110 protein-coding genes, 1 tRNA gene and 1 riboswitch (1 of these 112 only partly in view) are annotated in these 115343 nt (G+C 51.2%); of the genes, 35 read left to right on the top strand and 76 right to left on the bottom strand.

What is annotated here, in order from left to right; genetic code table 11:
- Positions 1–848, bottom strand: the 5' portion of a protein-coding gene (locus tag BLQ82_RS02150; RefSeq protein WP_062520569.1) for an HD-GYP domain-containing protein. It extends 184 nt beyond the left edge of the window; the window shows 848 of its 1032 coding nt (coding positions 1–848); the start codon lies at positions 846–848; the stop codon falls past the left edge of the window.
- Positions 849–977: 129 nt separating this feature from the next.
- The gene (locus BLQ82_RS02145) at positions 978–1292 is read right to left on the bottom strand and encodes a hypothetical protein (protein WP_143013326.1); all 315 of its coding nucleotides are present in this window, start codon (positions 1290–1292) and stop codon (positions 978–980) included.
- Between the two features lie 247 nt (positions 1293–1539).
- On the opposite strand from BLQ82_RS02145, the gene BLQ82_RS02140 reads away from it, so the two are divergent.
- Positions 1540–1842, top strand: a complete 303-nt coding sequence (locus BLQ82_RS02140) for a Dabb family protein (RefSeq protein ID WP_062520566.1) — start codon at positions 1540–1542, stop codon at positions 1840–1842.
- Here the strand turns inward: BLQ82_RS02140 and lepB are convergent.
- Genes lepB through BLQ82_RS02095 form a run of 9 tightly spaced genes read right to left on the bottom strand, consistent with a single transcriptional unit; the run spans position 1839 to position 10243 of the window.
- The gene (gene lepB / locus BLQ82_RS02135; protein ID WP_062520564.1) at positions 1839–2336 is read right to left on the bottom strand and encodes a signal peptidase I; all 498 of its coding nucleotides are present in this window, start codon (positions 2334–2336) and stop codon (positions 1839–1841) included. The two genes, BLQ82_RS02140 and lepB, sit on opposite strands and share 4 nt — an antisense overlap.
- Positions 2337–2365: 29 nt before the next feature.
- Positions 2366–2767, bottom strand: a complete 402-nt coding sequence (locus BLQ82_RS02130; protein WP_062520561.1) for a DUF4265 domain-containing protein — start codon at positions 2765–2767, stop codon at positions 2366–2368.
- 40 nt (positions 2768–2807) lie between these two features.
- Entirely contained in the window at positions 2808–3674 is an 867-nt protein-coding gene (locus BLQ82_RS02125; protein ID WP_062520558.1) for an SDR family oxidoreductase, read from the bottom strand.
- Between the two features lie 56 nt (positions 3675–3730).
- On the bottom strand, positions 3731–4873 hold the full coding sequence (locus BLQ82_RS02120) for a GNAT family N-acetyltransferase (protein WP_062520555.1): 1143 nt from the start codon (positions 4871–4873) through the stop codon (positions 3731–3733).
- Positions 4870–6186, bottom strand: a complete 1317-nt coding sequence (locus tag BLQ82_RS02115) for a F390 synthetase-related protein (RefSeq protein WP_062520553.1) — start codon at positions 6184–6186, stop codon at positions 4870–4872. Before BLQ82_RS02115 ends, BLQ82_RS02120 begins: the two co-directional genes overlap by 4 nt.
- Positions 6183–7037: an MBL fold metallo-hydrolase gene (locus BLQ82_RS02110; RefSeq protein ID WP_062520551.1), complete on the bottom strand. Its 855-nt coding sequence runs from the start codon at positions 7035–7037 to the stop codon at positions 6183–6185. The genes BLQ82_RS02115 and BLQ82_RS02110 overlap by 4 nt, the downstream gene beginning before the upstream one ends.
- A complete protein-coding gene (locus BLQ82_RS02105; protein ID WP_062520549.1) occupies positions 7034–8029 on the bottom strand; it encodes an NAD-dependent epimerase/dehydratase family protein in 996 nt (331 codons plus the stop codon). The genes BLQ82_RS02110 and BLQ82_RS02105 overlap by 4 nt, the downstream gene beginning before the upstream one ends.
- Positions 8026–9252, bottom strand: coding sequence for an ATP-grasp domain-containing protein (locus BLQ82_RS02100; RefSeq protein WP_244280670.1), 1227 nt, complete (start codon positions 9250–9252; stop codon positions 8026–8028). The genes BLQ82_RS02105 and BLQ82_RS02100 overlap by 4 nt, the downstream gene beginning before the upstream one ends.
- On the bottom strand, positions 9242–10243 hold the full coding sequence (locus BLQ82_RS02095; protein WP_062520547.1) for a beta-ketoacyl-ACP synthase III: 1002 nt from the start codon (positions 10241–10243) through the stop codon (positions 9242–9244). Before BLQ82_RS02095 ends, BLQ82_RS02100 begins: the two co-directional genes overlap by 11 nt.
- 294 nt (positions 10244–10537) lie before the next feature.
- Here BLQ82_RS02095 and BLQ82_RS02090 point away from each other — a divergent pair, with 294 nt between their 5' ends.
- Positions 10538–11350, top strand: a complete 813-nt coding sequence (locus tag BLQ82_RS02090; protein ID WP_062520545.1) for a hypothetical protein — start codon at positions 10538–10540, stop codon at positions 11348–11350.
- Positions 11351–11428: 78 nt separating this feature from the next.
- Here the strand turns inward: BLQ82_RS02090 and BLQ82_RS02085 are convergent, their stop codons facing one another.
- Together BLQ82_RS02085 and BLQ82_RS02080 are read right to left on the bottom strand one after the other, a co-directional pair.
- Positions 11429–12220, bottom strand: coding sequence for a lipid II flippase Amj family protein (locus tag BLQ82_RS02085; protein ID WP_062520543.1), 792 nt, complete (start codon positions 12218–12220; stop codon positions 11429–11431).
- Between the two features lie 258 nt (positions 12221–12478).
- Positions 12479–13087 carry a TetR/AcrR family transcriptional regulator gene (locus BLQ82_RS02080; RefSeq protein WP_163704394.1) on the bottom strand — a complete coding sequence of 203 codons (609 nt, stop codon included), beginning with the start codon at positions 13085–13087 and terminating at the stop codon, positions 12479–12481.
- A gap of 189 nt (positions 13088–13276) precedes the next feature.
- On the opposite strand from BLQ82_RS02080, the gene BLQ82_RS02075 reads away from it, so the two are divergent.
- Complete coding sequence (locus BLQ82_RS02075) at positions 13277–14308, top strand: aldo/keto reductase (RefSeq protein WP_062520539.1); 1032 nt, start codon at positions 13277–13279, stop codon at positions 14306–14308.
- A 110-nt stretch (positions 14309–14418) separates the two neighbouring features.
- On the opposite strand, the gene BLQ82_RS02070 is transcribed toward BLQ82_RS02075, so the two are convergent.
- The 4 genes from BLQ82_RS02070 to BLQ82_RS02055 form a co-directional block, all read right to left on the bottom strand.
- Positions 14419–14805: a ribosomal maturation YjgA family protein gene (locus BLQ82_RS02070; protein ID WP_143013324.1), complete on the bottom strand. Its 387-nt coding sequence runs from the start codon at positions 14803–14805 to the stop codon at positions 14419–14421.
- Positions 14806–14838: 33 nt separating this feature from the next.
- Positions 14839–15312, bottom strand: coding sequence for an NUDIX domain-containing protein (locus tag BLQ82_RS02065; protein ID WP_062520535.1), 474 nt, complete (start codon positions 15310–15312; stop codon positions 14839–14841).
- Between the two features lie 11 nt (positions 15313–15323).
- On the bottom strand, positions 15324–15779 hold the full coding sequence (locus BLQ82_RS02060) for a DUF4362 domain-containing protein (protein WP_062520533.1): 456 nt from the start codon (positions 15777–15779) through the stop codon (positions 15324–15326).
- Between the two features lie 162 nt (positions 15780–15941).
- Positions 15942–16499, bottom strand: a complete 558-nt coding sequence (locus BLQ82_RS02055; RefSeq protein WP_062520531.1) for a putative ABC transporter permease — start codon at positions 16497–16499, stop codon at positions 15942–15944.
- A 319-nt stretch (positions 16500–16818) separates the two neighbouring features.
- Between BLQ82_RS02055 and BLQ82_RS02050 the strand changes: the two genes are divergently transcribed.
- Positions 16819–18078 carry an alpha/beta hydrolase family protein gene (locus BLQ82_RS02050; RefSeq protein WP_062520529.1) on the top strand — a complete coding sequence of 420 codons (1260 nt, stop codon included), beginning with the start codon at positions 16819–16821 and terminating at the stop codon, positions 18076–18078.
- Positions 18079–18130: 52 nt separating this feature from the next.
- On the top strand, positions 18131–18721 hold the full coding sequence (locus BLQ82_RS02045; protein WP_025707562.1) for an acyl-CoA-like ligand-binding transcription factor: 591 nt from the start codon (positions 18131–18133) through the stop codon (positions 18719–18721).
- Positions 18722–18787: 66 nt separating this feature from the next.
- On the opposite strand, the gene BLQ82_RS02040 is transcribed toward BLQ82_RS02045, so the two are convergent.
- The 3 genes from BLQ82_RS02040 to BLQ82_RS02035 form a co-directional block, all read right to left on the bottom strand.
- Positions 18788–18973 carry a hypothetical protein gene (locus tag BLQ82_RS02040; RefSeq protein WP_062520528.1) on the bottom strand — a complete coding sequence of 62 codons (186 nt, stop codon included), beginning with the start codon at positions 18971–18973 and terminating at the stop codon, positions 18788–18790.
- Between the two features lie 234 nt (positions 18974–19207).
- Positions 19208–19381 carry a hypothetical protein gene (locus BLQ82_RS31735; protein ID WP_167529890.1) on the bottom strand — a complete coding sequence of 58 codons (174 nt, stop codon included), beginning with the start codon at positions 19379–19381 and terminating at the stop codon, positions 19208–19210.
- A 116-nt stretch (positions 19382–19497) separates the two neighbouring features.
- Positions 19498–20400, bottom strand: coding sequence for an ArsR/SmtB family transcription factor (locus tag BLQ82_RS02035; RefSeq protein ID WP_062520526.1), 903 nt, complete (start codon positions 20398–20400; stop codon positions 19498–19500).
- Between the two features lie 158 nt (positions 20401–20558).
- On the opposite strand from BLQ82_RS02035, the gene arfA reads away from it, so the two are divergent.
- Entirely contained in the window at positions 20559–22067 is a 1509-nt protein-coding gene (gene arfA / locus BLQ82_RS02030; RefSeq protein ID WP_062520525.1) for an arabinosylfuranosidase ArfA, read from the top strand.
- 10 nt (positions 22068–22077) lie between these two features.
- Here arfA and BLQ82_RS02025 read toward each other — a convergent pair whose 3' ends face one another.
- The 3 genes from BLQ82_RS02025 to BLQ82_RS02015 form a co-directional block, all read right to left on the bottom strand.
- Positions 22078–22767 carry an LrgB family protein gene (locus BLQ82_RS02025; RefSeq protein WP_062520523.1) on the bottom strand — a complete coding sequence of 230 codons (690 nt, stop codon included), beginning with the start codon at positions 22765–22767 and terminating at the stop codon, positions 22078–22080.
- Positions 22764–23174 (bottom strand): CidA/LrgA family protein, encoded by a 411-nt coding sequence (locus BLQ82_RS02020; protein WP_062520521.1) that lies wholly within the window; start codon positions 23172–23174, stop codon positions 22764–22766. Before BLQ82_RS02020 ends, BLQ82_RS02025 begins: the two co-directional genes overlap by 4 nt.
- Before the next feature lie 224 nt (positions 23175–23398).
- On the bottom strand, positions 23399–24073 hold the full coding sequence (locus BLQ82_RS02015) for an NAD(P)H-dependent oxidoreductase (RefSeq protein WP_062520519.1): 675 nt from the start codon (positions 24071–24073) through the stop codon (positions 23399–23401).
- Positions 24074–24216: 143 nt separating this feature from the next.
- Here BLQ82_RS02015 and BLQ82_RS02010 point away from each other — a divergent pair, with 143 nt between their 5' ends.
- Positions 24217–24600, top strand: a complete 384-nt coding sequence (locus BLQ82_RS02010) for a winged helix-turn-helix transcriptional regulator (RefSeq protein ID WP_062520516.1) — start codon at positions 24217–24219, stop codon at positions 24598–24600.
- Between the two features lie 108 nt (positions 24601–24708).
- Here the strand turns inward: BLQ82_RS02010 and BLQ82_RS02005 are convergent, their stop codons facing one another.
- On the bottom strand, positions 24709–25083 hold the full coding sequence (locus BLQ82_RS02005; RefSeq protein ID WP_062520512.1) for a YkvA family protein: 375 nt from the start codon (positions 25081–25083) through the stop codon (positions 24709–24711).
- A gap of 135 nt (positions 25084–25218) precedes the next feature.
- Here BLQ82_RS02005 and BLQ82_RS02000 point away from each other — a divergent pair, with 135 nt between their 5' ends.
- Entirely contained in the window at positions 25219–26307 is a 1089-nt protein-coding gene (locus BLQ82_RS02000; protein WP_062520510.1) for a low temperature requirement protein A, read from the top strand.
- 125 nt (positions 26308–26432) lie between these two features.
- On the opposite strand, the gene BLQ82_RS01995 is transcribed toward BLQ82_RS02000, so the two are convergent.
- A complete protein-coding gene (locus BLQ82_RS01995; protein ID WP_074647648.1) occupies positions 26433–27392 on the bottom strand; it encodes an acetylxylan esterase in 960 nt (319 codons plus the stop codon).
- A 102-nt stretch (positions 27393–27494) separates the two neighbouring features.
- Between BLQ82_RS01995 and BLQ82_RS01990 the strand changes: the two genes are divergently transcribed.
- From BLQ82_RS01990 to BLQ82_RS01980, 3 genes are all read left to right on the top strand, one after another.
- Positions 27495–28340: a sugar phosphate isomerase/epimerase family protein gene (locus BLQ82_RS01990; protein WP_074647644.1), complete on the top strand. Its 846-nt coding sequence runs from the start codon at positions 27495–27497 to the stop codon at positions 28338–28340.
- A gap of 155 nt (positions 28341–28495) precedes the next feature.
- Positions 28496–29602: a glycosyltransferase family 4 protein gene (locus tag BLQ82_RS01985; RefSeq protein ID WP_074647640.1), complete on the top strand. Its 1107-nt coding sequence runs from the start codon at positions 28496–28498 to the stop codon at positions 29600–29602.
- Positions 29603–29750: 148 nt separating this feature from the next.
- Positions 29751–30518: an SGNH/GDSL hydrolase family protein gene (locus BLQ82_RS01980; protein ID WP_062520502.1), complete on the top strand. Its 768-nt coding sequence runs from the start codon at positions 29751–29753 to the stop codon at positions 30516–30518.
- Between the two features lie 247 nt (positions 30519–30765).
- Here BLQ82_RS01980 and BLQ82_RS01975 read toward each other — a convergent pair whose 3' ends face one another.
- Positions 30766–31878 carry a glycosyltransferase gene (locus BLQ82_RS01975; protein ID WP_062520500.1) on the bottom strand — a complete coding sequence of 371 codons (1113 nt, stop codon included), beginning with the start codon at positions 31876–31878 and terminating at the stop codon, positions 30766–30768.
- Between the two features lie 278 nt (positions 31879–32156).
- Here BLQ82_RS01975 and thiD point away from each other — a divergent pair, with 278 nt between their 5' ends.
- Positions 32157–32969, top strand: a complete 813-nt coding sequence (gene thiD, locus BLQ82_RS01970) for a bifunctional hydroxymethylpyrimidine kinase/phosphomethylpyrimidine kinase (protein WP_062520498.1) — start codon at positions 32157–32159, stop codon at positions 32967–32969.
- Between the two features lie 185 nt (positions 32970–33154).
- On the opposite strand, the gene BLQ82_RS01965 is transcribed toward thiD, so the two are convergent.
- Positions 33155–34063 carry a hypothetical protein gene (locus BLQ82_RS01965; protein WP_062520496.1) on the bottom strand — a complete coding sequence of 303 codons (909 nt, stop codon included), beginning with the start codon at positions 34061–34063 and terminating at the stop codon, positions 33155–33157.
- A gap of 223 nt (positions 34064–34286) precedes the next feature.
- Entirely contained in the window at positions 34287–35333 is a 1047-nt protein-coding gene (locus tag BLQ82_RS01960) for an aromatic ring-hydroxylating oxygenase subunit alpha (protein WP_062520494.1), read from the bottom strand.
- A gap of 456 nt (positions 35334–35789) precedes the next feature.
- Here BLQ82_RS01960 and BLQ82_RS01955 point away from each other — a divergent pair, with 456 nt between their 5' ends.
- Entirely contained in the window at positions 35790–37295 is a 1506-nt protein-coding gene (locus BLQ82_RS01955; protein ID WP_062520492.1) for a serine hydrolase domain-containing protein, read from the top strand.
- A 677-nt stretch (positions 37296–37972) separates the two neighbouring features.
- Here the strand turns inward: BLQ82_RS01955 and BLQ82_RS31220 are convergent.
- The 5 genes from BLQ82_RS31220 to BLQ82_RS01925 form a co-directional block, all read right to left on the bottom strand.
- Positions 37973–38437: a hypothetical protein gene (locus BLQ82_RS31220; protein ID WP_143013322.1), complete on the bottom strand. Its 465-nt coding sequence runs from the start codon at positions 38435–38437 to the stop codon at positions 37973–37975.
- 369 nt (positions 38438–38806) lie between these two features.
- Positions 38807–39238, bottom strand: coding sequence for an L-fucose mutarotase (gene fucU / locus BLQ82_RS01940; protein ID WP_062526857.1), 432 nt, complete (start codon positions 39236–39238; stop codon positions 38807–38809).
- A 15-nt stretch (positions 39239–39253) separates the two neighbouring features.
- Positions 39254–39904 (bottom strand): class II aldolase/adducin family protein, encoded by a 651-nt coding sequence (locus BLQ82_RS01935; RefSeq protein WP_062526855.1) that lies wholly within the window; start codon positions 39902–39904, stop codon positions 39254–39256.
- Positions 39905–39923: 19 nt separating this feature from the next.
- Positions 39924–41351, bottom strand: a complete 1428-nt coding sequence (locus tag BLQ82_RS01930; protein WP_062526853.1) for a rhamnulokinase — start codon at positions 41349–41351, stop codon at positions 39924–39926.
- A 26-nt stretch (positions 41352–41377) separates the two neighbouring features.
- A complete protein-coding gene (locus BLQ82_RS01925) occupies positions 41378–43144 on the bottom strand; it encodes an L-fucose isomerase (protein WP_062526851.1) in 1767 nt (588 codons plus the stop codon).
- Positions 43145–43367: 223 nt separating this feature from the next.
- Between BLQ82_RS01925 and BLQ82_RS01920 the strand changes: the two genes are divergently transcribed.
- Together BLQ82_RS01920 and BLQ82_RS01915 are read left to right on the top strand one after the other, a co-directional pair.
- Entirely contained in the window at positions 43368–44138 is a 771-nt protein-coding gene (locus BLQ82_RS01920; protein WP_062526846.1) for a DeoR/GlpR family DNA-binding transcription regulator, read from the top strand.
- Between the two features lie 115 nt (positions 44139–44253).
- Entirely contained in the window at positions 44254–44718 is a 465-nt protein-coding gene (locus BLQ82_RS01915) for a MarR family winged helix-turn-helix transcriptional regulator (RefSeq protein WP_062526845.1), read from the top strand.
- 66 nt (positions 44719–44784) lie between these two features.
- On the opposite strand, the gene BLQ82_RS01910 is transcribed toward BLQ82_RS01915, so the two are convergent.
- The 10 genes from BLQ82_RS01910 to BLQ82_RS01865 all read right to left on the bottom strand — a co-directional run bounded on the left by BLQ82_RS01910 (position 44785) and on the right by BLQ82_RS01865 (position 56771).
- Positions 44785–46653 (bottom strand): LTA synthase family protein, encoded by a 1869-nt coding sequence (locus tag BLQ82_RS01910; protein WP_082722797.1) that lies wholly within the window; start codon positions 46651–46653, stop codon positions 44785–44787.
- A gap of 292 nt (positions 46654–46945) precedes the next feature.
- Entirely contained in the window at positions 46946–47773 is an 828-nt protein-coding gene (locus tag BLQ82_RS01905; RefSeq protein WP_062526841.1) for an alpha/beta fold hydrolase, read from the bottom strand.
- Positions 47774–47778: 5 nt separating this feature from the next.
- Positions 47779–47936: riboswitch (cyclic di-AMP (ydaO/yuaA leader) on the bottom strand.
- A 13-nt stretch (positions 47937–47949) separates the two neighbouring features.
- Positions 47950–48339 carry a monovalent cation/H(+) antiporter subunit G gene (gene mnhG / locus BLQ82_RS01900; protein WP_062526839.1) on the bottom strand — a complete coding sequence of 130 codons (390 nt, stop codon included), beginning with the start codon at positions 48337–48339 and terminating at the stop codon, positions 47950–47952.
- On the bottom strand, positions 48314–48607 hold the full coding sequence (locus tag BLQ82_RS01895; protein ID WP_062526837.1) for a Na(+)/H(+) antiporter subunit F1: 294 nt from the start codon (positions 48605–48607) through the stop codon (positions 48314–48316). The genes mnhG and BLQ82_RS01895 overlap by 26 nt, the downstream gene beginning before the upstream one ends.
- Entirely contained in the window at positions 48604–49083 is a 480-nt protein-coding gene (locus BLQ82_RS01890) for a Na+/H+ antiporter subunit E (protein ID WP_062526835.1), read from the bottom strand. Before BLQ82_RS01890 ends, BLQ82_RS01895 begins: the two co-directional genes overlap by 4 nt.
- A gap of 6 nt (positions 49084–49089) precedes the next feature.
- Positions 49090–50565 carry a Na+/H+ antiporter subunit D gene (locus BLQ82_RS01885; protein ID WP_062526833.1) on the bottom strand — a complete coding sequence of 492 codons (1476 nt, stop codon included), beginning with the start codon at positions 50563–50565 and terminating at the stop codon, positions 49090–49092.
- Positions 50562–50897, bottom strand: coding sequence for a Na(+)/H(+) antiporter subunit C (locus BLQ82_RS01880; RefSeq protein ID WP_060860407.1), 336 nt, complete (start codon positions 50895–50897; stop codon positions 50562–50564). Before BLQ82_RS01880 ends, BLQ82_RS01885 begins: the two co-directional genes overlap by 4 nt.
- A gap of 1 nt (position 50898) precedes the next feature.
- Positions 50899–53757, bottom strand: a complete 2859-nt coding sequence (locus BLQ82_RS01875; protein WP_062526831.1) for a Na+/H+ antiporter subunit A — start codon at positions 53755–53757, stop codon at positions 50899–50901.
- Positions 53758–53895: 138 nt separating this feature from the next.
- Entirely contained in the window at positions 53896–54546 is a 651-nt protein-coding gene (locus BLQ82_RS01870) for a universal stress protein (protein ID WP_062526829.1), read from the bottom strand.
- 224 nt (positions 54547–54770) lie between these two features.
- Positions 54771–56771: an oxidoreductase gene (locus BLQ82_RS01865; RefSeq protein WP_062526827.1), complete on the bottom strand. Its 2001-nt coding sequence runs from the start codon at positions 56769–56771 to the stop codon at positions 54771–54773.
- A gap of 174 nt (positions 56772–56945) precedes the next feature.
- On the opposite strand from BLQ82_RS01865, the gene BLQ82_RS01860 reads away from it, so the two are divergent.
- Positions 56946–57554: a TetR/AcrR family transcriptional regulator gene (locus tag BLQ82_RS01860; RefSeq protein ID WP_062526825.1), complete on the top strand. Its 609-nt coding sequence runs from the start codon at positions 56946–56948 to the stop codon at positions 57552–57554.
- On the opposite strand, the gene BLQ82_RS01855 is transcribed toward BLQ82_RS01860, so the two are convergent.
- Complete coding sequence (locus tag BLQ82_RS01855; protein ID WP_341874770.1) at positions 57541–58587, bottom strand: AraC family transcriptional regulator; 1047 nt, start codon at positions 58585–58587, stop codon at positions 57541–57543. The genes BLQ82_RS01860 and BLQ82_RS01855 overlap by 14 nt on opposite strands.
- 341 nt (positions 58588–58928) lie before the next feature.
- Between BLQ82_RS01855 and BLQ82_RS01850 the strand changes: the two genes are divergently transcribed.
- Entirely contained in the window at positions 58929–60062 is a 1134-nt protein-coding gene (locus BLQ82_RS01850; RefSeq protein WP_062526823.1) for a glycerol dehydrogenase, read from the top strand.
- A 7-nt stretch (positions 60063–60069) separates the two neighbouring features.
- Positions 60070–61830, top strand: a complete 1761-nt coding sequence (gene dhaK / locus BLQ82_RS01845; protein ID WP_074647633.1) for a dihydroxyacetone kinase subunit DhaK — start codon at positions 60070–60072, stop codon at positions 61828–61830.
- A 355-nt stretch (positions 61831–62185) separates the two neighbouring features.
- Here the strand turns inward: dhaK and BLQ82_RS01840 are convergent, their stop codons facing one another.
- A complete protein-coding gene (locus BLQ82_RS01840) occupies positions 62186–63406 on the bottom strand; it encodes an NAD(P)-dependent malic enzyme (RefSeq protein ID WP_082722796.1) in 1221 nt (406 codons plus the stop codon).
- A 316-nt stretch (positions 63407–63722) separates the two neighbouring features.
- The gene (locus BLQ82_RS01835; protein ID WP_062526822.1) at positions 63723–64478 is read right to left on the bottom strand and encodes a YheC/YheD family protein; all 756 of its coding nucleotides are present in this window, start codon (positions 64476–64478) and stop codon (positions 63723–63725) included.
- A gap of 211 nt (positions 64479–64689) precedes the next feature.
- Between BLQ82_RS01835 and BLQ82_RS01830 the strand changes: the two genes are divergently transcribed.
- Positions 64690–65502, top strand: a complete 813-nt coding sequence (locus tag BLQ82_RS01830; protein WP_062526819.1) for a DUF6492 family protein — start codon at positions 64690–64692, stop codon at positions 65500–65502.
- Between the two features lie 14 nt (positions 65503–65516).
- Complete coding sequence (locus BLQ82_RS01825; protein WP_062526817.1) at positions 65517–66839, top strand: sugar phosphate nucleotidyltransferase; 1323 nt, start codon at positions 65517–65519, stop codon at positions 66837–66839.
- A 157-nt stretch (positions 66840–66996) separates the two neighbouring features.
- Here BLQ82_RS01825 and BLQ82_RS01820 read toward each other — a convergent pair whose 3' ends face one another.
- Complete coding sequence (locus BLQ82_RS01820) at positions 66997–67962, bottom strand: 2,3-diaminopropionate biosynthesis protein SbnB (RefSeq protein WP_062526815.1); 966 nt, start codon at positions 67960–67962, stop codon at positions 66997–66999.
- 38 nt (positions 67963–68000) lie between these two features.
- Positions 68001–70211 carry a 2,3-diaminopropionate biosynthesis protein SbnA gene (sbnA, locus tag BLQ82_RS33045; RefSeq protein ID WP_341874769.1) on the bottom strand — a complete coding sequence of 737 codons (2211 nt, stop codon included), beginning with the start codon at positions 70209–70211 and terminating at the stop codon, positions 68001–68003.
- A gap of 164 nt (positions 70212–70375) precedes the next feature.
- On the opposite strand from sbnA, the gene BLQ82_RS01810 reads away from it, so the two are divergent.
- Positions 70376–71215 carry a YheC/YheD family protein gene (locus BLQ82_RS01810; RefSeq protein ID WP_062526813.1) on the top strand — a complete coding sequence of 280 codons (840 nt, stop codon included), beginning with the start codon at positions 70376–70378 and terminating at the stop codon, positions 71213–71215.
- 68 nt (positions 71216–71283) lie between these two features.
- On the opposite strand, the gene BLQ82_RS01805 is transcribed toward BLQ82_RS01810, so the two are convergent.
- Both BLQ82_RS01805 and BLQ82_RS01800 read right to left on the bottom strand, forming a co-directional pair.
- The gene (locus BLQ82_RS01805; RefSeq protein ID WP_062526811.1) at positions 71284–71805 is read right to left on the bottom strand and encodes a CDP-alcohol phosphatidyltransferase family protein; all 522 of its coding nucleotides are present in this window, start codon (positions 71803–71805) and stop codon (positions 71284–71286) included.
- 25 nt (positions 71806–71830) lie between these two features.
- Positions 71831–72529, bottom strand: a complete 699-nt coding sequence (locus BLQ82_RS01800) for a TVP38/TMEM64 family protein (RefSeq protein WP_062526808.1) — start codon at positions 72527–72529, stop codon at positions 71831–71833.
- Between the two features lie 155 nt (positions 72530–72684).
- On the opposite strand from BLQ82_RS01800, the gene BLQ82_RS01795 reads away from it, so the two are divergent.
- Positions 72685–73383 carry a response regulator transcription factor gene (locus BLQ82_RS01795; RefSeq protein WP_062526806.1) on the top strand — a complete coding sequence of 233 codons (699 nt, stop codon included), beginning with the start codon at positions 72685–72687 and terminating at the stop codon, positions 73381–73383.
- Positions 73376–74722 carry a sensor histidine kinase gene (locus BLQ82_RS01790; protein ID WP_062526804.1) on the top strand — a complete coding sequence of 449 codons (1347 nt, stop codon included), beginning with the start codon at positions 73376–73378 and terminating at the stop codon, positions 74720–74722. Before BLQ82_RS01795 ends, BLQ82_RS01790 begins: the two co-directional genes overlap by 8 nt.
- Before the next feature lie 88 nt (positions 74723–74810).
- Here BLQ82_RS01790 and BLQ82_RS01785 read toward each other — a convergent pair whose 3' ends face one another.
- On the bottom strand, positions 74811–75668 hold the full coding sequence (locus BLQ82_RS01785; RefSeq protein ID WP_062526803.1) for an alpha/beta fold hydrolase: 858 nt from the start codon (positions 75666–75668) through the stop codon (positions 74811–74813).
- Between the two features lie 305 nt (positions 75669–75973).
- Here BLQ82_RS01785 and BLQ82_RS01780 point away from each other — a divergent pair, with 305 nt between their 5' ends.
- Positions 75974–76591, top strand: coding sequence for a histidine phosphatase family protein (locus BLQ82_RS01780; protein ID WP_062526801.1), 618 nt, complete (start codon positions 75974–75976; stop codon positions 76589–76591).
- Positions 76592–76749: 158 nt separating this feature from the next.
- Here the strand turns inward: BLQ82_RS01780 and BLQ82_RS01775 are convergent, their stop codons facing one another.
- The 7 genes from BLQ82_RS01775 to BLQ82_RS01745 form a co-directional block, all read right to left on the bottom strand.
- Positions 76750–77934 (bottom strand): MalY/PatB family protein, encoded by a 1185-nt coding sequence (locus BLQ82_RS01775; protein WP_244280669.1) that lies wholly within the window; start codon positions 77932–77934, stop codon positions 76750–76752.
- A gap of 29 nt (positions 77935–77963) precedes the next feature.
- Positions 77964–79139 (bottom strand): MFS transporter, encoded by a 1176-nt coding sequence (locus BLQ82_RS01770; protein ID WP_163704391.1) that lies wholly within the window; start codon positions 79137–79139, stop codon positions 77964–77966.
- Between the two features lie 69 nt (positions 79140–79208).
- Positions 79209–79613 carry a MerR family transcriptional regulator gene (locus tag BLQ82_RS01765; protein WP_062526797.1) on the bottom strand — a complete coding sequence of 135 codons (405 nt, stop codon included), beginning with the start codon at positions 79611–79613 and terminating at the stop codon, positions 79209–79211.
- A gap of 142 nt (positions 79614–79755) precedes the next feature.
- Entirely contained in the window at positions 79756–81180 is a 1425-nt protein-coding gene (locus tag BLQ82_RS01760; protein ID WP_062526795.1) for a 6-phospho-beta-glucosidase, read from the bottom strand.
- A gap of 36 nt (positions 81181–81216) precedes the next feature.
- Complete coding sequence (locus BLQ82_RS01755; RefSeq protein WP_062526793.1) at positions 81217–83085, bottom strand: beta-glucoside-specific PTS transporter subunit IIABC; 1869 nt, start codon at positions 83083–83085, stop codon at positions 81217–81219.
- A gap of 167 nt (positions 83086–83252) precedes the next feature.
- Entirely contained in the window at positions 83253–84134 is an 882-nt protein-coding gene (locus BLQ82_RS01750) for a LysR family transcriptional regulator (protein ID WP_062526791.1), read from the bottom strand.
- 8 nt (positions 84135–84142) lie between these two features.
- Entirely contained in the window at positions 84143–84997 is an 855-nt protein-coding gene (locus BLQ82_RS01745; protein ID WP_062526789.1) for a DUF3737 family protein, read from the bottom strand.
- A 167-nt stretch (positions 84998–85164) separates the two neighbouring features.
- On the opposite strand from BLQ82_RS01745, the gene BLQ82_RS01740 reads away from it, so the two are divergent.
- Together BLQ82_RS01740 and BLQ82_RS01735 are read left to right on the top strand one after the other, a co-directional pair.
- The gene (locus BLQ82_RS01740; protein WP_062526787.1) at positions 85165–85485 is read left to right on the top strand and encodes a carboxymuconolactone decarboxylase family protein; all 321 of its coding nucleotides are present in this window, start codon (positions 85165–85167) and stop codon (positions 85483–85485) included.
- 20 nt (positions 85486–85505) lie between these two features.
- On the top strand, positions 85506–85901 hold the full coding sequence (locus tag BLQ82_RS01735; RefSeq protein WP_062526900.1) for a cupin domain-containing protein: 396 nt from the start codon (positions 85506–85508) through the stop codon (positions 85899–85901).
- A 258-nt stretch (positions 85902–86159) separates the two neighbouring features.
- Here the strand turns inward: BLQ82_RS01735 and BLQ82_RS01730 are convergent, their stop codons facing one another.
- Complete coding sequence (locus BLQ82_RS01730; protein ID WP_425281065.1) at positions 86160–88865, bottom strand: adenosylcobalamin-dependent ribonucleoside-diphosphate reductase; 2706 nt, start codon at positions 88863–88865, stop codon at positions 86160–86162.
- Positions 88866–89235: 370 nt separating this feature from the next.
- Between BLQ82_RS01730 and BLQ82_RS01725 the strand changes: the two genes are divergently transcribed.
- The 3 genes from BLQ82_RS01725 to BLQ82_RS01715 all read left to right on the top strand — a co-directional run bounded on the left by BLQ82_RS01725 (position 89236) and on the right by BLQ82_RS01715 (position 93281).
- A complete protein-coding gene (locus BLQ82_RS01725; protein ID WP_062526783.1) occupies positions 89236–90981 on the top strand; it encodes a DEAD/DEAH box helicase in 1746 nt (581 codons plus the stop codon).
- Entirely contained in the window at positions 90978–92048 is a 1071-nt protein-coding gene (locus tag BLQ82_RS01720) for a YqhG family protein (protein ID WP_062526781.1), read from the top strand. Before BLQ82_RS01725 ends, BLQ82_RS01720 begins: the two co-directional genes overlap by 4 nt.
- Before the next feature lie 156 nt (positions 92049–92204).
- On the top strand, positions 92205–93281 hold the full coding sequence (locus BLQ82_RS01715) for a hypothetical protein (protein WP_062526779.1): 1077 nt from the start codon (positions 92205–92207) through the stop codon (positions 93279–93281).
- Between the two features lie 316 nt (positions 93282–93597).
- Here BLQ82_RS01715 and BLQ82_RS01710 read toward each other — a convergent pair whose 3' ends face one another.
- Positions 93598–93843 (bottom strand): YqzE family protein, encoded by a 246-nt coding sequence (locus tag BLQ82_RS01710; RefSeq protein WP_074647626.1) that lies wholly within the window; start codon positions 93841–93843, stop codon positions 93598–93600.
- A gap of 191 nt (positions 93844–94034) precedes the next feature.
- Between BLQ82_RS01710 and BLQ82_RS01705 the strand changes: the two genes are divergently transcribed.
- Positions 94035–94829: an N-acetylmuramoyl-L-alanine amidase gene (locus BLQ82_RS01705; protein WP_062526777.1), complete on the top strand. Its 795-nt coding sequence runs from the start codon at positions 94035–94037 to the stop codon at positions 94827–94829.
- Here the strand turns inward: BLQ82_RS01705 and BLQ82_RS01700 are convergent.
- The 3 genes from BLQ82_RS01700 to BLQ82_RS01690 form a co-directional block, all read right to left on the bottom strand.
- The gene (locus BLQ82_RS01700; protein WP_062526775.1) at positions 94816–95751 is read right to left on the bottom strand and encodes a divergent polysaccharide deacetylase family protein; all 936 of its coding nucleotides are present in this window, start codon (positions 95749–95751) and stop codon (positions 94816–94818) included. The two genes, BLQ82_RS01705 and BLQ82_RS01700, sit on opposite strands and share 14 nt — an antisense overlap.
- A gap of 97 nt (positions 95752–95848) precedes the next feature.
- Entirely contained in the window at positions 95849–96946 is a 1098-nt protein-coding gene (locus tag BLQ82_RS01695; protein ID WP_074647622.1) for a glycerol dehydrogenase, read from the bottom strand.
- Between the two features lie 164 nt (positions 96947–97110).
- Entirely contained in the window at positions 97111–97563 is a 453-nt protein-coding gene (locus BLQ82_RS01690; protein ID WP_062526771.1) for a MerR family transcriptional regulator, read from the bottom strand.
- A gap of 200 nt (positions 97564–97763) precedes the next feature.
- Between BLQ82_RS01690 and BLQ82_RS01685 the strand changes: the two genes are divergently transcribed.
- Both BLQ82_RS01685 and BLQ82_RS01680 read left to right on the top strand, forming a co-directional pair.
- A complete protein-coding gene (locus BLQ82_RS01685; RefSeq protein WP_062526766.1) occupies positions 97764–98633 on the top strand; it encodes an SDR family NAD(P)-dependent oxidoreductase in 870 nt (289 codons plus the stop codon).
- A 166-nt stretch (positions 98634–98799) separates the two neighbouring features.
- Positions 98800–99636, top strand: a complete 837-nt coding sequence (locus BLQ82_RS01680) for a YihY/virulence factor BrkB family protein (RefSeq protein WP_062526764.1) — start codon at positions 98800–98802, stop codon at positions 99634–99636.
- A gap of 1 nt (position 99637) precedes the next feature.
- Here the strand turns inward: BLQ82_RS01680 and BLQ82_RS01675 are convergent, their stop codons facing one another.
- The 4 genes from BLQ82_RS01675 to BLQ82_RS01660 are packed head-to-tail and all read right to left on the bottom strand — an operon-like array spanning position 99638 to position 104470.
- The gene (locus BLQ82_RS01675) at positions 99638–100999 is read right to left on the bottom strand and encodes an FAD-dependent oxidoreductase (RefSeq protein WP_062526759.1); all 1362 of its coding nucleotides are present in this window, start codon (positions 100997–100999) and stop codon (positions 99638–99640) included.
- Positions 101000–101014: 15 nt separating this feature from the next.
- Entirely contained in the window at positions 101015–102562 is a 1548-nt protein-coding gene (locus BLQ82_RS01670; protein ID WP_062526757.1) for an extracellular solute-binding protein, read from the bottom strand.
- A 38-nt stretch (positions 102563–102600) separates the two neighbouring features.
- Positions 102601–103476 carry a carbohydrate ABC transporter permease gene (locus tag BLQ82_RS01665; RefSeq protein ID WP_062526754.1) on the bottom strand — a complete coding sequence of 292 codons (876 nt, stop codon included), beginning with the start codon at positions 103474–103476 and terminating at the stop codon, positions 102601–102603.
- 22 nt (positions 103477–103498) lie between these two features.
- Positions 103499–104470, bottom strand: a complete 972-nt coding sequence (locus tag BLQ82_RS01660) for an ABC transporter permease (protein WP_062526752.1) — start codon at positions 104468–104470, stop codon at positions 103499–103501.
- 220 nt (positions 104471–104690) lie between these two features.
- On the opposite strand from BLQ82_RS01660, the gene BLQ82_RS01655 reads away from it, so the two are divergent.
- Complete coding sequence (locus tag BLQ82_RS01655) at positions 104691–105038, top strand: VOC family protein (protein ID WP_062526750.1); 348 nt, start codon at positions 104691–104693, stop codon at positions 105036–105038.
- A gap of 536 nt (positions 105039–105574) precedes the next feature.
- Here BLQ82_RS01655 and BLQ82_RS01650 read toward each other — a convergent pair.
- The 6 genes from BLQ82_RS01650 to BLQ82_RS01625 all read right to left on the bottom strand — a co-directional run bounded on the left by BLQ82_RS01650 (position 105575) and on the right by BLQ82_RS01625 (position 111904).
- Positions 105575–107419, bottom strand: a complete 1845-nt coding sequence (locus BLQ82_RS01650) for a cache domain-containing sensor histidine kinase (RefSeq protein WP_062526748.1) — start codon at positions 107417–107419, stop codon at positions 105575–105577.
- A gap of 52 nt (positions 107420–107471) precedes the next feature.
- Positions 107472–109118, bottom strand: a complete 1647-nt coding sequence (locus tag BLQ82_RS01645; RefSeq protein WP_074647619.1) for a response regulator transcription factor — start codon at positions 109116–109118, stop codon at positions 107472–107474.
- 172 nt (positions 109119–109290) lie between these two features.
- The gene (locus tag BLQ82_RS01640) at positions 109291–110193 is read right to left on the bottom strand and encodes a GNAT family N-acetyltransferase (protein WP_062526744.1); all 903 of its coding nucleotides are present in this window, start codon (positions 110191–110193) and stop codon (positions 109291–109293) included.
- A 193-nt stretch (positions 110194–110386) separates the two neighbouring features.
- The gene (locus BLQ82_RS01635; protein WP_062526742.1) at positions 110387–111295 is read right to left on the bottom strand and encodes an NAD(P)/FAD-dependent oxidoreductase; all 909 of its coding nucleotides are present in this window, start codon (positions 111293–111295) and stop codon (positions 110387–110389) included.
- Positions 111292–111612 (bottom strand): thioredoxin, encoded by a 321-nt coding sequence (trxA, locus tag BLQ82_RS01630; protein ID WP_062526740.1) that lies wholly within the window; start codon positions 111610–111612, stop codon positions 111292–111294. Before trxA ends, BLQ82_RS01635 begins: the two co-directional genes overlap by 4 nt.
- 208 nt (positions 111613–111820) lie before the next feature.
- Positions 111821–111904: transfer RNA gene (locus tag BLQ82_RS01625), tRNA-Leu, on the bottom strand.
- 178 nt (positions 111905–112082) lie between these two features.
- Here BLQ82_RS01625 and BLQ82_RS01620 point away from each other — a divergent pair.
- On the top strand, positions 112083–112538 hold the full coding sequence (locus tag BLQ82_RS01620) for a YhjD family protein (protein WP_062526738.1): 456 nt from the start codon (positions 112083–112085) through the stop codon (positions 112536–112538).
- A 64-nt stretch (positions 112539–112602) separates the two neighbouring features.
- Here the strand turns inward: BLQ82_RS01620 and BLQ82_RS01615 are convergent, their stop codons facing one another.
- From BLQ82_RS01615 to BLQ82_RS01605, 3 genes are all read right to left on the bottom strand, one after another.
- On the bottom strand, positions 112603–112821 hold the full coding sequence (locus BLQ82_RS01615) for a hypothetical protein (RefSeq protein ID WP_062526736.1): 219 nt from the start codon (positions 112819–112821) through the stop codon (positions 112603–112605).
- Positions 112822–112943: 122 nt separating this feature from the next.
- On the bottom strand, positions 112944–113261 hold the full coding sequence (locus BLQ82_RS01610) for a hypothetical protein (RefSeq protein ID WP_020433779.1): 318 nt from the start codon (positions 113259–113261) through the stop codon (positions 112944–112946).
- A 104-nt stretch (positions 113262–113365) separates the two neighbouring features.
- Entirely contained in the window at positions 113366–113938 is a 573-nt protein-coding gene (locus tag BLQ82_RS01605; RefSeq protein WP_062526734.1) for a xanthine phosphoribosyltransferase, read from the bottom strand.
- Positions 113939–114116: 178 nt separating this feature from the next.
- Between BLQ82_RS01605 and BLQ82_RS01600 the strand changes: the two genes are divergently transcribed.
- Positions 114117–115241 (top strand): YkvI family membrane protein, encoded by a 1125-nt coding sequence (locus BLQ82_RS01600; protein ID WP_062526732.1) that lies wholly within the window; start codon positions 114117–114119, stop codon positions 115239–115241.
- Positions 115242–115343: the final 102 nt, after the last annotated feature.

Raw genomic sequence — 115343 nt, 5'->3', positions numbered from 1 at the left:
TGTACCACTGTTCCGTTCAGCTTGCCAAAGCCCATTTCATGCACCTTGCGCAGTACAGCAACCAACCCCTGCTTCGGCTGGTTCAGCCGGGAGGTGGTCAATCCCATGTAAATATTAGCCACCGTGACAATTTCCGTGTACGGATGGATCTCGCTCTTAAGGATCTGGTTCGGATAACCGGTTCCATCCTCAAATTCATGATGCTGCAGCGCCACAAGTGCCGTCTTCTCATCCATCTTCGAACCGCGGATAATCTCATATCCGAAGGTTGTATGCCGTTTCAGTTCTTCCTCTTCAGCAGGTGTCAGGATTCCGGCTTTGTTCAAGATGGACAACGGCACTTGGCTTTTACCGATATCATGCAGATAGCCTGCACGGCTGATCTGGTACCGTTCCTCTTTGGAATGGCCCATCCAGGCAGCGATATAATACGACAGCAGGCCGACCTGCAGTGAATGGTGATATGTATCAATGTCATCACGTTCCAGCAGCAGCAGCAAAGATACGACATCTTTCTGCGCATCCAGCGTTTCCATCAGCGGCTGCAGCGTATCATCCACCATGGATTGGGTGAACGTACCTTGGGCCAATGCCTCCAGAAAGATCGATTCGTAATTCTGGATCGCATGGTCGAAGTTGTCATTCAGACTGTGGCCAACGCTGCTGCCATCGTCATGACTTGCGGTGCGCGGCTCAATATCCACGTATTCGATCTTGTGCCGGAGCAGGATGGTGATTTCCTCACGCTGAACTACCGTTCTCTTGGGAAGAACGTGCAGACCCACACTATTGAAAGTGTCTGTCAGAAGACAGTCGCCGTGTTTAAGATCAGTGACATGAACTTTCAAGTCTCAGCACCCCTTTTTATGTATAAGCTTAATTTGATCATAGCCTAAAATCCTCAAGAGCCACAATATGGTTAAAGTCACGTTCCGGGGCCCGGACTAGGTATATTGAATCCCCGACTTAAGCCTCTTCTACATCCATTTCACAAATCTTTTGTAGGTCAGCTTGACTCTATTTTCTTCTGCCCAGCGGATCAGCTCTTTCATCGCCTGCTCACGGTCACCGATAAAACGGAAGCTCAGGCGGACCGGGACAATTCTTTTGCCTATAGGCTTAATGCCCACAACGGGTCCGTCGATTTGGATCGATTGGATGCTCTGGGCGGCGATGGTTTTGCCACGGATTTGCAGTGAACCGGCCCCCCACTTGATTTCCGCTGGCGGCCGCAGCGCATTCACGATTAAATACACTAAAAGGAGCCCGCATAATACCAGCCAGCCTATCATTAAATAATCCGCTGTAGAATAAGACCGAAACCGATTGTGGGAAGCTGTGTTCAGCATCCAGGATTGCATTGCAATAAGAAAAACAAACGACAGCATAGTGCGTAAGCTGAGGGGAGTCTTAATTCTGGATACAGGTAATTGGTCCTGCATAGGATGATTCCTTTCACGAATCGGAATGATGGAGCAGTATACTTGAGCAGGTTATGTCGCTATAATCTATATAAAAAAACCGGGAGGATACCAAACAATGTATGAGCATCTTGTTGTTTTTAGATTTAATGAGCAATATAAGCCCGGCACCGGAGAGCAGCTGGTGCAGACGCTTCTGGCGCTGAAGGATTCCATTCCGGGGATTGTCGGGCTTACGGCAGGTGTGAACGAGACGGAGGAAACGGAGAACATCCATGGATATACGCTGGGGCTTCGCGTGACCTTCAGCGATCAGGAAGCCCTGCGCAAGTATGGACCCCATCCGGCACATCAACATTTTGTGGGGTTGCTTGAGGGGATTATTGAGAATGTCGTAGTTGTGGATTACCCTATTTTTTAGAACAGATCATTGACATCCATCAGAACTTTGCCGATGAGCTTATCCTTGGCTACAAATGGAGTGTTCCATAGATGGGCGTCAAAGCTTGTGTTGCGGTTATCACCCAGAAAAAAGTAATGGTCTGCGGGGACCGTGACCGGCCCGAACGTGTAGTTCATCTTCTCCTGGAGGTACGGCTCATCGACCTGTTCGCCATTTCTATACAAGGCCCCGTCCTTTATCTCCAGGGTATCTCCCGGCAGCCCCATGAGGCGTTTGACATATTTCTTCTGCTCATCGCCAGGCACCGGCGGATTGAACACTACGATATCGCCATGCTTCAGCGAGGTCAGCCAGAGCATTTTCTCCACAACCAGCCGGTCGTTGATTTGGATTGTCGGAATCATGGAGCCGGTTGGGACCCGCATGGCTTCAGCCACATATGTACGGATAAACAAAGACAAAATAATACCGATAGCTATGCTCGGCACCCACTGCTTCAGAAATTTTTTCATTTCACTGCCACCTCTCGGTCCATCTTGGATTAAATTTCAAAACGTTTCAGAATCAGCGCCATTTCGGCTTCTACGTCAACCCCGGAGTGCCTGGAAAGGTGGATCACCAGCAGCCCGCCGAAGATCTGCTCCCACCTGCCCTTATGCCCCGTTATCCGCTGCTTGAATTCATGAATTTCCCGCGAAACTGCGGCCTCTTTGCTGAGCAGCCAGGCATATCTGACATAACCCGATTTCTGCACCGTTTCCACATAATACGCTATTCCCTGCTTTTCCTCGACTCTAATAATATCCCCAAGGGCAATGCACGGATTGAAAATCGGTGTTTCTTCAATACGGTATTTCCCCCGCGCCACAGGTGTCACATCCAGAACCTCAATCTCCCGGCCGCGCTTATCAAAGCAAATATGCAGTCCTACCGTATCCGGCACTAAGCCCACCTCCATTCATTCAGCCAGATCCTATGTTCCATTATTTCATTTTTTTTAGTGAACTGGCAATAATCGATTCAAAAATTTTCCATGGGAGCAGTGTTTTGCCGATCACCAGCAGGCGTGAGCCTCTGCCGACAGGATAGCGCAGCCGCGGGGCCTTCATCGCAGTGATCCGGGCAATCAGCCCGGCAACCCGGTCCGGATCGGGTGCAGTCTCGGCGCTCGTCCGGGAATACCGCAGTACTTGAGCAAGCTGCTCCTGATATGGCGAGTTGGCGCTGGTGTGCATCCCCTCCATCCCTTTGCCCCAGATCGGGGTACGGAAGGACGCGGGCTCCACCAGCACGACCCGGATGCCAAACGGCAGCACCTCCTGGCGCAGACTCTCGCTGAAGCCCTCCACGGCGTATTTGGAAGCAGCATATGGTGCGTAGCCGGGAAATCCGGTCAACCCGCTGACACTGCTGACATTGACGATCAGGCCCGCCCGCTGACGCCGCATGACAGGCAGCACGGCCTTAGTGACTTCAATCAGTCCAAAAAAGTTCGTATCCATCTGCCGCCGCCATTCCTCCATGCCCACTTCTTCCACAAAGCCGCCTACAGCAAAACCGGCATTGTTGACCAGCACATCCACTCGTCCGAACTTGTCCATAACGGCCGCAACAGCCGATTGAATGGACGCCGAGTCTGTGACATCAAGACTTATCACATGTATCCGCTCGGCTAGTCCGGCTTCTCCGGCCTGGCGCAGCAGTTCCCCTTGGCGGCTTATGTCACGCATGGTGGCTGCGACCTGGCAGCCTTTGCGAGCCAGAGCCAATGCGGTCAGCAGCCCGAAGCCGGAAGAGGTCCCGGTGATGAGGGCGATTGAACCGGCGTTCTGCCCGTTTTCGCTGTTCATAATTGCACCTTCTTCATATTTTTACGCTCCGGAAATATTAGCTTAAAACAAATGTACTACAGCTTCAACTTCTGGATCAACGGGATACCGACCCGCCGGAGCAGCCATCCCAAAAAAGACCAGCTGCAGCGGTTCAGCCTGGATGTGCCTTGGTCAAAGACCGCCGACAGTTCTGTAGCCGCCACCGCTCCTCGGTTGCGCTTGAACTGCCCTACCCCGGAGCTCTCATGCAGCAGCTGCCCCCTGCTTCCGGCAAGGTCAATCAGTACGGCTGACAGCATCCGGTACAGGCCAAGCGGCTGGGACAATGAGGTATCGTAGCCGAACAGCGGCGCTGTCATCGCACCTTCGCGGCTGTAGAAGCCGAGCACGGCGTCAAGCCTGCCGTTTTTGCGCAGCCCGTAAATATGAAGTGTCCGCTTCTCCAGCGCCAGACGGATGTAGGCCTCCGTGAACTGCGGGTTATACTCCGAGTATTTATGTATATATAGCAGTTCGTACAGTTCCACAATGCGGGTGACATCTTCCGCCGTGATTTGCCCAGGTGCTTCAACCGTGTAGCCATGCTTATCGAGCAAAGCCCGGTCACGTTTGACCAGCCATTTGGCTTTGGACCCTGTAGGGTGCTGCAGCAGATAAATCTGGCGGCTCGGCACCCATTTGCAGCCATATCCCTCCAGAGCCTCCAGGAGAGCACCGGAAGTCTCCCAGCTCAGGGAGCGCAAAAGGACTGTATAACCGGGATACTCGGAGCGGAGAAAATCAATCACTTTCAGCAGCTGGCCGGGACTTACCGGAGGATAGAGATTGGTGGACAGGAGCCAGTTGTTGACTTGGACCACCCGGTTAAACCGGGCAGCCCTCAGCAGAAACCCCATGCCCCGCAAAATAACGGACAGAGTTCCCTCAAGCAGCCGGTTATTCAGCAAAGCCAGTTCCTCAGAAGCATAGCTGACATAATGAGTGTACGGGGAGCAGACATAGGAATTGGCATACTCCGCTTCATTTACGGTAATGGGGACCGGCAGGCCGTCAACGACCACCACCTTTACGGTTGTTTGCACATTGGCGATAAAATGCTCTGCCGGATGCTCCAGCATTGCTGAAATATATTGCTGCGCATACCGGCCATATTCCGTGTCAGGCCAATTCAGCTCCTGGATGCTGTGCCGGTCATATAGAAGCACTCCGTCCTTCACAGCTTCCAGCTCCTTTCAACCCTGCGCAGCTTTACAGCTCCAGGTGTAAAGCTGTAATCGGTGAACTGGAGCTGAGGCGGAATACAGCTGAAACGGGTGAACAAACGCGAGAATTCTCCGGTCAACAAGGACTCTATATCCTTTGCGTTGCCCCTGCGTGTGCGGTACGAAATCTCCAGATCCAGCGGACTGCGCTGAATGACCCGGTAATGCTCGATTTCCGCAGAAGCAGCCAGCACCGCCCGGGTGATGAAATCGGGAAACAGCGTGACCAGCCCGCCGTTCTCCGAATGGGGCAGATACAGAATATCATCGCATCGCCCTTCAATCCGTTCTATCGCCGTTAACAAAGAGCCGCAGGGACATGGCGCAGCCGATTCGGTAAGAATGTCATTCAGCCGGTAGCGGATAATGGGCTGGACGCTTCTTGAGAAGTCCGTCACAACCGGCACGAAGCGTCTGGAGTCACGGTCAAGATACTCTTTTTCAATATGAACAATATCTTCATTCAGGTGCAGCATGCCGTATTTACAGGTGTAGCCGAGAAACCCCTCCGTACATTGATAAGCCTGATGAACCGTCTGACCGAAGGTCTGCTCAATATGCTCCCGGTCCAGCGGGTCCAGCACTTCTGCAACAGAGATCAGCCGGCGCGGCTGAACCGTCAGGCCTCCCGACAGCCGGGCTTCGGCGAGCATACGGAGCATGGACGGCGGAGCGATCCAGATGTCAGGACCGTACTGCTCCAGCCGTGCGACCAGCTGCGGAACCGGCTCCAGCAGATCAAAATATTGAAACTGCAGGCGCCCTTGCCGGACAGACTCATAGAGATTGCTGTTCGCCCGGAGGAAAAAAGCGATCTTCGCACGTTCCCACAGCCCTCCGGGCAGCAGCTTCGCCAATACGGTACCTGTCCAGGCCGCCTGCTCCTCTTCACTGACCAGAAATATCCCGCGGCTGCCCGACGTTCCCGACGATAAGCCTACAGTAATTCCATGCAGTGTCGGCTTGAAATAACGGCTGTTCTCCGCCTCATAGGCCTCGGCAAAAGCCATGTCCTTGGTAATCCCTGCTGTATTGAGCGTATCGAAATAATCCATCATGAGCTGTTTTTCTATAATAGGAAAACGCCGCCACTCTTCCGCCGGTATATCAGCCCACAGATCGCGGTAAAACGGCGATAACCGGCGGATTCGTTCCACATGCTGCCGTATCCGCCGTTCCTGCCATTGTTCCAGGGCTGCCCGGTCCTTCCAGCGGCGCCCCCACCTGGTAAGAATGTAGTACCGGAGCGTCCGTGCCAGCCGTTTCATTGGACACCGCCTGTTCCCCAGAGAGCCAGTGCCTCCCGGCAGTGGCTGGGCACAATCCGCAGGCCGGGGAAGTTCTCGTGAATCACCCGTAACCGGTCAAAGTTATGCCGGTATTCCTTGCGGTCAGACATAATGAGACCGGCTGCCGGATGCGGCCTGCGGTTCTCGCGGAAGGCCCGGCTCGACCATACCGTATCCGCGCAGAGCAGATAGTCGTATCCGCCCCCGGACACAAACAAGCCGATCATTCCTGCGGCATGGCCGGACATCTCCACCGCCAGCAGACTGCCGTCGCCAAGCAGGTCATAAGCTTCCGTGAAGGGAAATCCGGGGGGCAGCGGGCGCTGTGGCGAGTACTCGTCCACGGGCAAGGAACGTGCAGTAAAATCCTCAGGAAGCAGTCCCGGAAGAAATCCGGCCCGTAGCGCCTTGATGGGGCCAAGACGGTGTACCGCCTCATATGACTTCCGCAAATAAATGAACTGCGCCCGGGGAAAATCCCGGACACCGCCGATATGGTCAGCATGAAAATGGGACAGCACTATATAACGGATCTCCTCCGGTGCAATGCCGGCTTCCTGGAGCCGCTCCACGGCACTTTCTCCCTCTTTGAATACTACAGGTGTAATATGGCGGTACAAGGAAGCCGGAAGCTTCGCCGTTTCCTCGAAGAAACGTGAACTGTAGCCTGTATCGAACAGGATCGGCCCATGACGCGGGTGCCTCAGCAGCGCATAGCCCGCAGGAAAAGCGACGGGTCTCATTGTCCCCCCCTTCAGCGTCAAAAGCTCGGGATGCAGGCAGTAGCCTGCTGACAGGATAGACACCGATACTGGAATTGAAGTTATCATTTGTGTTCTCTCCACCATTCTGCGAAGGAATGAAGGCCTTCGTCTGTAGTCACACGGGGGTGGTAGCCAAGCTGTTCCCGCGCCAGCGAAATATCCAGCGTCTGGGAGACCCCCAGTGCCGAAGCGGAATACCGGGTGAGCACCGGCTCGCCCAGGAAGGGCAGCATCTTGTATACCCCTTCCAATAGTCCTGCAAAAGCGTATGCAGTCCGGTAGGGAAGCTGTCTGCTGTGCAGCGGCATCTCCAGCCGGGCAAACAGCCGCTCAAGCAGTTCCCTGAACATGATGGGCTCGCCGTTCGTGATGTTATAGGCACGCCCGGCTGCTGACAGCGGGGCACTGGAGCAGAGCAGCATGGCATCAATGACATTCTCCACACAGGTGACGTCAATCATGGCCCCGCCGCCATCCAGGAGCGGCACTCCCTTGCCCTCATTGGCCGCAAGAAGCCGGGGGAACAGGGCATTGTCCATAGGCCCGAAGATCGCCCGGGGCCGCAGCATAAATACCGCCAGACCTTCTCCGGCCGCCTGCTGCACGACACGCTCCGCCATGCGCTTGGTTGCAGCATAGCTATTGGCCGGTTTCGGCGGGAGCGGGTCTGCTTCCCGGATGCCGAAGCGGCTCCCGCGGCTGGAATACAGGCTGGGAGTGGAGATATGGATTAGCCGCCGGACCCCGTGCCGCTTGCAGCCCTCCGCTATGTTACGTGTGGCTTCCACATTGCAGGCCACAAAATCACTGTATTTGCCCCAAGGGGAGGAGAGCGCCGCACAATGAAAGACGAAATCCATTCCTGCGCACGCGCGGACCGCAGCTTCCGTGTGGCGCAAATCTGCACATACAAAGACTGCACCATCCTTTTCTATCTGCTGTCCGGCCTCCCGGTTTCGCCCAAGCCCGAATACTTCCCAGCCCCGCTCTGCAAACCTCCGTACCGTATGACGGCCAAGAAAGCCCGTTGCGCCTGTTACAAGCACTCTAGTCATCATTCACCGTTCCATTCTATGTCTTCTGTCAAGGCTTCAGTAACTGAAATCTTGTTCCGCCTGGCAAAGCGGCAGGCATGATATACAATCCGAAGCTGCTCGCGGAAAGGACGCAGATCATTCCTGCGGAAGATTACATCCTCCGCTTGGCGCAGCGCTCTCCCCCACTCCGCCAGTCCTGCCGGTCCCGGCCGCAGGGCGCAGGCGAGCATGGGAAGCGCGAGCATGGACTTTTTGCCGGAACGCGGCGTGCTGACAGTTCCGGCCTGCACCAGCTGCTCCGGATTCAGCAGAGCCTGCACCAGCCCGTCCTCTGCAGCGAACAGATGAATCCCGCTGGTCGCACGCGGGTTACACTCAATCGGATACAGTGTTCCCCCCTGCACCTGGATGAAATCAAAGCCGATCTGGCCGCTGAAGCCGGCAGCCCCGCTGAATCGCTGCACCCAGTCCAAAGCAGCCGGATGCTCCAGATGCTCAAAGTACACACTTGCTCCCGTCCTGCCGGTCCGGTATCTGCTGCCATATGCCGCATGTGCAATTACTTCACCTTGATGCACAACACTGTAAGTGCATATGGCCTCACCTGTGATATATTGCTGCGCCACCCATGGCGCAGCGGATGAAATGCCGCGCGGAGCTGCAAGACTGCGCGGGCCAGCTATGCCCTCCTGCCCCCCGGCGATCGTTCGGGGCAGAATGACTTTGGAGGCAAAGCGGGAATACGCCGGTTTGTACACCCAAGCCTCCCTTTTATGTGCGGCTTCACCCGTCTGGATTCTCCATTCCTCCGGGCTGCTGAGCAGCCGGGTCTTGGGGACGGTTAATCCCAGTTCGCGGGCCCAGGCAATGAACTCGCCCTTGTGGTGCAGTCTGGCCAGCGTCTCCCGTTCTGCGGAAAGCACGCGGCAGCCCCGGAGGCGGTCGAGACCGACCGATATATAAAAAATCTCCTCGCACAGCGGAATCAGCACATCAATGTGCAGTTCTTCTACCAGCCCTGCCAGCCGATCAATATAAGCTTCCGGGTTGTGCCTTGGCGCCGGGACGCGAAAGCTTTGTTCAACAGCCGAAGAAACGCGGCACAAATGGTATTCGGCGCTTTCTGCGGCATGCACCCGGTGGCCCGCAGCCCGCAGCAGCCGGGAGAGCTCCAGAGCCACTGGTGCCCGTCCGCCGGTGATGAGCACGTTCATCGGCGGACTGCCGGAAGGATCAGTAATCAAGAATCAGGCCTCCCAGTGACAGCCCGGCAGCAGTTCCAATGAACAGTATGCGGTCTCCCCGCTGTACCCGCCCCTGACTGACCGCTTCATGCAGCCCCATCGGGATCGAAGCCGCAATGGTATTACCATGACCCGGTGTATTGTCGAGGAACCTGTCCACGGCTATGCCCAGCTTTTTGCGGAGCAGCCGCATGGCCATCGCACTTCCCTGATGGGGCACCACCAAACGGAAATCCTCCATTTGCGTGTGGCTCTGTGCCAGCATGTCTCCCAGGAATTCGGGAAGGAGCTTAGATGCTTTTCTAAAAATGGCTTGTCCGTCCATATGAAACAGATACGGCTGCGCATTCTCCTTGCTGTATTTCCGGGCATGCAGTCTGGTGCCCCCTCCGGCAATCTCCGAATAACGGGCGCCGCTGCTGTATGTTTTGAGCGAGGCATGCAGAATCTTCGAAGACTCCCCGGCTGCACTCGGACCAATGACCACCGCAGCCGCCCCGTCTCCAAACAGTGCCGCACTCTCCTTGTCTTCATAATCAAGCCCGGCTGAAGCAATCTCCGAAGCTACCAGAAGCACATTCCGGTATCGTCCGGCTTCAACCATATAGGACATGACATCCAGGCCTACCAGAAAGCTGAGGCAGGTTGAATCGATATCAAAAGCGGGCACGCCAGAGTTCTCCTGTCCCATGGCCTGCTGTATAAATACGGCTGTACTCGGCAGTGGCTGCTCCTTGGTTCCGCTGGTGCAGACCAGGCAATCGATATCCGAAAAGCTGAGGCCTGCCGCCAGAAGCGCCGCTTCGGCCGCCTTTGCCCCCATGGTGGAGGCCGTTTCACCCTCGCCGGCATAATGCCGTACCCCTACACCCGTAATTTTGTTGACCCAGCCTGCAGGTGTGCAGAGCACTGCGTCCAATTCCTCATCTGTCACCTTCCTGGAGGGCAAATATTTACCCGTCCCCAGGATTTTTACATGTCTAAGCTGCACAACGTCATCTCCCTGTTCCAACTGGTTCTAGGTGCCGAACATTATCCAATATTGTAAACTATAGATTTATTCTACTAGATTTCTTGGTTCAGTTACATAATACTAGCAAAAGAAACGAAAAAAGCGAACCCGCGTTCTTTTTCGGCTTGACTATCCATTTATTCCAAGCTATAGTAAAAGAACGAATTTCCATACGATAAGCGGGAGAAGCACCTCGCAGGACAGGCCCTTGGGCCTTTCTTGGGGGTGCTTTTTTGCGTGTCTTATCGATTACTATTACAGGAGATGAATTCAATGAAAGATGTAAGACGGAAGTACATTGCTGCTGAAAAAAGGTACAGCGCAGGCTTGTCCGGCAGATGGATAGGGTTGCTGATATTGCTAATTGCATTGACCGCACATGCCCCGTTTGCTGCTGCTGCTGCCGATTGGGACTCTGCGCTCGAACAGATTCATACGCTGTACAATGATTATACCGGTCTGCAGACGACATTAAAGTCCGAAAGTACAAGAACCCAGACCCTCCGCAAGCAGAACAATGCCGATCTCAAAGCGATTAATCTGAAGCTGAAGGCGGAAGATGCCGGCTTGCTGAACCGGCTGAAGACTGAAGCTGAAGCCATGAAGAAAAAACATGCGCCACTCTTGGAGGAGTACACTTCGCTCAGCAAGCAGATTACAGCAGCACGCAAGGCAGGGAACCTGAAGTCGGCGGCTCTCCTGGAGATTAAGCGCAATAAGCTTAAGGCGGCAGCTGCCTCTGCCCGGTCTGAGGTCAAGGCGAAGAATACTGCACTTGCTGTAGCCCGGGCGCTGACGGCAGCCAAGATAAAACCTGCCAAAGAGGCCTTAGCGCCTGTCTCAAATCTCAAAAAGCAGATAACAGCTCAGAATAAAGCGGCCAGCACCGCACAGTCGGAGCGAACGGACGCTGACAAGCGCTATAAAGCCGCGATTGCGTCGGGAGACGCCATCACAGCGGCTGCGGCGATGAAATTGTCTTATGCCCGGATGGGGGAGCTTCGTACTTACGGGCAGCAATCGTACGCATGGGAGCAGAAGATCACGCTTGCACTGCGGACTGCTGAAGCCAAGCTGCCCAAATAAGCCCGCTAAGGATGCATTTATAACAATACTTACTATGTTATACAGGCAGCATCAGATTTCCTCTGTACAGGCCGTCCCTCAAATCAGCCGCACCAGCCAGATGATCACATGAGCTGCCGGCAGAAGTACAAGCTGGCCCAGCAGGGTCCCCAGGAAACGTGAGCCCATCAATAAGACGTAGATTTTCCCCAGCTGATCACGGGAATCTGCATTTTCAATGGCTTTATGGGTGATAATGCCAAGCTGAGGATCAATGAAGATCGTCAGCATAATGGTAGCGAGCCCGTTGATCAACCCGGAAGCCTGGGATGCGGTAGTGCTTAGAGCAGGTACCAGATGGGCTGCCAGCAATGAGGACAGTACACCGACCGTATAGAACGCGGTAACAAATATATTCATAACAATGAAGCGCTTCGGAATCCCCAGATAGCGGAAGCTGTGCAGCATCACTCTGGGCTTGCGGAAATACTTGCGGGTGTTCTTCAGCTGGCCGATCGTCACACTGGTCAGCAGCTTGGGAATGGAGCCTTCAATCTCCAGCCTGGAGATGATTCTTCCGCACAGCCCCACAAAGCTCGGGAACAAGGCAATGGCAATCAAGGTACCCAGTGAAGAGGCCAGCATGATGATCCGCAAATAGTTGTCCAGAGGAAAGGTGTCATGTGTCTTGGCATAATCAACAAATTTGGCCGTCAGCGGAGCCTGGACCATATTGGCCGTTCTGGATACCAGCACGATAATCCCTGTCAGGGATAATGCGATGGCGATTTTGTTGAGCTTCACACCGGCAAAGCGCACCGAATACGATAACGTCTCGGCTGTGTGAATGATCATGGTCAGTATGCACACTACGATTAAACTGTTCGTCATTAGCGGATCTCAACTCCATATCAGGCAGCGTTTGGCTGATTTGCAGCAGTCCCGTCATCCATATAATTACCAATGCAAATCAACCCACTAAATATATATTCTCTGACTGCTATAATCCAGAAGCAATTTTGTAAGATTTATAGAATGACTTATCGGATTTATCCGCAAGAACGCAAAGAGCAGACATCCCGTGAAGATATCTGCCCGACTAAACTGGTTCTCCATGAATTTGTTAATCTACCCGCTCTTGACATTTGTTCATTCGACTTCTTGAAGAGCAACGGACTGCAAAGGCCCCGTCTGAATCAGCCGGGTCAGCATCAGCGCCATTTCTTCGGCGGTGTAGGTCATACCTGATTCCAGCCAGGTCTGAATCAGTCCGAACTGGGCTGCACCCAGATAGTTGATCAAATAACGGTCGGGGATGCCGCCAAGTGTTGCGCCGCCGCTGCTTTGCTTCACATGGTCATACATATGTGTGCCCATCAGATATTTCAACCGTTCTCCCAGTGCTTTTGAGCCTTTGGGATCAAAAATCGCCTTAAAAAAATCAGCATGTTTGCTTAAATGGGTGAAAGCTCTGACGATCGGCCCGAAGGGTGTTTGCTCTGTGTTGTTGTATAGCATTGCTTCAAAATCTGCCGGTCTAAAAAGTTCCTCCAGCTCCTTCATCATCTCTGTCCGCTCAATCAGCTCACAAATATCATGGTAATGGAGATAAAAGGTCCCGCGGTTAATTCCGGCCCGCTGCGTCAAATCTCTGACCGTCAGTCCGCTGATCCCTTTTTCTTTCAGCAGCTCCATGAACGCTTCATCAATCAGCCGCTTGGTGCGGATTACCCTAAGATCCCTGTCTTTGTCCGTCAATGGATTCATTCCTTTGCATGAAGCTATATTATAATCGTCACTTTGCCGGGTCTGTTCATTAATCAACATTTTTACAAAGCTGATTATTGTAGCCGGCTGCTGCACTTATTATAATTGACCCTGCATCGACAGATCAACACGCGTCCCCAAAGATACACGTGTTCATTATAAGCAGGAGGATGATCAATTTTGCAATATCGAAATTTATCCCGTACAGGTATCCGTGTCAGTGCCTACGCCCTTGGCGGAGGCGTCATCGGATCAGGTAACAAAGACGAGGCTGAATGTTTTCAAATGATTCATCAGGCCATAGATTCCGGGATCAACTTCCTGGATACTTCGGACATCTACTCCGGCGGCGAATCCGAGCGGATCATCGGCAAAGCACTGGCCGGACGGCGCAGTGAGGTTATATTGGCGACCAAGGTAGGCAACCCCAAAAGCGGGGCAGTCAATCATCAGGGCGTATCAAGGTTGTGGATCAGACAGGCCGTTGAGAACAGTCTGCGTAGTCTGCAGACCGACTATATTGATCTGTACCAGCTCCACAGACCTTTTGCGGATACCGATTTCGAGGAAACGCTCGATGTGCTGACAGATCTGGTGAAAGAAGGGAAAGTCCGGTATATCGGAACCTCCAATCATCAGGCCTGGCAAATTGCCGAAGCGCAGGCCGTAAGCAGCCGTCGCTTATTGCAGCGCTTCATCAGTGAGCAGTCTCCTTACTCTATCCTCAAACGGGGCATCGAGCTGGATCTTCCAGGGGCGGCCGACAAATATAATCTTGGGCTTCTTGTATATGGGCCACTGGCCGGAGGACTACTGACCGGTAAATACAGAGCAGGCCATGCTGCAGCCGAAGATTCGCGAGCCGCTCGCTACAAGGGACATTCCGCCGGGGAGGCACTTGATCCTGAACGTCCCGAAAACAAAAATAAATTTGAGCTCATCCATAAACTGCAGACCGTAGCCGATGAGGCGGGAATCTCTCTGCCGCATATGGCTGTTGCTTTTACACAAACGCATCCAGCGGTAACTTCGACAATTATCGGACCACGAACCCCTCAGCAGCTGGGTAACTTTTTAAGCGGAGCCAATCTGCAGCTCAGCGCGGATGTGCTGGACGCCATAGACCGGATCGTTCCCCCAGGCAGCAACGTTGACGATGTGGACCGGGCCTGGACACCGGATTGGCTATCAGCGGCGCAGCGCAGACGGTAACAGACGTCACCCCAGGAGCTAAACACTAACAAACCGCCCTCTCATCCAGCAGATGAAAGGGCGGTTCATTAACATAGCCTTGATGCAGCGTAAGACATTACTGTTCTGCTCTATGAAGATTTTTTAGGCCAACAAAAACGGTCCAAAGCATAGGAGAATGCTATTCCTACCGTATAACGCAGCAGATCAATCCAAAGAAATCCCTTCCCCAGAATTAAGCCCCCTACCCTGGTCGTCCGCAGCCCGTTGATCCATTCTCCCTGGTAGAGCTGGCTGAACTCAATTCCGAAGCTGAAGCACAGGCTCAGCAACAGCGACTGCCATAAAGGTTGCCGGGTGAACAGCACACGGCAGGCAAAATATATCATCGACGCCCACAGGGCATCCCCCAGATGGCTGGCCGCAAATGGTGGCAGCTCCTCACCAAAAGCTCTGGAGCCGAGACCCATAATCATCGCCACAAGCACAGCAGTGCTATAAATAATTTTGGACCTCATTACCTTCATCCCCATATATCTTGATGATGAGCTTTATTCGAAGATGGCCCGATCAGTTGCAGAATCCCCTCCAAAAATCTCCGGGGGATATGGGATCGCCAGTTCTGGAAACTCTTCTTCGCTAAAAAACACAAGCTCCTCTGCCTCCCCGTCTACACTTCGGAGCGTTCCTTTGACGATTGAACATTCAAACACAATGACCGAATATTGGACCCGGTCCCCATTGATGTATTCATATGTATACTTCTCACCGCCGAATACGCCAATAATCCGCAGCGGATTCACCATTAAGCCCGTTTCTTCAAAGACCTCCCGGCGCAGTGCCCTTGATGGAGTCTCACCAGGTTCAATGGCACCTGCGGGTAAACCCCACAGCTGTTCCCCGCCTTTGCGGAGCAGGAGAATTCCGCCTTCCCCATTCCGGATCACCGCTGCGACAGACGGCACCATCAACAGTTCATTCCCAACCTTATTGCGCAGACTGCGGTAATATTCAGATATTGGCATGTTAGCCCTCCCTATAATCTATCCTTATTGAACGAAATTAAGCTGATCTGCTCATCCTTGGCGTAGCTGTCGCAATCCGAAACCTCAACCTTGTAAAATTTTGCAGTCTCGGCAAGTCCGATTGCCCTGCATACATATTCGGTCTTCCCTGGATTTGCAGCCATCCCGTCTCTGGTATTATCCACGGTCCAATGGATCTCCCTGCCATCATTATATACGTCATGTATGTACGGCCCGCTGTCTATTCCCCACTCCAGCATGGTTAGATTATCGCCCGTACCTTCCTTGAAGCGTGTGATCATTTCTTCAATCCGCTGCAAATCCGTCCGGTCAAAATGGGTGATCAAATTACGTTGTTCCCTGGCCTCGGGCTTGCCCGCTGCAACCAGCAGCAAGCCCGCCAAAATCCCGATGATGAAAGTTTCTATCACAATAATAACGATGCTGGCCTTTCCAAACCTGCGCATTCGCCCTCCCGAACCACGTTTTTTCTTGATAAACCTATCTCACTATATTTTACAAGACTAGCATGTATTCCTTGTCTATACAAACAGCAAAGGAACATTGCCAACCGGGCAGGTTGACAATGTCCCTAGATATTCCGTAGAAAATTCGCTTAAAGCCTGCTTTTAGCCTTCCCCAAGCTCAAGCCCCTTCACGCTGCGCCGCCGGGTCCGGCAGGTCCAGAGCAGATCGGCTGCAAGCAGCAGCACCGCAAGTGGCAGCAGAAGCAGCCACAACGTGGAAATCCGGAGATACAGCATCTCGATGAGCGGCTGCAAGCCATAAATACAGACCGTCGCCAGCCCCCACCAGTATAAGGAAAACTTCAGGCAGATATGCCCCCGCAGCTGATAGGACATCTTCGAATAATCCCACCACTGCTTATGAAAGACTGACTGCAGCAGCCATCCGCTGGCGTATTCGACAGCAGACGGGATGATTAACGCCAGCAAAATCATCAGCGGCAGCGATAGCCCCAGGTCCTTGGCACCCAGCAGCAGCAGCGGGGCAAAGCCGTACATCGGCTTAAAGGGCCCTTTGAGGAACCCTTCCTTGCGGAACGTTCCCAGGCTGTACAGATTATAGCTGCCCTCCAGGACCCAGCCCAGAAAGGAATACAGCATAAAATAAAAAAAATATTCACCGGCCAGCAGCGAACCCGGAGCATCCCCCAGCGAAAGCAATTGTGTAATCGAAATAGGTCCCGCCCCCTCACTGTTATGAACAGGTCGTATTGGGAGGTAGTATGCCCGGTAAAAACGGGAATCATTATGGTAAATATTAGTTTTTTCCAAACAAAAAATAATGTTTAATATTTTTGCGCTTCGCGCAATTTTGCGTGTTAAGCAATTTTTCTATATGTGCAATAATATGAGACGGAGGTTAGATCACTGGACGCTTATACACGGGCCCGGATTTGCGTATGGTCAGGTCCCTCCCCCGGTTCGTGGCTTATCTGCTGTGAATAATCCAGACTGTAGATTCTATAAGGAGGAGAGTAAAATGGTAGATGATCAAGACACAAAGGTCGCTGCGCGTTTGAAAAACAAGGTATTCTTCGAGCGTGACGACATCGATTTCACTTTTCAGTGGTTGCTTTCGTTCATGCACTGCGGAGGCGTTTCCCAGGGAGAGCTACTCAAACTTGCCCGGCAGATTGATCCGAATTCCATTACCAGTTATAAGAATGAATTTGAGAAGGAAGCCATTAAAGTTGAGGCAACCGCAGAGGACAGTCTGAAGAGGGGCCACTCATTTAGCGCCGGGGAGGCGTTTATACGCGCCCACTCGTACTACAGAGCGGCCTTCTACGGTACGTTTCCGCACGAACCGGATTTCTCACGGTTTCATCAAAAGAGTGTGGAATGCTTCCAGAAGGCGCTTGATGCGAAGTCTGGGCAGACTCCCCATGAGTGGGTGGAGGTGGAATACAAGGGTTATAAGTTCCCAGGCTGCTTTTTGAAGGCTGAGCACAGTGATGTGCCAAAACCGACGATTCTTTTCCACAATGGTGGAGAGACACACAAGGAGGACACCTACTTCCTCGGAGGACAAGCGGCGATTGATCGGGGATATAATGCGCTGATCATTGATCTTCCTTGGGATGTCTGTGCCAGATTCTATGAACCCGAGGCGACAGCCAAAAACTTCCCAAAGGAAGAGCTGCACAACGTCTATAGAGCCACCACTGATTTCCTCCTCGCCCGCCCTGATGTGGACGCTGCCCGATTGGTCGTAAGCGGCATGAGCTATGGCGGCGCCAAGACAATGGTCCATGCAAGTTGCGATGACCGTTTTGCTGCGGCAGTTCCGAACTCACCGGTATACTCAATGGCTAGCTTCATTGAACGCGGGATGCCTTCGTTTCTTCGAGGCAGCGCGGATGAAGCAGCAAAGCAAACTGAAAAGATGCCATATACAGGCCAGGCACTGTTCGCCGGATCAGTTTGGTCACACGGCTTCGATAGTATCGTAGAATGGTATGATGCAGCAAAGGAAGCGCTCGACGTTGATCCGCGGGACGTCCAGTGTCCCTTGCTCTCCATGTACTCGGAAGCCGAACATCCTGAGATGAAGAGACAAGCGGTTGAGACTTACGAGAAAGCACCGAACAAGAAGAATGCTATCTTTTTGGGGACTGAAGAGGATGGCGCTGACCTGCACTGTCAAATTAACAATTTACCGCTTAGCTATCAGGTTATGTTTGATTGGCTGGACGAAGTCCTCGATTATAACATTCAAACTTCAGTTGAGCAGAAATAATAATTAGCATTAAGGATCTTTAACTATCCGCATAATTGGAGGAACAGATGACATGACGACTGAAAAATCCGGTTTGAGAGAACGTAAGAAGGATGAGACACGGCGAACGCTCAGCGAAATAGCCCTTAACCTCGCCATCGAAAAAGGGGTTGGCCAGGTTCGGGTTGAGGACATTGCCGCTGCCGCAAATGTCTCCCTAAGAACGTTCAATAACTATTTCCCATCTAAAGAAGCGGCCATCATCGGCAACGCGTATCAACGTTCCGAGAAGATTGCTGTTGCGTTAGCCGATCGTCCGCCCGGTGAGGCTCTAAAAGACTCGCTCCGAGCCGCAGTTCTTGCCGGGTTTTCAGAGGCCTCAGACCGGCAATGGCTGGCACGCATGATCCTCCTTCGGGATGATCCCGCTTTGATCGGCGCACAGCGAAAGGCAGAGATCGAGTTCGAACGGAACCTCGCGAAGGTCATCGCAGAACGTACAAAAAAGGATTTGACGCGGGATATCTATCCGACATTATTAGCAGCGATGCTAATTGCGGCGGTACGTGCAGCTGTCTTTTTTTGGACAAGTTCATCTCCAGGAGGGCCAACGCTACACGAAATACTTGATGACGCAATCAGCCAGTTGGGGTATGAGTATTAATCAAAAAAACATAACCCGCAGGTTATGCTATGATTCTGTGAAGCTTCAGACAGCGCTCCCGATAGATTAGTTTTTGTCGTGCTGCTCCTTGAGCAGCTGGGTCAGCGACTGTCCGCCATGCTGCTTTCTCAGCGTGTCCAGCTTCATATCGCTGCGAACGCCAAAGTCCGAACCGTACTTTTTCTCAAGATTGCCCACAAGCGCATCCCCGCGCTTTTGCCGATACCGGCCGTTCTCGTTTCGACTCCGCATTAACGATTCCTCCCCGCAATATGGATTGCCCAGAGACTTGTGAAATCTGCGATGATCTGGAGAATGAAGACATGCTTGAGTTTGTGCTTGACTTTACTTTGCTTGACTTTACTTTGTTTGACTGTGCATTACTTGATTCCAGTATATATTATTTACTAATCGGTTCTCAATATGAGCCGTTCAAAAAACAGACTATCCTGTAGGATAGCCTGTCAAAAGACAGGGACGCTGTCTTTAGTGCTTGGGGAACGGATCAGGATGGGAGGTATCAGCAGGTTTGGATACCCATTCATCAGCCTCCGGCTCAATGTCTACACCATTCTCCATCTTTTTGCGTTCTGCGAGCGAATCGTCTGTTTTGCTTTCTTTATTGCGGATGTCCGCTTCATTTTTGATATGCTCTGACATGTGAAATCCTCCTTTGCATGCTGTGCAGGTTAATGGGTTACTTAGTTTATAGTTACCCATTGGACTGTTTTGCAAACATACTGACATTCATTCACACCATGGCGCTGCTGCACGCCTTATTCGTAATACACCCTGAATACAATATCCTGCTCGTAATTGCCGAAGCCCCGGCCGAACAAAGTTAATCCGCCCCGTCTTCGGGTGCTGTCTTCTGCGGTTAACCGGAAGCTCCATTGATCCTGCTGCCAGGATACATCATTCAGCGTCACAGCGGAAATCCGCTGTCCGTCTATATAAGTCCCCCCCGAATTAATCCGCAGCACCTTCAGCAGCCCGTATTGGTTCACATCGGGGTTCCACCAGGACGGCGTCAGCCGCCCTCTCATTACGCCGAAGTCGCCGGGACTCGTCCACTTGCCCAACTCTGCTCCATTCAGGGTGAACGTAATATCCGAAGGCCATTTCTCATTCACATGAGGGGCCTCTGAGCCAATTTCCATGGAGATTTCGATCTCCTGGACCTTCTGATCCATAAAAAGATAATTCGGCACCTTATACTCCACATAGCCTTTGGCGAACCACAGGATTCCGGCATCTGCCCGCTCGGGGTCCAAAAAGTAACGCGGATCATCATAATAACCGATCAGCTTCTCCGTGGTAGCAATGCCGCACGTTGGTGCTGCCCGTAAATCCGTATACTGCCCCACAGGGACCGATACCTCAACCACTTTTCTGGAAATGCTGCGTGAGCCCGCCAGCTTAATCTGTAAAAAATTCGCGGACAATGAACAGTATTTATAGGTTCCGCCGTCCATTCTTTTCATTTGTGAGCTGACGATGCCGGCTCTTTGCAGCTTGGCGACATGAGTACTGACAATGGCGCTGCTCAGATAGAGGCTTGCAGCAAGCTCTTTAATATGCATCTCCCGTTCACTCAGCAGATCAATAATGCGCAGCCGCACCTCGCTGGCCAAAGCTTCATATACCCTAAGCGATTCAGCATCCGTTGTTAAATACATTTCTATCCTCCAATCTATCCTTCAAGGTAAGAATTAGTTATTAAGTTAATCCTGAATTTTTATATTGCTAATTATAAAGGATGATTCGTATGATGTAATCATTAAAACACAATATTCAATTAAGATTTATATTAATCCTGAAAAGGAGCAATTTGACTATGACCATTAAGGCATCCATGATTGCCGACAAAGACTTCAAGCTGGGAGAGGTAGACCCGCGTCTCTACGGTTCATTCATCGAGCATCTGGGCCGTGCCGTTTACGGGGGAATATATGAACCGGGACATGCTACGGCGGACGAGAACGGATTCCGCCAGGATGTGCTGAATGCCGTCCGGGCACTGAATGTTCCCATTATCCGTTATCCCGGCGGCAATTTCGTCTCCGGCTACAACTGGGAAGATGGGGTTGGCCCAAAAACGGAACGCAAGCAAACACTGGAACTTGCGTGGTGGACCACTGAAACGAATCACGTAGGCACCAATGAGTTCGCAGAATGGGCCAAGCTGGCCGGCTCAGAGGTCATGATGGCAGTGAATCTGGGCACGCGCGGCATTGACGCCGCCAGAAACCTGGTCGAATACTGCAATCATCCCTCCGGCTCCTACTGGAGCGACCTGCGGATCTCCCACGGGGTGAAGGCTCCTCATCGGTTCAAGACCTGGTGCCTCGGCAACGAAATGGATGGCCCCTGGCAGATCGGGGCCAAAACCGCTGTGGAATACGGACGGCTTGCCAACGAAACCGCCAAGGCCATGCGCTGGGTGGACCCGTCGCTGGAGCTGGTCGCCTGCGGAAGCTCGGGCAGCGGCATGAGCACTTTTGCCGAGTGGGAAGCGACTGTACTGGATTTGACTTATGACAATGTGGATTTCTTGTCCCTGCATACCTACTACAACAATAACGATGGAGACACCGCCAACTTTCTTGCCAAGTCTCTGGATCTGGACCAGTTCATCGACAGCGTGGCAGCGATATGCGATTATATCAAAGCCAAAAAGAAGAGCAAAAAGAAAATCCACCTGTCTCTGGATGAATGGAATGTGTGGAAATCCCAGGGGTCAAGCCGGATGGAAACCCATTGGCAGATTGCTCCGCCGGAATTCGAGGATGTTTATAATATGGAGGATGCATTGGCTGTGGGCTGCTGCCTGATCAGCCTGCTGAAGCATGCAGACCGGGTGAAGATGGCTTGCATTGCCCAGCTGATCAATACCATTGCGCCGATTACGACTGAGAACGGAGGACCGCTATGGCTCCAGACTACGTACTACCCATACATGCATGCCTCCCTTTACGGGCGGGGAACGGTGCTGCATCCGCTTATTAACAGTCCTAAATATGATTCCAGCGAGTTCACCGATGTTCCTTACCTGGAAGCAGTAAGCGTATACAATGAGGAGCTTGGTGAAATTACCGTCTTTGCTGTAAACCGCCATTTGAGCGAAGGAATGGAGCTTTCCGTGGATTTGCGCAGCTTCGGACCCACTGAAGTCATTCAGCATACCGTTATGGATCATGAAGATCTGCAGGCGGCCAACACCAAGCTGCATCCGGGGAATGTCCTTCCCCATGACCGCGGAACAGCGGTGGCTGAGGACGGCCGCATCACCGCCCTTCTGTCCAAAGCTTCGTGGAATGTGATCCGTCTGCGGGTGAAGAGCTAGGCCGGATTTTCTAGTGATACATGATCCATGAAACAAGCGGGCCTACTATGGAGCCTACTATCGCACAGACTGTCATAGCCACAGAACTCATGGATACCGACTGTTCTCCGTACTCCAGCGCTTTGGCTGTACCCAGAGCGTGAGAAGCTGTCCCCAGGCCGATGCCAATGCCGGATTCGCTGCGTATTCTGAACAGTTTGATGATATAAGGCCCGCCAATGGCTCCGGTGAACCCGGCGATCATGACGAAGACGGAGGTTAAGGAAGAGTCACCGCCAAGACTGCTGGAAATCTGGATCGCTACAGCGGTTGTAATGGATTTGGGCAAGATCGAGAGCACATACAGCTTGGAAAAGCCGAGGCCCACCGCCATCAGCATCCCGCTTAACATGCCGACCAGCAGCCCGATAACCGTCCCTCCGAGTATGGCCGGCAGGTTCTGCCACAGCACATGGCGCTGCTTATACAGCGGGTAAGCAAGGGATACCACAGCCGGTCCGAGCAGGCGGTTGATCCATTCACCGCCGATCATATAGGTGTCATAGGAAATATCGAAGCCAAGCAGAAGAACCACCACTGTAAAAGTTGCGGTGAGCGCCGGCAGTAGCACAGGAAGACGAAACCTTTTGTACAGCATGGACATGAACAGATAAATACCAACATTCATCAGAACGAAGCCGGCGGCAAGCAGGATATTCATGCTTCGCTCCCCTTCTCGCGGGCAACCGTTATTTTAGAGCGGCTTCTGCTGCCGGTCCGGCGGACTGTGATCCACTCGGTGGCATGTGCCGTCACAACCATGGTCAGCACACTGCTGGCGACCAGGATGCCAATCATCATCAGCCCCCGGCCGCTGAAAATATCCAGGTGATTCATAATTCCGGCTGTTGCCGGGATGAAGAACATTGGCAGATAGGCCAGAATGAATAAGGAGCCGTCCTCAATCAGCTTCACGGGCACGATCTTGAACAGCAGTAAAATAAACAAAAGCAACAGTCCGACAATGCTGCCCGGAACCGGAAGATGCATCAGCTTCTGCAAATAATCTCCGGCGAGAAAGAATATGTACAGTACAGCTACCTGGGCAATAATACGAATGATTTTCATGCTGCAGGAATCCCTTCAATCTTGAAATGACAATCCGTTGCAAAAAATGCTCACTCCATAAGACTATCAGAGTTTTCAGTAATTTTTCAATTGTTTTTCGAAGCTTTTATGTATTTTCAGGACCTCCACACAGCAAAAAACTGCTTTGCAGGCAGGCACAAGGTATCATGTGACCCCCAGCAGAGCAGTTTTTTGATTTCATTCCAATCCATTCACCGGCAGCCTTATACCCACTGAATAACTTGATCTGCACTGCGCCGGGTTTTGCCGCGCGGCTCATTCAGGCGATAGCCAAAAGCCACCATGCAGGCGATTCCGAAATGCTCTGGGTCCATAATGCCCTCAGCCGCCAGAATCTCTTCGATTTTCAGCTTGTCGAAGCCTTCAATCGGACAGGAATCAATGCCGATCTGGGCAGCGGCAGTCATCATATTGCCCAGGGCCAGATAAGTCTGGCGGGCGCCCCACTCGAACAGGGCCCGGTCATTGCCCGCTAATCCGAAATCGGTTGTCAGGAAGGTGTCATACATTTTACTTTTTCCTTCAGCAACTTCCGGAGGCAGGTTCTGCACATCCTTCATGAATCCCTGGATATAATCCGATCCGGCGGTCAGATCTTTGGGCAGTCTGGAGAGAATCAGCACGAAGTGGCTGGCTGTCGGAAGCTGCTTCTGGGCTCCCCAGGCAAACGGTCGCAGCTTCTCCCGGATGTCCGGGTTCTGTACCACAACAAACTTCCAAGGCTCAAAGCCAAACGAGCTGGGTGAAAGCCTCCCGGTTTCCAGGATGAACTGAAAGTCTTCTCCGCTGATCTTCCGGCTGCTGTCGAATTCTTTCGTGGCATGTCTGAATTCATAGGCTGCTATAATTTCCTTTTTGACTGCTGCTGTAATTTCCATTGTCTCTACTCCCTTTCGGTTCACTTCATTTAATTGACTGCCTGAAGCTTATGCGTTTATATTAATGTATATATAATTGTTTTTGAAGTACGCACATTAATGTAATGTAGTATACAAATTGATACTGAAGGAGTGACGTTATTATGCGCGACCGTAAAGGCGGCTTCGGTAATTCTCCTGGCTGCGACCAGGCAGCCTGCCCTGTAGAATTCACCCTTGATGTAATCGGCGGCAAATGGAAAGGGGTGCTGCTCTACCACATGATGGAGGAAAAGAAACGGTTCAGCGAATTCCGCCGGATCTGTCCGGGGATCACCCAGCGCATGCTGACCCTGCAGCTCCGGGAGCTGGAAGAGGATGGCGTTGTTCACCGCGAAGTCTATCAGCAGGTTCCGCCGAAGGTCGAATACTCCCTGACCGAGTTCGGCCGGACCCTCATCCCCATCATCCGGCTGATGAAGGATTGGGGCGAAGAATACCAAAACAAACAGCTTTCCAAAGAAAGCTGTCCTGTAGAGAGTCTGTGAAGGTGCAGCCCAAGCTGCACCTTTTTTTAAAATATAAAAATGGATATGATGTCCCGCAAAGCAACAGGGCAGCCTCAAGCGAAAACCTCACTGTGTGGGGTTAAATGGTTATTCCTTCTCAAAAAATTCCTCGGACTTCTGCCGGTGCTCCTCCGTAACCTGGCCGGCAATCGCCCTTACCCCTGCGGCAATAATTGCCGCGTCATCGGTGAGGCCCAGGCCGATCAGCGCATCCGGAATCGCGTCAATGGGGGAAATGAAATAAGCCAATGCCCCGAAGGCAATGCCTTTGGCCCACAAAGGGGTTTTGGCATCTATGGCACAGTAATACATCGCCACTGCATCTTTGGTAAACGGGATCTTCCCGGCAAATTTCCGGGTTTTGCTCCAAAAGCTCTTTTTTACCAGCTGCTCGTTCTTCTCGCTGTATTTAAATTTCTCCACTGCCATTTCCGCCGGCAGCTTATCTCCGTCCTTCTCCATCTGCGTTCCTCCTCTAATGCTCAGATTGTCTTGCGCTCATCGGTAGAGTGCCTATATTATAACATATAACCGGGACCGCTCCGGGTAAACAGACCCTACAGAACTGCATTCATCCGAACAACAAAGGAGCGTAATATGACTGTAAAAAAAGTAACCTGGCTGGAGCTCTTCTATGATCTGCTGTATGTTGCCGCCGTGTCCAAAGCCAGCCATGTGCTGCTGCATGTTGAGGACGAAACCCTTTCGCTTGAAACACTGGGCAAATTCGTGCTGATTTTCATCCCGATCTGGTGGGCTTGGGTGGGCCAGACGCTGTTTGTCAACCGCTATGGGCAGGATATTGTCTCTCACCGGATATTTCTGATTATTCAATTGTTCTTTGTGCTGATTATGACGGCAAGCCTGTCTGTGGATTTCGATCAGACCTATTATTCGTTTCTGATAGGCTACCTCGGGCTGCGGGCGATGACTGCGGTACAGTATCATTACGTACGGCCCAGGGAAAACGGGCATCTCAAAGCCACCGCTCATTATCTGGGCAGCCGCTTTTGGATCGGACTGGCGATATCCGCCTGTTCCCTGTTCTTTGATTCCTGGGTCCGTTATGCCGTGCTGTACGCCGGAATTGCCGTGGACATTATCCTGCCGCTGGCGGGCAGAAAAATCCTGGTCAAAACGCCCGCCAATACTCACCATCTGCTGGAGCGTTTCTCCCTGTTTGCCCTGATTCTCCTGGGGGAGTCCGTTGTGAGCATCCTTGCTGTGCTGCAGTCGAGCACCTGGACCCTGCAGTCTGTAGGCTTCGCGGGCCTGACCTTCGTACTGATCATAGCCATGTGGTGGCAGTATTACGATAACTTGGAGAAAAAGGTGGATAAAAATATTTATACAGCCGGGCAGACGATCATTTACGGTCATCTGTTCATCTTCCTGTCGCTGTGTATGCTGGCTGCCTCAATCCAACTGCTGTTCTTGAACAAGCTTCATTATGAGCTGATGCTGAATTTGCTGTTTGGCTCGGTGCTGCTCTACTTTGCCTCCACGACACTGGTCTTCCACGTCTACCGGCATAAGCAGCACCGGCTGGGAATCGTTCATCTGGCGGTGCTTGCAGCAGTTCTGGTATGCTTTTATATTCTCGACATGGCAGTCCATGTGCCGAATGTGCTGATCATGGGAGAAATGGCGCTGTTCTTTGCCGTGTATGCCCGGATCACAAGCTAACATTGATGATCCGCTATAACCAGGTACCACATCATTAAAAAAAGAGAAGGGGCGCCCGCAGCGGCATTTGGCTGTGGCGCCCCTTTGCTTTCTCAGGAATCAACCTTCTTCGTCTAGCCTTCCGCCTAACCCAGATGCTTTTGTAAAAACAACACCTTCTGGCGGTTATGATACTCACTAACCTCATGCCCGGAGAACGGATAGTCCAGAATTTGCTTCTCCGACTCTATGCGGTTATATGCGGCATACACGCTTTCCGGCATGCAGACGGTATCCTTCCAGCCGACAGAAATCAGAACCGGGGCCGTAATGCGCGGGGCCAGATTCACGATATCGAAGTAAGCAAGCGTATCCAGCACCCGCTCCAGATGCTCCGGATAACGCCGCACATAAGCGCCGATTTCGGTCAGGGAGCTGGTTGAATTCAGCACGCCGAAATCCAGACGGCACAGATTGGGGATATCTGCGGCTACAGCGGCGATCCGGCTGCTTAAGGCACCTGCCAGCAGAGCAATGCCCCCGCCCTGGCTGCCGCCGGTAATCGCGATGCGCGAAGGATCCACGCCCGGAAGCTGCGCAGCCGTGTCCACGGCACGGACGGTATCCATGGCCACTGCCATATAATAAGAGCGTTCCTTCTCCAGCAGTCCCTGCGTAATCCAGCCCTTGGCCACACCGCTCTCCATGGGCAGCAGATTTCCGGTCTCTCCCAGTTGTCCCCGCACATCCACGGCCAGGACGGAATAGCCGAGCAGTATCCAGGAAGCATAGCGCTCCGGATATCCCCTGTCACCAGAATAGCCGGGAAACGTAATGATGCAGGGAAGCTGTTCCCCGCCATTCCCCGCCTGTGCAGGCTGAATATGCCAGGCATTAACCCTTGTTTCATCAAAGCTCTGGAAGCTGACTTTGTCTACCCGCATTCCCGGATATGGCGTCACTTCGGGCACAGAAATAATCTCCAGCGGTTTGCGGGCATACTCAGCAAGAATGCCATCCCAAAATTCGTTGACCTTCCCCTGTTCCAGTGTCGGTTCAGGACGGCAGTTCTCGAGTTCCTGCTTGCGGAGCTCTATCGTATTCATTGCATGCTCTCCTATTCTGTCAGCGCTTTATGATTGCAAGTAGCTGTAAGCGCTATTAATATAAAGTTAATAATAATACAAATCCCTATTTTCCAAAAGGAGATGTTTACCATCCGTTATGGAACATTGGCCCACACCGCAGGCTGTTTGCCCCTTAAAGAGCTGACTGCCGCGCTCCAAGGCTATGGAATCGATTTCGTCCAGCTGGCTTTGTCCAAAGCAATACAGGATATCGATACCTCTACCGGGAAACTTAGTCCGGGCCTTGCCAATTATATCGCCGAACAGTTTGACCGCGCGGGAATCCGCATCGGCGTGCTCGGCTGCTACATTAACCCGATTCATCCCGATCCGGCCATGCGCCGGGGGGAGATCGAGCGGTTCAAGGAGCATTTGCGGTATGCCCGGCTGTTCGGCGCACCGATGGTCGCTACGGAGACCGGAGCCTTAACCACTTTTGCCGGATTTGAGCCTTACCGCTATGAGGAGCTGGGCTGGGAAACCCTGCGGGCTACGGTCGAGGAGCTGGCCGAGGAAGCGGAGAAATGGGGAGTGTTCCTCGGGCTGGAAGGCGTAAGCACCCATACGTTGTCCACTCCGGCCAAAGTGCGCCGGATGCTCGACGAGGTTCCCTCCAGCGCAATTGGCGTAGTCTTTGATCCCTGCAACTTGATCGGAGACCATGTCCAGAACCAGGATGAGATTGTGGACGATGCCTTCAGCCTGTTCGGGGACCGGATCATTCTGGCCCACCTGAAGGATATTTATGCCGAGGGAATCCGCTTCCGCCATGGCGAGGCAGGCCGGGGATTGTTCCACACCGCAGAGTTCCTGAATAAGCTTCAGGCCCACAAGCCGATGATCGATGTCTCGCTGGAGGATATTCAAGGCCCGGCAATCCGTGAAACGGTGGCGCTGCTGGAACGCCTGAGAGACCCTCAGTCGTAATGCTTCCAGTTCAGCAGATGCACAACCCTCCTTTTTGGGGAACCGAAAAAATTTAAAGGCTGCAGTCCCGGCACTTCTCGGCATTCGCTGAATAAAATAGTATACATAACCAGTTTGCTATTTTCAGCTATATTGTAGAAGGGAAGAGATCATCCATGAGGTTTACATTTCCCATTCTCACCTTATGCCATGGCGGGGCTCAGCGCATGCTGGTAGAACTCACCAACGGGCTTACCGCCCGGGGCCATGATGTTGTGATCCTCATGCCACTAGGGGGCGACATTTCCTATGCGGTCCATTCTCATATACTAACGACGGACCACACTGTGCTGCGAGAATCTGATTTCCCCGTCAGTGATATTATTGTGTCCAATTTCTATACGACTGTCCCCGTGTCCGAGGCGGCAAGCCAACAGGGAAAAGGCATGCATATCCGTCTGTCTCTGTGCTATGAGCCGCTCTTCCTGCCGGAGAACGAAGTATCCTTCCCTTCCTATCATATCACTGACAAGCTGCTGGTTTTATCACAATGGCAGCAGGAACTAATAGCTTTGAGCCATGGGATTACCGGGAGCATTGTGCCGGTAGGCATCAGTACGGTGTTCCGCAACCAGCATATCCGCCACATGCTGCAGGAGCCATTGAATATCACGGCGATTCTGCGCAAGGAAGAGAACGGCTTTGCCTCGCACCGTGAACAGGCCTACTTGGTGAAACAGCTCGATATCGTCAAGCATAACATGCCGCAGGTGAACATCAACTTCATAAGTCCGCCGGATGAGTTCTATTCCTCGGAATCCTTGCAGAAGATGCATGCCGGGGGCAAATACCGGTTCTTCACTCCGCAGAATGATGAAGAGCTCTGCTATCACTATAACGGGGCGGATATTTTTGTCAGCGCCAGTGCTTTCGATGCCGGTTCCCTGCCGGGACTAGAAGCCATGCGCTGCGGGGCAGCGCTGGTGTCTGTATATTCCGGGGGAAATCTCCAGTATGCCCGCCACGAGGAGAATTGCCTGCTCTCCTACCGGTATGAGAACCGGCTGGCCCAGGATGTGGTGCGCCTGATTGTTGACTCTGCGCTTAGAGTCCGGCTCGCTGAACAAGGTGAAACCGATTCTTTGGCCTGGACCTGGGATAATAGTGTGAACAGTATGGAGCAGGCTGTAGTGCGGTTTATGCAGAATATCCCCCCTAATGAATCTACCTGGACTCCCTTATCGCGCCGAATGGCCGGATATAGAATAAGTAAAGGCCATTAGCCTGAAGACATTATATTAAGCAGCTGCTTCCGGAATCGCGGATTTCGCAGCTGCTTGTTCGCATGACCCGTGACGTTTATACATAGGCAATGCCCTCATGAATGGTTTACACTAAGATTAAGTACAATATAGTTTCGGAGGTGTGGCCATGCATCAGAACGATAATCATCCGTCAGCTGCAGAGCTTGAATATAAGTATGTGGTGAGCGGAGACTCCATTTCTAAGGGTGTGGTCTATGACGAGGCCAGAAGCAAATATGTAATTCTAGAGGATAATTACGTCTCCCTGCTGCAAGGCAAGCTGAAGGGGGCGCTGCGCAACACGGCCAGATTCGGCAATACGCTGCTTAAGGGCTTCGGCAATCTCAAACGGGATGTGCTGAAGGAGAAGCCGGATATGGTGCTAATCGAATACGGGGGGAATGACTGCGATTTCCACTGGGAGGAGATTGTGAATAACCCTGAAGCTGAACATAATCCCAAAACTGATTTTCCGGCATTCGAAAGCATGCTCCGGGATATGATTGACTTCCTGAGAACCCAAGGGATCATGCCGATTCTGATGAGCCTGCCGCCGCTGAATGCGGACAGCTATTTCAAATGGGTGAGCGGAAACAATCCGGCCTCGGAAGCGAACATCATGAAATTTCTCGGCAGTGTCACCAAAATCTACTGGTGGCAGGAACGGTACAATTCCACCATTATCAGGGTCGCCGAGAGCACCAAGACGAAGATTATTGATGTCCGGAGCGCTTTTCTTCAGCAGCCGGATTATACAGAGTTCATCTGCCGTGACGGGATTCATCCCAACCGGGCAGGACACCGCATTATCTATGACAAGGTGCTGGAGTTCCTCTCCAGCAGCGAACCCCATTTGCTGCTCGACGGCAAGGGACAGGCTCTGCATAGCCGCTGATCCTTTGCGGCCGGCAGCCTGTTCTCTTATATAATGGAACAGGATTTAATGGAACAGGCAGAACCCGCGGCACATTTCAACGTGCGCGGGTTCTTTTAAACCAGCCGGATACTTCTATTGAGGACAGGAGATCCGTTATTGAGGCCGATCAGGGGATTTTCAGCAGCTTATCTGATACATCGAGGTTATGTCTTGGTCGATTGGGACATCCAAGGATGAGAAGCCTCGCTCACCTCTTTTACCTCTCTTACCTCTCTTGCTCTGCAACAGGCTCCAGCCCGACATATTTGTCACCGAGCAGGGTTTTGAAATAATTCCGGTTATACAGCATGCTGGGATGTGCCGGGTGATAACGCAATGCCGTTTCGTTGAACAGGTTCGCCTTCTCATGCTGTCCAAGACGGTCGTAGCATAAGGCCAGCTGCAGATTCGGCAGCCAGGTGCTATAGCTCTCATTACGCATGCCCATAGAATCATTCTGCGGGGGCAGCATCACAGCGAGCTCATACCAGTAGACGGCCTGAAGCAGCTGATTCTTCTCCAAGTGCCACGCACCCAGCCGGCAGCAGAATTCCGCCCGCGGCTTATCGATCTTCAGTGTCCGGCAAAGTGCCTGGAAGGCTTCTTCCTTATTCCCCAGCCGTTCCTGGCATTCAGCCAGCCGCAGGCAGGCCTGGTAATTATCCTCGATCCAGCCCTGTTCCCCTTCCAGAAAAAGGGTATAATACCGGCAGGCCTCCTCATGCAGCCCGTGGTCCCGCAGCTCATTCGCGTAATAATACTGGTCCCGCGGGGAGAAGACTTCACCGGCTGCGGCCCGTTTCTGGTAAATCCGCAGATTGCGGTCCGTGTAGGCCTTGTCTTTTTCATGTGTAATGCTGACATCACTGCTGTAGGATGGGCCGTATACCTCCAGATATTCGTGCACCGGCCCTATCCATTTGAAATTGCAGCTGCGGCGGACCAGCCGGTTGCGGCGAAGTGAGGTAACCACATTGCCAGCAGCGTCAAAAGCAAGATGATACGGCATATTCACGCTGTCTACATGCCCCGGAAGACTGCTCTTGAGTCCTTTGAAAAGCTCCTGATCCTTAGGCTTCAAGTAGTCATCGGCATCCAGCCACAGGATATAATCCTTGGTAGCCTTGCTGAAGGCAAAGTTCCGGGCCGCCGAGAAATCCTCAATCCACGTAAAATCATAAATCACCGCTCCAAAGGACGCGGCAATTTCTTTGGTCCGGTCCGTTGACCCCGTATCGACAATAATGATCTCATCCGCGAGGGTTGCTGCGGTAGACAGGCAGCGGGGCAGACTGTTCTCTTCGTTGCGGACGATCATGCATAAGCTGATTTCGATCATGGCAGCCTCCTAAACGTTGTACTTCTATATGGATATGCAGTTTTCTCCAATGGGAACCCGCCTCCTACCCACCGCCTTTTCCTCCTCTTCCCATTCCACCCCCTAATATTTTTTACCAAAAAAAGAAACTCTCCCAGCAAAGCAGAGGTCAATACAGTAGACGAGTTCCCGCCTGATTGCGGACACCGGGAATGTTTTTTGTTATAATATCGTAGAGTTTAAAAGATTCCACCTGAATCAAGCTTCATCTATTCATATACCAGAAGGGGACGTTCGCTTTGTCAAAAATTATTAAAGCTCTAACCATTGCCGGAAGTGACTCCAGCGGAGGTGCAGGTATTCAGGCCGACCTCAAAACCTTTGAGGAGTATGGCACTTACGGCTTCAGCGCTTTGACCACTATTGTTACGATGGACCCGGATAACGGCTGGCATCACAATGTCTATCCGATTGATGCGGCCATCGTTGCGGAGCAGCTGAAAACTGTGTTCGCAGGGGGCCCTGTCGATGCTATGAAGACCGGTATGCTGGGCAGTGTGGATATCGTTAAGGTAGCAGAAAAAGCGATCAAGGAGAGCCTGCAGACCAACGTAGTCATTGATCCGGTTATGGTCTGCAAAGGGGAAGATGAAGTCCTGAACCCGGAGAGCGCAAATGCGATCCGTGATCTGCTGCTGCCTCTCGCCACAGTGGCCACACCTAATCTGTTCGAAGCCGGTGTGTTGTCCGGGCTGGGCAAGCTGACGTCCATTGACGAAATGAAAGAAGCTGCACGCCTGATCCATGCCCTCGGCACCCAAAATGTGGTTGTCAAGGGCGGCAAAGCGCTGGGCGGCGATCTGGCCATAGATGTGTTCTTCGACGGTTCTGAATATGATGTGCTGGAAACCGCCAAAATCGAACCGGCCTACAACCACGGAGCGGGCTGCACCTTTGCCGCTGCCATCACAGGCGGTCTGGCCAACGGCTTGTCTGTGCATGATGCCGTCGTAAAAGCCAAGGACTTCGTCTCCGCTGCCATCCGCAGCGGCTATGCGTTTAACCAATATGTCGGCCCTGTATTTCACGGCGGCTACCGGCTGGAGCGTTAATACCGGGACAAGGCATGGCAAGCTGTACACCTGCTGCAGTTAATCCTTCAGCGCACAGCAGCCCATGCCTGAACACAAATAATGGCGGAACGGAAAGGCTTGTGCCCTTCTGTTCCGCCATTCTTGTTATCCATCTATTGAGGATGCAATTACTTGCTGCAGGAATACTCCTGCAACAAAGTCTCCTACTGCGCTGCGCCCTCCTCGGCGATGTGCTTCACGAATTGCATGATTTTCTCCTTTGGTTCATCCCCGCCCAAGACTCCAATTTCAATAGACTTGGTGTTATGGTTAATCGGCAGGGAGGACACAAACTTCGAGTCCGTGATGTCAACAGCGTACAGCTGTTCCTCAGTGCTTTCTCCCACCTTTCCCCACTTCAGGCGGGGATCGTCTTTGGAGATCTTGCCATCCGCCAGAATGGGCTCCAGATTCTGAAACCCATCCTGTTTGCCGATCCATTCAAGCGTAGCTTCATCGAGGATCAGGATATCCGGCGTGTTCGCCGCCAGCTCGACTACGGCTTTTTGCAAATAATTCATATCCAGTGTATCTGCGCCCTCGCCGGTCTTCGGAAGATAGATCATGCTGCTGTCCACCCGCTTCCATTCCGGGTACTGCCCGATGATCGCCTGGTTCAGCGCATCCATTTTGCCGTCCTCGTCCTTCACACCGAAATTGCCTATGAACATAATCTTCGCGTCAACCGGCGGCAAGGAGGCCAGGTACTTTTTATGCTGCCAGTTGTTATAGAGCGCGTTACCGGCAAAAATAAGCACGATTACAGCGATAATGGAAATGATGACATGTGTTTTATAGAGCCGCATAAAGCGCTCCCATTTACGCGCTCCGCCCGCAAGACTGCCGTATTTGGCCAGCCGCTGATCTTCAGCCTCCTGAATTTCCTGCTGGTCTCTGAAATCCAGAATAAACTTGATCGCCTGAAAATCCGCTTCATAGGCGGCGATTTCCGCTTCGGTGTTCAATGAGCGCCGCCGTCTTAGCAGCAGATCGAACCTTTTGTTAAGTTCCTCTCTGGTTACGGTTTCAGGCAACCCTAACCTTTCATAGGCTTGCGTCAGTTTCTCGTTCACAATTAAGTCTCCTTTGGGTTGATGCCGGTCCTGCATTGCGCCGCTGCCGGTACAGTCTGGAATCGTTGTGTATTCATTTCTGCCATCTGCATTTCTATTTTATCAGACATGGACCTACATTCTCCAGTCGACGGAAGAAAACACAAAAACCCTTCCCGTACGCTGCTCCGGAGAACAGATACAGGAAGGGACCTGTGTATCAAGCTATAGAATGCTCCACAATTTATGAAGTATAAGACCGTCCCAGACCCAGTTCAGTCAGCAGCTGGCGGTAAGCGATGGACGTGCGGTCAGCCGGGATATGCGCTTCGGCCTGCAGATCGAGCGGCAGATCCTCCGGAGTCTGCGCCTCCACCATTTCCGCGTCTTCTGCAAAGACCTGCAGGTTGAACTTAATCGTATCCTCGACCGGCGCACTCTTGTCGAAGTTCCTGGAGATCGGACAGAACAAGCGCGTATAACGTGCGGATACCGGGGAAGCACAGTTCAGAATGTTGAGTCTGCCTTCGTCGGGAAAATAGACGGTAAGGGAAGCCGCAAATGGCGGAAATACGCGGAATTCGCGCAGCCACATGAAACCCTCCGGCGCCGGGTTCTCCTGGCCTTTTCCATAGTTGCTTACCGTACTCCAGTATTCAGCGACCAGCTCATTGCCCTCGCGTCTGACCTTGTACTGGGGAACCTCCGTGTTGTTCCGGTCACCAAAGGTGGCTGTATGCACATAAGCGAAATGGGAGACGTCAAGGAACCCCTCCATCTGGCGGCCGGACGAACCGGCAATATCGAAGCCCGGCGGCAAAATATTGATATAGTCAGGGTCTTCCCAGCCCGGGAACTCCGGAATCTGCTCCGCCGCAGAACCCAGGCAGGTCCAGATCAGGCCGTAGCGCTCGACCGCCGGGTATACGATCAGCTTCAGCTTGGGTGAGATTTTGGAGCTGGGATGGGCCGGTACAGCGGTACATTTGCCTTCACAGTTGTAACGGAAACCATGATACGGGCAGACAATCTCGCCGTTCTCGACCCAGCCCTTGCTGAGCGGCGCCCCCCGGTGGAAGCAAAGATCACGGGCGACCACCACCTTGCCTTCACTGCGGTAGCACACCAGCTTCATATCCAGCAGCATCACTGCCAGCGGTTTGTCCTGTACATCGTCCGCAATTGCCACCGGATACCAGTATTCGGCCAGTACCCGCCAGTCCTCAGGGGAGAACGTGCAATCACGGGGAAGCTCGATTTCTTGCACCGGTTTCTTCTTTTCCTCTATCATGACCGTTTCACCTCTCCACTCACACTAAACTTCATAAGGATAAATTATTGTATGTTAGAATATATAACTTATTGTGTATATTTTAATCTTGTTTCGTTAAAAAAATCAATTACAGAAGGTCTTCTTTTGTATTTTTGACTAAAAATACTATTCCAATGTTATGCATCATGACATAAAAGACAAAAACAGCCTTCTACGAATCAGAAGGCTGTTTTGATGCTCGGGTAGCAGCCCCCGCAGGGAGGCATGGGGTTTGCTTAACTTCTCATAGTAGAAATCAACCTAACCTCTACCACTGGTCATGATGCAAACTACCGTCCACTACCTTACAGCCCTGTAAGCTTCCTTTAAGAAACTTTAAAGGTGGACGTAAGCTAAATCTATGGGTGCTGAACTTCTTGTGGACTATGCTGGATATAGTGTTCATTTAACTTAATACCGAAGGAGTTCAGAAGCATGAAGCGTAAAGAAAAAACAATATTTTCCCGGGTGACTGCCTTCGGCATGATAATTGCCACGAGTCTGACAGTTTTATGGGGCTTCTCCCCCCACATGAATGCTGAGCCGGGTAAGGCGTCCACTGCCGGAAGCACAGAGGAATTCAAGCAATTGCTGGACCGCAAAGTCCCTCAGTGGCAGGAGACTTACGGGGTACCCGGTGTGGCAGTAGGTGTGATACATAACGGGAAAGTCGCCTACACCCTGAATTATGGTGTTGCCGATACCAAGAGTCACCAGCCTGTGAGCAAGGATACACTATTCCAGGCAGGATCGGTCTCCAAGAGCCTGACTGCATGGGGAATTCTTCATCTTGTTGACCAAGGTAAGCTCTCCCTGGATGATCCCGCTGCAAAATATCTTACGCGGTGGAAACTGCCGGATTCCGGGTTCGATTCGAGCCAAGTTACGCTCCGGCGGTTGCTTAGCCATACCGCAGGCTTGCCTGCACACAAAGGCTACCTGGGAACCGCTCCGGGAAAAAAGCTTCCGACACTGGAGGAATCGTTATCCGGAGCCGGTTGGTCCAACGATCCTGTAAGAGTTGCTGCAGCTCCCGGCACTCAGGAGGTGTATTCAGGTGCAGGTTATACACTGCTGCAGCTGGTGATCGAGGAAGTGACCGGCCAGCCTTTTGAACAGTACATGGACGAGCAGGTGCTGAAGCCGCTAGGGATGAATTCCAGCACCTTCGCAGCAACTACCGGGAGTCCCTCCATGTCCACTGGATATGGATATTTCGGTCAGGCACTGCCGGATTATCAATTTACCGAAAAAGCCGCCGCCGGCCTCTCCACCACCTCCGCTGATCTGATGACATTGATTATAAACAGCATGAATGGGCGGAATGGACAGCTGCCGCTTAACCAAGTGGCTGCAAGACCGCTTATTCAGGAGATGCAGACACCGGTTCTGACTGACAACGGTTTAGGGATCTTCGTAAGAACCCTGCCGGGCGGTCAGGTGATGTTGTATCATCCGGGGGATAACCGCGGATTCCACAGCTTTTACGGGTTCGTCCCGGAGTCCGGTGATGGACTTGCAATTCTGACAAACAGCGAGAACGGAATTGACCTGCGGCAGGATATTTATAATGCCTGGGTCCGGTCACTTACCGGTTCCGTACCCGATGGCTCCGATGCACTTGCCGCCGGAAGGCAGACTAATGCATACATCACGCAAGGACTTGCTGCCGCGCTCGGCCTATATCTGGTTATCTTTGCCATCCGCTTGCACAAGCGGAGAAGATTGTTCATAACGAAGCATTCACAGCAGCCCTATATCCGGCTCGGGATACGCGTGGTTCTGCTTACAGCAACCGGTACTTTGTTGTTCTTGGCCTCTTATTCCTGGAGCATACTGGGCCTGCAGTCCGGCTTAAAAAACATCGCACTCGTGGTTTTTGCCTGGCATCTCATTTTGCTCGCCGCCGGCTTTTTCCCGAAGACCAGAATACGGAAGTGACAGCAACCTGCTAAGATTAGAGCGGCTGCGCCTTCCTTCCCTGAAAGGCGCAGCCGTTTGAAGCCGGGGCTGTCCGTGAATCTTAACAGCCGCCGCTTGAAGACCATAATTCCCTTGGCGGCCAGATATAGCATGTTTTAAAGTAATTGAGCTTTGACTTTGGCGTAGTTCACTTTTCGGGCTATAAGGTTGCTTCTCACGAAAAGCTACGAGGCGACTTGGCTTTTACCTCGACAGGACTTTCACCGGTTAGTTATACCTAGCCTGGCTAGGTGCGTAACAATAAAAAAGAACTTGATCAAAATGATCTGTCCTTTTTATGAACTCCTCTACTAACCCAAACTTTATAAGCCATAGGTTTAACACTAAAATCGCAATCACAATGAATATTAAAACGAAAACCATGAATTGTATTTGATCTTGTTAATTCAAACACTAAGGCATATGCTATTTTCTCGTCTGTGGTTATGTAACCATCATACAGATTTCCAATCGCATTGTATGCTTCACTATAGGCCCACTCATGCGCCTCCCTCATTGTTTCAAATTGCATAGTTTCCGTGTACCATTTTTTCACTTCGTCATTTTGTGTTATTTTAAACACGTCCTTCTTTAATAATATCTTCTTTCAGAAAGAAATAAGAGCAGAGATAAGTGATTACTCTGCTCGACTAATATTAAGGAATTCTACATTCAATATCTATCACTGAATTAACACTTGTTGGTCCATCAACATCAAATCTAAGATGAATAATGTCTCCAGAAGCTAAAGGGGATGAGGAACTACCATAATTATAATTGCTGATACTTCCATGAAAAAGATAGTTCCATGCGAAGGTATGTGGGGCGTAGATTGTTCCAGGTGGGATTATTCTAACGCTCAAGTCCGGCTTTGTTACTGAACCATAGATTGATGAAACGGTAATTGGACTTCCATATACTGTTGCACCCAATGATGTAAAGTTAATGCCCCAGGACAAAATTGGTGTAGGTGAAGTATTCGTTGATACTATTGCTGTCCCCCTATCTTCAACTGAGTTACAAGCTGGTTTTATTGGATCGCGCGCGTCAGCAACAGAAGGTAAAGTTAGAGTGGATAACAAAATTATAAGAGACAAAAAGACAGAACCAATCTTCTTCAAATATAATCATCTCCTCACTAATTGGGTTTATCCCAGGAATATGTATATCTTAGTTGAAATAACAGTTATTAACATCATACAATTTCCCTATCTTTTTTCAACTTTAAATTTTTATTTTGTCGAATTTAATCATAATAAGACGTATTAAATCACAAATATTGCAAATGACCCTTCTGCACTTCAACAACGGTATTTCTGCCGTTGTTTCAGTCCACATTCGTCCTTTAGACGAGTTAAAAAACCATAATGAAATGTTATCATAATTTCCTAATCAACGAAAAAACCTGCCCCCGGTGCATTCTCGCTTGGAGAATCCGCCAGGGGCAGGATTAATTCTTTCGGGCTGAGAGCCTATGTCAGCAACTTTTTTCAAATGCTCTTTATAACACCTTTTTTCAGGATGATGTTGCCGTACAGTGCTTCCTCCCCGGTCACCACAACAGCGTAAGCACTTTGGGCGCGGGTGTAGAAGGCATAACGTTCTGCATGAGTGATCACAGCTTCCTTGTCATGTCCCGAGATGATTTCCTTATAGGTGTCCCAGATTACGGGGACGGTAGGATCTCCCGGTACGACACTCATCAGGGCAGCCTGATGGTCCGCATAATGATCCAGCGGGAGCAGCTCCAGTATGGCGTCCAGCAGTTCCGGAATACCGATGCCGTCGCAGCGAATGACTCTGGAATGCAGCGCATGTCCGGGGAAGTTGGCGTCTGCGAGCACAAGTTCGTCGCCGTGGCCCATTTCCATCATAGTTTTCACCAGCTCGGGAGAGAGCAGCTTGGGGATTTTGTTCAGCATCTGCCGCTCTCTCCTTTACATTCCGTAGAAGGACCGCAGCGCCACCAGCTCTTCAATCTGGTTCGGCGGCAGCTCCCGCTCTCCATGGATCATGCGGGTCAAAAAGGTCAGCTTGGCGGTGTATTCCAGCCGTTCCATATTCATATAAGCGCCCATTACATCCTTGCCCCAGGTCAAAGCCCCATGACTTTCCAGCAATACGGCTGTTTTCTTGCCAAGGAACGGCATGATGGAGTCGGGAACCTCCTCTGTGGAAGGCGTGCCGTATTTAGCCAGCGGAATATCGCCCATGGCAATTACGGATTCCGGCATCATCATTTTGTCGAGCGCTTCCCCCTTAATGGCAAAAGCAGTGCCAAATGGCGGATGCGCATGAACCACCCCGTTCATCTCTGGAAGCTCGCGGTAAATCCGCAGATGCATTTTGACTTCTGTTGAAGGTCTGTAGCCTTCCTGGGCTTCCAGAATCTCTCCCTGAAGGTTGACCTTGACCAGCATATGCGGCTCCAGGTAGCCTTTGCTGACCCCGGTCGGGGTAGCCAGCACCTCAGTCTCGCTCAAACGGGCCGAGATGTTGCCGTCATTCGCGGCAATAAAATCTTTATTGAACAGATTTTTGCCGATATCACAAATTTGCAGACGCAGTTTCTTTTCCAGCTCATCCATGGTTTACTCTCCTCAATTCTCATTTATTCGGCCGATACACCGTCAGGTTCTCGGATGCGCCTACTACCTCAGCGGCACGGCTGAAATCCAGTTCCCCCAGCGCAGCCAGCTGTACCAGCAGATTCCCCAGCGCACTGGCTTCAACGGGACCGGCGATAATCTCTCTTCCGGCCGCATCCGCCGTCAGCTGGCAGAGGAGCTTGTTCTGTATGCCCCCACCGACCATATGAACCTTGCAGATCCGGGTGCCTGTAATTCCCTCCAGTTCCTTAAGCGCAGCCGCGTAGGACTTGGCGAGGCTATCCAGAATCGTGCGGATGATGGCTCCTTTGGTTTCCGGCACCTGTTGGCCGCTGCTCCGGCAGTATTCCGCGATCCGTCCCGGCATATCGCCGGGCGTGCTGAAGAGCGGATCATTAGGCTCAATAAAAGACTGTGCCGCTCCCTCCCTCCCGGCAAGCGCAGTCATCTCGCTGAAGCTGAGGTTTTCACCGGCTTCAGCCCAGACCCGCCGCGTCTCCTGCAGCAGCCACAGGCCGGTAATGTTCTTAAGCAGCCGGTTGCCGCTGCCGCAGCAGCCTTCATTCGTGAAGCCATATTCATAGCTTAACGGGGTAAGGACCGGCGCCTTCGTTTCCATCCCGACCAATGACCAGGTGCCGCAGCTGATAAACGCTGCGCCGTCCTTGTCCGCGTATGGAATGGAGGCTACGGCTGAAGCCGTATCATGAGAAGCGCCGGCAATCACGCGGATGGGCCCGCATCCGAGCTTGGCACAAAGCTCGGGCCGCAGCGTGCCGATAGCGGTTCCCGCCTCCACACGGGGCGGAATCAGCCTGAGCGGGATGCCGAGTCTGCCGAATACTTCGGAAGAAGGCTCTCCCGTAACAGCGTCCACCAGCCCGCTTGTACTCAGGATGGTCCGCTCCGCTGAAGACGCTCCAGACAGCAGGTACAGGAACAAATCCGGCATCATCAGGATGTGGTCAACATCCTCCTGAAGCAGCGGGTTCTCCTGCATATCCGCAAACAGTTGATAGACTGTATTGATCGGGTCCGGCTGATTGCCGGTCAGACGGAACTGCTCCTCCGGCGGCAGCAGCTCCTCCAGGCGGGCGCGGTATTTGCCTACCCGCTGATCGCGGTAATGATGCGGGGAATTCAGCAGCTTCCCCGCATGATCCACAAAGCCATAGTCTACTCCCCAGGTATCCACACTTAAACTAACAATTTCGTTGCCAGCCTGGACTGCCAGCAGGATTCCCTGCTTGATCTCCTCAAGCAGCTCCGGAACGTTCCAGTACAGATGACCGCCGGCCTCCACCGGGGTGTTGGCGAACCGGTGTAGCTCCTCTGTTACAATCCTGCTTCCATCAAAGGTGCCGAGAATCACTCTCCCCGAGCTTGCCCCGAGGTCAACGGCCAGCAGCTTCTTCAGCTTGCTCATCACATCCACCTGCCCGTTCCCGGAAATTAATACAGCGGTCCGAAATTCCGGCAGGCCCGGTAGTCGGCAGCTTCGAGGCTCTCCGTTCCGAACAGTGACCAGACGCGCGGTCTAAATATCCGCGGTTCCTCCACATTGTGCATACTGACCGGGATGCGCAGCATGGATGCCAGTGTGATCAGATCCGCACCGATATGCCCATAGCTGATCGCTCCGTGGTTGGCCCCCCAATTGTTCATCACATCATACACCGAGCCGAACGAACCGGAACCGGTCAGGATAGGCGCGAACCAAGTTGTCGGCCAGGTAGGATCGGTCCGTTCATCCAGCGTACGGTGTACCTCTTCAGGAAGCTCCACAGTATAGCCTTCCGCCAGCTGCAGGACAGGTCCCAGCCCCTTGACCAGATTAAGGCGCGCCATCGTTACCGGCATGCCGCCTTTGGTCAGATAATCGGTAGAGAAGCCGCCGCCGCGGAAATATTCCTGCGATGCCGCACGGAATTGTGTTGCCTTCAGCGTGGCATCCACCTCTTCATCGGTAATCTCCCAGAACGGCTTGATCACCGGTTTGCCGTCCCTGGTCTGTTCACCCGCGCCGTCGAGCGCGGCAGACCCTGAATTGATTAGATGGAGCAGGCCGCCGGCAGCCTCGCCCTGCAGCTCATACCCGGTAACACGCTTCACAGCTGCCGGACTCCAGTAAGTGCGGACATCGGCGAAAATCTGCGCCGTATTCGTCAGCAAATAATTGAACAGCATCGTTACACCGTTCAGGCTGTCATTCTCCGTAGCCAGAATATAAGGCGCGCGCTTGCCGTTCCAGTCGAAAGAGGAATTCAGGATCGTCTCCATGAAATCACCGTTCGGGAAGTGATCCGTCCATTGGCGCTGTCCCTGGAAACCGGCGGCGAGCGCGTTGTGGCCTTGAGCTTCTTCCTCAAAGCCAAGCCCGGCCAGCACCGGATTGCCAATCATCAGGTCGCGGCCGATGAGCGCCATCTTGACGCAGGTTTCCAATTGAACTGCCTTCTCTTCGCTGCTGACCTGCAGATGCGCCGGGTTATTGTCAGGTCCAATCTGACAGTTCTCCTTCGTCCATTTCAGCGCGCGGGCAAATTCCTCCTGATCGTAAATCCCTTCCTCGAAACGGCGGACGAATTCGGACATATCGATATATTCATTGCGCATGCCCAGATACTCCTGAAAGAACTGGTCATTCACAATCGAACCGGCGATGCCCATGGAAACCGAACCCATAGACAGGTAGGAGTTCCCCTTCATCAAGGCAACGGCAAGTGCCGATTTGGCGAACCGCAGCAGCTTGGTCTGAACATCGGCAGGGATTTCCTCGCTGCCCGAGTCCTGCACATCCTCCCCATAGATCCCAAAAGCCGGAATGCCCTTCTGGGCATACGCCGACAAGACCGCAGCAAGATAGACCGCACCGGGCCGTTCCGTACCATTGAAACCCCATACCGCGTGCGGGATAGTGGCATCCATATCCATCGTTTCCGAACCATAACACCAGCAGGGTGTCACAGTAATGGATACGCCAACATTGGCACCTGAGAATTTGGCCTGGGCAGCCGAAGCTTCCTTCACCCCGCCGATTGTCGAATCAGCAATCACACATTCTACAGGCGAACCATCAGGGTAACGCAGATTTTCCTGCAGAAAAGCAGCGACCCGCTCTGCCATGCCCATGGTCTGGACTTCCAGTGATTCGCGCACGCCGCGGCGTCTCCCGTCAATCGTCGGGCGGATGCCGATTTTGGGATAATGAGTTGTCATGCCTTATAACCTCCTCCGAATGATAAGAACAATATGAAGCGCTTGCATCTCCTCCTATCATAAAATCATAATCATGGAATGTCAACATAAAACCACATTTTATTGTGTATTTATGTGGTTTTTAAAACATAAATGTGGATTTTCCTGTGGATTCCCCTTTTATTTATCCCTCGGATTATAGTAAAATAGAGAAAAAAATTAACTAAGCAAGGAGGCCGTCTTCGTGAGAGCGTTTGAACGCCGTGAGCTCATTATCAATAAGCTGTACCGCAACAAAAAAGTCCATGTCGCTGACCTGGCCCAGGATTTCGATGTTTCCGAAGAAACGATCCGCAGAGATCTGGAGAAGCTGGACAAAGAAGGCATTGCGAAAAAAAGCTATGGCGGGGCCATCCTGAATGTCCACACCAACGAGGACCCTTCCTACTCCCACAGACATGCGGTGAATATCGACGCCAAGCGGGCCATTGCTGCCAATGTCCTGGATCTGATCAATGACGGCGACAGCCTGATGACAGATACCAGTTCAACCGCCTTTGAGGCGCTGAAGAAAATTACCGAAGCCAAAAAAAACCTGACGATCATTACCAATTCACTGGTCGTCCTGTCCGAGTTTCAGCATTCCGGGCACAAGCTGATTTCCACCGGCGGTGTGCTGGGAGCGGAGACCAACTCTTTTGTCGGGCCGAGCGCTTCCCATACCATTCAGCGGTATAACGTGGACGCGGCGCTGTTCAGCTGCAAAGCCCTCTCGATGACGGGGGGACTAAGCGATTCCAACGAAGCCGAAAGCGAGCTTAAGATTCTTATGCGGCAGCAGGCGAGCAAAGCCGTCCTGCTGGCCGACTATTCCAAGTTTGACCGGATCGCTTTTGTCAAGCTGTTTGGTTTTGACGAGATTGATTACATCGTTACGGACGGGAAACCCTCGGACGAGTGGATCTCTTTTCTCAACCAATATCAGGTATCGCTTCTTCACAATCCCGCAGAGTAATCAGACGCACAGCGTTGTAAGATGGACATGTTAAGGGCTTGTTTCGTATCCTTTGCTTTATTTTATTTCAGCACATGCCCTATAATTAAAGGAAACAAGTCCAAGAGGTGTGCAGATGAACGAAGACAGATACGACAAAATCGATGAGCTGATGGAAGCATTTCAGCAATTCTCCAAGATCAACTGGCAGAAAAACAATCCATCGATGCTAAAGCCCAGTGAAATACGTGTGCTGGTCACGATCCGGTTAGGGACCGAGAAATCCGGGAAGCCGGTGCTTACCATCTCCGACATCAGCAAAATGCACAAGGTCACCTCCCCCACCATCACCCAAATGGTGAACAGCCTGCTGGCACAGGGCTATGTGTTCCGCACCAGCGATGCCCAGGATAAGCGGGTCAGCGGGATTGCTCTGACGGACAAAGGCGTACGTTTGGCCGACGCTGCGGTTGCCAGAATCCGCGATACGTTCAAGGGGATGATCGACTATCTCGGCAAGGAGCGCAGCAGAGCGCTGATTGAGCTGTTGAACGGGGTCTATCACTATTTTGAAGAAATCAACGGGCAGCTGGAGGACTGAGAAATCTTATTTTCTGCACAAAAAAACAGCAAGCACAGGGCAAGCCCCATACTTACTGTTTCCGGATTACTGCTGGTCCGGCCGGTCCGGCAATTGCAGCAGATAGCTGTTCGACATGTTCAGCAGCCGCTCCGCAGCTTCGAACTGCGCTTCTGTAGAGCCGCCCTGGATGACCGAATTATCGCTTAGACTGTAGTTGCTTCCATCCGCGTAATCATTCCCCGTCAAATAAATGCTCGTATTATTCACGAAAGAACCTGTAGGCAGGAAATGTCTGAACGGAATCAGGTTCGATGCCGAGTTGAACAGATCCTCACCGAAATGCAGCTGATTCTGCAGCGGCACGCCCAGCAGATTGGATACTGTCGGCAGAATATCAATCTGTCCGCCCGTCCGGTCCACTACCGGGGGCAGGACGCCGCTTGGCGAGTGGACGATGAACGGAATATTGAACATATCCGTATACCCATACTCATGTCCGATCATCTCTTGCAGCAGAGCCTTCTCATCCTCACCCAGAGTGTACATCGGCACGCCTTGGTGATCTCCGTAAAACACAATCAGGCTGTCATCCCACAGTCCGCTGCTCTTCAGCTCCTCCAGAAACTGCCCCATCGCATAGTCGGCATAGTTCTGAGCCTGAATATAATCCCCCAGCAGCGTACCTTCAAAGCGCTCCGGCAGCTTCATCTTGAACTTCTCCCCGGGAATGCGGAACGGATGGTGGGCGCTCATGGAAATGACCATCGCATAGAACGGCTGATCCTTGGCATCAAGTGCGGCCAGCTCCGGTACCGTTTTGGCGAACAGTACCTCATCCGATGACCCGAATGCGATATGATCATCATCGCCATAGAAGCTCTGGTCATAATACTTGTCGAAGCCGATCGCCTGGTACAGGGCCTTGCGGTTCCAGAATTCCACACTGTTGGTATGAAAAGTAGCTGTAAAATAACCGTTCGCACGCAGCAGCTTCGGCAGGCTGGGCACGGATTTGTTCATATAGGGAGATGACGTTGCCGGTTCGTTCTTAGGCACATAAAAAGAGGAGTTCACCACGAACTCGGCATCCGAGGTCGTTCCCTGGCCCGCATTGGTGTAGAAATTGTTAAAGTACGTATTGCTGTGCGCCAGTTTGTTGATGTTCGGCGTAATCTCCTGCCCGTCAATGGTCAGTCCGATCAGGAAATTCTGGAACGATTCCATCTGCACGACAATCAGGTTTTTGCCCTTGTCGGCCCCGGCGTATTGCGGCAGCTGCGGGGGTTGAACCCCTTTAACCGTATCCACAGCCTGCTGGGTAATCTCCTTGCTGTCTATAAGCTCCTCCTTCTCCGTACTGTCCGCAAACAGCGTGTAGACTTCATAGTTCAGAATCCCCATGCTCTCCGCTTTTTTGATCTCGTTCATGCTCGCATGGTTAGGCCAGATATTGAAGAAGCACAGCGCGAGCGAAACGGCGGCCACGGTAAGCAGCACAGGGCGGCTGATCCGGTATGTGCCTCTCTCCTTCCATTTGGCAATGTATTTGGGACGGAACATAAAGAGCAGGAAGAAGACAATATCCACAAAAATAAACAGATAATACGGCGTAATCAGGGAATAGGTGCTCTCTCCGACCTTAGTGACCTTATCCGCTTGCTGCAGTGCATGATAGGTCGCAATTACGCCATAATATTTGTAATACATCAGGACAGAGAAATAAATAACCGTAATGAATAAGTTGGCAATCATGTAGTACAGAATCTTCCGTTTGGAGGACAGCCATTCAATCAGACTGAACACAATGATGAAAAAGGGAATTTCGGTAAAGGCCATACTCCAGTTCGGACCGTCGCTGAACACGACAAACCAGGCCACGGCGCTTTTGAGCAGCAGCACGAAGCTGAATAATAGAATCGGCCGGTTTAACATGCTATTCAATGATTTCTTCATGAAACAATTCATTTCCTTTCAAAAAAAATGATGGACTGTCCGTTCGTGTTATCAATACCCCTACTGCATTAAATCACAAAGTACATAGGTTATCAACCTATTTCCAGAAATAAAACACACTGCTAATTATATATGCGCATCAAAAAAACGGAAGCCCAAAAACATCACATGTATGTTCCGGACTGCCGTTTTTTTTTGCGGTTGGCGTAGGCATTTCATCGTTTCAAAAAGGATGCTCCTCCAGTGCTGCGGATCAGTGATACCAAGCCGTTGGGTTGGATCGGGAACTGCATCATCCGTCGCCCTCTGCCCCTTCGGCCCGCTGGTGTATGGCATGCTGGTCGATCAGAAAATTTAACAGCAGGCGGTTAAAATGCTGCGGCTGGCACAGATGGCTGGGATACATGGCATCATCCAGCACCACCAGCTGCGCCGATGGCAGCATGGAGGCGTTCTTGCTCGCCTGCGCCAGCCTCCACTCATTCTGGCTTCCCGTTACACACAGCACGGGAACCTGCAGCTTGGCCGCATAGGCAAGAATGTCAATCTGACGCAGGGCAATCCGTTGTTTGATCCCTTCGGTTGGCCGTTTATGCAGCAGTTCATGCCGGAGGATATGATAAGCGGGCAGCCATTTGTTATAGGCGATTCGCAGGGAGCGCAGAAGCAGTTCAGGCGGCAAATAATACGATATCCATGAGCATCTCTCGACCATCTCCCATATTCGATTATTTTTCGTGGAGTCATTTCCGCTCGAACAGTTGTCCACCAGCACCAGCGCACGCACCAGCTCCGGGTTCTGCACAGCGAATTTCTGGGCCAGCACACCCCCGCCGGAGCTTGCGACCAGAATCACACTCAGCAGCCCCAGACGGCGGAGCAGTTCCTTCAGATCCTCACATTGGGTATCCAGAATGCGGTGAACCTCGACATCCATTTTTCCGGACAACCCGTTCCCTCTCAGATCCAGAACAATCACCTGAACACGGTCACGAAAATACTCAATTTGCGGTTCAAACAGATGATGCGAGGTCAGATGATCATGGATAAAAACAACCGGGACTCCTGTACCATAGGTTTCGTAGTAGATAGAAGTTCCATTTAATTGAATTTGCGGCAACTCATTCGTCTCCTCTCCTACGCTTACGGGGTTAGCTGACGGATTCGGGCCTGAAGAGTAGCCCTACTCGAATGTTCGAGATTCACCCCTTGGCATGGCAGTTGCAAAACTGCACACACGGTGGTTCCCCCGCTTCTTTTACAGAATTCAGCGAAAAAGACATATTCTTTAGTTTACTATAACTTATGCTGGGTGTCAGTCTGCTTCGTCTCATTCTTTTCCAGCACCGGCTTCAGGTCATCCTGCACGCTGCCCTTCCATAAAGGCACACCCGAACGGTAAGCCGCCCGGCCATTCAGATGCCCTGCAACCGGAGAAGTGATGAAAACAAAGACTATCCCGAGCAGCAGCTTAATGCTTACTACTTCTATATAGAAGAAAAAAAATAGAAAGGCTCCTGTCAGCACACATAATACTCCCAATGTAGCGCTTTTGGTGGCGGCATGGGAACGTAAATAGACATCGGGGAGCCGGACGAGCCCAAACGCGCCAAGCCCGCACAACAATGCACCCAGCAATACCAGTACCGCAATAAGCAGCTCACCGATCAAGCTTATCACCTCCATGCTCGATAACCGCGTCTCTTTCAATGTATCTGGCTAATACCGCAGTTCCGATAAACGTCAGAATTCCGATCACAAGCACCATATCGATATAATCCTCTGTCCTCTGCTGCATGCTCAGCACCGCGATTACCGCCAGCAGATGGATGCCAAGCGTATCCAGCGCAGCAATCCGGTCGGAACGGGCCGGTCCTTGAATCAGCCTGTACAGGCAGGCTAACATGCCCAGTGCCAGAATCGTCAACGCCATATTTAGCAGCACCGGAATCATGGCCGGGTCACCTCCATTATCGCTTTTTCAAAGGTTCCTTCGATCTGGCGGGTGAGCTGGCCGGCATCTTCAATATCCATAGCGTGAATATAAAGAGTCTGGCCGCTGCCCGATACTTCTAATGTAAGTGTCCCTGGTGTAAGACAAATAAGGCAGGAGAGCAGGGTGACCTCAAAGTCGGATCGAAGAGCGGTTTCGTAAGCGAAGATGCCCGGACGGATAGCCAGTTTGGGACTTAGGATTTGCCGGATGACCGCAAAGCTGGACCAGACCAGCTCCCGCAGAAACAGCGCCAGCAGCTTCACTATGGACCACACCCGTTTCAAATAGAACGGTTCAGGCAGGAACCTGCGCAGCACCAGCAGAATTCCGCAGCCCAGCAAATAGCCGGTTACGAAGCCTGAGCCTGACCCGTCACCGCTCAGCATCATCCACAGAAACGCAGCCATCAGGTTTAATAAGATTTGAACAGCCATCTTCATCTACTCCTTCAATACAGCTTCGATATATAACCCGGGAGAACCAAGCACATCCCCCGCCTGTGATATATAGGGATTCACCCACTCCGCTCCAAGGCCCATCAGAATGACCAGAACGAGGAGTCCGGCAGCTACTGCCGTCCCGCTTTTCAGATTAACCTTGGGCTGTTCCGTGTCCGGCGTATTGCCCCAGAAGGCCAGCCTGAACACTTTGATCAGCGAGTACAGCACAAGGAGACTGGAGCCCAGCCCAATGAGGGAAAACGCCAGCATTCCTGCATCCAGTCCTCCCCGGATGATCAGCACTTTGCCGGGGAAGCCGCTGAAGGGAGGAATACCGGCAAGTGCCAGCGCCAGCGCAAAAAAGCTCCAGCCGAGCAGCGGATAACGTTGGATCAGCCCCCCCATCCGCTCAAGCCGGTCCGTACCGGCGGCGGCAATAATCAACCCGCCGAGAATGAACATCAGGGCCTTGCCCAGCATATCGTGCAGCAGGTAAAAGACCGCTCCGTCCAGTGCATCCGGTGTTCCTGCGGATAATCCGAAGGCGACAAAACCCACACTGACAATGACGTTGTAGTTGAGGATGCGGGGGATGTCATTGTATGCGACGGCACCCAGTGCGCCCAGAATCATCGTAGCTGCCGCCATCCAGGCGATCCAGCCGTTCGTGAAATCAGGATCTCCGGCAAAGATAAGCGTAAAAGTCCGGATAATGGCGTAAAGCCCTACTTTGGTCAGAAGTGCCCCGAACAAGGCCCGGACTGCGGCAGGCGGCGCACCGTAGGAGCCGGGGAGCCAGAAGAACAGGAACAGACCAGCTTTCAGAGCAAAGACGATCAGGAACAGCACAGCGATCACATTCAGGACACCGCCCTGCCCGGCCTCAGCAATACGCTCTGACAAGTGAGCCATATTCAGTGTGCCCGCCGCGGCATACAGGTAAGCGACTGCGGCTACAAAAAGCGTCGAAGACACAATGTTAATCAGCAGATACTTAGAGGTTTCCCGGAGCTGTAACTTAGTTCCGCCCAGGGATATCAGCGCGTAGGACGAGATCAGCATCACTTCAAAGAACACGAACAGATTGAAGATGTCTCCGGTCAGAAAAGAACCGTATACGCCCACGAGCAGAAAATGAAAAAAGGTATAGTAATAGAATCTTTCCCGCTCCGCACCGATGCTGGTGAAGGAATAGAGCAGAATCCCCAGGCTCACCGCTGAAGCCGTCAGCACTAGCAGTGCTGCGAACATATCTCCGACAAACACAATGCCATAAGGCGGAGTCCAGCCGCCCATCTGCAAGGTTTGGATGCCCTCTTTATGGATACGGGTGACCAGCACACAGGCCAGAACAAGATTCAGAATGCCGCTGAAGACGCTGATCCACCGCTGCAGCAGCACCTTCTCTTTCAGAAACATTAATATAACGGCGGTACATAAGGGAATCAGAATCGGCATTACTAAGAGATTATTCATTGCTCCTCCTCCCTAACATTATCCATTTCATCGGTCCCGTGTGCCTGGTAGGCACGGTAGGCCAGCACGAAGAAGAACGCCGTAACACCGAAGCTGATCACGATGGACGTCAGAATCAGCGCCTGCGGCAATGGGTCCACATAGGCATCCGCCTTGCCGCCTAATACGGGAGCAGCCCCTTTTTTTAGTCCGGCCATAGTCAGGAGAAGCAGATGGACACCATGTGTAAGCAGGGATGTACCGAGTACAATCCGCAGCAGGGTTTTGGACAAAATCAGATACACTCCGACCGTAAACAAAACTCCGACCGCTACAGCCATCATCCATTCCATTTCACTCATCCCCCCCTATGGTAAAAATAATGTTCATGGTCACGCCGATGACTGCCAGATATACACCCAGATCGAACAGAACAGCTGTCGCAAGCTCCGTATCCCCAAGCAGCGGCAGATCAAAATGGCCAAAGGTATGGCTCAAGAATGGCGCGCCAAACGCAAACGAGCCTGCCGCTGTCAGGATCGCGATCAGCAGCCCCGCCGCTGTGAGGATACGGTAATTAACCGGGAGAAGTTTGCGGACCGTATCCACTCCTAGTGAAATCGCCATCAGAATCAGGCCGGCGGATGTCATCAAAGCGCCGATAAAACCTCCGCCCGGATGGTTATGTCCGGCAAAGAACAAATACAGCGAAAAGGTAAGGATAATGACTACTATCACCTTGGACATCGTCCGCAGAATCACATCATTGCTGCGCAGCGGAAACAAATAGGGTGACGGTTTGTTTTTTCTCCCCGGGGTCAGCGTCCCAGGCTCCATTCTCAGATGAACCAGCGCGTATATACCAAGGGACGCAACACCTAGAACCATGATTTCAAACAGAGTATCGAACCCTCTGAAGTCTACCAGAATGACATTCACTACGTTTTTACCGCCGGCCAGAGAATAGCTTTCGTTCAGAAAATATTCCGAGATCGGCACAAAAGGACTGCTGCCCATCGCCGCCAGCGCAATCAGTGTCATCGTCATGCCGACCCCCACAGCTATAATGAGATTCGGCCATTTAAAGGAAGCTTTTTCCTTCTCCCGCTTCAGCTTCGGCAAATATTTGAAGCACAGCAGGAACAGAATCACCGACACCGTCTCCACGATCATCTGCGTCAAGGCAAGGTCAGGAGCGCGGAAGATGACAAACAGCAGGGTCACCATGTAGCCGACCGCACCTGTGAACAGAATGGCATTAACTCTCGACTTGGCAAAAGGAACGGCAAACGCTGCCGCCAGCATAACCGCAACCACCGCTACTTCGTACATCGAGACCGGCGCATAGTCCGGCATGCCCAGAGTTATCCCCTGCGCCCCGAGCAGCGTACTCCCCAGGGCAATAATGAAGAACCCGAAAATATACAGCAGATAATGCCGGTTGCTGCCGGTCATATAAAGATTGGTGAAACGGGCTGAGCCGCCTTCCAGCACGCGAATGCTGAGATCATATATACGGTTAAGCGAATCCCGCCCGCTCCACTCACGGTCCAGTATCCGCAGTCTGCTATAACCTCTATACAGAAGCGTTCCGGCAGCGATCACGCCAAGGGTCATGAAGATTTCCGGAGTCCAGCCATGCCAGAAATGGATGGATACATGAAGGCTTTCCTCCGCCGGCAGGTGGCCATATTGAATCGCAGCCACAGCGGGTTCAATTATGGATGTGCTTGGAAGGTCCGGGAAAAAGGCAAAGAGAACAGCCAGGGAGACAAGTGCCACAGGAGAAAAAAGCAATCCGCGCGGAGCTTCATGCGGTACTTTGTCCAGCTTTTCCGGCTGCAGCCTGCCGGTGAACGTCCTGAAAACCAGGATCATGCTGTATACAAAGGTAAATACGCTCGCTATCCAGGCCAGGACCGGAAACAGCCCCAGCCAGGACTGTGTACTCCATACATTCATCTCCCGAATATGAAGCACGGCGGTGAAGAACATCTCTTTGCTCAGGAATCCGCTGAACGGCGGAAGCCCGGCCATGGAAAAGGCGCCAATGAGCGCTACTGAAAAAGTGACCGGCATCAAGGACATTAATCCGCCCAGCTTGCGCAGATCCCTTGTATTCGTCTCATGGTCTACAATGCCAACCACCATAAACAGGGTTCCCTTGAACACTGCATGGTTGATCAGATGAAAGACAGCCGCCGCCGTAGCCATCGCATAGATTACAGATTCTTGTGTGCCTGAAAAATAGGCCGCCGCAGAGCCCAGTCCCAGCAGGCACATGATCAACCCCAGCTGGCTGACCGTAGAAAAGGCGAGCATCGCTTTTAAATCGGTTTGCTTGATGGCTTTGAACGAGCCATACAAGAGAGTAATGAGTCCGCAGACGGAGACCAGCCAGAACCATTCGGACTGCCCGCTGAATACGGGACTTAGCCGGGCCACCAGATACAGCCCTGCCTTGACCATCGTCGCTGAATGGAGATAGGCACTGACCGGAGTCGGTGCCTCCATCGCATCGGGAAGCCAGATGTGAAACGGAAATTGTGCGGATTTGGTGAACGCTCCCAGCAGAATCAGCAGCATGGCGGGAATGAACATCGGCTCCAGGGACAACTTTCCGGCTTGTAGGGTAATCTCCCGGATGCTGTAGGTTCCGCTCATCACATAGAGCAGGTTGAACCCGGCAAACATCGCCAGTCCGCCGAACACGGTGATCAGCATCGACTTGAGCGCTCCGTACCGCGATCTTTCCCGGCGGTGCCAGAAGGCAATCAGCAGGAAGGACGTAATGCTGGTCAGCTCCCAGAACCCGTAGAGCACCATTAAGTTGTCAGACAGTACAACACCCAGCATGGCTCCCATGAACATCAGCAGATAGATATAGAAGCTGCGGATGGATTCCATCCGCTTGTTAAGATAATAGATGGAATATAAAACTACCAGAGCCCCCATCCCTGTAATCAGCAAGGCGAACAGAAGACCCAGCCCATCGAGCACAAGTGTAATATCAATCCCCAGCGAAGGCATCCAGGCTACCGTAGTTTCTGTATTTTCACCGGATTGAACGCCCCGGATCTGCATCAGGAAGTACACAAAAAGAGCTACTGGAACAGGCAGCACCGCCCATCCTGCGTGAAGACGCGGAATACGCTTGACGAGCGGGATCAGAACAGCCAGCAGAAATGGAATCAAGATTGCAGCATGCAGCACAGCTTAGCACTCCCCCCTCTTCAAATTCGTAATTTATATAAACCGAACATTATGATTTCCCCATTCGGGTCCGGTCGTAGCTGCGGTGAATGTTTGGACTTCCGGCCGCTACTTTTCCCTTATGTTAATTTTTCAAGTTCATTTTATATATTTGCCTGGCTTCACCCAGACACCCTGGACAATCCGTAAATACTGCGCCTCGCCGTTTTCAACCATTTTGAATAAGCCGCTGTTGAAATCTGTGTCCAGTTCACGGAAAAACATGCCTTTTACCGTTTCTTCCCCTTCCGGCTCCTCTGCCAGCACATAATCATCACCCTGCTTCACCAGATAAGCGGTAAAACCTTTTTCATGGGACTGTTCCAAGAGATCGGGATAGCGCTGTACAGCTACTATATGGAGATCAATAGGACCAAGCAGTTCAATCAAGTCATTGATAAAATTGCCGCGTGTGATCTCCTGCCACAACGTCTGGCCGGACTGGCCGATGATAATCTGCGTCACTCCACGTTCCCGGGCGGTGTCCACGATAACTTCTGCTGTTTTCTTCCCCAGACATTTCCGGACCATAAATTCTCCCCCGGCTTCCTTTGTGAGTGTCTCCCACCCGGAGATATATTGCTCCTTCTCATGGTTGTACTCATTATCCTTGGATGAATCCACAGTGAGCACACATAAAGGAGCATTCAGTAACTGAGATAACTGGCCTCCTCTTTGAATCAGCCGCTGTCCGTGCGGCCCATAATGGACACATACCATAATGCTTTCATTGTTCAGTCTAAGGTTCATAAGCCCCGCCCCCTGCCTAGAATTTCCAGAAAAAAACACAAAAAGAACCCGCTGTTGGCAGGCTCCTCCGGGTACATCCATATACAATTAAGTTGATTATATAGGCTACCGGGAAGATTGTAAAGGAACAAGCGGGTCAGCCGTTGGCCTACCGCCACAAGCGTTATGTACACAACGCCTGTAATATCCCCTTTTTCCCGGAAGGTTATTACATAGAATTGAGATTAAATATTCTTAGCCACTTCATATGCATCCCAGATGGCATACATAATGTTCTGCACCTGCTTGGCGTCTCCCAGCAGATACGTTTCCGGAAGCTCCTGGCTCAGCTCCTCGTACAATTTCTTCTGTGGAGCATAACCTACTGCGAGAATGGCTGAATCTGCCGCGACCACTCTCTCCCCGCCCGCTTTATTTTTCAGCACAAAACCCCCGGCTGCTGCCCCGGCCACCACGGTATCCGTGAGCAATTCGATATCCTTAAAAGCCACCAGATCGCGAAGCATGTCTTCATTGGCATGGCACAGCGGGCCCCCAATGGTCAGAATGTCCTCCTGCATTTCTACCAGCGTGACTTTCTTCCCCTGTTCTTCGAGCCATAATGCCGTTTCGCAGCCAACCAGCCCACCGCCAATAATGATCGTGGAATCCCCCGGGTCCTTTTGACCGAGCAGCACCTCTTCGGCAGTATAGACATTGGAGGAATCTCCGATGGCGAAGCTTTTGGGCGTAGAGCCTGTGGCAAAAATCACCGCATCCGCACCGCTGGCTGCTATTGTTTCCGGGGTCACCTCGCTGTTCAGGTGCAGATCAATCTTCAGCGCGTTCAGTTCTACACCGTACCAGTCGGCAAGCAGATGGTCATCCTCCTTGAACCCCGGCACCCCGCCGGCAATCAGATTGCCGCCCAGACGGCTGCTTTGCTCATGCAGGCTCACCTCATGGCCGCGAAGCGCGGCCACGCGTGCCGCCTCACAGCCTGCCGGGCCGCCGCCGACAATCAGCACCCGTTTCGGCTGCCCGGCCTTGCCGATGGCGTAATCCTTTTCGCGTCCGCACGCAGGATTAACGGCGCAGGAAATGGCCGCAAAAGATGCCAGTCTGCCCATACAGCCCTCCTGGCAGGACAGGCACGGACGAATCCGCTCGATTTGACCCGTCCGGATTTTGTTGGGAATATCCGCATCTGCCAGCAGCGGACGGCCCAGGGCAATCAGATCGGTTGCGCCGTCACGAATCGCGTCGCTGGCCCGGTCGGGATCATCCAGCCTTCCAGCGGTGATGACAGGAACCTTAAGAATGCTTTTGAGAATTTTGTTGTAGGGCAGGTACAGACCTTTCTCCTGGTACATCGGCGGATGGGACCAATACCAGGAATCATAGGAGCCGACGTCCCCGTTGAATGCATCGTATCCGGCTTCTTCCAGAATCAGTGCCGCTTCGATACCTTCCTCGATATCCCGGCCCTGCTCGGTGAATTCCTCGCCTGGAAGCCCGCCCTGCCGCCAATCCTTGATGAAGCTCTTAATGCTGTAGCGCAGCGACACCGGGTAATCCTGGCCGCATTCCGCTTTGATCGCCTGAACAATTTCAATGGCAAACCGCAGACGGTTTCTCAGGCTTCCGCCGTACTCATCGGTCCGCTGGTTGAAGAAGGAAATGGCAAATTGGTCCAGCAGGTAACCTTCATGCACGGCATGGATCTCTATTCCGTCGAACCCGGCCTTTTTGGCAATGGCAGCGGACTCGGCAAATTTTCTTATATAGGTATGAATTTCCCCGATCGTCAGCTCACGGCAAGTTACATTAGGCAGCCAGCGGTGGGGAATCGGCGAAGGTGCTATGGCTGTCTTGCCTACAATCGAAGGCATGCTTACGCGTCCAAAGCCGGCGGACAACTGCAGAAAGATTTTTGCGCCATAGGCATGAATCCGTTCAGTCATCATCTTGCCGGTCTTGATGAAATGGTACGGGTTGAGCGTTGGACAAGGCATAGACGGCAAAGCGCATTTCTCAATTTCATTCTCGACCATCGTTACGCCTGTCATAATCAGGCCAGTGCCGCCTTTCGCCCGTTCCACATAATACTCCACACCGCGCTCATTGAAGGTTCCGTCCGCATTGCAGAGTCCGCCCGGTCCTATCGGGGCCATGACGAATCTGTTCTTCAATTCCAGCTTGCCGATTTTGAACGGTTCAAATAAAATTCTGTGGCTGTCCTTCACTGTTAGTCCTCCTAAGAATAATCGGAATGTTGTTCGGTGAACACATTCACTGAACACATTCATTATAGAGTTGGGAACATCTAAATAATGTGATTATTTTCACTAAGTTAAATTGACAAAAGAAAGCCAAACCCCTACATTAAATACAGATTATCTGAGACGGAGTGTACCAAAATGTCCAAAAACAAACCTTTAACCTCAAGGCAGCTGCAAAGCATCCAGACCAAAAGCAACTTATTTGAAAGTGCCATCAAGCTGATGAAGCTGCACTCCCTGGAGGACATTACCATTGCAGAAATTTGCCGCGGGGCCGGTGTCTCTGTAGGCTCCTTCTACAATTACTTCTCCACCAAAAGCGACATTTTCGTTGAAATGTACGAGCAGGCCGACGGTTTTTTTGACCAGAAATTCAGGGGCCTGGAGCCGTCGGCTTCCATCCGCAACGATATCGTTGACTATTTCAAAATCTATGCGGACTACAATCTGAATGTCGGCATCGAAACGGTGAAGCAGCTGTATACCTGCAACAATAAGCTGTTCATCGCCAAGGGACGCTACATGCTGAATGTCCTTCAGGCTCTGCTGGAGAAGGGGCAAGCGGGTGGACAATTGATCACGGATATGACTGCGGAGGATATGACTGAGTACTTGTTCATCGCCGCACGCGGCGTCATTTATAATTGGTGCCTGCATGACGGCAGCTATGATCTGGAACGGAAAATGGAAGAATACATGGGGCGGTTGGTGGTTGTTTTTCTGAATGCGCCCCCTACTCACCTTTGATAAATGAGCGGTAGGCTGCAGGAGTCCGCTGTTCGTATTTCTTGAAGATTTTGATGAAGTATCCTGCATCGCAAAAGCTCAGATGGTCACTGATCTCATTAACTGACAGTCCGGTCGTTTCCAGCAGCTGCTTGGCCTGTCCGATTTTGAGCCGGGAGATATAAGCCGAGAAATTCTCTCCGCTCTCCCGCACGAACAGCCGGCTGAAATAACTGGGGCTGATGTGACAGAGCCGGGCCAGCGCCTCCAGGGTAAAATTCTCATGCTTATGGCTGTAGATATAATCGAAGGCCGGCTGCAGCGTCGGGTTGGAACAGCTGACAGCGGATCGGTCTGGAAGGACCGCTTTTGGGTTCCCGCTTTCTATGACTGGGGAATCGGACAGCTCTTGCTGCACCGAATGAGGTGCGGGACAGGACGAATCTGCCAGCATCTTGTGGGGCAGTATATCTACTGTTGGTGCGGCCAGAGCCTGCTGGTACAAATCCATAATTTCATTTTTGCGGCTCGCTTCTTCAACGATGTAATTGCACAGATGGGACAGCATTTCGGCAATGGTGACCACTTGCGCATACGGCATAACGGGCAGCTGCTCATACTCCTGCCTTAACGCTGCGAATGTGCCGGCGCTCTCCGGTGTTGCCGGACGGGTTACAATCTGCTCCAGCCGCGATCCGCCGTTGTCCGCAAGCCGGACCTGCCCCGCCATCACCGCTCCGACATACTGGTTGTCAACCGTTATGGGTATAGCGATATCCAGAATGTTGAAGTGGCATAAGTACACATAAGGTTCGTTCAGCCGGACCGCCTCCAGTCCGCCGCGCGCATCACATTTCTGGCAGTAGGAGGACAGCTCGGCATCCTGGCGGACAGCCTGGCAGAAGGTTTGGCAGCGGCTGTGCCGGGTAACCGGAACGCCTTTGTAGTCCACTGTGATGATAGCCATTTGCGTGACGAGGGACAGTGAATCCTGAAGCGCATGCCATTTCTCAAGATCAATAATCGACTTCAGATCATATTTGGATAACATCATAGCCGCTTGTCTCCATCCCCGGCAAATATGCCTGTTCTATTCTGAATTATAGCGAAACCTGGTGTAATAGAACAAGATAATTATATTTTCCCGGAGAATGACAAAAATTTACGATCTGAAAACGCTTAAACCTGTCAATTTCCTTCCATGCATCCCGTTTGGCCCGTGTCTATAATGAAGATATGCCCGCAAAACTTAAGCATATGCTTTCGAAGCGAGTTTTGTACGAAGTGCATTCAGGAAGTTAGGCTCACAAAACTTAAGCATATGCTTTCGAAGCGAGTTTTGTACGAAATGCATTCAGGAAGTTAGGCTCACAAAACTTTTAGGAGGAAATAGCCATGAGAAAAGTGTTCATCAGCCCGACTAAATATATTCAGGGGGAAGACGAGCTGCTTAACCTGGGGTATTTTGTGAAGACCTTCGGAGACTCTGCCCTGCTGATTGCCCACCCCGATGATGTGCAGCGGGTCAAGGCTAAGCTGGATGCTGCCAGCAGTAAGTTCGGCATCACTCTGATTACGGGAAACTTCCAGGGAGAGTGCTCCCGCCAGGAAGTGGCCAGGCTGCAGGCCTTGGCCCGTGAACATGCTTGTGCCTGTACGATTGGCCTCGGGGGAGGCAAAGCCATTGACACGGCGAAATGCGTAGCCGAAGGCGATGCCTTGATCATCGTTCCCACTATTGCGGCAACGGACGCTCCTACCAGCCATTCTGCGGTCCTTTATACACCGGAAGGCGCTTTTGACGACTATGCTTATTTCAAGCAAAGCCCCTCCGTGGTCATGATCGATACAACCATCATCGCTGAAGCCCCTACCCGGTTCCTGGTGTCCGGCATGGGGGACGCTTTATCCACATATTTTGAAGCCCGGGCTACAGCGCGATCCTTCTCCAATGTGAATGCCGGACTTCCCTGCGGCGTGCGCGAAGGCGTGAGCCAGGAAGCCAAAGGAACCAAGGCTGCGCTTGCGCTGGCCCGCGTATGCTACGAAACCCTGCTGGAGGATGGCGTCAAGGCCAAGCTGGCCTGCGATCAGAACGTTGTTACCCCGGCACTGGAAAATATTATCGAGACCAACATCCTGCTGTCCGGCCTCGGCTTTGAGAGCAGCGGACTTGCGGCAGCCCATGCCATCCACAACGGACTGACGGTTCTGGAGGGCAGCCATCATTATTACCATGGCGAGAAAGTGGCGTTCAGTACTTTGGCCCAGCTGGTGCTGGAGAATGCGGACAGCCGCGAAATCCAGGAAGTGCTTGCTTTCTGCGTTTCCGTAGGCCTTCCTGTATGTCTGGCTGACATCGGCGTCCGCTCGATCACCAGGGAAGAGCTGCTGGAAGTGGCCCGCAAGGCCTGCATTCCGGAGGAGTCGATCCACTCAATGCCGTTCCCGGTCACACCGGAAGCGGTAGCCGCAGCGATTACCGTTGCCGACCAGCTGGGTCAGGCCTTCAAGAAAGGCAAGGTGTAAACGCGCCATGAAAAAGATAATCAATCAGCCGGAAACCTTAGTCCGCGAAATGGGCAGCGGCATGGTGATGGCCCATCCGGAGCTGGCTTTTGACAGCAAATACAAGATCATCGCCAAAAAAGCGCCCAACAGGGACAAGGTCACCCTGATCAGCGGCGGCGGCAGCGGACATGAGCCTGCCCATGCGGGCTTTGTAGGCTTGGGCATGCTGGATGCCGCGGTATGCGGAGATGTCTTCGCCTCCCCTTCCCAAATCCAGGTGTATCAAGCCCTCCGCAGCACTGCGGGCAGCAAGGGCGCCCTGCTGATCATCAAAAATTACAGCGGCGATATGATGAACTTCCAGAACGCGGCGCAGCTTGCCAAGGAGGACGGTATTGAGGTCGACTACGTAAAGGTCGAAGACGATATCGCGGTGGAAGACAGCCTGTATACCGTCGGCAGACGCGGCGTAGCCGGAACCCTGTTCGTGCACAAGATCGCCGGGGCCGCAGCAGAGGCCGGCCTGTCTCTGGAAGAAGTGAAACGCGCCGCCCAGCATGCGGCGGACCGGGTGCGCAGCATCGGCTTTGCTTTTACCTCCTGTACGGTTCCGGCCAAAGGCACTCCTACCTTCCAGCTAGCAGAGGATGAGATGGAATATGGTGTCGGCATTCATGGAGAGCCGGGTATCCGCAAAGAAAAGATGGTCCGTGCCGACGAGCTTGCCGGACGCATGATCTCCTCCCTGCTGGCCAGTCTGCAGCCCGGCGAAGCAGCGGGCCAGGAGGTCGCCGTACTCGTCAACGGCTTCGGGGCGACGCCGCTGCAGGAATTGTACGTTCTGAACCACGCTGTAATGCGGGAGCTGTCGGAACGCGGTATAACGGTCCGCCGCACGCTCGTAGGTAACTACATGACCAGCATCGATATGGCAGGGGCCTCAGTGACTCTCCTGAAGCTGGACGATGAGCTGAACCAATGGCTGGCCGCCCCGTGTGATACGCCAGCCCTGAGAATTACAGGACCACTTGAACCCATCCACTATTCCGATCCGTTGGAACGGCAGGCGAAAGGCGGCGAGGTTAGCTATACCAACGAAACTGACCCTGCCCATGCTGTTATCCGGGACGAACGCTTGTCGACAGCCAATATCATCTATCTCGTTGACCAGATGAGCGAAGTGATTATCTCGAACGAAGTGCCGTTCTGCGAGCTGGACGCGCATGCCGGAGACGGCGATTTCGGCATGAGTGTGGCCAAAGGCTTCAAGCAGCTCAAGAGCGAGTGGCAGGATCTGCTTGATAACCATGCCACGGACATAGGCAGCTTCCTGCAGGCCTGCTCGCTGATTATTATGGAGCACTGCGGCGGCGCATCGGGCCCAATCTGGGGCTCCGCGTTCCGGGCAGCAGGCAAATCCGCGGGAAATAAAACTTCCCTCTCCATTCAGGAGGTGGCTGACATGCTGGCCGCCGCCGTCAAGGGGATTCAGGATACCGGCGAGCGTTCCTTCGGCCGGGGGGCCGTTGTCGGCGACAAAACGCTGATTGACGCCCTGGTTCCCTGCGCCGAAGCGTGGCAGAGCAGCGCACAGCAAAAAGACACGCTGTGCACGGCTTTCACCAAGGCCGCCCAAGCTGCTGTTCAAGGTGCCAAAAGTACGGAGGGCATCGTCGCCCGGATGGGCCGGGCGGGAACCGTCGGTGAACGCAGCATCGGCTACCCGGATGCCGGAGCCTACGCGCTCGGTGTGATCTTCACGGCGCTGGCGGAAGCTGTTCAGTAAGCCCAGCCAGCGTATGCGTTTGTCCCCAAGCAGAAACGGCTACGCTGTCCTTCACCAGACAACGTAGCCGTTGTGGATTTCAGTTTAGCGTTGCCTGGAGAAGCCTATACGAATCTTTCGGCCATCCTAAGTGGAAAAAGGGTAACTAATCTTGCTCATTTTGCTCCTGATGAGTTAATATGGCCCAATTAAGTTCCCTTTTTCCACCTCTGCTGAAGGCCTCCCTGGTATGTATCATCCGGGTTCATGATTTCCTATACAACGAGAAAAAGAGTACTCCACAGCTGCAATTGCTTGGAGTACTCTTTTTTGTGTAAGCTGCCGGCATGACATTCGCCCGCAGCTGCTCACCCTGTTATGAATTCGCCCCGATCAGCAGGTTTTTCCGGGCTGCACCGCTTGTGAACGCCGCTTCGGCAACGGCTATGCGGATTCGTTCCACCACCCGCGGATCAAAGGCATCCGGAATAATATACGTCTCATGGAGATCCGCAGGATCAATGACCGAGGAAATCGCTTTTGCCGCTGCCAGCTTCATTTCATCATTGATGTCGGTGGCTTCACAATCCAGCGCCCCTCTGAAAATTCCGGGAAAGCACAGCACATTGTTAATCTGATTCGGGTAGTCTGACCGGCCGGTCGCCATAACTCTTACATGAGGCGCAGCGATTGCAGGATCGATTTCCGGCGTCGGATTCGCCATGGCGAACACGATGGGGTCCTTGGCCATGTTCAGCACATCTTCCAGCTTCAGCACATCCGGGGCTGAAACTCCAATAAATACATCGGCACCCTTGATCACATCCGACAGCTGGCCGGTCTCCAGGTTGGGATTCGTCATTCGGGCATATTCGCTCCAGTGTGTCCGGCTGTAGGGAACCTGCCGGTTGAGGGCACCTTCCCGGTCCACACCGATCAGGTTCACGGCCCCTGCATGGAGCAGCATTTTGGAAACGGAAATGCCTGCTGCGCCGATACCGTTCACCACGATTTTGACATCCTTGATCTCTTTGCCGCATACCTTCAGGGCATTCAGCAGCCCGGCAAGCACCACGATGGCCGTCCCGTGCTGGTCGTCATGGAATACCGGTATGTCCAGCTCATTCCGGAGTCTCTTTTCAATCTCAAAACACCGCGGAGAGGAAATATCTTCGAGATTAATGCCTCCGAATGTAGGGGCGAGCGCTTTTACAATAGCAATAATCTCTTCCGTACCCTTCGTGTCGAGGCAGATTGGCACAGCATCCACATTGGCGAACTGTTTGAACAGCGCCGCTTTGCCTTCCATTACCGGCATGGCCGCTCTCGGGCCGATATCTCCCAGGCCCAGCACAGCCGTTCCATCGGAAACCACGGCTACGGTGTTTTTCTTCGTTGTCAGTTCATAGGCCTGCGCCTGATCCTGTGCGATCGCCTGACAGACCTCCGCCACACCCGGTGTATATACCTTGGACAAGTCTTCTTTTGTCCGGATCGGATTTTTTAATGTTGTCTCAAGCTTTCCGCCTTTGTGGAGCAGCATGATCTCATCCAATAATTCCACAATATTTCCCCCCATTAATCCGCTAATCTCCATCCCGTTACTGAGCCTCTGTATGTATACCTAATAGTTATCGGCAATACTCACCAGATTCGCAAGATAATCGTTCTAAACATATGGAGTTTTAATAACTTATGTTTTTAACTCTACATCGCTCTTGCATTCTTTTCGCTGAAGTACATCACAATCAGCTCCACTTTCGTTTTTTTTCGACAAAAATGCTGAACAGATCCCCCACAACATGGCATTGCGGAGGTATGCACATGCCCAAAAAACCCCACGGAGTGTGGGGTTATAACCTGGAACACTTATAGAGCCACTTCAAGCTGCAGCCTGATCCAGGGCGGCCACTTTATTTTTCCATCCAATAACGCCGGTATTTCATAACTTTCCTGTACATGGATTTATCCTTCAGCTGATTGAAGATATAGGGGTCGGGTTTCATATTCACTTCAATCACCCAAGGGGTCAGCGACCGGTCCAGACCGACATCAACGCCGATTTGCCGGATACGGGGATAGGTTTTCTGCATATGAGCTGCCATGCGGGTGCCGAGCAGGCTCAATTCCCCGGTCAGATGGGCAAGCTGATGCTGGGTCAGATGGGTCGAGAGCAGGGTTTCAATCGCCATCGGTCTGCCGCCGCTGTGGTAATTCGTAACTATTTTGCGCGGATGGCCCAGCCGTCCGATGATTCCGGTAGCTTCCCAGACGCCCTTCGGGCTTAGCTGCACCATCACCCGGATATCAAAGCGGCGGCGGTTATGCTTCAGCAGATGGATGCCTTTCTGAATCAGATAACTTCGTTTGCCTGTTTTTTTGGCCAGGCTTTTGTGAAAGGCTTCAAAGGTGTCAAAATGGCGGACCGTTTCCTCATACTGGTATGTGAAGCCCTTGTGCTCCCCCCGCTCGGCCCGTATGACCCCATTGCCATAGGTTCCCCGTTCCGGCTTGACATAGATCATTCCATAGCTGTGAATCATCTGCTCCAGATTGCGTCTGGAGAATTTCCGGGTATCCGGGATAAAGGGTCTGACCGCATTGCTGCGCAGCAGCAGCTTTGTCTTCAGCCATTTGCTCTGTACCAAGTTCCCTGTGTTTGCTTTCACACCTGCACTCTCCTATCCGGTAAGGGCATTGATCCCTCCCTGATTTGCAACGTCACTGTATCCTATGCAGAAGCAGCCCCCGCTGAATTAAGCATCTATCCCGTGCGGGAAGATTAACTTTACGGCGGCCCTTGCCCGGTCCTGAACGGTTACAGCGGCATACATTAGTTGCAGACGCCCCAAGTGTCAATATGTGTCCGGAGATGAAGCTATGTCAGCAATATCAGGCTTAACGAACAGTGGACCGGCCATCGATGTCCTGATCCCGGCCATTGAAAAAGATCTGGCAACCCTCCCTTATGTGATAGACAGTCTTCGCCGCTATGTCCGCCATCCGATCAGCAATATTTACATTGTCTCACCGAACAGCAGCAGAATCAGATCTCTGTGTACCCGGAAAAGCTGTATCTTTGTCGACGAGACCCGTGTTCTGCCGTTTACCAAAAAGGACATCCATTATTCCTCCACCCGCTGGAACCGGTCGGGCTGGCTGTATCAGCAGCTGCTGAAGATGAACGGGGATCATATCTGCCGGGAGAGCTTTTTTCTGGTGATAGATGCCGATACCGTGCTGATCCGTCCCCACCGGTTCCGTTCCGGGAACAAGAGCATTTTCTACTGCCGCAGCTGGAGCCAGCCGGAATATTTCCGCACCTACCGGAAGCTGATGGGTACCCGGGCGCCCTCTCCCCGATCATTTGTCACCCATTACATGCTGTTTGAGAAGGCAAAGCTGGCCGGATTAAAACGAAAAATCGAAGACCGGCACGGCATGTCCTGGCACGCCGCCATTATCCGCAGTATCGACAAGAAGAAGCAGTTCGGCTTCTCTGAGTACGAAACCTACGCCAATTATGTGTACAGCGGAGACAGCACCTCTGTAATCTTGAGGAATGCCAACAATAAATCGCTGAAAAGCTCATTTGCGTCTCTGGGAAAAGCGCAGACTCTGCGGCTTGCCCGCACGTTCCGTTCCCTTTCCTTCCACCAGCGTAAGGGATACTCCACTCCAGCCAGGCACTAAGGAGGCAGACAGCTGTGCATACCATTCTTCTATGCGGCGGTTCCGGCCAGCGGCTGTGGCCGCTGTCGGGCCGCATCCGTTCCAAAATGTTTCTGGAGCTGCTTCCCGCACCGGATGGAGGCAAAGAGTCCATGATCGGGCGGGTATGCCGCCAGTTAGATCATGCCGGTCTTGGTTCAACGGCATTGTTCGTCGCACATGAGGATCAGATGGCCCTGACGCGGCGGCACACCCGGAACCGGTATCCGGTGATTGGGGAGCCCGGCAAGCGGGGCACGTTCACAGCAGCTGCGCTCGGGGCGCTCTATTTGCATTCCACAGGAAAAGCCAAACCGGAAGACACGTTATGTGTCGCTCCAGCCGATATGTACACGGATGATGCCTTCTTCGATTGTTTTCGCCAGTTCCCGGACATATTGGCGGATTCCCAGGCCGAGCTTGTCCTGCTTGGGACAAGGCCCACCCATCCTTCGGATCAGTACGGCTATATCATTCCGGGGAACGCCGGATCGGGAGCGTATGCCCCCGTTCTGTCATTTCAGGAAAAGCCGGACAGCGCCAGGGCTGAGGAGCTTATACAGCAGCAGGCATTATGGAACTGCGGCATTTTTGCTTTTCGCCTAAGCTTCATGCTGTCGCATTTGCAGCACATGGGTCTGCCTGCTGAACTCACTGCATTTACAGGTCTGTACCCCGAATTCCCGGTCCGCAGCTTCGACCAGGAAGTGGCGGAGCGCAGCCGGAAAGCTGTCGTGCTGAGGCATGAAGGAGAATGGCGCGATTTGGGCAGCTGGGACGCACTGACCGCCCGTCTGACCGATCCGGTAATTGGTGAAGGCGGGATTTGGGGCAGCTCCCGGGACACTCATATTGTTAACGGCCTGGGGATTCCGCTGCATGTGATCGGGGTATCCGGCATCGTCGCCGCAGGAAGTCCCGAGGGCATCCTGATTGCCGGCAAAGGGGAGGCGAATGCCATTAAAGAAATCCTGCAAAATGCGGCAGAGGAACCGAGGTATGGTGAAACCGGATGGGGAAGCTATACTGTCCTCGACCGGACCGTCAGCGGACCGGAGCTTATCCTGACCCTTGCCTTATCCCTGCTGCCAGGCCATGACCTGCCTGAATTACAATGTCAGCATTCCGCCAAGAGCTGGGTAATTCTGTCCGGTCAGGGAGAAATCGTGCTGAACGGGCAGTCCGCTGCAGTAAGGACAGGCGGAATCTTTACAATCGCCAGGGGAGACAGGCATGGGATTAGGGCTTTTACTGCCCTGAAGCTGATAGAGATCAGGACTCTCGCTGAAGAGGATGACCGGCGGATCTACAATTCTTGAGCGTTGCCCCTCACCGGCAGCCCGGAAGGAGCTTAGAGCGCACATTATTGTACACCGTGCAGGATATTAGCCCATTTGGCGTGCTTAGAGCACACATTACAGATGGACCCGCTTGCTCCTGCACTCTGCACCACGCCTGGTTCCCGTAAACTTTGCCTTACTTAAGCACGGTCCCCAGCCCTTTCTCCCTTGCCTGCTTCACGTAATATACCGCTGTAGCAATATCGAAAACGGCCATGCCCATCGGGCAGAAAAAGACCGGCTCATCTTCAGCGAAACCGGCCAGGCAGCGCCGGACGACGACATCGGTAATCCTTCCTGTGCCGCCGCGGGTCAGCCCCCGTTCCAGATGGAGCCGCTCAATGTCCGTATTCTCCCGGCAGACCTCATCCCAGTCGTCGACGATAACGGCTGTCACCGCAGCTAACGCCTCCGGCTTGTAATCCCGCAGTGAAACATTCAGCAGAAGGCTGCCCTGGGCTGGAGGGAGATCGATATACCGGTGGTTGGATACAGTACATGTGATCAAGATATTGGAATGCAAATAGACATCTGCCCATGTGGCGGCCGCTTCCGTCCTGTCTCTATATAGAGGCGGGATTTCTGCCAAATCCGCTCCCCGGATATCATAGATCCGGATACTTTCAATCCGCTGGCCGTACAGAGCCATAGCCATTTGATAATGATACTGTCCGACCGGTCCCCAGCCGACAATGCCGAGATGAATCCGCTCTAGCGGGCGCGCCTGCAGCCAGTGGCGGATCATCAGCCCGCTGATGGAAGCTGTCCTGACGATGCTGGGGACCGGCGAATTCAGGATTGCTGAGGGCTGGCCTGTAAGGGGGTCATTCAATACGATGATGCTATGGGCGCGGGGAAGACCGGACTTAATATTATCCGGGAAGCTGGAAATCCACTTGATTCCCGCCGCGCTCACCTCTCCCCCTACGTAAGCGGGCATTGCGATAATACGGTTGTTAGGATTGTTATACCTTAAGTAGGGCTTTACCGGCTGTGCGTAATCACCGGAATCAAGAATGCGCACCGCAGATTCTACGGAGTCCACCAAGGCAGGCCAATCCAGCCCAACGGCCCGGAGATCCCGGTCGTTTAAGTACAGCATGCTGCTCCTCCTTTACCAGTGTGATGAACTAATCTTTCTTATCTATCAAAAAGATCGCCGCTTTCAGCCGCGAAGCTATGGCCGAACTGGTTCTGCACCCATGAATCCGAGTACACGGTATCGAGGTAACGTTCTCCCTTGTCATGCACAATCACCGCGCAGACAGATCCCGGAGCCACTTCCTGCTCCATATGCTTCACTGCGGCAATAATTCCCCCTGAGGATGCGCCGGCCAGGATCGATTCATCCTGTGCGAGTGCCCGGCAGCCTGCAACGATCTCGGAGTCCGGGACATGCACGACACGGTCAATCAGATCACTTCTGCACAAGGGAGGCACGATTCCGGCACCGAGTCCCGGGAAGCGCCGCTGTCCCTTATTTCCGCCGAAAATGGCGCTGCCTTCCGCGTCAACGGCCACAATCTTGGTCTTCAGGCCATGATCCCTTGCATATTCCGCAAGACCGCGGATGGTGCCGCATGTACTGACGCTGCAAAACAAATAATCTACCCGGTCAAGTGCAGCTACGATTTCTTTCATCGTCGTGTGGTAGTGGGACAAATAATTGTTCGGATTACCATACTGATTCAGCCAGAAGCTGCCCGGCAGCTCTGCCAGGAGCTGCTGCACACGTTTCAGCCGTGCCGGCAAAAACTCGCCTGTGTCAGGGTCGGGATCGGCTACAACATCTATTTTGGCATCCAATGCCTTAAGGATTTGAAGATTTGTCTCCGTTGTTCTAGGGTCTACTACACTAATAAACCCCATCCCCAGATATTTGCAGATCATAGCCAGGCTGATCGCCATATTTCCCGAGCTGGATTCAATGATGGAAGTTCCCGGCCCTATCTCCCCGGCCTTCCAAGCCTCCTGGATCATCCGCAGGGCCGGGCGGTCCTTCGCGCTTCCCCCGGGGTTCAGCAGCTCCATTTTCGCATAGACCCCAAAACCGCTGTTCCGGAACAAGTTGCCCAGCCTGATTACAGGCGTATTTCCGATGGCCGCCAAAATGCCGCCGCTGAGGTTCACCCCTGCCCTGTCCTTCTGCTGCTGGTAATATAACTTTTTGTTCTTCACCTGACCGCTCTCCAGCGGCTCGTCTCCGGCTGCCAGAATCACCTCAATCTCCTTCAGCAGATGGCCCCTGATCATCATGCCGATTTCGGGAATGCACTCTCTGATTTCGTCCCGAATTACCGGAATGATGGAGTTATCTGCAGATTTGCTTTTGACAGATACGGTCAGCGCATTATTCTTTACTTTAACCCGGATGATCGCATCTTCAAGATGACGGTATACCACCTGTTCGATATCGTACAGGCTGATTTTTTCCCCGTGCTTCAGCTCCCGGCCCACCCGTTTGACGATAGAACCAAAGCTCTGCTTCTCTACTCCCCCAACCGTCACAGGCCTGAAGTCCCTTACTACGTCATAAGTAACGAACCGGATCGCCGGCAGCATCGTGCGGACATTAGAGGTAAGGACCAGGATTCGTTCATCTGTTCCCAATGGCCTCAATTCCCCGCCTAACTCCTGCGTTCCAATCCCTTCCGCATAAATGCCGTCAGCAAAAATATACCTGCCCAGATCATGGGAGTAATAGGCGATCGTGCCGATTTCAATAGAACCATACGTATCGATGATGTCGCTGGGATCAAGACCGAACAGGCGGGCCATATTCCGCTGCCACTCGGGTGTGGCGATTTCCCCGACCAGAATAATTTTACGGATTCCAAAGGCACGCGGATTATCGGCGGCATATACGATATGGTCAAGGATGGAGGGCATCGTGTACAGCAGATCAGGCTTAAAGGCCCGAATCCGTTCAATATGCTGTTCGACCGGCAGCTCAAAGGGGATTGCACTCTTTTCCAGCCCCAGCCGCTCAAAAATGGTTAGGGCCGTCTCCGCTGCATGTCCGGTACCCATGTCCGCCATCGCTCTGGTACATCCGCTTCCTGCAATCAGCTCGCCAAACAGCTCCGTTTTGATATCGATATAGTGCTTCTCGTCTTCCTCTGAGTAGAATATCGCCTTTCTGCGGCCTGAGCTTGTGCCCGACGTCCTGTATACAGCTAGAGAAGGATCGCCGGAAGCTGTATAATAATGGGTTTCAAGAATTTCCGCCGTCATTAGCGGGAGGTGCTGCAGCTTATAATCCGTTGTCTCATCACCGATCAGCCCCTTGTACCAAGGAAAACACCCGATCACTTCATGCACCTTATCCTGCAATTTGTCCAGCAGCATCATAGCCGCCTCCTGCTCCGCCGCATCTGCAGCCTCATTAGATAATCACCTGCAATAATCATATGTAGAACGCCTATGGTGTGTTCTTTTATTGCGCGGCGCCCAATCCAAAGCTGACTTGTTACCGTAATATAGCCTATATAGACTAATTGAGACGGAGGGATAGAGTGAAGGAGCAAATCCGGCGGATATCCAGCAAGCTGACGAAAACAAAGGTGCTGGCCAGGAGCCAAGAGTTAAGAAGGCATATCCCGGTAACCAAAAAAATGAATCAGAGCGTACTTCAGGAGATGCTGCAAAAATATCAGATGGTGTACGTTAAGCCATGCTGCGGGTCTTTGGGGCAGGGGGTGATGCGGGTTGAAAAAACAGCGGGCAGCAGCTTGAGAAGCAAAAACAGTGGGGAGCATACCCCGAGGGTTAGGATGTCTTACCGCTATCAGGCGGGTACGCAAATACACAAATTCTCTGATTTTGACACGGCATATCGTGCAATCCATAGAGAAACCCAAGGGAAGTCCTATCTGGTCCAAAAAGGAATCCGGCTCCTGGTTCACCAGGGCCGTCCTTTCGATATCCGGGTGATGGTGCAGCGCAATCTCAAGGGCCAGTGGGAAGCTACAGGGGCGGCAGGACGGGTAGCGCATCCGCTCAAGGTGGTTACCAACGGCAGCCAAGGGGGAACGATTTATCCGGTTGAGGTATTATTAACACCCTATACCAGCCTGAAGAAGCGGACAGCATTGATCGCAGCCATGTATGACATTGGCGTGAAGTCCGCCAGGCAGCTAAGCACCGCCTATCCCGGCCTTCAGGAAATCGGCGTGGACCTTGCCCTGGACCGGCACCTGAAGCCATGGATTCTGGAAGTCAATACAGCCCCCGATCCCTGTCCGTTCACCAAGCTGAAGGACCGCAGCATGATTAACCGGATCGTCAGATATGGCAAGGCGTATGGACGGACTTACAATCTTAAGTGCGGGAAAGCGAAGCAGGGTGTGGTGTAAAACTACAAGGCTAGGCATGGTAATTTTTCATTGAATTCCTCCTAAACCAGCATATTCATCATGTTGGTTTATTTTTTGTTGAATTTAAATTTGGAGACCATGAGGTAGGCAAGGAACAGCAACAGCACAACAGAACCCATTGTAAAAGCACTATTGATAGGGGCAGCCAATGAATACGCGGCGAGAATAAAACCCGCGACGGTAATGGGCACGCCTATAAATACATTGTCGAAATGACTGATGTTATATTTGGCCAAGCGATAAGAGCCGCTGATGACATACAACAATAACACGCAGATGCCAATCCCTTTGATATAGCCCAGGTTCAGAAAATTATACTTGCAGAAGATTAACAGCGCCGGCGCAACTCCGAATGAGATCAGATCCGCCAGGGAATCCAGTGCTTTGCCGAGTGTGCTGGATACGTTCAAGAAACGGGCGATTCTCCCGTCATATCTATCCACTGCCGCCGCAAGAATTAGAAACACCCCGCTGATAAAGTAGTTCTCATTGATAATCTCAAGTATGGCCAGAACCCCAAACGATAAATTCAGGAACGTAAGCACATTGGGTATAGACTTTTTAAGCATACTTCTCTCCGCCTTCAGCAATAAATTATGAACGGCCGGCGCTCTTGCCGGCCCCGAATTTGTGAATCAGCTTATCCTTATAAATAAATCCCAATACGAAAGCCAGCAAAGCCAGCACGGAAAGGATGATGGTGGAGGTATAGTTTTTCTGATAAATGTTGGACCCGACCGCTACAGATGCGATCAGCCAAGGCAATCTTCCCGCAAGCAGTATTCCGAAGAACCTGAGCGGCTTCATCGGCGTCAGCCCTGCAATATACACCAATAAATCCTTGGGCAGCCCGGGAATCAGGAAGAAAATAAACAAAAATACCGAAAAATTCTTTCTCTCCATCATATCTGTCATCCACTTAAGCTTTTTCTTTTCGATTAATCTTCCAACCAGGAAGCCTCCCATAAATCTGGTGAAATAAAAGGCAATCGCTGAGCCTAACAGCATCCCGGCCGTTACATAAACTGTTCCCAGTGTGACGCCATAAATGTAGCCTCCGGCAATTTGCACGACCTCCCCCGGAATCGGGGCAATTACGGTTTGGAGAATTTGGAACAGGCTTAATATCACCGGTCCCCATTTGCCGCTTGAGAGGACATACTTGCGGAATTCATCGAAGGACGCGGTCAATTCAAGGATATCCGGCAGATATTTCAGCATTAGAGCAACTGCCAAACCCGCCAATATTAACAAGGATATTCTGCCGATAAAGATTTTTCTGGATGGGGCCATAAGTAGATGATCCTTTCTTACGTATTGTAGTTCGCAGTATACGGGGAGGTTCTTAAGGATGACCTAAAGAGAATCTTAAGAATTCTTAAGTCCTCTCTATCCGCTAGATTAAATCAATATTGAATTATATACTGAGAGCGAACGGAGGAAGATCAATGAACCATACAACGAATATTCTGATCGCAGATGACAACGATGAGATCCGGGAGATTGTCCGTGTGTTATTAAAAAGCGAGGGCTACAATGTAATCGAAGCGGTAGACGGAGATGATGCGGTCCATAAGGTCGATGAAACGATAGATTTATTCATCCTTGATATTATGATGCCTGGAAAATCCGGATTTAAGGCATGTGTGGAGATCCGCGAGAAATCAAGCGCTCCTATATTATTTTTAACAGCAAAAACGCAAGACTCCGATAAATACATGGCCTTCTCTGCGGGAAGCGACGACTACCTCTCCAAACCCTTTTCCTATACTGAGCTGGTCTCCAGGGTAAAGGCGCTGCTGAGAAGATATTACGTCTATAAAGGAAAAGACAGCGTGACTTCTCCAGGCAGCATCCGCATTCATGATTTGACCATCAATACCGCCTCCAATGAGGTGGCTATGGCCCAGCAAGAGCTTACGCTGACCGAAATTGAATATCAAATTCTGCTGCTGCTGGCACAGAACCGGAAGAAAATATTTTCTGCACAAAATCTATATGAGAGCGTGTGGAACGAGCCTTATTTCTATAGCTGCAACAATACGGTCATGGTGCATATCCGCAATCTGAGAAGCAAATTGGAGGCCGATCCGCAGAACCCAGAGTATATCAAAACCGTCTGGGGGAAGGGGTATCGCATTGATTAGGAAGCCCGTATCCGGCAAGCTGAGGAACAAATTAATTCTATCTCTGTTGTTCTCGTTCATAGTCTCTGCAGGCATCTTTCTGTTGCTGCAATTCACTGCGGAGGACCTTATGGGGGACTATTTCAATAAAAGCACCTTCATGGAGAATCAAAAAAATCAAGCCATTGCCGAATTCAAGGAATATGTGTCCGATAACAGGCTGGCCTTGAGCGATCATGAGCAGCTAACCAAATGGGTGGGCAAAATGGAATATGTATCGGTCTTTCTTTTCAAAGATCATAACCTGGTATACAGCTCGGATCGTGAAGAGGCTGCTGCCGGAGACGAGAATTACATAATAAACCCGGTTCTCAAAGGGATTCCGCTTGTGCCTGTCGCTTTTGCCGACACCAACGTCCAGCTATATATGGAATGCTTTTTTGAATACAAGTATTTTTCTATCATTAGCTATGTAACCCTCGCCCTCTCCTTTATCTGCTTTATCTGCATCATGTTGTTCTTTATCAACCGGAAAACTTCTTATATCGGAGTACTGGAAAATGAAATCAAAATACTGGAGGGGGGCAATCTGGATTACCCCATTACAGTCAGCGGCGATGATGAGCTATCTTCACTGGCTCAAAGCATCAATGAAATGAGAAAATCCTTTATGGAAAGACTGAACAGTGAAGACCGGGCGAGGTTGGCCAACAGTGAACTGGTTACGGCGATGTCACATGATCTGAGAACACCGCTCACAGCGCTTGTAGGTTATCTGGATATCATTGCGTACCAAAAATATGGCACCGAAGACAACCTGAACAAGTATATTCACAACAGCCGCGAAAAAGCCTATCAAATCAAAACGCTGTCAGACCAATTGTTTGAGTATTTTACAGTGTTTAATACCGAAGAGGAAGATTTGGCGCTGGACACCTTCGACGGAATGCCATTGATTGATCAGCTAATGGATGAGCAGCTGCTGGGACTGCAAAATCACGGGATTCAATTTGAGTATCTTCCCTGCAGCGCCCCCTTTCAGATCGACATCAATTTGCTTGCCGTGCGCAGAGTGTTTGATAATCTCTTTTCCAACATTACAAAATATGCGGAAACATCGAAACCCGTAATTATTAAATGCTCTCTTGCCAATCAATGGTTATGGCTGGATATTCAAAATCATATCAGCCCTAACCTGGAAAGGGTAAGCGGCACAGGCATCGGCATGAAAACATGTGAGAAAATTATCAAAAACCACAAGGGGACCCTGGCCGTCACACGAACCGGAGATATGTATTGTGTCCACATCCGTTTGCCCGTGAAGGAATCTGCTCTGTCCCCACCACAGCTTTGCAACTAACGAGCGGCAGCGTATCCAGGCTTCTAGTACAAGCAATTGGTTCTGGATTGCTTGTACTAGAAGTTTTATGTGACCAAGTCCATTTATCTCACAAGATATCATATTTCTTTAAGAAAGCCCCAATAAGTTCCCCTATTTCATTCGCATGTGTTTCCAATGCAAAATGGCCGGTATCTAACAGATGAATCTCGGCATCAGGCACATCTTTTTTAAAGGCGTTAGCCCCCTCAGGAATAAATGAAACATCGTTTTTACCCCAAGCTGCCAAAACTGGCGGTTGATATTCGCGAAGATACTGCTGAAAGAGTGGATACATCTTGATATTATTCTGGTAATCAAAAATTAAATCTAATTGTTTTTCATCATTTTCAGACCGGGACATATATGCAATATCCAGATTATAACCATCAGGAGAAACCCGATTAGCTTGTGTTCCATCAAGATATTGACTCTTAATCGTATCAGCTTCAAATGCGCTCCGATAACTTTCTCTTTTTTGAGGTGTTGGATTACGCCAATATTCTGCCCGCGCAGCCCACTTCTTACCTAAACCCTCCTCGTATATATTACCATTCTGGCTAATTATCGCCGTAACATCATCTGGGTGGTTCATGGCTAAACGAAAGCCAATAGGCGCCCCATAATCAAAGACATACAGGGCATACTTAGTAAGTCCCAGCCGTTCAATAAAGGCTGCAATAATTTCAGTCAGATGGTCAAATGTATAACTAAATGAGCTTCTATCAGGTGATGTTGTTTGCCCGAATCCCGGATAATCAGGAGCAATTACGTGATAGCCTTCTGCTAAAACCGGTATTAAATCCCGGAACATGTGACTTGAAGTGGGAAAACCATGGAGCAATAAAATTACCGGTTTGCCGGGATCACCAGCCTCCCGGTAAAAAACATTTAAGCCTTCTACCTCTAAATAATGATACTCCGTCAAGTTAAACCCTCCTATTTCCTCATTTGCGAATACGTATGTTCGAATCAGAACCGTTTCTCCTGACGATTTCCGCAGCGGATTGGCCGTTGGCTAACCTAAGACCTAGCTTGGGATTCCCCTTTTTAATTAATTGTAATCCCTCCAAGATATCGTGTAAAATTGGAATAGGTCCAGACAAGTATAAGTATTCGTATCCAACAACTTGAAAGCGGGCTGATTCCTTATCCAGCTCCTGATTTTGTTGATGACTTTTCCGAATTCATACATAATGATGTTAACAGCCAATATTGATGGAGGCCATTTTTATGAGTATAAAACTGTATTTAACGCGACACGGTGAAACGGAATGGAACGTTGTGCACCGCATGCAGGGTTTTGAAGATTCCCCCTTAACAGAACGCGGAGTCCGTCAGGCAAAAAGCTTAAAAACCGCCTTGGATGCTGTCCCTTTAGACATTGTCTACACGAGCCCGAGTCCCCGGGCTATACGAACGGCAGAATTAATTTGCGGGGACAGGAATATCCCATTGGAAACTTCCGAAGCGCTGATGGAAATGGGGTTTGGGATCTGGGAAGGACGCGTTCACGCTGACGTGGAAGCCCAGTTTCCTGAGCAATGGAATCTTTTTTGGAACGACCCCGAGAAGTTTGCAATAACTGACAGCGAAACGTATACGCAGGTGCATGACAGAGCCATTGGATTCTTAAATGAAATTGTGCAGAAACACCCCGGGAAATCGGTGCTCATTGTTACGCATACCATTGTAGTCAAAATGCTGATGGCTCATTTTGCCGGAAGCGAAATGAAGCAGCTATGGAAATCGCCCGAAATCCTTCCAACTAGCCTTTCAAGGATCGATATCACGGATGATGTTGCTGAGATTATACTGCATGGGGACGTCAAGCATTATAAAAACTTGTAAATCTCTAACAGGAACAAAATCACCCTGGGGGGTGAATAACAACACGGGGCTTCCCGGCCGCAGGGATTCCCCACCGCTCCAAAATCAACGGGGGCATGCTGAAGACGGATCGTTATTATAGGCAGGCTTAGCGTCCTTTTTTAGTGGACATTAGCAGTTCAGCCTTTTTTAGCTTTGTGAAAAATCTCAATCCCCCGCTTCAAACGCTGCAAGCCATCTTCCAGACGCGTTTTGGGACAGGCGTAGTTCATTCTAATGAACCCTTGTCCATTCCCGCCAAAAATGGCTCCTTCAGAAATATACAACCCGGTTTCTCTTCTTATAAATTCACCTAAAGCTTTCGAATCATTAGTTACAGCTGTGCAATCAATCCACGCCAGGTAGGTAGCCTCAGAATGAATGACTTTAAGCTCTGGAAGCTCTGTTGCAATAAAATATTCAATCCATTGCTTATTGCCCATTAAATATTCCAGCAATGCGTCAAGCCAAGGTTCCCCTTCTGTAAAAGCAGAAATGGCTCCTTCAATTGCAAAAGCATTGGGTTCGGCCACTTCATCGGTATTGATGCCACGATTCACAAGCGCCCGCAGCTTCGGATTAGGTACGATAATAGATGACGTTTGGAGTCCTGCCAGATTAAATGTTTTGGTTGGAGCCACACACGTGATACTATTCAGGGCTATCTCTTCGGATACTGAAGCAAAGGGAGTATAACGGTAGCCAGGATGCGTTAAATCACAATGAATTTCATCAGAAAGGATCAGGACATGATGTTTAATACAAAGGTTGCCGATTGTCTCAAGTGTTTGTTTGTCCCACACTTTGCCTACTGGATTATGCGGGTTGCAGAAAATCAGAAGTGTTGTTTCAGGGTCGGCTAGTTTCTCTTCAAGATCGGTGAAGTCGATGGAATACCTTTGATCCTTATAGACCAGTTCGCTCGTAAGAACTTTTCGCTGATTATTCACGATCGAGTTATAAAAGATATTATAGACTGGAGCCAGCACCAGCACTTTCTCATTAACTTTGGTCATTTTACGCACAATGGAGGAAATCGCCGGGACGACACCAGTACAGAACATAATCCATTCCTGTTGTATCTGAAATTGATGCCTCCTTCTCCACCACTCTGCAACCGCATTATAGTACGTATCAGGTACCATGGTGTAACCCAAGATCTTATGGTCTAATCTCTTCTGCAGAGCCTCTACGATCACTGGAGATATCTCGAAATCCATGTCTGCCACCCACAGCGCAAGCTCGTTGGAATTAATATCCCATTTATAAGAGTTCGTGCCCAAACGATTAGTCATTTTATCAAAGTCAAACACTGTATGCTTCACCGCTTTCCCCAGATTAACGAGCTGCTTCGTTAGACGAATTCTTTGAACACTTTTCTTTTTTGATTTACGTAAGCTACACCAAAACCAGTTATGGCAATCAATAAGAGAATAACTGCATTAGTGGAAACCAATGATTGTATACTAGGGATATAAAATAGTTGTCTAATCAATGTCCCTTCATAAGGTGAAAGTGTGGCTCCTAAGTTATAAGCGACCAACACGATCGTAGTGCCCAATTTTGCCATTTTCGCAATTTGCTGCGTAAATGTATGCAGCAAATAAGGCATGATACACCGAAATGAAAAACCGATAACCATTGAACAAAATGTAGTAAGAAAAACACTCTGTGAGATCGTCGTTACAAACATGGATACTCCAAGTAAAAGGATGGCTAAAGGTACAATATAGTTCCCGAGATATTTATATAATTTGCCAAAAGAGAAGCCGGCAATAAAGGCTCCTAAACCTATAAAGGCAATCATATTGCTGCCATTCGTCGCGTTCCCAATATTTCTCTCCATAATCAAAGGAGTAATCTGGATATTGTAGTTGATAAAAATAGTTACAATTACAAACAATAAAATGCCAAAGCCAATCATCACTCGTAAAGGTCTTCTATTACTTGGATGGTCTGAGGTCTTTGTTTGTTGCTCCGCCCTGCTTTTCTCTAGCTCCTTTTTATCAGCCGGAACAAAGAAAAGGAATGCTGCAAAAATGGGAAGTGCCAATGCATAAACATAAAATGATGTGTACCAGTTAATTTTTAATAATTGGCCCACGAATAGCGTCAGACCGATACCTCCCAATCCTTCAAAGGCACTCTCGAGTCCAATTAAAGATGCCTGTTTTCCAGGATTATTCTGGTATATGTCGCTGATCATCTGAATGATTAACCGGTTAAATAAACCTATACCCAGACCAAACAAACAGCGGGAAACGAATAACAATGAAAAAATATCGTGCTTCAATGCCGGGAATGTCCCTGCAATGAATACGAATCCTAACCCTGTTAAAATGGTTCTCTTCTTTCCGATCCACAGTTCCAGCCGATTCCCGATTAGAACACCAAAAATGACAAACAGGGAAGGTATTGTAGTCAGTAACCCTACCTGTGTCAGAGAAATAGCAGGAAAATCCTGCGCTATCGCCGGAATATTAGCGGCGATTACCGGTCCTGAAGAAATTAATAACGCAACTGACAGCAAGGAGTATGTTTTTAGTTTTTCCTTAGATTTAATAGTTATTTCACTCCTTTTAGCAGCCGGGTTTCTGATTTATTCATGCTTTGCTTCTGTTACGAGCGTGCCTTTGAGCTTGTTCTCCCGTTCAAGCAATTTTCCGTCATAGTCCTTAATTTTCCCGGCCAATCTGCTGATTGATTTATCGATTTCATCCCGCTTCTCTATGAGCTTCTCCCTTTCATCGACCAAAATTTTTTGGCGTGCTTCTAACGAATGATCTCCTGTAGCGAATAAAGACTTATACTCAATTAATGCCTCTATTGTCAAACCTGATTCCCGCATACATTTTACAAAATCAATCCATTTAATGTCTTCTTCGTTGTAGTCGCGCACTCCACTTTTATTCCGATTTATCGGTGGAAACAAGCCTATGCTCTCGTAGTATCTTAAGGTTGCTGCTGAAAGATCAAACAGCTTAGCGACCTGGGTAATATTCATCTCATTCACCTCAATGTCATTTTGTTTCTAACCTTATCACTTAAAGTTCACTTTAAGTCAAGGAAGATAATACGATCATTTATATAGCAATAACGCATCGAGTCCATGACTCCACGCGTATTGCTTCTTCAGTAATTGCTAGTCAAAGTTGTTTACCATTACTGCTAATTACTTTTTTGTACCACTCAAAGGATTTTTTCTTGCTGCGTTTCAATGTGCCGTTTCCGTAATCATCTTTATCCACATAAATGAAACCGTATCTCTTACTCATCTCTCCAGAACTGGAACTTACTAAATCAATACAACCCCAAGTTGTATACCCCAGCAAATCAACCCCATCCTCTTCTACTGCTGTTATAAAGGCTTGGATATGTTCACGCAGGTACCCGATTCTGTAATCATCAGCGATATATCCAATCCCGTCAGGTGCATCTAACGCTCCCAATCCATTTTCGACAATGAATAACGGCTTTTGATAGCGGTCATATAAGGCGTTCAATGTAATTCTTAGTCCAAGCGGATCAATCTGCCATCCCCATTCACTTGTTCTTAAATGTGGGTTGCGCAGTGTCGGAAACAGATTAGCCGCTGTTTGTGTATTTACTTCCGGGTCTGCACTGGTTAAACGTGAACCATAGTAGCTGAACGAAATAAAGTCAACGGTATTATTTCTTAAGCATTCCTCATCCCCGTCTTCCATCTCTAAGTGAATATTCATTCGTTCAAACATTTTCTTGGCATAGCTTGGATATTCCCCGCGGGATTGCACATCAACGAAGAAGTAATGCTCCCGGTCTCTTGTCATTGCTTTCCATACGTCATCTGGTGCACAAGTATACGGATAAGTGCTGGCACCCGCTAACATACATCCAATCTTAAATCCGGGATTGATTCTGCGCGCAATTTCAGTTGCTTTCGCACTTGCGACCAATTGATGATGTGCTGCCTGATACTTCACAGCCTCTTCATTTTCGCCTACCTCAAACACTAAGCCAGAGCTTCCAAAAGGCAAATGCAGTAACATGTTGATTTCATTAAAGGTTAGCCAATACTTCACTTTATCTTTATACCGGGTGAAGATGGTTTCACATAGTCTCTCATAATAATCAACCATTTTGCGGCTTCTCCAGGAGCCGATTGTTTTCACCAAATGGATAGGTACATCAAAATGAGTAATCGTTACTAAGGGCTCAATGCCATATTTTAAACATTCATCAAAAACACGTTCGTAGAATTTCAACCCCTCTTCATTCGGAAGCCCGTCATCTCCATTAGGGTAGATCCGTGTCCATGCCAAGGATAAACGGAAGCACTTAAAACCCATTTCCGCTAATAATGCGATGTCTTCTTTATAGCGATGATAGAAATCAATGGCTTCATGGCTTGGATAAAAATGTTCTTCGTCACATTCGAGCATTCTGACCTTGCCTTTCATAACAGGAACCCGATCCTTCCCCGCTGGAATTACATCGACCGTAGACAGCCCTTTATTTCCTTCTGCGTATCCGCCTTCACATTGGTTCGCAGCTGTAGCTCCACCCCACAGAAAATCTTTTCTTAAGACCATTTATATACACTCCTATGCTTAAAATATTAAATATTGTTATGCTTTTACAAGCAGCAGCTCATCGTTAAAATCAATATTTCTATAACTGCTATCTGTGATCACGTCAGAATAAAGATAGGTGTTTGTTACAATAACAGGAGTCTGAGTGATATAACCTTCCTGTTTGATTTTTTCCAGATCAAAGGTCAGCAGCGTCTGTCCTTTAGTAATTCTCTGGCCCTCTTCAACGAAGGCTTCAAAATATTTTCCATTAAGCTTAACCGTGTTCAATCCAACATGGATAAGGATTTCGACACCGTCATCAGATAATAAACCCATTGCATGTTTCTTAGGAAACAGTGTAACGACAACCCCATTAAAAGGAGCAATCACTTTTCCTTCACCTGGTTCAATGGCAATTCCCTTTCCCATTGCTTCAGAAGCAAATGCAGCATCTTGTATGTCCTGCAGTGGGATTATGGCCCCTTTAATCGGGCTCATAACCACAGAGTCTTTAATTGTAGTCATTTCGTCCTCACTGATAATAGTTGCTTGGATGATCAAATCTTTTTCATATTTCAGACTTAAGAAGTAGGTAATAACCGCTGTTACAACAGCTGTAATTACTAATGCAATCAATATATTATATAGATTCCAGATATTATCTCCGATGTATAGTGGAATAGCCGGAATTCCTGAAGCACCTGTCGCATAACGCGAAACATTCATCAGCCCTGCGTAAAGTCCACCACTGGCAGCACCAATCATAGCAGCAATAAGGGGATACTTTTTAGGTAAATTAACACCGTAAAGCGCAGCTTCCGTAATTCCCATCAGGCCTGTAATTCCGCTGGAATTGGCAATTTGTTTACTTGCTGAGTCTTTCGTTCTCCATCCGACAACTAAAGCAGCAACACCCTGAGAAATATTGGATACTAATGCTCCCGGACCGATTATATTTTCGTATCCCAATGTAGTGATTTGAGTCAGTGATAATGGGACGATATTATGATGCAGCCCAAACATAACAAGAATAGGCCAGAAGGTTGCGATTAAAAAAATAATCAGCCAAGATCCATGTGAACCCAGGAAATCAAATCCCATGGCTAAATAAGTTCCGAAAAATGATCCTAACGGTCCTAATACAGTTAAGCTGATGAGTCCTACCACCAAAATTGTAAACATCGGAACAAAAATAATTTTCACAGCGTTTGGAATGATTTTTTTGAATATGGGTTCAATATAGGATTGTGCCCAAATCGTCAAGAGAATGGGAACAACTGAGGAACTGTAAGAAACCAGTGTCAACGGAATTCCGAAAACGCTAACTTCATTCCCGTCTGTCCGCAATTGGGATAAATTCGGATGGAGCAATATACCAGCCAAAACCAGTGCCAGAACGGGGCTGCATTTTAATTTGTTGGCAGCTGAATAGGATAATAAAAAGGGTAAGAAGAAAAAAATGGCGTCCGACATAAAATTGACTACATAGTAGGTTTGGGACTCCTTGGAAAGCCAACCAAACAAAATGAGAAGAGCCAACAATGCTTTTATCATACCAGCGCCTGCAATAGCAGGAACGATTGGACTAAATGTCCCGGAAACGAAATCGATCAATTTGCCAAAAACACTTACTTTTCTCGCATCGGCCGTTTTATCATTTGAATTTTCCGCAGGATGGAAATGCTTGATGACCTCAGTGTATACGTCTTCAACATGTGTTCCAATGACCACCTGAAACTGTCCACCGCTCTCGATAGCATCAATTACACCATCTAACGCTTTAATCGCTTTTTGATCTGCCTTATTATTATCATTCAATGCAAATCTAAGTCTGGTCATGCAATGAGTTAATGTAGATATATTTTCCCTGCCGCCAACTTTCTCTACAATTTCTTGAGCTAATTTTTCATATTTCTGGCTCATACAATAATGCCCCCTCTTAATAAATGCTGCATAATATGAATGAATAGGGAAGCGCTTTACAAAAATAAAAGCTATTTATAAGTGATAAGTAAAGGCTTCATTCACATTACACCTTTAAAATATCACTATATAAACAGCTATAGCCAATGCCTATATTTCATTCTTTATTATGCCTGTAAGGCATGTTTAATATACTGTAAAAACCTGGTCGCAGTCTGACTGAAAATTTTATGTTTTTTCCAGACGATTACACACCCGAATTGAAGTTCAGGATAAAAGGGCCTAAAGCATAAATCATCAGAATGCTTCATTGCTAAAGCACCCTCAATACAAATTGCCGTTCCCATTCCCTGCTCCACGAGATTAATCACATTGGATATTAAGTTATAAGTAGCTACCAAGCGTAACTGTGAATGCTCATCGGCAAACCAACTGGCAATTTCATTTTGTAATACCGATCGGCTGGGGATAAGCAAGGGAACTCCAGCTAGGTCTTTGGATGTTACATATTCCTTCTGTGCAAGTGTTGATGAGGTTCTTGTGAGAATTCCCCAGCGTTCCTTTTGCGGCAGTCTGATAAAATTATATTTTTCAATGTGAATAGGTTCTAACAAAACGCCAACCTCAAGTAATCCCTTATCTATTTTTTCCTTTATGTCATCGCCTGTCCCGCTGAAAATATGATAAGTAACCTGCGGATATTCAATATTAAACGCTTTTAACAACTCAAATATAACATTTGATGTTAATGATTCAACACTTCCAATGGATATTGTTCCTCCAACCAAATTGTTCTGATCTTTGAACTCTCTCTCTGTTTTATCCGCAAGGATAAGGATTTCTTCTGCTCTCTGACGCAAAAGCATCCCCGCATCGGTTAATGTTATCTTACTTTTTCCGCGTATAAACAATTGAGTTCCTAAGTCTTTTTCCAGATCAGCCAGCTGCCTGCTTAACGTAGGCTGTGTCACATGCAGGATGGTAGCCGCATGCGTAATATTTTCCACACGGGCTACAGTCAGAAAATAGCGAAGTACTCTTAATTCCATTGTTCCTCCTAGGTTATATTCATTTGATCGTTCAGCCCATATACAGTATTTGAAGTGACCACTTCTTCATCGTCCAGTATTAATTCACCAATCCCTTTCGCTTTAATGCTTCCGGAGAGTGGATTTTTGACACTGTCAATCATTGTAGTTGTTGTCACATTAATGGTGGAATATTCAAAGGCTAAATCCGTATTGATTATATTCCCATCCTCAATTACCACGTTCTCCATGTAACACATCCCTTGATTACTCTCAATGGTACAGTTAATAAACGTAATGTTTTTGGAATTCCAGCCTAAATATTCTCCGGTGATCAACGAATCATATACCGTGACATTTTCACAGTTCCAGAATGCATCTTTTGAAAGTAGCCTCGAATTCCGGATTTCTATGTTTTTCGCGCCATCGAAAGCATAGTTTCCTGCCAAAGTTAAATCATCAACTCTGACATTTTCACTGTTCATCCCAAAATAATCTCCTCTTGCAGTTACATGTACTAATTCAATATCTTTACAGTTCCATAGTGTCTCCTCTGCATTAGGCATATCCACATGATTCAGACAGATATCACTTGCCCGGCGAAATGTCTTGGGTGCTTCAATGACACTATCATTCATATAAACATGATGGCTGTACCAGATTCCTGAGCGTGCCATTTCCTGAAGAGTTGTGTTCTTTAGACTAATGTTCTGGCAATACCATAGCGGATACTTCCATTTAAAAAAACTGTTGTGGATGGTAATATCATTACTTTCCTTCAGCGGTGATTCACCTTCCGCAAAAGTAGAATTTTTAATCAAAAGATTCTTGCTCTTAAATAGTGCACGTTCTCCTGTAAGCTTTTGTTGATCAATAGTTTGCATTGTTAATCCCCCTATCTCAAATCAGCTTACAACTTAAAGTTAACTTGAAGTCAAATATTTTCGACACGAATAGATCGATAATTATTGATCTCTACTTGCGTTAAAGTCCACTTGAAGTTGTACACTAGATGATGTTGCAGCTAATACATGAATGGAGGATGGTAACAATGGCTGAGAAACAAACTGCAGGAAGAGACAAGCTGGGAGAATTTGCACCTAAATTTGCTGAACTGAACGATGATGTATTGTTTGGTGAGGTTTGGTCAAGGGAGGAAGAACTTTCTCCCCGCGACCGCAGCATGATTACAGTAGCAGCTTTAATCTCAGGAGGAAACTTTGAACAATTAACTCCACATCTTCATAAAGCGCAAGCAAACGGAATTACCCAAGAAGAAATTGCAGAGATCATTACACACCTTTCGTTCTATGCCGGTTGGCCCAAAGCTTGGTCTTCTTTTAACATCGCTAAGGAAATCTATAAAGAATAAAAATAGAGAGGATGTCCATGATGTCAAATGCACAATTAAAGGGGAGCACCATTTTTCCATTAGAAAAAAAAGTTGAAGCTAATTTTATCGGCGATGCTTATTTACAAATGGTCTTTACTGATCCAACTCCTTTAAATGCCCCGATCGGAAATGTGACCTTTGCCCCCGGCGCCCGTAATAACTGGCATTCACATAAAGTTGGACAGGTTTTATTAGTTACAGGTGGTGAGGGTTGGTATCAGGAAGAAGGAAAACCTGCACAGTTGCTTAAAACTGGTGACGTAATTAATATTGCGCCAAATGTGAAGCATTGGCATGGTGCTACCCAAGACAGCTGGTTTGTACATCTGGCTATTACACCAGGCGAAACCGAATGGTTAGAGCCTGTCGATGACGCATGGTATGGTAGTTTATAAACATTATTTATCACACAATAAAAGTCCCGATATAGGAAATTCCTAATCGGGACTTTTATTGTGTTCATTTAAAAATCAAAGCCGCTAATTTCAATGCGTTTAAATGCTTAAAAATACTCACTTGAATATTTATGCATTCTATTAAATAGATTAATCGATTATCATCTTTCATGATCCACTTTTATTATCATTTGTGGCCGTTTTTGCAGCTTTGGTGATCCACCACATATGCGTGTATATCTGCCTAAGCCCTTATCCTTACCCGCACCGGCTATACCCGCAATTGCTGCAGGTCTTGCAGCCTTCGATGTTGATCAGCGAGGCGCTGCCGCAGGATGGGCAGAGGTCGCGGGAGGCGGTGGCGTGGTTATGCGCACCGTGGCCGCCATGACCATCGTCGGTGGACGCGCCCGCAGGGACGCTTGATTTCAGCTCGGCGCTGAGCGCTTCGTTGAAATCAAGCTCCAGGGTGGCCGCGATTGGAGCGGGCACATGGTCGTCATGGGCGTTGTTCAGCACATGCGTTTCCAGGGCTTTCGCTACCGCGTCGGCGATGGACTCGACGCGGTTTGCGCCGAAACCGATGGCGCCGGAGCCGCCGATGCCTTTGAGATGCTTGATCAGCAGCTCAACCTTCTCGCCGTGGTCGCCGTAGCGGAGGAACAGCGAGCAGACACGGCCCAGCGCTTCGGCCATGGCGAAGACGTCGGAGCCGGCTTTGCCGACATTCAGGAAGATTTCGGCCGGAATGCCGTCCAGGTCATTGATGGTGATATACGCCATGCCGAATGGCGTGTTGATCTTATAGGTAGCGCCGCGCAGCACCTGCGGGCGTTTTTTGTATTGTTTGTCTACTGCGCTTCCCTGCGGTGCAGGCGCTGCAGCCACAACTGCGCTGGCTGTTACAGCCGGTGCAGCGGGTTCAGCCGAAGGAGCTGCGGTTTCCGCTGCCGGTGCATCCTTCTTGTCTTCCTTCTTCGAAGTTTCCAGCACCTGTACGTCACGGCTGCCGTCACGGTAGATCGTTACGCCTTTGCAGCCCAGATCGAAGGCCATTTCATACAGCTCTGCCGTTTCCTCAACGGTGAAGTCGGACGGGCAGTTCGCCGTCTTGGAGATCGAGCTGTCCACCCAGCGCTGGATGGCCGCCTGTGCGCGGATATGGTCCTTGGCGGACAGATCCATAGACGTTACGAAGTAGTCAGGAAGCTCTTCACCCGGATGGGCTTCCAGCCATTCCTGGGCAATCGGCACGAACTGCTCATCGTAGCCGAGACGGCTCTGACGGAAGTATTTGAAGGCAAAATAAGGCTCAATCCCGGTCGAGGTGCCGACCATGGTCCCCGTACTGCCTGTAGGTGCCTGAGTAATAACGGTAACGTTGCGCATGCCGTTTTTACGGATCGACTCACCGACTTCAGGATAGGTTTCCGTAATATTTTTCATAAATCCGCTCAGCAGATATTTCTCTGTGTCAAAGGCCTGGAAGGAACCCTTCTCACCGGCAATCTCGGACGAGGCCAGGTAAGCTTCGCGGGCCATGAAGCCGTAGAGCTTGTCCAGGAATTCCAGTGATTCCGGGCTGCCATAGCGGATGTTCAGCTTGATCATCAGCTCGGCCAGACCCATGGTTCCCAGACCTACGCGGCGTTCCTTGCGCTGATTGGCTTCATTTTCCGGGAAGTGGTAAGGTGTCTTGTCAATGACGTTGTCCAGGAAACGCACGGAATAGCGGGTAGTTGTCGCCAGATCCGCCCAATCCACATCATGATTCTCCGCATCATAGAACTTGGAGAGGTTGACGGCAGACAGATTGCACACGCCCCAGCCCGGCAGACCCTGTTCACCGCACGGATTCGTGCAGATAATCGGGTTGAAATACCAGCTGTTGGACATCTGGTTGTAGTATTCCATGAATACGACGCCCGGCTCAGCCGATTTCCAGGCCGATTCAATAATCGTATGCCAGACATCGCGGGCTTTGACCGTGCGGTAAGGAATGACTGCGCGTCCGTCAGCCTTCCATTTATCCAGATCGCCGTCCCAGACCGTATCATAATCAGGATCAGTGGTATCCGGGAAGACCAGCTCCCAGTCCAGATCCTCCTTCACAGCCTTCATAAAAGAGTTGCTTACGCAAACTGACAGGTTGGCATTAGTCACCTGGCCCATCGTCTGCTTCACGGTGATGAAATCGACAACATCCGGATGCCAGTCATTGATCATCAGCATCAGCGCGCCGCGGCGGCTTCCGCCCTGCTCAATCAGTCCGGTTGTGTAGCTGAACAGTCCGCCCCAGGATACGGAGCCGCTGGATGAACCGTTCACGCCTCTGACAATCGCACGGCGCGGACGCAGCGAGGACAGGTTGATGCCGACACCGCCGCCGCGGGCCATGATCTCCGTCATTTCGGACAGCGTCTGCATGATGCCGCCCCGGCTGTCTTTTGGCGAAGGCACTACATAGCAGTTGAACAGTGTCAGCTCTTCGCTTGCCCCGGCGCCTGCGGCAATCCGGCCGCCCGGAACGAGCTTCCAGTCATCCAGAATCGAACGGAATTTGGCTGTCCATTCATCCTGAAGCTCAGGTGTTTTCTCTACCGAAGCCATGGCGGACGCAAGCCGGTCCCACATTTCCTCCGGAGTCTTCTCTATGTTAAGCGTCAGCTTCTCTACATCGGACTCTACAAGCTCGCCGCTGCGTGTCTTTACCGTCACTGTGCGCCCGTTCCGTTCAACAATTTCTCCGACTTCCTTGGTAGGGAATTTCGGATCGTCTTTGGTCAGCACAAGCACCACATCGCCTACCTTGGCATTGTTGCTGTCCGCATCCTTCCAGGCGTAGCGGTCCAAAAATATTTTTTCGCTCAGGCCCTCAAGACGCTGCTTGCGTTCCACTGTACTCAATAGAAATACCTCCCGGATATTGTGATATGTAAACCATGAAATATAAGGATGCCTCATACCGCTGATCTATAAATCCCTATATTTCAGCAAAAACTTTGCGGGTAACCGCCGCAGCCGGCGTGTACTCCGAAAGTTCCCCTTGTCAATAAAAAATAACCGCAAAATGCCTGTTGTAATCAAAATTTCAAGCATTTGTAACAATATATTGTGTCAGTCAGCTTTTCAACTATACCACATATTGTGTGGAAGGTCTTTTTCGAAAATAGGAGCATCTCGCCGAAATATCGGCAAAAGATGGCACTTTTACTCCCTCTTGCTCGCTATTTTACAACATCCGGCCGAAAATAGCAGGTTATGAATTCTCTCTTTTAAGAGCATACTACTGCTACGTATTCGATATGAACCAAGCACCGGAGGAGGCTGCAACATGACGCAATTATTCCGCAATCCCCTGCCCGAAGAGGCGGGTACCCCGGCCCCCCTGCTACCTGTTCCCCTGTCTTTCGAACGAAACTGGCTGAGTGATTTAGAGTCAAGGCTGGATAAGGGCGGACCTTGGGGAGACTGGAGATTATCCAGACTGGCCGTTGAAGGCGAAAAGTCCGGGCTTGTAACCAGCTTTGATGAGCTGCAGTGCATGAAGCATCTGTCCGGGCTGTCCCCGCTCCCCCACCAGCTTGATACCGCCCATAAGGTACTGTTCCAAATGTCAGGGCGCGCCATTCTCGCCGATGAGGTCGGGCTTGGCAAGACGATTGAAGCCGGGCTTGTGCTGAAGGAATATCTGGTGCGGGGACTTGTGTCCAGGGTGCTCATTCTTGTTCCCGCTTCGCTGGTGCTGCAGTGGGTGCGCGAGCTGAATACCAAATTCGGCATTTCTGCTGTGGCCCAGAAAAAATCCTACTCTTGGAGCAACGACATCGTGGTCGCCTCCATGGATACTGCCAAGCGTGACCCGCACAAGGAAATGCTGCTGAATAATGAATACGACATGCTGATTATCGATGAAGCCCATAAACTCAAGAACAAGAAATCCACCAATTACCAGTTCGTCCAGCAGCTCCGCAAAAAATACTGCCTGCTGCTCACCGCAACTCCGGTTCAAAACGATCTCGGCGAGCTGTTCAATCTGATTACGCTGCTGAAGCCGGGCCAGCTTGGAAACCAGGGGGATTTCGCCACCAACTTCGTGGTGGACAAGCGCCAGCCGAAGAACGAGGTCCAGCTGCGGGGCGAGCTCTCCAAGGTGATGATCCGCAACCGCCGCGGCGAAGGTCCGGTCACCTTCACGAAGCGCAAAGTGCGCAATATACCGCTCACGCTCTCACCGGAGGAGAAAGTATTATATGACGGTGTGACCGCTTTTGTCAAAGACCAATATCAGGAGGCCGGCGGCAATCTCAGCAGCATGCTCTCTCTGGTCACGCTTCAGCGGGAGGTATGCAGCAGCCGGGATGCCGTATTCATCACCCTCGTCAATCTGATCAAAAAGCTTCCGGCCGACTCTCCCAAGCGCGAACGGATGATGGAGCTGCTTCAGGCCATCCGCACGGTCAAAACCAACACGAAAGCGGAGAAGACCATGGAGCTGATCCGGGAAATGAACGAAAAGGTGATTGTCTTCACCGAATACCGGGCCACCCAGGAGTATTTGCTCCAGTATTTCCGTGATCACGGGCTCCAGTGCGTTACCTACTCCGGCGGCATGAACCGGGGCAAAAAAGACTGGATGATGGACCTCTTCCGCGGCCGCGCCCAGGTGATGATTGCCACTGAAGCCGGGGGCGAGGGCATCAACCTGCAGTTCTGCCACCATATGATCAATTTCGATCTGCCCTGGAACCCGATGCGGGTGGAGCAGCGCATTGGCCGGGTGCACCGGCTGGGCCAGGAAAATGATGTGGTCATCTACAACCTTTCCACCGAAGGCACCATTGAGGAGCATATTCTCCACCTGCTGCATGAGAAGATCAACATGTTCGAGATGGTGATCGGGGGGCTGGACGTGATTCTGGAGCGTTTTGAGAAGAAGGAATCGTTGGAAAAAAGCCTCTATAAGATCATGCTCGAAGCCCGCAGCGACGAGGAGCTGCGCAGCGGCCTGGATCACATAGGCGACTCGCTGAGTGAGCTGACCCACGGGATGCGGGACGAACAGGAGGCAGAAGCATGACACTCACCGCTCAGGAAATACGCAAGCATGTGATGGATTACCTGGAGGCAACGGAATGCTCGATTATCGAGGCGTCGCCGCTGCATGTAACGGTGAAGCTCTCGCCGCGCGCGGACCGGATGCTTACGGACCGGCCTTATTATTGGGGGTTTGTCGAGCGGACGGGCGTGGACCCGGAGACGCTGTCGTTCACCTTCGTCTTCGAGCCGGAGAAGTACGACAATCTGGCCGCTGCCGCGCAGGCGGCCCCTCCTTCCAGGCCGCTGCGCCCGGGGAACCCCGCAAGCGCTGCGGGCCTGCCGGCCGGTGCTGGCGCGGCCGGGATGGAGGCCGCCGCTGACCCCGGCGGCACCACTGCCGGCGGGCCGCCAACGGCGCCGCCGGGGGTCTCGGCTGATCCGCAGGACAGCATCCTCGCCCGTTTCTTCGGGGTCGTTCCGGCGCTGCCCCGGATCGGTCCCGGCATGATCAGGCGCGAGGACATCATCTACGGCAGCAAGCGGCTGCGGCAGATCTGGGCGGCCGCCCGGGATGAGGGCAAATGCCTGCAGCTCTTCGAGGACCCGGGAATCAGACAGCGGATGACCTTGTTCTCGGCAGCCTATGAGCCCTGGCTCGCAGTCTGCTACAAGGTGGAGATGAGCTGCGATCTGAAGCGCGAGGAGCTGCATTTCATCGGCGTCTCCCTCACCACCGGGCGGATCATCCCGGACTTTGAAGCCAAACTGGCCTCCCGCGAGCTGACCCCGCGCCTGCCCGAGAATATTCACATTCAGCCCTACGAGCTGACTGTTGCTGACGGGGCCGACCGGCTGGAGGGTTATTTGACCTCCAAGCTGGCCCTCATGGACTACGATTGGGCCGAGGAGGCACGCGAACGGCTGCGGCTGGAGCTGGGCATTGTGGACATATACTACGAAGAACTGCTCAAAGAACAGGATGAAGAAAAAAGGCTGGCAATCGAAGAACAATACAACCGCCGCCGCAAGGAAACGGCTTGGCAGTATGAACCACAGATTGCAGTTTCTGCCGTAACCTACGGCCTCTTCCACCTGCGGAGCACATAAGATGCGACCCTGCTCGCTAAAAGCAGGCAAAAAAACAGCGGAATTCCCGCACCGCCGCGCGACAGCAAGCAACAGTCTTTTTGGAGCTTGTCCCCTACAATAGAAGCAGGATGCATCGAGTGAAAATCCTTATATTTTAAGAAAGGTGAACGACAAATGAAGATAAAAGCAAGGCAGACGGACAGGCTCGGACGCCGTGTACGCCTCCTCCTCTGTCTGTGTCTGGGACTTACGCTTTACTCGGCAAGCTCTGCGTTTCCCAGCGAGCTGTCCGCCACAGGCACCCGGGTAACCGTTACGCAGGCGGTCTCCCAAGCCACAGTGCCTGTACTCGAAATGACAGCGATTGCTTCACCGGAGTCCCTGCAGGATTTCGCCCGTCTGACCGTTAACAAGCTGTCTGCCAACCCGCCCTTCACCTCCTGGAAAAATGCCAGCACGGAGTCGTATCCCTTGGGGCCGGGAACCCACAGCTGGCTCGTCAATGTTATGAACGGAGAGCAGCGCATCGGCTATCTGATTATTACCGCTAAGGATCAAGGCGGTTATATGCTGAGTGAATACGGAGCCGGAAGCTACGGCCTCCCCTACAGCTTGCAGGATCTGCACCAGTTTCTGGTGCAGCAGGAACTTATCTCGTCCAATTTATCCGGAAAATTTGAACTTACGGCACTCTATGCCCCGCTGCTGCCGGTATGGAAACTGACAATAGAAGATAAAACACTGTATATTAACGCATCAGTGCTGCAGGTTCTGCCATGGAGCTTAAGCAAAGCAGAGGATATTCTTCATGCGAAACCTGACGCTGCTGGCGCAATATCCAGCCTGGATACCGGCCGCACTCCCCTTCCCGTCTACGAGTCTGGGGGGCAGGATAATCCATATGCCGATTTGCTGTGGCTGTCAGCACCGCCGCTGACTCCCCTCAGCAGTGACAAATTCGCGCTTGCTCTAGCTTCCGGCGGCAGCCTTGCCTTTCAGTCCCCAGGCCGCAATGATGCGTTTGGAGCTCCGTTTATGATCACCGGCTGCCAGAGCTGGGGTTTATCCGCCCCCGGCACTGGCAACTCAAGCGGCAGTTCAGCTATTGTGTACGCCGCTTCCGGTCCAGAAGGCAAGCGGTATCTCCCTCTGGCGGCGCTGCAGGACAGCGGCACTCTGCACACGCTGACTTCGGAACGCAGCTCCACCACGCTCGGTTCTGCGCCAGGAGCGGTTTCGCCCCGCAAGTGATATTATTATTGCAATAGGTTGAAAGCGAAAGAACCTTCCCGTCTGCCGGTTGAACCGGCATGAGAAGGTTCTTTTTTATAGTGGAAAAAGTAAAACTAATTAGCTAAAATCCGGGCTTCAGAAGGTTTTAGTGGGATTTTGTACACCTAATTCATGCATATTCATCCCATACGGCTGCTTTCAACCAAATTAGTGGTACTTTTTCCCACATAGGCTACTCCATAAGCCGAACAAACTCGAATAGTGAATCTTTTTCCCACTAAGGATGACTGGCCTAGTTAATAAATTTTTCAAGTTCAATCTATATAGCAGCCTATTATGTTCCGAGTTTCTCCATGTCTTTATTTTTGTCTGGCGAAGCCGCCAGGGCCCTGTCCGTTTTGCTGCCGCGTGTCCACTTGCTGCGCCATATCGACCAGCCAAGCGGAAGCATCCCGAACCATTTTTCCGCCCACGGCTGCTTCTCAGCCTTTCTGCGTTCCCTGCTGGCCCGCGGGTCTTCCATATAGACGACTACCTTCTCCGTAATAAACTTCACCAGATCATCTCCTCCGGAAGCCATCTTGACACCTCCTGTTTCCTTTGATCGGGTATTCCCCTGTATTCGTCATAAGCTTCATGTCTCTAGTCTGCTCCAATCCGCCTTCCCCTAAACCCTTGCTCTGTATTTCGTATAGGTTCGCCTGCGGCGGCACACTCTAACAAAGTATCTATCCCAAAAAATCAATATCCTGGGCAAAGGAGGTTATTCCCTTGAGAGGCTATGTGCACCTGAAAACACAAACCCCAGCAGGCCCCCCGGCAGCGCCGGCCCGGCGTTTGTGGCTGCTTCTGACCGCAGCAGGACTGCTGCTGTCGCTCATGTCTGGAACGGGAGCAGGAGCACAGGCGGTACCCGCAGCTCCCGGGGCTTTCGGGGCTTCCGGGACTGAAGCAAGTCCGGAACGCCAGCAGATCCTGGGCCATGATCAACGGATCATTCTGATTGATGCAGGCCATGGAGGCATTGACGGCGGCACCTCGCATGGCCCCATTCTGGAAAAAGACATTACACTGGCGATTTCCCGCCGTCTGTTCCTGCTGCTCCGCAGCGATGGGTTTGACACCATCCTGAACCGGACCGGCGACTATGCGCCCAGTGACGACAACCGCTGGCTCCGCAGCTCCTCCCGGCATATGCGGGATCTGGCCCAGCGCAAAGAGCTGGCGGAGACCCTGCCGGCGAACGTGGTAGTCAGTATTCATATCAACTGGGCGCCCTCCCCGGCGAAACGGGGCCCTTTGGTCCTATACCGCCAAGAAGGACGCAGCTTTCTGCTCGCAAGGTCGATTCAGGACCAGTTGAACCGGCTCTATGGCACACAGGAAGCCCCCAAACCCGGCAAGCCCTTTTATCTGCTCAACAAAATAACCGCCACAACGGTTATCGTTGAGGCGGGATTTATTAGCAGTCCGAGCGACCGGAGCAGGCTGTGCAGCCCAAAAGGCCAGGAGGAAATTGCCGAAGCCATTGCGGGTGGCATTGCTGCCTATCTTATGGAAGTGTAACACCGGGATTCCATTGGCACTGGTCCTTGACCAGCTCCGAGATTCCGACAAATTCAACACTATCCTTCAATTCGGCAATGCCGCTGCGGATACCCGCGGCGGTTTCTTTTCCTTGAATGCCCACATGTCCGATGGTCACACAATATTTTTGATTCAGCGCCTTTTCCCGCACCAGCCGCATTTGCTTCGCGACATGGCCTGAGGTGTGGACATCGTCCAGAAAAATGTGATTCTCTACCGGGGGCAATCCCATCTCCTGCGCCATTTTTCCGGCAACCGAGCGGTAATTGGTATGACTGTCTACAAAGAACAGACCGCGCTCCTTGCAGACGGCAAGAATAATGCCCATCACCCGCTCATCTCCGGTCACCCTGGAGCCCATGTGATTGTTAATTCCGATGGCAAACGGAACATTATCCAGTGCTGCCTCCACTGATTTCCGGACCTCCGCATCGCTCATCCGGGTCAGGACGGCTCCGGGTCCCAGCCATTCCGGTTTGCCCTGGCGCGGCTCCATGGGCAGATGCACCAGCACATCCAGCCCCTGCTCATGAGCCCTGGCGGCATCCTTCTGCGAGGTCGGCAGGAATGGCATTACCGCTACGGTGAATTTGACCGGGAGCGCGAACATCTCCTCGGTCCCCCTCATGCCGTTGCCGAAATCATCGATGATGATGGCTACACGGCCCCGTCTTGCGCTATCCTCCGCTGGCAGTACCCTGGAGCTGCGGCCGCCGTTCGGTGCAGCGGGCTCTGCCAGCTGGGCGGCTGTCGCTTTTTGCCCCGCGCTGTGATGAGCAGCTTGTGAAAGGCCGGCCCCAAATGCGGGCGGAACCGCAGCGCAGAGTGTGGCTGATATAAAAACTGCGGCAGAGTACAAATACACCTTGGTGCGCGCAACCATACATTTGCCCTTCTTCATAGGGAAAGCCTCCTTCGGGTTCTACAACCCTAGTTCTCATTGTTTGGAACACGAAGGATAAATATGTACAACCCGGCTGCGCAATTATTAACAGTCGTCAGAAAGCCTGCTGTCCCTGCCGGTCTGCCGCAAGAATAGCATCCAGCACCTGCTGCGGCGAAACGGCAAACGGCATATTCCCCATCGGGTTGTCCGCTGCACAGCTGGCTTCGGCGGCAATCATCAGCCTTTCCGCCCTTGCAGCGGACAGACCCAGCTCGCCCAGGGTGACGGGTAAGCCAGCCATCCGGCAAAAGGCAGTCACCTCTTCAATCTCTTCTGCCGGCGCCTGCTCCAGCATCAGCTGTGCCAGTGTGGCGAATGCAACCTTCTCCCCATGCAGCATGTGGCGGCATTCCTCCAGCAGCGTAAGGCCATTATGAATCGCGTGGGCCGCGGCCAGTCCTCCGCTCTCGAAGCCGATGCCGCTGAGATAAATATTGGCTTCGACGATCCGTCCCACAGCTTCTGACCCGATTCCTTCCCGGCAATCCCGCAGTGCCTCCGCTCCATAGGCAATCAGGGTATCATGGCAAGCCTTGGCCAGGGCAAAAGCGGCGATGGAACTGCTGCCCCCGGCCTGGGTGACCACACCGGAGCGGCAGCAGGCTCGGGCTTCATAGTAAGTAGACAGAGCATCCCCCATACCCGCAGCCAGCAGTCTGGGCGGCGCTTTGGCGATAATATCCACATCGGCAATCACCATATCCGGGTTATGCCGCAAGGGGAGGTAGCGGTCCAGTTGTCCATCCTCCGTGTACAGCACCGACAGTGCGCTGCATGGCGCATCCGTAGAAGCCACTGTTGGAACGAGGACCACAGGGAGGCCCGCAAAGTGGCTGACGGCTTTTGCCGTGTCCAGGGTTTTGCCGCCGCCAATCCCTACAATCACATCGCTGTTGACCGTTGCCTGCGCTGCGGAGACAATACGCTCCACCTGCTCCATCGAACATTCTCCCCTGAACTCCTCCTGAATGAGTGCAACGGAATGCTGCTCAAAGCTACGGGTAACCTCTTCTCCATACAGGGAGAGAACGAACGGATCTATGATAGCATAGACCCCTTTCGCCCCAAGCTGTGAGCAATATAGTCCGAGCTTGGAAACCTCGCCGCGGCCCTGAATATATTTGAACGGAGCACCAATTATCTGCGTCATATGCAATTCCTCCCACAAAGTTTGGTGGGCCTAGGCTTCCTGAGTATCTTCTGACAGCACTATTTCCGGAAGCCTATGCTTACCCATTCCTTTCATTCTAAGCAGGCTGCGGGAAATCGTGCAATGAAAAAAGCCCCACCCCTAAAGGCCAGAGCTTCCCAAGCTTATCTGATTGTCCGCCGCACCGGCATTTTTTTCTGATCTCCGGTCAGCACGCATTCCTGCGGTCCGAGGTAGTTCTGGTCAATTTTACTGTCGATCAGGTCTACAATCTGCTGCAGCGAGGCGATCTGATCCAGGATTTTCTGCTTATGATTCAGGATCATCTCATGCAGCTCGGGATATTCAGACAGGTTGGAATCAAGCGACAGGTCCAGATAAGGACGCATGTCGTCCAGCGACATTCCTGTTTTTTTGAGGCAGGTAATCAGCTTCATGGTCTCAATATCGTTGTCGCTGTAGATACGGTGGCTGTTTCCTTTGCGCTGCGCCCGGGGGAGCAGTCCAATCTTTTCGTAATACCGGATGGTATCCTCCGTAATTCCAGTTAGCTCAGAGGTTTGTTTAATGGAATAACCCTGCACTATATGCACGCCGGTACCCGCTCCTTCACTCATAGGATCACCTCTCAGATTAGTTGTGTATCTGTAGATCTATTGTATAACTTGGAGTCAGCTCCAAGTCAACTCTTCATCATTTTGAAATCTCTTCTTGACTTGGAGTCGGCTCCAAGTTATACACTGGACGCATTCACTGGCTGGCGCGATCCCCTCCCATGCGAACTGCCTGCGACCCAACTACAAAGGAGAAATGACAAATGACAATAAGACAGAATCATCGCGGAACGGCACTTATCACAGGAGCAAACAACGGAATCGGGCTGGAATTGACCCGTAAAATGCTAGCAGAAGGCTGGCAGATTATCGCCTTGATCCGTTCAGGCTTTCCCGGTGACGATTCATTGGTCAGCGGGGCTGTCAAAAGCAAACAGCTGCGGATCTACAAAGCCGACCTCAGTGATTTCACCGCACTAAGACGCGCCTTGAATGAGATCAGGCTGCAGGAGCAGCAGATCGATCTGCTGTTCAACAATGCGGGCGGCAGCTTTCCTGAGCTGCTCTACTCCAAGCAGGGACGGGAGTTGCATTTCGAACTGCAGACCGTAGTGCCGTATATCATCACCATGGAGCTTCAAGAGCTTCTTCAAAAGGGACAGCTGAAAACTGTCGTCAATACTTCGTCCAATGCCGCTATGACCGTGAGGCATTTCGACCCGGAGACACTGGAGCATCCCACCAAGTTTAAAAAGCTGCTCGGCCCATATGCCGCCTCCAAGCTGGCCCTCTCCCTCTGGACCCGGGAGCTTGCGCCGCAGCTGGCCGCAGAAGGTATTTTGATTCGGAGCGCAGACCCGGGAGCCAATAATACGCTGCGCAGCGGCAAGGACTCCGGCTTGCCATTCTGGCTGAAGCCGGTCATGAAGCTGTTCTTCCCGCATCCGAGCCATGGTGCCGGACTGCTGTACAATGCGGCTCTGGGACAGCACAGCAAGCTGCCCGGCGTTTTCCTGATTAAGGATCAGGTAACTGAACTGAAGTTCACAGAATACAGCTCCAAAGTCCTGTCCAAGGTGCAAGCTATATATGAGCTGGAATTTGCCGCAGCTGGAACCGCGCATTTTTCGTGAATGGCAAGCATTCCATTTGTAAATAGGATGCTGCCGCGGCCCGCCTAATGAAGGCATTTCTGCTGTTGTTTCCGCCTTTCCTCCGCTTCGCCTGCTGTTTTCAAACAGCGGAGTTGAGTTAAATATATGCGATAGGCATATTATAGGATAAGCAGAGGAGGGCATTATGAAGAATAGCGCCGCCGGAAGAGCATTTTCCTTTTCCAAACAGCTGTACCAAAAGATCAAACTGGATGATGTGCAGGGGATCAGCGCGCAGCTTACTTACTACTTGATCCTGTCCTTGTTTCCTTTTCTGATTTTTATCATGACCCTGATTGGCTATGCCCATATTTCGGTTGAGGACAAGATCCGTGATCTGGAGCAGATCATGCCTGGAGAGGCTATCTCAATTATCGAGGAAATTGTGAAGGATGTGGCGGAGGGCCGCAGCCAGGCCTTGCTGTCCTTCGGGATGCTGGCAACGTTATGGGCTGCTTCCAAAGGAATCAATGCTATTATCAAAGGCCTCAACCGTGCTTATGATATCGAAGAGAGCAGGGTGTTCTGGAAAATACGCGGCATTGCCTTCCTGGCTACCCTGTTCATCGGATTGGTGGTGCTGCTCAGCATTTTGCTGCTGGTGCTTGGCACCTGGCTGAAAACCCAGGTTTTTCTGCTCATCGATTTGCCCTATGGGTTCCAAAAAATATGGGACCTGCTGCAATATGCCGTCCCGCTGTTTGTCATGTTTGCCGTATTCACCCTGCTCTACTGGATTGCCCCCAGCCGCAGGCTGACGCTGAAAGAGGTTATGCCCGGCGCGATGTTTGCCACCCTCGGCTGGATCATAACCTCTATCCTCTTCTCCGTCTATGTCAACCAGTTCAGTAATTTCACCGAAACTTACGGCAGTCTCGGCGGGGTGATGATCCTGCTGATCTGGCTGTATATCAGCTCCATCATCATCCTGGCCGGCGGGGAGATCAATGCCATCCTGATGAAGCGTTCACTCAAGCGGTAATTCAAGAAAAGGCAGCCGTTTCAGCTTCCGTATCCGGCAGATATGCGCCTTCCTCCCGCAGACGCCTGCGGAGCGCAGCGATGTCTACAGCATGGACGTCCGGCGCTGGCTGTACGGCGGCCATGGCAGCCGCAATCCCGGCTGCTTCACCCATGGCCAGACAGACCGGCATCACTCTGACACTGCCCTGCACCTCGCGCACACAAGAAATGGAGCGTCCTGCAACCAATACATTTTTCAGAGAACGGGGGGTCAGACAGCGGTAAGGAATGCCGTGCGATTCCCCCGGACCATACCGTTTAATGACCTCCGGTTTGCCTCCGGCCTGCTTCTCTTCCTTTTCTGTTCCATGAATATCTATGAAGTAGCTGTTGCGGCAGATTTCATCTTCAAAGCTGCGGCGGCCCACATAATCGTCGACACTAAGCACATAATCTCCGGTAATTCTTCTTGTTTCCCGCACGCCCATCAAAGATCCCGTGTTAGCCACATATGAGTTTCCAAAAGAAGCCGGCATAAATTCAGCAAGCGCGTCCCTGTAAGCTGCCGCCAGCTTGCGGCCCTGCATCAGGGCCTCCGATATGGACCCGGCATCCGTATTATCCACTTCCCATAAATGCCCGGCGTTGAACCCCACCGTTCTGGGGGCGATAATGTTGTTGCAGATATGCGCATCGGGAATCAGGGGATAGCGGCCCGAGCCGAGGATGTCATAGATCGGACTGGTTGTGTTGCTGCTGTGCAGCAGCGGACCATTGAGATAAGCGTATTCATCCACATTGCCCAGTGTGAAGCAGTGCGTGGCAGGCATCAGCTCACCGGTCTGCGTATCTCCCTTGAGATATTCCGCTCCCGCCCAAGCGGCTACATCCGCATCACCCGTACAATCAATATACACCTTGGCCCGGAGAGCCTGGAGTCCATTCTTGCTGGCAGTAATCAGTGCCGTCACCTTGCCGTTGTCATCCGTATCTACCGCCCCAAGCTGTGTCATGAACTGGACGGCCGCCCCCGACTCCCGGACCAGTTGGTCATAAACCACCTTCAGCTTCTCCGGGTCAATCGGCACCCAGTCCATAGCATCCTTGCGGACATGCGGCATCTGCGCCTTCAGGGACTCGAACACCTTCACAGCCAGCCCCCGGTAAATGATCTGCTCCAGGTCAGAGAATGGGCACCACGCCGGGACTAGTCCCGAGGTTCCCATTCCGCCCAGGCTGCTTGTGGCTTCAACCAGCAGGGTTCTGGCCCCCTCCCGCGCCGCTGCGGCAGCAGCGGTGCATCCGGCCGGGCCTCCCCCCACAACAATAACATCCCATGAATCCTGAAGCGGTATTTCATTGTTCATCCTGTAACTGCCCATGCGCTTCCCTCCCTGCTATTTCTTCACCGAAGCATACCATTCATTGACTTCCTTGCTGCTGGCTTCTCCCCCGGCGGCGTTGTATTTCCCGATGAACGCCTCCACGGCGTCGGTAGATTCCTCGCCCACAATCACTTTGACGGCAAAATCATTGATCATCTGATTCAGCGACGCGTTGTTCTTCGAATATTCCGGTAAGGACGGCGCCAGCGCCAGCGGATCGGAGATCCGGTATTCTGCCGGAATTCCGCTGTTCAGGAAGGTAAAGCCTGCGAACAAACGCGGGTCTTTCTGGACACGGGCCTGCCAGTAGACGGGATACAGCTTTTCATCGATCCCCGTCAAGTAGTTGCTCGCAAGTCCGCGCTCATCCGTGAACAGGGGCAGAATCGGGCTGTATACACCGTCTTTGTAGGTAAAGTGCTTGCCTTCTTCGCCAATGGCGATCAGCTTGAAGGTGTCTTTATCCAGCTTGGCATTGATCCACTTTATCGCGTCCTCCGGGTGCTTCGAGGATTTCGGAATAAACGTCAGCCGGTCGAAGCCGCCGCTCATCCCTAGACCTGCCTGCCCGTCCTTGCCCTTCAAGGCTGGAACATAGGCATATTTGGCATCCGGGAAGTTCTTGGTCAAGGCATCGGCAATGCCCGGGATGTCATACCACGGAAGCGGAATCACACCGACCCGGCCGCTGGTGAACTTTTCCTTCAGCGTAGCGTCCTTGTTCACGGCAAATTCCTTGTCCAGCAGTCCCTGCTTATACAGATCTGCAACATAGCTGAGATATTCCTTGAACCCTGGTTGCAGCGGCGCCGCGACCAGCTTGCCATCCACCTCACTCCAGCCCGCGGCAATACCGAAAGCTCCGGTTATATTAGCTATCGTAGCCTGTGCGCCGTCAATGGAGAGCGGAGCGCCTTTATCGCCGTTGCCGCCAGGGTCTTTTTCTTTAAAGGCTTTCAGAACAGCGGTCAATTCCTCCAGTGTTGCGGGCATCTTCAGGCCGAGCTTATCCAGCCAATCCGTGCGGATCATCAGGCTGCTGCCCACGAACTCGGAGGACCGGTTCGGAATGGCGTAAATTTTGCCGTCCACCTTCATGGCCTCGAAGGACTCAGGAGAGATGGAAGCTTTGATATTCTCGCCATACTTGTCAATCAGCGGAGTCAGATCGACGAGTGCGCCCATTTTGGCATAGTCGGTATAGGCGGCCTTTTCCCCCGTGATGGTAATGACATCGTATGGCTCGGCGGAGGAGATCAGCAGATTCAGTTTATCCATCGCCTTGTCGGCAGGAAGCATTTCGTATTTTACCTTATAGCCGGTTTGTTCCTCCACCACCTTAGCCAGCGTATATGTGTTGTAATCATCCTTCGACCATATATTAAGCGTCTTTAGCTCCGGTTTGGAACCGCTCTCCTTTTGTGCACCGGCTGTTTGCTCCGCTGCACCTCCTGCTGCCCCCTCCTTGTTCGAATTGCCGGATGAACCGCAGCCGGCCATCGATGCCGCAAGCCCCGCACAGAGCATAAGTGTCAGCCATTTTCTATTTATCATTATCATATGAATTAAACCTCCCCATAAGTTCTAAAATCCGCAGGTCAACCCTTCACCGAGCCAATCAGCACCCCTTTGATAAAATACTTCTGCATAAACGGATATACGAGCAGGATCGGCACCGTGGATGCGACAACTGTAGCTGCGCGGATGCCTTCAGGCGACATATTCATAAGATCATCTATGCTTTTATTCGTGAGATTCGCGTTGTTTGCGTCCATCACCACATCCTGCAGGTAGAGCTGCAGCGTCTTAAGCGCGGTGTCATTAATGTAAATCATCGGGCCGAAATAATCATTCCAGTAACCCACGGCATAGAACAGTGCGATAGTGGCGATCACCGGCATACTAAGCGGAAGGATGATCCGGAACAAAATGGTATAGGTCTTCGCTCCGTCGATCCGTGCCGATTCCTCCAGCGCTTCGGGCAGGCTTTCATAATAGCTTTTGATCACCAGCATGTTGAATACACTGATCATTCCCGGCAGAATCAGCACCCAGAGATTGTCTACGAGGTGCAGCTGGCGCATCAGCAGATAATTGGGAATTAATCCGCCGCTGAACAGCATCGTGAAGATAAACAGCACCATACAGAAGGAAATGCCGGGAAGATTGCGTTTGGATAGCGGATAGGCTGTAAGCGCCGTCATAAGAATGGAAATTAAGGTTCCAACGGCGGTAACACCGACGGATATACAGAAAGCCCTGATGAACACGGATGAGGAAATAACTTGCATCAGGGTGTCGAGCTGGAAGCCTACAGGCAGAATCCCCACCTTACCGGAGGTGATCGCCCATTCTTCACTGACGGATTTGGAGAAAACACTCGCCAGAGGCAGCAGCATGATCAGCCCGAGGGCAATCAGAAACGCATATACCCCGATATCCAGCAAAAGATCGCCTTTGGTCCGTTTTGTCATTGTTGTCCTGCTCCTTTCTTCCTCACCAGATCCCGCGCTTCAGCAGCTTGCGGCTGATATAGTTGCCGGAGACAATGAGAATAAAACCTACGACCGAGTTGAATAACCCGACTGCCGTACTGAAGCTGTAGTCCATTTTGCCAAGGCCGATCCGGTATACAAAGGTTCCGATGACATCAGCCGTCTCGTAGACTACCGGATTGTACATGGTAAGAATCTGTTCGGTCCCGGCATCCAGAACGGAGCCTAGACGAAGAATGAACATCAGCACCACAGTAGGCAGAATACCTGGAAGCGAGATATACAGCATCCGGCGGATTCGGCCTGCCCCGTCAATGGAAGCGGCTTCATATTGCTCCTGGTCAATCCCGGCGATGGCGGCTATGAAGACAATGGCATTCCAGCCCACCTCCTTCCACCCGGCAGTGAAGACCACCAGACTGCGGAAATACTGGTTGCTGACAAAAAAACTGATAGGCTCACCGCCGAACCACTGGATGATGTTGTTGACGAGCCCCCCTGAGGTCGAGAGAATCGTCACGAACAATCCCGAAATAATAACCCAAGACAGAAAATGCGGAAGATAGATAATCGTCTGGATTGTTCGTTTGAAAAACATCAGCCGGACCTCGTTCAGCACCAAGGCGATGAGTATCGGAACCGGAAACAGCAGCACGATCTTATACACACTGATCAGCAGCGTATTCATGAATACCTGTCCGAACTCCTCGGACTGGACCAGCTTGTGAAATTGCTCCAGCCCCACCCATTCACTGCCTCTGATGCCGTCAAAAATATTGAAATCCTGAAAGGCGATCAGAACGCCATACAAAGGCGTATATTTGAAGAGCAGCAAAAACAAAAGACCGGGAATCAGCAGCACATAATAGTCTCTGTTCCTCCAGGCAATTCTCCACTTGCTGGCAGCCCTGCTTCTGGCAGCAGCTGCTCTGCTCTTCCGGTTCAATTCCGTGGCACCTGTGCCCAAGTTCATTCACCCCCATAGGTTTGTGAGTTGATTATACCGGGGAACGGGGAACCGCTTGTAGAGGGTAATCTGATTATTTCTGGTCTCTGGCGACTGTATATCCGAAAGCGCTTAACGGGCAGGATAGTTGAAAAAGGAACATCAATTCAAATGTAGAATAATTAATATAGAATATTTAATGTAATCGGATAATTAAAAATTTGATAATAGACAGGAGTTGAATACGATGATAAAAGGGTTTGGAGGAATATTTTGGAGAACCAAGAATCTTGAAGCTACAAAAAAATGGTACAGTGAAGTGTTGCAGGTTGAAATAGGAGATTGGAATGGGACTGTGATAAAACCCCAGGCAGAAAATGAGACGATCTTTTCGTTCTTTACCGAGAATGACAGTTATTTTCCGACAGAACAACAAGTGATGTTAAATTTCCAAGTAAATAGTCTAGACGAGACGATTAAACATCTTGAACAAATTGGTGTACCTCTTGCAAAGAAAAAAGAGAGCAGCGAATTTGGACAGTTTATTTGGATTGAAGATCCTGAAGGCCGCCTGATCGAGCTTTGGGAAAAATAACGAGCTTAATAAAGCAGCGGCAGTCCAGGCCTATATTTTCTGTTCCAAGGCTGCAAAACATGGCTGCGCCATCCTTCACCGGACAACGCTGCGTTGTGGATTCCAGTTTAGCGTCTCCTTGAGAGCCCCTAATCAATCCTTCGGCAATTCCAAGTGGGAAAAAGGATAACTAATTTCCCTATATCCCTATTCTCCGCAAGTGAAGTGGAAATAGGGTCACTAATTCAGCTCATTTCGCTCCTGAAGAGGGAATGACGCCCAATTAAGTTCCCTTTTTCCACTTAAATCTCACAATTGCTGATTTTTGGGAGAAATAAGTTCCCTTTTTCCAACTATATAAGCTGTTCGCCTTTGTCACCGGATTTCAACCGTTAAAGGCGGTTCCATGCAAGAATTTCTTACGAAAACATCGGCTAGAATTCCAAACATTTCATTAATTCTCCATACACTACAATTCCAACTATACCTAAGCCCACAGTGCCAATTCCCGTCTCCAGGCACATTATTGAATAATTGGCATCTGTGCCACAAATACTTTATTTTCTTATAACAGCTTTCACGGTAACCCTTACGACTGTGCCCATGCCCGGTTCCGTTTCGATGGACAGGCCATAGCGGTTTCCGGCAAAATAACGGATTCTTTCATGCACATTGTATAATCCGAACGAGCCGTCCATTCCATCCGCCTGTTGTCCGGCGGCGGGTTCGAGCAGCAGGCGGTTCGCCTGCTGCGGGTCCATCCCGATGCCGTCATCCGCAACCGTCAGCACAACATCGCCGTTCTCCAGACGCACCGAGATCTCTATCGTTCCCTGCTTGGATTTCGTCTTGCGTATGCCGTGCAGCAGCGCGTTCTCTACCAGTGGCTGCAGCGTCAGCTTGGGGATAATATAAGACTCTATACCAGGCTCAGCCTGGATAGAAAACGTAAAGGTAGAAGGAAAACGGTTCTGCTGAATCTCCAGGAACACCCGCGCCAGCTCCAGTTCATCTTCAATGCTGACATTATCGCGGCCTTTGTTCAGACTTAGCCGGAAATACTGGGCCAGCGCCTCAATCATTTCGCTGGTATCCTCGGCATCATGGGAGATCGCTGACCAATTGATCATATCCAGGGCATTGTAGAGGAAATGAGGATTGATCTGGGCCTGCAGCGTCCTCAGCTGGGCTTCACGCTCCTGCATCTTCGCCCGGTAGGATTCTTCCATCAGGTTGTTGACCTTATGGATCAGATGATCAACGCTGCGTTCCAGCAGGCGGAAATCCCCGTCCGGCAACGACCGGCGGTCCTCCAGCCACCCGATCCCCTCCTTGCGGATCATCCGCAGGATCATCTGCACCCGGCGCTGCACGCCCTGGATCATGAACATGAGCAGCACAAACACCAGCACAAGGAACATGACCGTAATCCCCGCCAGGGTTGCAATACTGGTGAACTGGCCAAGCGCCGTAGCGCGGTGCGAGATTTCCGCTTCCGATACCTGTGCCACCAGCTTCCATCCTGTCGTGCCAACGGTGGTGTATACCACATTTACGTTGTCGCGGGCAATGGTTCTTTTTACAACTCCTTCTTCGGAATGGCTAATCGCGCTAAGCAGTTCTTCGGGAAGCCGGTTCAAGGCTTGCCCGGCGCCTGCTTCAGCAGCGGATTCCACACCTTCAGGTCCAGTTGTCCCATAGATCAGCTTGCCGCGCCCGTCAAGCAGATACGGTGCATACTTCTCCGAGAACTGCAGCTCTGACACAATCTCCTGTACCAGCGTTTCAGACACATCCATCACTAAAACGCCGACAATTTCCTCATAGTCCCGGGGGTTGCGCAGCAGCCGGGCGGCAGAGAAAATCTTCTTTTCTCCATAATCGTTATAGATTTCCGGATATACCCCCGTCCAGACAATGCCCCCGCCAGCCTCCTTCACAGCTTCGTACCAAGGGTAGTTGTCCAGGTCCGCCAAGGGATACAGGTTAATCCGGTCACCGCCGTACATCCGGGAAGCATCCACAAAAAACCGCAGCCGGAAAATATCCTCATTCTCCTGGGCGGTTTCGGCCAGATTCCGCAGCTCCTTGATCTGGCCCAGCTGATCGGTAATCTTGTCCTTTTGCAGCAGATTGTCGTACAGGATCTGGTTCATGAAGACAGAGTTGCTGCTGTCGCGGATATGGTTCAGCTTATAGGTCAGGTTCATTCCCGCCTGCTTCAGGGTGAGCTGCATTGTGCGGGTCACTTCCTTCTCCAGTACATCATTGGAGCGCTGATAAAAGGTGCCCAGCATAATTGACACAGGCAGCAGAATGAGCAGTGCATAAGCGAGCAGCCAATTTCTCGCAGAGAGAATCCCCTGACTGAGGCCAGTCAGATAAGCCCAGGCTTTTCTCATAATGCAGACACCCCAATCTGTCCGGCTTGTTCCCGCAAGAGTTCAGGCGGCCTCATGTAAGCTGCTCCCTGTATGCGCTTGGTGTATATCCGGTTATTTTTTTGAACAGCTTGCTGAAGTGGCTGGGATCGGTATAACCCACCGCATAACAGACCTCATACAATTTATTCTGCGGATCTTTCAGCAGGTTCTTGGCCTGCTCCACCCGGACCTTGGTCAGATATTCAAATAAGGTTTCTCCGGTTTCCTGCTTGAACAGCAGTCTGACGTAGGTAGGGCTGAGATATACGCCTTCAGCGATGTCCGCTGCGCTTAAATTCTCGGAATATCTCTGTCCGATCAGCAAGCGTACCCGTTCAATAACCTCGCTGGCTTTTCCATTACGCTTCAAACGGGAGTAATCGCAAACCTCTTGCAGATATGCCGCAGTATACTGCAGTAAATCCTGTATCGTTTCCTGGCGCATTACCTGCTTCCAGGCTTCGATCTCCTTCTGCTCCCACTCTTCTGACATCCCGTTCAGCTCAAGCATAACCTGCCCGGATTGCAGGATCAGATGCAGGCTGACATTCTGGGCATAACGGGAGCCCTGCCCGCGGTTCTGCTCCAGCCGTGCAAAAATCTGCTCCAGCTCGCTCAAGGTGCGCTCACGGTCTCCTGATCTCAATGCCGTGAGCACCCGTTCACTCCACTCCGCTTCATAGCGGTACCGCAGATGCTCAGCGGATTCCAGCTTATCCATCGAAAGAATGCGGTTTTTGCCCAGATACCATTTCTGGTCTGCCGCACCTTTCGCCTGCTTGTAGGACGACGGTAATTCCGGCAAGCTGCTGACGCCTTCGCCCACCCCGATGGTCACACTGAGCTTCAGCCATTGCCGCAGATTGTCACGGATGGATTCCGCCAGCAGGAGAAGCTCCTGCTCCGGAGACTGGGCCTCCTCAGCCTCTTCCGTATCCCCGTCCTCCATCTGCCGGGTCAGCAGTATACCCACATATTCTCCGGGCTGCTTCTCAAAGGTAATGCCCCGCATCTGCTTGTCGATTAATTCCTGTATAATATTCAGCACCGTGTAGGAGAGCAGCTGCTTATCCTGTTCGCTGCGGGTATCCAGTACCTGTGGCACATCATCAATCATAATGACGATCACAATGTAACCGCTTGCAGATAACATCGTCAAATCCAGAAATTCAAGCTTCTCCCGGATATGCGCCGGATGGATGCGGTCACTGATGACGGACAGGAGAAACCGTTCACGCAGCAGCGGCAGGCTCTGGGCCAGCTTAACCTGCATCTCCTTCACCCGGTTGCGTTCCCTTGCTTCCGCATCAAGCGCTCCCGTCACCTTGCCCATGACAGAGGCCAGCTCTTTGCGGCGGATGGGCTTCAGGAGGTAATCCACCGCATGGATCTGCAGCGCAGACCGCAAATAATCGGCATCGTTATGCCCGCTGATGAACACGATTTTGGTGAAAGGCAGTACCGCACGCACTTCCGCAGCCATCCGGATGCCGTCCATCGCCGGCATCTGCACATCGGTCAGCACGATATCCGGCTTTAGCTCCTTGATCATCTCAAGTCCCGCATCTCCGTCATCCGCCGTGCCAACCAGCTCGATCCCCTGCCCCGCCCAGTCTACATAGCTGCGCAATCCGTTCAGCACCGAAGGCTCATCGTCAACAATGACCAGTGTTTTCATTGGAATGTTCCTTTCTGTAACTGTTATTTTGGCGCTACAAAAATTTCTACAAACAAAGGCATTCTCCTTCCTCAAGTGTAAATGTTGAAGATGATTCGGGCATCTTGCGGGGACCCCAATATATATATATATGTCAAAAACGCCCGGTCTCCCAGGCGCTTCATCATTACCTTTATTTAGCTGTCAGATCATATGTGAAGCAGGCAACAGCCTCCACCTGCTTGAAACCCTCTGCGATATACAGCGCCTGGGCACGCTCATTTTCAGCATTTACACATAATACGGTTTGCGTGTATGACTGCTCCTTGGCGAACTGCAGTGCCGCTCTGAGCAGAATTCTTCCAAGTCCCTTCCCTTGATATTCCGGCAGAACAGCCAAAGGGCCAATATTCATGATGGGTGAACCTTCGTAGTCATCATCTGCCCCACGGACAATTCCGACGGCCCGGCTGTTATGGTAGAGGATTAATAAGCCGTTGGCAATGTAGTCTTTGCCGGAGATCATCTTGGTTACCATCTCTGGTGTGGCCGGCGTTTCACTTCCTTTTAGCTTGGCAAAGCCGGCATTTCTCACCTCACACCAGACAGACTCATCGGTTCCAGGCCGAAAGGGCTTAATTTCGTATCCGCTGGGCAAGCTGAAATCAGGAATGTTCTCTTCATCTCTGACGAGTAAGTAGGAGTAGCGCTCCACGGTAAACCCGGCAGCCAGCATATTGTCCGTCTCTCTGGTATTAACCGTCGGCACAAATATATCCAGCCTATCCAGACCTGCCGTATGCGGTAGAATGGCTTGCAGCAGCCCCCGGTAAATCGTCTGATCAGCAGTATCCGCCTGGAAAATCCGAAAACGGCCTTTCCGCCCTCTGCGGTTGTAATCATTCAGGATCAGCGAAGCTGCCGCAACCAGCGTTCCCTGTGCATTTATCGCTACATACGTGGGGTTCTCTTCAGAAAGCTCAAACCCGGCAAGGTCCTCTTCATATAAAAAAGATTCATCAACCTCCGCCCGGTGTTTCCGGCAAAAATTCAAAAATTCGTCTCTTCTGTCCTGACTTAACGCTTCAATTTTCATTAGCTTGTCATCCTTCCAGCCTGTATCATTGCCTCTTCAAGATAACAGAAGTTCATTCAACCGGAAAGGGAAAAAACAATTATGGACCATTCTATCATTGCTGCCATTTTTACCAGAAGCCCGCTGAGATCCTCACTATTTCATTTCACCAGAGCCAGGAATCTTCCCGGCATGGCCGCCAAATCACCATAATTTATCTGCCCGCGAACTCCTCTTCCGTCAGTTCCATGTTGATGGACATAGCAGCCTTGCTGCCCTGGGCAGCGGCGTAGATTAATTGCGAGGGCATCACATAGGAGGCATCTCCGGCAGCGTATATTCCGGGTACTGAGCTTTTTCCCATCTCACTCGTGGCAATTCCGCCCGTCTCTGTCACTTCATAACCCAGCTGTGCCTGAAAATCAGCCTTTGGCTGCAGCTGCGGAGCAATAAATCCACCACTCCGCTTAAGCTGCGTACCGTCTGCAAATTCCACGTGCTGCAGCTTACCTGCACTGCCGATAAATGCAGTCACAGGCGTCTCAATGATCCTAATATTCCTGGACGCAAGAAGTTCCCGCTGCTCTATTGTCAGCACATCCTCCCCGCCTGTGGCAACTATCAGGTCTTTGCTCCAGTTATACAGGATTTTGGCCATATGGAACACTCCCGGCTGACCGGACACCACGATAAGCGGTTGATCCCGAAGCTCCCAGCCATCGCAGTAGGGACAGTTGAACAGGCTTCTTCCATAATGCTCGCTTAACCCGGGAATGTCGGGAAAAATCTCACGCAGTCCCGTAGCGATCAGCAGCTTGCGGGCCGTTACGGAGGCTCCGTCTTCTGTAGTTATTGAAAATTCATTGCCTGCCCGGCGGACATCAGTAACTTGGATGGATTGGTGAGCAACCGACGGATACCGCAGCACCTCTTCATAGGCTATACGCCGGAATTCAGCCGGTGTCACACCATCTCTGGTAATAAATCCGTGGGAGGCATGAGTTACCGCGTTTCTGGACTGGCTGTTGTCGAGTACAATTACCTTCCGCCTCGCTCTGCCGAGCACCAAAGCCGCATTTAATCCTGCCGGTCCTCCGCCAATAATCGCACAATCGTAGCTCATCCTGCTTCTCCTGAAACCAGAGTACGCAGAGTACCTGCCGGCAGAATCCCTGCTTCCTTATATTTTAATGTGCCATTCTGAAAAATAAGCGTGGAAGGAATACTCATAATGCCATACTGGGCGGACGTAACCGGATTTTCATCCACATTGACTTTAATGACACTAACCTTCCCTTCTGCCTCATTTGCAAAAGCCTCCAAAACAGGAGCAAACATTCTGCACGGCCCACACCAGGAAGCCCAAAAGTTCACTACCGTTACTCCATTTCCCTGAACCAGCTGTTTGAAATTCTGATCTGTTGCATGTTGTATAGCCATTGTTATCGACCTCCCATTGTAACTTTTATAGACTTTTTATATCCTTTATTCAAATAAAAAAATATTAAATAAAGGATTTAATGTGTCTATAATATACCGGATAAATTTGTGTGTCAAATCACAAAATGATTTATGGATAAAATGAGTCTTATCCATCCCTGGACAAAGCAAAAGCCCCTTCAGAAGAAGGGGCTTTACGATAATATGATGCGGTCGAGAGGACTCGAACCTCCACGGTATTGCTACCACACGGACCTGAACCGTGCGCGTCTGCCAATTCCGCCACGACCGCATATCATTGGACACGCTTTCGCGGCCACAAGATAGATCATACCATTCAGGACTTATGGAGTCAATACTTTTTCGTAATTATTTTATATGCATAAATTTTTGTATAAATATTGCTTTTTTTTGCTGGTTAGGAGTATAATGAGAACAAAGGTTCGCATACTATAAATGAGGTGATTTATATGGCGACTACCAAGAGAAGCACACTCAATACACCATTGATCCCAGAAGATATAACCAAAGACGAAAAGTCACTTGTCCGAAGCTATTTGCTGCTGACGTTCATTCATAAAGTATTTGAACGCGATTGCCGGGTCATCGGCAAGAGCGGATTGTTCAAGACACCGCAGCTGTATATGGAGCTTGTGTCTGGTGCAACGAAGAAGACTTCGCTTATGCTGCAGGAGGTCACCCGCGAACTCACCGCGCATAATCTGAAGATCACAACCGTCCGCCAGGATCAGCGTGGTGTAGAGGCCTCGTATTCCTGCCGTGGATATGCCGGAGAGATGAATATTCCCTGGCCCGGCTTCCGTAATGAAATGATGCTGCGGATGCGTGCCTATCTCGGTCTGAATCCTGAGCTTAATGTGCTTCCCAGAGAAGAAGCGGTGGAACAGATGGCTTTATCGATCTAAGACCTGCCCTGCCGCTGCAACAGCCCCGTCCTTAAGCGGACGGGGCTGTTAGTGCTGCTGTATATTATATATTCTCCGGGTCTTGTCTGGGTTCGGCGAAGGGCTGGTATATATAGTTGCGGTCCAGCTTCACAACGCGCTTATTGGGCCGGCGGATCATCACCTGAGACTCGTCCCAAGCCAGCACAATCCCTTTTACATCATTGCTCTCCAATCCGTCTCGTACAACACGTATCTTCTCACCGGAAATCCGGTAGGCATCCAGCTGCTCATCACTGATCATATGACTGAAATCACCTTTCCTTTCCAACACATGCATTCCCTAATCCAGCCGTGAAAAAGACCCAAATGAGTAACCATCCGGGTCTAGTTGCTTGCAGGTCAATCCTTATATCTTATGAAGTTCTATATCAGCGCTTCATTCTTCTCAAACCAGAAGTCAAGAACTTTAGCGGACATCACACGTTGCTCCAAATACTCCACCTGATGATCACTGAATTTCTGTCTCCAGTTGAAGGACAGCTCTTCACACAGGCTTGTGATGGTCAAAAGCTCAGACCAAGCGACATAACGTTTGTACCAGAAAAACTGAGGATGTTCGATCATATAGGGATACAGATCGTCGAATTCCGTATGTTTGCAATCCAGCGCACGCTCGAAGTGATCCTTGGCCTCGGTTAGTTTATCAATAAAAAATTGCTCTGTCACCGGTTCTTTCCCCATTGTGACGCCTCCTCTCTCATGTCTAATTTTTATTATAAAGGAAAAGTTATAGAGTGAAAAGCAGATGTTTTAAAAATAGGCTAACTTCCTCTAATTGTCACCCTCTATTCGTCAAAGACGATTTTCCCTTCACTCAGTGACATAATGCGGACAAGCGACTCCAGCCGGATTCCCTGTTCCCGGATGGTTCTGGCCCCTGCCTGGAAGCTTTTCTCTACAACTACACCGAGTCCGACCAGTTCGGCACCGGAACGGTGGATGATTTTGATCAGACCACGCGCAGCATCGCCGTTAGCAATGATATCATCAATAAACAGCACCTTGTCGTCCGGGGAAATGAACTGCCGGGAGAGCATAATGTCTGTAACGATACCTTTGGTGAATGAAGGAACTCTTTCACAGAGCGCATCCGGATCAGCGAGCAGCGTTTTTTTGCGGCGGGCAAAAACCAGCGGCACCTTCAATTCATAAGCGGTGGCAAATGCCACGGCAATACCCGAGGATTCCACGGTAACCACACGGGTAACTCCAGCATCAGCAAATCTCCCGGCAAACTCCCGTCCCATTTCCATCGTCAGCATAGGATCAACCTGGTGGTTGAGCAGCGCATCCAGCTTCAGCACCTGATCGGAAAGGACAACCCCTTCCTCCAAAATCCGTTGTTTCAATAATTCCATGTTATAAACCTCCATTACCCTTTATAATTCCAGACATTCCGCTGTAATCACTTCATATAAGTATTAGGCGGAAGTCATGTCCTTCTGCTCAACATCATAACCTGTACTATATGGACTGCACAAGGCTATCCTTTGGTATAGCTACTTTTATCTTGGCAGCACTTTGAAGGAGGGAGCCATGAAATCCCATGTCCGCACACTGCAAATCGCCTTCACCTATATTGGTACTATCGTAGGCGCCGGTTTCGCTACCGGCCAGGAAATCCTTCGTTTCTTTACACGTTATGGGCACTGGGCGGTGCTGACCATCCTGTTTTCCACCGTCCTGTTTATCTGGCTCGGCACCAAAATGATGATCATCGCCCGGCGCGTTCAAGCAGAGTCTTATGAGGATTTCAACCGCCATCTTTTCGGTGAACGTGCCGGAAAAAGCATTAGCCTGTTCACCATGATTATCCTGATTGGCGTGAACAGCATTATGCTGGCCGGGGCCGGAGCTATTTTTCAGGAGCATCTCGGACTGCCCTATCAGGCAGGGCTTCTGTTAACCATTCTGGGTTCCTACCTGCTGCTGAAGCGCGGAATTTCAGGTATCCTGCAGATCAACAGCCTGGTGGTGCCGCTAATGCTTACTCTGTCGCTAATTATTATTTTTAATACGCTGGGCGTGCCCGGCGCGGAACGCTTTTTGTTCCTTCCGACGGATCACAGCTTCTTTGGCGCCTGGATGTCCCCCCTGCTCTATACTGCGTTCAATCTCGGAATGGCCCAAGCCGTACTGGTGCCGCTGGCCCGGCATACGAATGATGAACAAGCTCTGCTGCGCGGCGGCATTCTCGGAGGGATAGGTATTGGCTTCATGCTGCTCGCGGCACATTTTGCCATGAGCTCGCAAATGCCGGGCATCCTTCAGTATGAAATTCCGATGGGCACCATCGCCATTCGTCTTGGCCCTGCCGTACAGAGTATCTATCTGCTGCTGATTTTCATGGAGATCTTCAGCACTTTTGTCGCTGATATCTATGGTGTCGGTGTACAGCTTCAACAGCGCCTGCCGGTCGCCCCCGTCCTTGTGACACCACTCTTGATGCTGATCTGCTACGTGTTCAGCCAGTTTGGCTTCAGCTCGCTTCTGTCTATATTCTACCCCATCTTCGGCGCAGTGTCGCTGGTATGGGTCGTAATGCTGCTGCGTGCCCCGATGTCCCCGCCTCCACGCCCGGCAGATCCCCCTCCAGGAAAGGATGGTAAAGGGATCACTATCGCCGCTGTCAAACCGGTGATCCGGATTACACGGAAATGAGCGGCTGCCGCTGGAACCTGCTCGTACAGATACTGGAATATGATAGGGATCAAATCAGGACCCGTATCAGGGGCGGAATCAAAGGTATTTTTACCTTTGATT

The sequence above is a fragment of the Paenibacillus jilunlii genome (assembly GCF_900102965.1).
GTDB classification, from domain to species: domain Bacteria; phylum Bacillota; class Bacilli; order Paenibacillales; family Paenibacillaceae; genus Paenibacillus_AQ; species Paenibacillus_AQ jilunlii.
This window is presented reverse-complemented; position numbering and strand designations above follow the sequence as displayed.

Coding starts and splice junctions, on each gene's coding strand:
- BLQ82_RS02145 (WP_143013326.1), bottom strand. CDS start 1,292: ATGATAGGCTGGCTGGTATTATGCGGGCTCCTTTTAGTGTATTTAATC.
- BLQ82_RS02140 (WP_062520566.1), top strand. CDS start 1,540: ATGTATGAGCATCTTGTTGTTTTTAGATTTAATGAGCAATATAAGCCC.
- lepB (WP_062520564.1), bottom strand. CDS start 2,336: ATGAAAAAATTTCTGAAGCAGTGGGTGCCGAGCATAGCTATCGGTATT.
- BLQ82_RS02125 (WP_062520558.1), bottom strand. CDS start 3,674: ATGAACAGCGAAAACGGGCAGAACGCCGGTTCAATCGCCCTCATCACC.
- BLQ82_RS02115 (WP_062520553.1), bottom strand. CDS start 6,186: ATGAAACGGCTGGCACGGACGCTCCGGTACTACATTCTTACCAGGTGG.
- BLQ82_RS02110 (WP_062520551.1), bottom strand. CDS start 7,037: ATGATAACTTCAATTCCAGTATCGGTGTCTATCCTGTCAGCAGGCTAC.
- BLQ82_RS02105 (WP_062520549.1), bottom strand. CDS start 8,029: ATGATGACTAGAGTGCTTGTAACAGGCGCAACGGGCTTTCTTGGCCGT.
- BLQ82_RS02090 (WP_062520545.1), top strand. CDS start 10,538: ATGAAAGATGTAAGACGGAAGTACATTGCTGCTGAAAAAAGGTACAGC.
- BLQ82_RS02085 (WP_062520543.1), bottom strand. CDS start 12,220: ATGACGAACAGTTTAATCGTAGTGTGCATACTGACCATGATCATTCAC.
- BLQ82_RS02070 (WP_143013324.1), bottom strand. CDS start 14,805: ATGAGGTCCAAAATTATTTATAGCACTGCTGTGCTTGTGGCGATGATT.
- BLQ82_RS02065 (WP_062520535.1), bottom strand. CDS start 15,312: ATGCCAATATCTGAATATTACCGCAGTCTGCGCAATAAGGTTGGGAAT.
- BLQ82_RS02060 (WP_062520533.1), bottom strand. CDS start 15,779: ATGCGCAGGTTTGGAAAGGCCAGCATCGTTATTATTGTGATAGAAACT.
- BLQ82_RS02050 (WP_062520529.1), top strand. CDS start 16,819: ATGGTAGATGATCAAGACACAAAGGTCGCTGCGCGTTTGAAAAACAAG.
- BLQ82_RS02045 (WP_025707562.1), top strand. CDS start 18,131: ATGACGACTGAAAAATCCGGTTTGAGAGAACGTAAGAAGGATGAGACA.
- BLQ82_RS02040 (WP_062520528.1), bottom strand. CDS start 18,973: ATGCGGAGTCGAAACGAGAACGGCCGGTATCGGCAAAAGCGCGGGGAT.
- BLQ82_RS31735 (WP_167529890.1), bottom strand. CDS start 19,381: ATGTCAGAGCATATCAAAAATGAAGCGGACATCCGCAATAAAGAAAGC.
- BLQ82_RS02035 (WP_062520526.1), bottom strand. CDS start 20,400: ATGTATTTAACAACGGATGCTGAATCGCTTAGGGTATATGAAGCTTTG.
- arfA (WP_062520525.1), top strand. CDS start 20,559: ATGACCATTAAGGCATCCATGATTGCCGACAAAGACTTCAAGCTGGGA.
- BLQ82_RS02025 (WP_062520523.1), bottom strand. CDS start 22,767: ATGAATATCCTGCTTGCCGCCGGCTTCGTTCTGATGAATGTTGGTATT.
- BLQ82_RS02020 (WP_062520521.1), bottom strand. CDS start 23,174: ATGAAAATCATTCGTATTATTGCCCAGGTAGCTGTACTGTACATATTC.
- BLQ82_RS02015 (WP_062520519.1), bottom strand. CDS start 24,073: ATGGAAATTACAGCAGCAGTCAAAAAGGAAATTATAGCAGCCTATGAA.
- BLQ82_RS02010 (WP_062520516.1), top strand. CDS start 24,217: ATGCGCGACCGTAAAGGCGGCTTCGGTAATTCTCCTGGCTGCGACCAG.
- BLQ82_RS02005 (WP_062520512.1), bottom strand. CDS start 25,083: ATGGAGAAGGACGGAGATAAGCTGCCGGCGGAAATGGCAGTGGAGAAA.
- BLQ82_RS02000 (WP_062520510.1), top strand. CDS start 25,219: ATGACTGTAAAAAAAGTAACCTGGCTGGAGCTCTTCTATGATCTGCTG.
- BLQ82_RS01995 (WP_074647648.1), bottom strand. CDS start 27,392: ATGAATACGATAGAGCTCCGCAAGCAGGAACTCGAGAACTGCCGTCCT.
- BLQ82_RS01990 (WP_074647644.1), top strand. CDS start 27,495: ATGTTTACCATCCGTTATGGAACATTGGCCCACACCGCAGGCTGTTTG.
- BLQ82_RS01985 (WP_074647640.1), top strand. CDS start 28,496: ATGAGGTTTACATTTCCCATTCTCACCTTATGCCATGGCGGGGCTCAG.
- BLQ82_RS01980 (WP_062520502.1), top strand. CDS start 29,751: ATGCATCAGAACGATAATCATCCGTCAGCTGCAGAGCTTGAATATAAG.
- BLQ82_RS01975 (WP_062520500.1), bottom strand. CDS start 31,878: ATGATCGAAATCAGCTTATGCATGATCGTCCGCAACGAAGAGAACAGT.
- BLQ82_RS01960 (WP_062520494.1), bottom strand. CDS start 35,333: ATGATAGAGGAAAAGAAGAAACCGGTGCAAGAAATCGAGCTTCCCCGT.
- BLQ82_RS01955 (WP_062520492.1), top strand. CDS start 35,790: ATGAAGCGTAAAGAAAAAACAATATTTTCCCGGGTGACTGCCTTCGGC.
- fucU (WP_062526857.1), bottom strand. CDS start 39,238: ATGCTGAACAAAATCCCCAAGCTGCTCTCTCCCGAGCTGGTGAAAACT.
- BLQ82_RS01935 (WP_062526855.1), bottom strand. CDS start 39,904: ATGGATGAGCTGGAAAAGAAACTGCGTCTGCAAATTTGTGATATCGGC.
- BLQ82_RS01930 (WP_062526853.1), bottom strand. CDS start 41,351: ATGAGCAAGCTGAAGAAGCTGCTGGCCGTTGACCTCGGGGCAAGCTCG.
- BLQ82_RS01925 (WP_062526851.1), bottom strand. CDS start 43,144: ATGACAACTCATTATCCCAAAATCGGCATCCGCCCGACGATTGACGGG.
- BLQ82_RS01915 (WP_062526845.1), top strand. CDS start 44,254: ATGAACGAAGACAGATACGACAAAATCGATGAGCTGATGGAAGCATTT.
- BLQ82_RS01910 (WP_082722797.1), bottom strand. CDS start 46,653: ATGAAGAAATCATTGAATAGCATGTTAAACCGGCCGATTCTATTATTC.
- mnhG (WP_062526839.1), bottom strand. CDS start 48,339: ATGGAGGTGATAAGCTTGATCGGTGAGCTGCTTATTGCGGTACTGGTA.
- BLQ82_RS01895 (WP_062526837.1), bottom strand. CDS start 48,607: ATGATTCCGGTGCTGCTAAATATGGCGTTGACGATTCTGGCACTGGGC.
- BLQ82_RS01890 (WP_062526835.1), bottom strand. CDS start 49,083: ATGGCTGTTCAAATCTTATTAAACCTGATGGCTGCGTTTCTGTGGATG.
- BLQ82_RS01885 (WP_062526833.1), bottom strand. CDS start 50,565: ATGAATAATCTCTTAGTAATGCCGATTCTGATTCCCTTATGTACCGCC.
- BLQ82_RS01880 (WP_060860407.1), bottom strand. CDS start 50,897: ATGGAATGGATGATGGCTGTAGCGGTCGGAGTTTTGTTTACGGTCGGA.
- BLQ82_RS01870 (WP_062526829.1), bottom strand. CDS start 54,546: ATGAACCTTAGACTGAACAATGAAAGCATTATGGTATGTGTCCATTAT.
- BLQ82_RS01860 (WP_062526825.1), top strand. CDS start 56,946: ATGTCCAAAAACAAACCTTTAACCTCAAGGCAGCTGCAAAGCATCCAG.
- BLQ82_RS01855 (WP_341874770.1), bottom strand. CDS start 58,587: ATGATGTTATCCAAATATGATCTGAAGTCGATTATTGATCTTGAGAAA.
- BLQ82_RS01850 (WP_062526823.1), top strand. CDS start 58,929: ATGAGAAAAGTGTTCATCAGCCCGACTAAATATATTCAGGGGGAAGAC.
- dhaK (WP_074647633.1), top strand. CDS start 60,070: ATGAAAAAGATAATCAATCAGCCGGAAACCTTAGTCCGCGAAATGGGC.
- BLQ82_RS01840 (WP_082722796.1), bottom strand. CDS start 63,406: ATGGAGATTAGCGGATTAATGGGGGGAAATATTGTGGAATTATTGGAT.
- BLQ82_RS01830 (WP_062526819.1), top strand. CDS start 64,690: ATGTCAGCAATATCAGGCTTAACGAACAGTGGACCGGCCATCGATGTC.
- BLQ82_RS01820 (WP_062526815.1), bottom strand. CDS start 67,962: ATGCTGTACTTAAACGACCGGGATCTCCGGGCCGTTGGGCTGGATTGG.
- sbnA (WP_341874769.1), bottom strand. CDS start 70,211: ATGATGCTGCTGGACAAATTGCAGGATAAGGTGCATGAAGTGATCGGG.
- BLQ82_RS01805 (WP_062526811.1), bottom strand. CDS start 71,805: ATGCTTAAAAAGTCTATACCCAATGTGCTTACGTTCCTGAATTTATCG.
- BLQ82_RS01800 (WP_062526808.1), bottom strand. CDS start 72,529: ATGGCCCCATCCAGAAAAATCTTTATCGGCAGAATATCCTTGTTAATA.
- BLQ82_RS01795 (WP_062526806.1), top strand. CDS start 72,685: ATGAACCATACAACGAATATTCTGATCGCAGATGACAACGATGAGATC.
- BLQ82_RS01780 (WP_062526801.1), top strand. CDS start 75,974: ATGAGTATAAAACTGTATTTAACGCGACACGGTGAAACGGAATGGAAC.
- BLQ82_RS01765 (WP_062526797.1), bottom strand. CDS start 79,613: ATGAATATTACCCAGGTCGCTAAGCTGTTTGATCTTTCAGCAGCAACC.
- BLQ82_RS01760 (WP_062526795.1), bottom strand. CDS start 81,180: ATGGTCTTAAGAAAAGATTTTCTGTGGGGTGGAGCTACAGCTGCGAAC.
- BLQ82_RS01755 (WP_062526793.1), bottom strand. CDS start 83,085: ATGAGCCAGAAATATGAAAAATTAGCTCAAGAAATTGTAGAGAAAGTT.
- BLQ82_RS01750 (WP_062526791.1), bottom strand. CDS start 84,134: ATGGAATTAAGAGTACTTCGCTATTTTCTGACTGTAGCCCGTGTGGAA.
- BLQ82_RS01745 (WP_062526789.1), bottom strand. CDS start 84,997: ATGCAAACTATTGATCAACAAAAGCTTACAGGAGAACGTGCACTATTT.
- BLQ82_RS01740 (WP_062526787.1), top strand. CDS start 85,165: ATGGCTGAGAAACAAACTGCAGGAAGAGACAAGCTGGGAGAATTTGCA.
- BLQ82_RS01735 (WP_062526900.1), top strand. CDS start 85,506: ATGTCAAATGCACAATTAAAGGGGAGCACCATTTTTCCATTAGAAAAA.
- BLQ82_RS01730 (WP_425281065.1), bottom strand. CDS start 88,865: ATGAGGCATCCTTATATTTCATGGTTTACATATCACAATATCCGGGAG.
- BLQ82_RS01725 (WP_062526783.1), top strand. CDS start 89,236: ATGACGCAATTATTCCGCAATCCCCTGCCCGAAGAGGCGGGTACCCCG.
- BLQ82_RS01720 (WP_062526781.1), top strand. CDS start 90,978: ATGACACTCACCGCTCAGGAAATACGCAAGCATGTGATGGATTACCTG.
- BLQ82_RS01715 (WP_062526779.1), top strand. CDS start 92,205: ATGAAGATAAAAGCAAGGCAGACGGACAGGCTCGGACGCCGTGTACGC.
- BLQ82_RS01710 (WP_074647626.1), bottom strand. CDS start 93,843: ATGGCTTCCGGAGGAGATGATCTGGTGAAGTTTATTACGGAGAAGGTA.
- BLQ82_RS01700 (WP_062526775.1), bottom strand. CDS start 95,751: ATGAAGAAGGGCAAATGTATGGTTGCGCGCACCAAGGTGTATTTGTAC.
- BLQ82_RS01695 (WP_074647622.1), bottom strand. CDS start 96,946: ATGACGCAGATAATTGGTGCTCCGTTCAAATATATTCAGGGCCGCGGC.
- BLQ82_RS01690 (WP_062526771.1), bottom strand. CDS start 97,563: ATGAGTGAAGGAGCGGGTACCGGCGTGCATATAGTGCAGGGTTATTCC.
- BLQ82_RS01685 (WP_062526766.1), top strand. CDS start 97,764: ATGACAATAAGACAGAATCATCGCGGAACGGCACTTATCACAGGAGCA.
- BLQ82_RS01680 (WP_062526764.1), top strand. CDS start 98,800: ATGAAGAATAGCGCCGCCGGAAGAGCATTTTCCTTTTCCAAACAGCTG.
- BLQ82_RS01675 (WP_062526759.1), bottom strand. CDS start 100,999: ATGGGCAGTTACAGGATGAACAATGAAATACCGCTTCAGGATTCATGG.
- BLQ82_RS01670 (WP_062526757.1), bottom strand. CDS start 102,562: ATGATAATGATAAATAGAAAATGGCTGACACTTATGCTCTGTGCGGGG.
- BLQ82_RS01665 (WP_062526754.1), bottom strand. CDS start 103,476: ATGACAAAACGGACCAAAGGCGATCTTTTGCTGGATATCGGGGTATAT.
- BLQ82_RS01660 (WP_062526752.1), bottom strand. CDS start 104,470: ATGAACTTGGGCACAGGTGCCACGGAATTGAACCGGAAGAGCAGAGCA.
- BLQ82_RS01655 (WP_062526750.1), top strand. CDS start 104,691: ATGATAAAAGGGTTTGGAGGAATATTTTGGAGAACCAAGAATCTTGAA.
- BLQ82_RS01650 (WP_062526748.1), bottom strand. CDS start 107,419: ATGAGAAAAGCCTGGGCTTATCTGACTGGCCTCAGTCAGGGGATTCTC.
- BLQ82_RS01645 (WP_074647619.1), bottom strand. CDS start 109,118: ATGAAAACACTGGTCATTGTTGACGATGAGCCTTCGGTGCTGAACGGA.
- BLQ82_RS01640 (WP_062526744.1), bottom strand. CDS start 110,193: ATGAAAATTGAAGCGTTAAGTCAGGACAGAAGAGACGAATTTTTGAAT.
- BLQ82_RS01635 (WP_062526742.1), bottom strand. CDS start 111,295: ATGAGCTACGATTGTGCGATTATTGGCGGAGGACCGGCAGGATTAAAT.
- trxA (WP_062526740.1), bottom strand. CDS start 111,612: ATGGCTATACAACATGCAACAGATCAGAATTTCAAACAGCTGGTTCAG.
- BLQ82_RS01620 (WP_062526738.1), top strand. CDS start 112,083: ATGGCGACTACCAAGAGAAGCACACTCAATACACCATTGATCCCAGAA.
- BLQ82_RS01615 (WP_062526736.1), bottom strand. CDS start 112,821: ATGATCAGTGATGAGCAGCTGGATGCCTACCGGATTTCCGGTGAGAAG.
- BLQ82_RS01610 (WP_020433779.1), bottom strand. CDS start 113,261: ATGGGGAAAGAACCGGTGACAGAGCAATTTTTTATTGATAAACTAACC.
- BLQ82_RS01605 (WP_062526734.1), bottom strand. CDS start 113,938: ATGGAATTATTGAAACAACGGATTTTGGAGGAAGGGGTTGTCCTTTCC.
- BLQ82_RS01600 (WP_062526732.1), top strand. CDS start 114,117: ATGAAATCCCATGTCCGCACACTGCAAATCGCCTTCACCTATATTGGT.